This is a genomic window from Amycolatopsis sp. NPDC004169, assembly GCF_040610315.1.
Classification (GTDB): Bacteria; Actinomycetota; Actinomycetes; order Mycobacteriales; family Pseudonocardiaceae; genus Amycolatopsis.
On the sequence record NZ_JBEXMD010000033.1, the window covers coordinates 1 to 111,951 of the forward strand.

Here is a 111,951-nt window from a genome sequence, read left to right on the forward strand (position 1 = left end):
GCCCTCATCTCCTACCTCGTCTCCGCCTACTACTCCGCCGCCGTCCTCGTCCCCGACGCCCTCGCCGTGCTCGAAGGCGCCGAACTCGGACGGGAGGGATGATGCCCGAGCCCACCACCCCGCCGCGCACCCCCGACGCACCCGACGCACCCGGCCGCCCGCCCGCCTTGCCCGCCTCGGCCTTCGGGCCGACCGGGCTCGGCACCACCGCCGCCCGGATCGTCCCGCGCACCGGCGACGCCCGCCCACCCGAACCTGAGCGGCGGGTGACCCCGTGACCGTCACCGAGGAGTCGGTGCAGCTCTCGCTCAGCGTCCGCGCCGCACGGACGCTGAGCACCACCACCAAAACCCCGCCGCAAATGCGCGGCATCACCACCCGCTGGCTGCTCACCCAGCTGCCCTGGATCGACGTCCCCGCCGGCTCCTACCGCGTCAACCGCCGCCTCACCTACACCCTCGGCGACGGCAAACTCTCCTTCTACACCACCGGCACCCGCGTCCACGTCATCCCCGCCGAACTCACCGAACTGGCGATATTGCGCGACTTCGGCGACGAAGCAGCGCTGGGGGCGCTGGCCGAAGCCTTCGAGCAACGCGAATACGAACCCGGCGCCACCCTGTTCACCGCCGGCACCCCACTGGACACCCTGTTCCTCATCGCCCACGGCAAAATCACCCGCCACCGCGCCGGCCCCTACGGCGACGACCTCCACCTCGGCACCACCACCGACGGCGACCACTTCGGCGAAGAACTCCTCGGCCCCCACCCCGGCACCTGGACCTACACCGCCCGCGCCGCCACCCGCGTCACCGCCCTCGTCCTGCCCGCCACCGCCTACGCCCGCCTCAACGGCCGCTCCGAACCCCTGCGCACCCACGTGGCCGAGGCGCTGGCCCGGCCCCGCAAACCCCAAAACCACAAAGGCGAAGCCGCCATCGACCTCGCCGCCGGCCACGACGGCGAACCCCTGCTGCCCGGCACCTACGTCGACTACGACCCCGCACCCCGCGAATACGACCTGGCCGTCGCCCAGACCCTTCTGCGGGTTCACAACCGGGTGACCGATCTTTACAACCAGCCGATGAACCAGCTCGAACAACAACTCCGGCTCACCGTCGAAGCCCTCCGCGAACGACAAGAACACGAACTGATCAACAACACCGACTTCGGGCTCCTGCACAACGCCGACCTCAAACAACGGATCCCCACCCGGACCGGGCCGCCGACGCCGCTCGACCTCGACGACCTGCTCTGCCGGCGCCGCAAGACCCGCTTCTTCCTCGCCCACCCCCAAGCCATCGCGGCGTTCGGCCGGGAATGCACCGCCCGGCGCATCTACCCCGACACCACCCTCGTCGACGGCAAACGCGTCACCACCTGGCGCGGAGTACCGATCCTGCCCAGCGACAAAATCCCCATCAGTCCCGCGGGCACCACCTCGATCCTGGCCATGCGCACCGGCGAAGACGACGCCGGCGTCATCGCCCTCCGACCGAAGTCACTGCCCGACGAATACCAACCCGGACTCAACGTCCGACACATGGGCACCAACGACCAAGCCATCACCTCCTACCTCGTCAGCGCCTACCACTCCGCCGCCGTCCTCGTCCCCGACGCCCTCGGCATCCTCGACGACGTCCAGATCGGCCACTGACTCCGGACCGCCGGCCGGGCAGGCGACCCGCGTGTCACCCGCCCCGTCGGCGACCCGGCTGGCAGGATCGCCGCATGGAACGTGTGCTCGGAATCGGCGGGTACTTCATCCGCGCGGCGGACCCCGCGGCGCTCGCCGCCTGGTACCGCGACTGCCTCGGCCTCGAAACCGACGAACACGGCCTCTGGCAGCAGCAACCCGGCCCGACCGTCTTCGCGCCGTTCGAGGCCGAGACGGACTACTTCGGCTCGCGGAGCCAGCAGACCATGCTGAACTTCCGGGTCCGCGACCTCGACGCAATGCTCGCCCAGCTCCGAGCCCGCGGAGCCGACGTGTCCGACGACGTCCAGGACATGGCCGGCGTCGGCCGCTTCGGCTGGGTCACCGACCCAGAGGGGCACCGCATCGAACTCTGGCAGCCCGCCTAGATGTACTGACCTGTGAGGTTGGGGATGCGGCTGGCGGGTGGGTGGCCTGCGAGCGCGGTGTGGCCGCGGTAGGGGTGGGTGTAGGCCCATTCGTCGAGCAGGGTGCGGTTGAACCGCTCTACCTTGCCATTGGTCTGCGGCCGGTAAGGCCGGGTGCGTTTTGGGGTGATGCCTGCTTCGCTCAGCGTGTCACGCCAGAGGTGGGAGCGGCAGCAGGATCCGGGGCACCGTGGAGGGTTGAGGCCCCCGGAGGCCCTCCCTTACACCAAGATCATCCGATCACGTGTCACCACGATCGCAATCTCCCCGAACAGAACACCTAGAGCACGAACCCGGCCGGGAACGGGTCGTCCGGGTCGAGCAGGTACGTTGCCGTCCCCGTGATCCACGCCCGGCCGGAAAACTCCGGTACCACCGCCGGGACGTCGCCCACCGTCGTCTCCGCCACGAGCGACCCCGTGAACGTCGTGCCGATGAACGACGCGTTCTCGAACGGTGTGTGCAACGGCAGCTCGCCGCGGGCGTGCAGCTGGGCCATCCTGGCGGACGTTCCGGTGCCGCACGGTGAGCGGTCGAACCAGCCCGGGTGGATCGCCATCGCGTTCTGCGACGCCCGGGCGTCGGAGCCCGGGGCCAGGAACTGGACGTGCTTGCAGCCGCCGATCAGCGGGTCCTCCGGGTGCTTCGGCGGGCGCTGCTCGTTGATCGCGCCCATGATCGCCAGGCCGGCGGTCAGGATCCGGTCCTTCTCCGCCCGGTCGAACGGGATGCCCACCGAGGCCAGCTCCAGGATGGCGTAGAAGTTCCCGCCGTAGGCCAGGTCGTAGCGGACCGGGCCCAGGCCGGGCACGGAGACCTCGGCGTCGCGCTCGGCCAGGAAGGAAGCGACGTTGCGCAGCTTGACCCGGGTGGCCCGCCCGCCCGAGACCGTGACCTCGGCGTGCACCAGCCCGGCCGGGGTGTCCAGGCGCACCACCGTCGTCGGTTCGGTCACCTCGACCATGCCGGTCTCCACCAGCACCGTCGCCACGCCGATCGTGCCGTGGCCGCACATCGGCAGGCAGCCGGACACCTCGATGTACACCACTCCCCAGTCCGCGTCCTCGCGGCACGGCGGCTGCAGGATCGCGCCGCTCATCGCCGAATGACCGCGCGGCTCGTTCATCAGGAACTGCCGCAGGTGGTCCAGGTGCGCCATGAAGTAGCGGCGGCGCTCGGCCATCGTGGCGCCCGGGATCGGGGCCACGCCGCCGGTCACCACCCGGGTCGGCATGCCCTCGGTGTGCGAATCGACCGCCGTGATCGCGCGCGAGGCCCGCATCTACGCCACCCCCAGCGCCGCGAGCGCACGGCCCATGTCGGCCCGGACCTGCTCGCGGTGGACGTCCGACAGCGGCCCGCGCGGCGGGCGGCACGGCCCGCCGCGACGGCCCACCATGTCCATCCCGAGCTTGATGGCCTGGACGAACTCGGTGCGCGAGTCCCAGCGGAACGCGGCCACCAGCGGCTCGTAGAGCGCCCTGGCCTCCTCGAGCTTCCCCGCCGTGGCGAGCTCGAACAGCCGCGCCGACTCGGCCGGGAACACGTTCGGGAACCCGGCGAACCAGCCGGTCGCACCCATCAGCAGGCTTTCCAGCACGACGTCGTCGGCGCCGGAGATCACCGCCAGCCCGGGCGCGCGCTCGCGGATCTCCAGCACGCGGCGGACGTCGCCGGAGAACTCCTTGACCGCCACGACGTTGTCGATCTGCGCGATCTCGGCCAGCAGGTCCGGGGTGAGGTCGACCTTGGTGTCGAACGGGTTGTTGTAGACCATCACCGGCAGTCCCACCGAGGCCACCGCTTCGAAGTGCGCCAGCACCTCGCCGCGGTTGGCGCGGTAGAGCGTCGGCGGCAGGCAGAGCACGCCGTGCGCGCCGTCCTCGGCCGCGGCCTCGGCCCAGTACCGCGCCTGGTGCGCGCCGGGTCCGTGGACGCCGACGACGACGATCCCGTCCGTCCCGACCGCTTCGATCGCGGTGCGGGCGACGCGGCGGCGCTCGTCGTCGGTGAGCGAGGAGTACTCGCCGAGCGAGCCGTTCGGGCCGACGCCGCGGCAGCCGTTTTCGACCAGCCACCGGCAGTGTTCGGCGTAGGCGTCGTAGTCGACGGCCAGCCCGGCGGGCGCGGCGTCGTCGGCCCGGTAGGGCAGCGCGGCGGCGACGACCACACCCCCGAGGTCGCGAGTGCTCATGGGTTCTCCTTCGGCTCGGCGAGTTCGCCCAGCCGGATCGGCTGGGCGATCGGACGGTGGTGCCGCTCGGCGCCGCCGCACAGTTCGGCGACCGCAGCCCCGCACATCCGGCCCTGGCAGGGGCCGAGCCCGGCGCGGGTGCCGAGCTTGAGCGCGTGCGGGCCCGGGGTGGCCGGGTCCGCGGCGGCGCCTTTCAGGTCGCCGTAGGTGGTTTCCTCGCAGCGGCAGACGACGGTGTCCTCGCGCAGCCAGCCGGGCCACGCCGCACCGATCGGGTGGGCGGCCGCCAGCCGGCGGGCGAAAGCACGGGCGTGGTCGCGCCGCTCGAGCAGGGCGCGGCCCGGCGTCCGCCCGGCGGCGGCCCACCCGGCGATCGCGCCTTCGGCCGCGGCGGCGGCCGCACCGCCGATGCCGGTGATCTCCCCTGCGGCGAACACCCCGGGCACGCTGGTGCGCTGGTCGAGACCGACCCGGACGAACCCGCCGTCGAGGACGCAGCCGGCCGCGACGGCCAGCTCGGGTTGCCCCGCGAAGCCGTGCCCGACGCAGAGCGCGTCGACCCGGTAGGTGCGTTCGGTGCCGGGGACGACCGACCAGTCCGCGCGGACGCGAGCGGTGACGGCTTCGCGGACCCGGTCGTCACCGCGGGCTTCGACCACCGCGCGGCCGAGGAGGTACGGCACGCGGTGGCGAGCCAGCTTGCCGGCGTAGTGGACCAGTTCGTTCAGCTTGCCGACGTGCGCGGCCGCCCGCCACGACCATCCACTGAGGACGGTCCGGACCGGGTTCGCCTCCAGCACCGCGCGCACGCCGGCGCCGATGTCCAACAGGGACGCGGAGACCGGCAGCAGGAACGGCCCCGCCCCGGCGACGAGCACGCGCTGCCCCACGGCGACCCGCTCGCCCTTGGCCAGGGCCCGGGCGGCGCCCGCGGTGAAGACGCCGGGCAGCTGCCAGCCGGGGAAGGGCAGGACGCGGTCGTGCGCACCGGTGGCCAGGACCAGCGCGTCGGGCTCGAGGGTGTGACGGCGGCGGTTCGTCCCGTCGGCCGGGCCGCGCAGGACGTGGACCCGCTTGCCCTCCAACGCCCAGACGGTGCTTTCCGGCCACCACGTGCACCGGCTCAATAGCGCTTCGAACCGGTGCGAGGCGCCCCGGTGGTACTGCCCGCCCGGCACGTCCGCCTGGTCAAGGAGGGTGACGTCGGCCCCGGCGGCGAGCGCGTGTTCGGCGGCCGCGAGCCCGGCGGGTCCGGCACCGACGATGACGACGTGCGTCACGCGCTCTCCTCCCGCGACTGGGTCCGGATCTCGTCGCCGTCGGCGGCGCGGCGGCGGCAGGCGCGAACGTCGGCGACGCCGTTGACGGTGAGCAGGCAGTCGAAGCAGGCACCGATCCCGCAGAAGACCCCGCGCGGCGCCCCGGACCGGGTGCGGCGCCAGGAGAGCCGGCCGGCGGCGAGCAGGACCCCGGCAACGGTCTGCCCGGCGAGTCCGGTGACGGTCTCGCCGTCGACGGTGATCGCGATCGGCTCGCTCACGCCGGCACCGCCGGCCGGTCCACGGTGAACTCCGCCACCGGCATCGAGGGTTCGTCGCCGGTCAGCAGCTCGCGCAGCAGCCTCGCCGTCCCCACGCTCAGCCCGATCCCCGCCCCTTCGTGACCTGTTGCGTGCCAGAGGTTTCCCAGCCTCGGGTCCTCGCCGAGCACCGGCAGGTGGTCGTCGACGTAGGGCCGGAAGCCGCCGTACGCGCGCATCACCGCCGCGTCGGCCAGTGCCGGGAAGAGCCGGACCGCCTTGGCCGCGATCGCGCCCAGCACGTCCGGGCGGATCGTGTCGTCGAAGCCCACGCGGCGGCGGGACGAGCCGATCAGCACCGTGCCGCCCCGGGTCGACTCGACCACCGCCGACGTCTGCAGCTCGCCGCTGCCGGTGCCGACCGCGCCGACGTAGTCCGCGTCGTAGACCTTGTGCCGCACCACGCCCGGCATCGGCGTGGTCACCAGGACCTCGCCACGCCGGGGGCGGACCGCGATCGGGGCGCCGAGCCGGGCCGACACGAGCCCCGCCCACGGGCCCGCCGCGTTCACGACCACGTCCGCTTCGACCAGGTCGCCTGCCACCCGGACGCCGGTGATCCGCCCGTCCCGGACCCGGGCGCCGGTGACCTCGGCTTCGGTGCGCAGCCGGGCACCGTGGCGCAGCGCCGAGCCCAGCAGGGCGAGCGCGGCGCCGGCCGGCTGCACCTGGGCGTCCTCCGGGTAGCGGACAGCGGCGGTCACTTCGCGGGTGAGTGCGGGTTCGGCCGCCGCGACGGCGTCCGCGTCGAGGCGCTCGGTGCGGACGCCCGCCTCGGCTTGGGCCTCGGCGAACGCGAGGAGCGCGCCGGCGCCGGCTTCCGTGGTGGCCACGACGATGCCGCCCTTCGGGTCGAACTCCGCCGCGGCGGCCGCGCGCGGGTCGTCGACGGCGATCTCCCCGAGCACCTGCGGCCACAGCCGGGCGGACAGCCGCGCGAGCGTGAGCTCGGCGCCCGGGCCCTTGTCGGAGACCAGGAGGTTGCCTTCGCCGTGCGACGTGGTGCCACCCGCGGGCCGGCCGCGGTCGAGGACCAGGACGTCGAACCCGGCGAGAGCGAGCTCCCGCGCACAGGCGGCGCCGACGATCCCGGCCCCGATCACCACCACCCGCGTTCGGTTCATCGACCCTCCAGCGTTCGGTATAGCGAACGATAGGTGTCGATGACGCCGGGTGTCAATCCGTCAGGACGGGGTGCGGACGGCCGTCGAGGCGTTCGTCCGCGCGGTACTGCAGCAGGAGCACCGAGTGCACCGGGCCGTCCGGCGCGGTGTAGCTGTGCGGCTCACGGGCGTCGAAGGCGACGTAGTCGCCGGGCCCGAGGTCGACGGTCCGCCCGGCGACCTCGACCCGCAGCCGCCCGGTCTGCACGACGGTGTGCTCGACGCCGACGTGGCCCTGCGAGCGCTGCGGCGCGTCCCCGCGGACGGCCTGGTCGTAGACCTCGAAGACGCTGTTGTCGGCCTCGATCCGCCGCAGCGGCCGCAGGTCGACGCCCTCGCCGCGGAGCACCTCGACCTCGGCGGCCCGCACGACGGTCAGTCCCCCGCGCGGCCGGTGGTCGAGCAGGTCGGAGATGGCCACTTCGAGGACGCGGGACAGGCTGAAGACGGTCTCGATGGTCGGGTTCCCGGTGCCGCCTTCCAGCTGTGACAGCGTCGCCTTCCCGATGCCGGACCGCCGGGACAGCTCCGACAGCGACAGCCCGCGCGCGGCCCGGGCGGCGCGGAGGTTGACGGCGAGCATGTCGCGAATCGACGGGCCGCCGTCATCGTTCGGTAAAGCGTCCACCAGTGGCGCCCTTCGTTCGGTTTGCCGATCGAACCAGGCGCCATGATGTCACGAATGGCCCATCCCCGGCCTCCCCGCCGGGAACGGGCCACCGCAGGAGAGCCCCTACCTCGCGTACGTCAGGCAGTTGGCCGCGTGGCCGCCGTCGCCGGGGCCGACGCGGATGCTCTCCGCCGCGCACTCCAGCGACGAGTTGTGCCGGCAGTCCGTCCGGGAACACGCGCCGACCTGGGCCACGACGCGGTCCAGGCCGCCTTTCGTGTTCAGCGGGACGAACGTTCCGCAGTCCGCCGACCCGTTGCCGCCGCCGACCGTGATGGCGAAGGCGTGGCAGCCGTCGTGGTTGTAGGAACAGCCGCTGACCGTGCACTCGTGCACGGCGGGCATCTCGGTGGTGGTCATCCGCTCTCCTGGTTCCGTGGTGGGAAAACAGTCGGTTTCCCGACGCTCCCACCCGGAACCGGACCCCGCAACGCCAGGCGGCCACGCCCGGGTGACCGGACCCGCCCGGCCGGGTGACAAAGGCCCCCGACCGGGCGAACCCCTCAGTGCGTGAGCGTGTTCGGGTCGCTCGTGCTCGGCCGTCCCGTCTCGACGTGGCCCGCCAGGCGGCGCAGGAACCGCGGGTCGCGGTCCGAAACGATCGTGACGTCGTACCAGCTGCCGCTGCGCCGCGTGTCCACCACCTCGACCACCCGCGCACCCGGCCGCAGCAGCCGCGACACCGACCGGCGGCCGTACGCGTCGGTCAGCGTGAGCCGCACCGGGGTCGGGCCACTGTTGGTCAGGACCAGGGCGAGGTTCCCGCTCCGCCCCTCCGGGCGCGCGCTCACCTCGGGCCCGGCCAGGCCGCCGCGGAACTGCCGGACGAACCCGTTCGGCCCCTGCACGGTGTAGTCGTAACCGCCGGTGGCGGGCAGCGTGGCGGCGAGCGAAGTCCCGGCGCCCGCGGTGTAGGTCCGCGGGTCGGCCCCGGGCGAGGTGACGTGGAACGTCGCGCCCGCCCGGCCCTGGTTCACGAACGTCACCTCCAGCGCGGAGCCGGCGTGCGCGTCGACCGCCAGGTCGTAGGGCAGCGCCCGCGCCGGCCGCAGCCCCGGTTCCTGCTTGGGCAGCACGGCCTTGGCCGGCACGGCGGGCACGTAGTCCGGGTGCCGCACGCGGTCCGGCGGCTCGTAGCCCGCGGTGTCCGGCAGGGCGGGCACCCGCGCGTCGGTCCGGGCGAAGTCGAACGCCGAGGTCAGGTCGCCGCAGACCGAGCGGCGCCAGGGCGTGATGTTCGGCTCGTGCACGCCGAAACGCCGTTCGATGAACCGGATGATCGACGTGTGGTCGAACGTCTCCGAGCAGACGTAACCACCCTTGCTCCACGGCGACACGACGATCATCGGAACGCGCTGGCCGAGCCCGTACGGGCCGGCCGGGTGCGACGCCGACCCCGCGAAGATCTCCCCCGCGGTGTCCACAGTGGATTGACCGGCGGTCGCGTAGGGCGGGAGGACGTGGTCGAAGAAGCCGTCGTTCTCGTCGTAGGTGATCAGCAGCGCGGTCTTGCTCCACACGTCCGGGTTCGCGGTGAGCGCGTCGAGCACCTGCGCGATGTACCAGGCACCGTAGTTCACCGGCCAGTTCGGGTGCTCGCAGAACGCCTCCGGCGCGGTGATCCAGGAGACCTGCGGCAGCTTCCCGGCCTTGACGTCGGCGCGCAGCCGGTCGAAGTAGCCCTCGCCCGCCTTGGCGTTCGTGCCGGTGCGGGCCTTCTCGTACAGGGCGTCGCCGGGCTTGGCGTTGCGGTAGGAGTCGAAGTACAGCAGCGAGTTGTCGCCGTAGTTGCCGCGGTAGGCGTCTTCGATCCAGCCCCAGCCGCCGTCGGCGTCGAGCCCGTCGCCGACGTCCTGGTAGATCTTCCAGGACACCCCGGCCCGCTCGAGCCGCTCGGGGTAGGTCGTCCAGGAGTAGCCCTTCTCGTCGTTGCCGAGGACCGGGCCGCCGCCCTGGCCGTCGTTGCCCGTGTACCCGGTCCACATGTAGTAGCGGTTCGGGTCGGTCGAGCCCATGAACGAGCAGTGGTAGGCGTCGCAGATGGTGAACGAGTCGGCGAGGGCGTAGTGGAAGGGGATGTCCTCGCGGGTCAGGTACGCCATGGTGGTCGAGCCCTTGGCGGGCACCCACTTGTCGTACTTGCCGCCGTTCCACGCCGCGTGCGTGTCGTTCCAGCCGTGCGGCAGGTCCTGGATGAACTGCAGGCCCAGGTTGTCCGCTTCGGGGCGGAAGGGCAGGATGTCGCGCTTGCCGTCGGACTGCGCCCAGACGGACTTGCCGCCGGCCAGGGTGGCCGGCCGCGGGTCACCGAAGCCGCGGACCCCGCGCAGCGTGCCGAAGTAGTGGTCGAACGACCGGTTCTCCTGCATCAGCACCACGATGTGCTCGACGTCCCGCAACGTCCCCGTCCGGTGGTACGCGGGGATCTCCGCCGCGCGGGCGATGCTGGTGGACAGCGCGGAAAGGGCGGCGGTACCGCCGGCGAGCTGCAGAAAACGTCGTCGGTTGACGTCCGTCATGGGGACTCCGGGGGTGTCGTGGTGGCGAGCCGGGTCAGTATGGGCGGCGAAGAGCGAACCTGTCCCGGGAGCGAGGCTAACGGCGGGCGAAAGCCTGGTTAACGCCTGCGAGCGGACAAGCCGTTGACAGAGATACGGAAGCACGTACTAATGTATGGCTTCACTATGAACGACGTACCCAATCTGGCCCGCGACCCGGACGACCGGCTCTACTCCCCCGACGTCCGCAGCGCACTGGCCGATTTCACCCTCGGTGAAGACACCGGCCCGCTCGAGGCCGCCGCCGCCGTCCGCACGGCCGCGCGGAGCCTCGAGGGGCTGCGCTCGCAGGGCACCGGCAACCGCGGCCTCAGCCCCGGCGCCCTCGACATCCTGATCCGGCTCGCCGCCGGCAGCGCGAACATCAAGGACCTCGCCGCGTCCGCCGGGGTGAGCTCGCGGAACGTGACCGGCCTCGTCGACACCCTGGAACGCGCCGGGCTCGCCGAGCGCGTCCCCGACGCCCGTGACCGGCGGTCGGTGCAGGTCCGGATCACCGAGGACGGCCGCACGTGGCTGACGGAGTTCCGCCGGCCGTCCCAGCTGGCCATGGCCGCGCTCTTCCGCGGCTTCACCGCCGCGGAGACGGCCCAGCTGCGGCACCTGTGCCTGCGGCTGGCCGAAAACCAGTACCACCTCACCCGCCACCTGGAGGACCGATGACCACGCAGACCCGGGAAACCGTGCAGGCCTACCACCGCGCCCGCTTCGACGGCGACGTGACCGCCACGGCCGCGCAGCTGGCGGACACGTTCACCTTCCGCAGCCCGCTGCTCGAATCCGCCGACGCCCGCGGCCACCTCGACGGGCTGGCCGGGTTCGTCGGGATCGTCACCGGTGTGGAGCTGGTCAGCGAGCTCTACGGCGACACCGAGGCCACGCTCGTCTACGACGTCCACACCGCGACGCCGGTCGGCGTGCAGCACACCGCCGAGCACTTCCGGCTGCGCGACGGGAAGATCGAAGCCATCACCCTGATCTTCGACGCGACGCGCTGGCACCCGCTGATGGCGGCCGTGCAGCGGTGACCCGCCCGGGCGCCCGGGGGTTGTGGAGACCACGGGCTGAGCTCGAACACCGGGCGGGCACCGCCGGGACCGGTGTACCCGGGGCCGGGCCCGGCAAACCCGGGGCCGGAGGTCCGGCTGCGGGAACCGGCCGGGCCGGGCAGAATCCCGGCATGGCCGGATGGGCGTTGCGTTCCGCGGGGATGCGCTGAGTGGGCCGCTGGGAGTACCTGGCCGTCCTCGGCGCGTGCGTGCTGGTGACGCTGCCGATCGAACTGGCGGGCGCGCGGGTGTACCGCAGGCCGGGCCGGCTCGCCCGCGCGGTTCTGCCGGTGGCGGCGCTGTTCCTCGTCTGGGATGCCTTCGCCATCGCAGGCGGTGTCTGGCACTTCGACGCGGCGTTCGTCAGCGGCTTGCGTGCGCCATTCGGGATTCCGTTGGAGGAGGTCCTCTTCTTCGTCGTCATCCCGGTGTGCGGTGTCCTGACGTACGAAGGAGTCGGCCTGACCGGGCGGCTGCTGCGGCGGTGGCGCCGCGGAAGGGAATGAGGCCCGCCTCCGCTCAGCGGAGGTCCGAGGGGGGTCGACCTGCGAGCGGAGACGGGAGTTTTGGGCCGGTACGGGGGCCGCCTCGCGGCGGAAGGCTCAACACGGCTCCAGCGTGACCGGTATTCCGTGAAGGCAAGGGGTGAGGCCCGGGGGCACCGCCGTACCGACACTCTGTACAACGTCCTGCCGCCGCTGGTGTTCCGGGCCGGGAGGGTGACGTGCGTCGCTCAGTGGACGGCCGCGAGCTCGCGTGTCCGGACCGCCCAGCGGGTCAACGCCGGCACGGGCGCGACGGCCGCGAGGAACACGACCGCGACCAGCAGCCACCCCGGGCCGCCGAGCCCGCCGACCGCGAGGGTGAACACGCCTGGCCCGACCATCTGCACGGTGGCCGTGGCCGCCTCGGTCGCCCCTTGGTAAGCCCCCTTGGCCTCTTCGCGCATCAACCGCACCGACAGTCCCCAGTTGGCGGCCACGTACCCCAGTTCCCCGACGACGTGCAGCAGCGCGGCCAGCACCACCACACCGGTCGCGACCACCCCCGCGCCGCCGGACGTCGTGGCGAGCAGCACGCAGCTGCCCGCGAGCACCACTCCGGACACCACGGCCGTCCGCGCGGCCTGGCTTGCCGTGCGCGCGAACCGGGAGAACGGCACCTGGAACACCGCGATGCCCACCGAGCTGATCACCACCACGACGCCACCGAGGCCCAGCGGCAGGTGCGTCCGGCCGGACAGCCACAGCGGCAGGCCGGCCGACAACATGGCCCAGCACAGCGAAAGGACGGCCGTGGCTGCGGTGACGCAGAGGAACGGCCGGTCCTTGAGCACCACACGGGTCGTCGCCCGCGGAGCCGGTGCGGGTGCGGGCACCAGCAGGGTCGCGCCGGCCAGCACCAGGAAGCTCACGGCGTTGCCGGCGATGGCCAGCGTGTAGGCCCACCGGGCGTCGGCGGTGAGCACCAGTGCGCCCAGCCCGGCACCGACGGCGTACCCGACGTGCTGGGCCACCCGCTGCTGCGCCAGCGCGCGGACGCGCTCGGCGGGTTCGGTGACCAGCCCGGTGATCAGCGCCGTCCGGACCGCGGTGCTCCCGGTCGCCAGTGCGGTGAAGGGCACCGTCACGGCCAGGAACGACCAGGTGCCGTCCACGGCGAGGTAGCCGGCCATCGCGGCGGCCCGCACCAGGGTGAGGGTGACCAGTACCGGCCGCGCACCCGCCCGGTCGGCGAACGCGCCCAGCGGTACCGCGGCGGCCATGCCTGCCGCGCTCGCCACGGCCAGCCCGACGCCCACCGTGACCGGCGGCAGCCCGGCGATCCGGGTGAGGTAGAGCGCCCAGATCGTGAACCAGAGGCCGTCGCCGAGGGCGGAAACCCCGCGGCCCCACAGCAGACTTCGCATGCATCCACCCTTCACGATGACGTGAAGGGTATTTCCCGGCCGCGGCTCGTGCAAACATCATTCACGTTCTCGTGAAGCGTGTTAGGCTCGCGCGCGACGGAAGGAACGGGATGGGCGGACTGGTCGACGCGGGCAACGCCGTCCAGGGTGCGATCGTCGAGCTGACGCGCGAACTGGCCGATCCGGTGCGGCTCACGGCCCTGCAGGTGCTGGCCGCCGAGGGCCCGCACACGATGGTGCAGCTGGCCGACGCGCTCGGCGTCACCGCACCCCGGCTGGGCAACCACCTGGCCCGGCTCCGGACGGCCGGGCTGGTGACGGTCGAACACACCGGACGGCACGCCGTGTACCGCGTCGGCCGCGAAGACCTCCTCGGCGTGCTCACGGCCCTCGCCCACTACGCCGGCAAGGACGGCATCACCCCGCCGGACCGCGCCGAGTCGGCCGCGGACCTCGCGCACACGTGCTACGACCACGCGGCCGGACGGCTCGGCGTGGCGGTGTTCGCCCTGCTCGTCTCGCGCGGGGCGCTCCGGCCGCCGGACGGGTCCGCCCCCGAGGTCGCCCTGGGCGACGACCTCTCGGCGTTCCGGGACCTCGGCGTCTCACCGGCGGAGGTGACACCGGGACGGCGCCGGCCGGCGACCGCGTGCCTGGACCGCACCCACCGCGTTCCCCACCTCGGCGGCGTCCTCGGCCACGAAGTGCTGGCGGCGTTCCTCGCCGACGGGCTGGTCCGCCGGGGCCAGGAGGACCGCGAACTGCTGATCACCCCACGCGGCCGCCGCCGGTTCGGCAGCCTGCTTCCCGGGTTCTGACGTCAGCGGCGCCCGGAACGCGTCGCGGCGAGGTACTCGCGGTTGAGCGTCGCGATGCTCGCGAACGGGATCCCCTTCGGGCACGACGCCACGCACTCCCCCGTGTTCGTGCAGCCGCCGAAGCCTTCGGCGTCCATCGCGTCGACCATGTCGAGCACCCGGCTCGCACGTTCGGGGCCGCCCTGCGGGAGCAGGCTCAGGTGGGTCACCTTCGCCGCGGTGAACAACGTCGCCGAGCCGTTCGGGCACGCCGCCACGCAGGCGCCGCAGCCGATGCAAGTCGCGTTGTCGAACGCCAGGTCCGCGTCCGGCTTGGGCACCGGGGTCGCGTGGGCGTCCGGGGCGCTGCCGGTCGGCGCGCTGACGTACCCGCCTGCCTGGACGATCCGGTCGAGGGCCGAGCGGTCGACGACCAGGTCCTTGACGACCGGGAACCCCTTGGCCCGCCACGGTTCCACGTCGATGACGGCGCCGTCGGCGAAGGAGCGCATGTGCAGCTGGCACGACGTCGTGCGCTCGGGGCCGTGCGCCCGGCCGTCGATCACCACGCCGCACGAGCCGCAGATGCCCTCGCGGCAGTCGTGGTCGAACGCCACCGGCTCGTCGCCGGCCTCGATGAGCCGCTGGTTGAGCACATCCAGCATTTCCAGGAAGGACATGTCCGGGCTGATGCCGTCGACCGGGTAGGCGACGAGGCGGCCTTCGGCGGCCGGCCCGGCCTGCCGCCAGACGCGGACGGTGAGTTTCACGTGTAGCTCCGCTGGGTCGGGTGGACGTGGTCGAAGACGAGTTCTTCGCGGTGCAGCACCGGCTCGGGGCCGTACTCCCACGCGGCGACGTGGGCGAAGTGCTCGTCGTCGCGCAGTGCTTCGCCTTCGGGGGTCTGGTGTTCTTCGCGGAAGTGGCCGCCGCAGGATTCCTCCCGGGCGAGCGCGTCGACGAGCATGAGCTCGGCCAGTTCCAGGAAGTCCGCGACGCGGTTCGCCTTCTCCAGCTCCTGGTTGAGCTCGGCGGCACCGCCCGGGATGCGGACGTCCCGCCAGAACTCGGCCCGCAGCCCGGGCGCCCGGTCGAGGGCCTTGCGCAGGCCCTCGCGGGTCCGGGACATCCCGCAGTGGTCCCACATCAGCAGGCCCAGCTCGCGGTGGAACGAGTCGACCGAGCGTGTCCCCCGAATCGCCAGCAGCCGGGAGATCCGTTCGCGCACCGCGGTTTCCACCTCGCGGACCGCGGCCGCGGGGACGTCGTCGAGGCGCGTGCTGCCGAGGTAGTCGTTCACCGTCGCGGGCAGCACGAAGTAGCCGTCGGCCAGGCCCTGCATGAGCGCCGACGCGCCGAGCCGGTTGGCGCCGTGGTCGGAGAAGTTGGCTTCGCCGATGACGAACAACCCGGGGATCGTGCTCTGCAGGTCGTAGTCCACCCACAGCCCGCCCATCGTGTAGTGGATGGCCGGGTAGATCCGCATCGGCACCGCGTACGGGTCTTCCGCGGTGATGCGCTGGTACATGTCGAAGAGGTTGCCGTAGCGGGCTTCGATCGCCGGACGGCCGAGGCGCGCGATGGCGTCGGCGAAGTCGAGGTAGACGCCGAGGCCGCCCGGCCCGACGCCGAGCCCGGCATCGCAGACGTTCTTCGCCGCCCGTGACGCGATGTCCCGCGGCACGAGGTTGCCGAAGCTGGGGTAGAGCCGCTCGAGGTAGTAGTCGCGCTCGTCCTCGGGGATCTCCCCTGGTGATCTGGGGTCGCCTTTCCGCTTCGGCACCCAGATGCGGCCGTCGTTGCGCAGCGACTCGCTCATCAGCGTCAGCTTCGACTGGTGCTCGCCCGACCGCGGGATGCACGTCGGGTGGATCTGGGTGAAGCACGGGTTCGCGAAGTAGGCCCCGCGCTTGTGCGCCCGCCAGATCGCGGTGGCGTTCGAGCCCTTCGCGTTCGTCGAGAGGAAGAAGACGTTGCCGTAGCCGCCGGTGGCGAGCACGACGGCGTCCGCGAGGTGCGTGGTGATCTCGCCGGTGACCAGGTCGCGCGCGACGATGCCGCGCGCCCGGCCGCCGGCCACGACGAGGTCCAGCATCTCGGTGCGCGCATGCAGCTCCACGTTCCCGGCGTCGATCTGCCGGGACAGCGCCTGGTAGGCCCCGATCAGCAGCTGCTGGCCGGTCTGGCCGCGGGCGTAGAACGTGCGCTGCACCTGCACGCCGCCGAAGGACCGGGTGTCCAGCAGCCCGCCGTACTCGCGGGCGAACGGCACGCCCTGGGCCACGGCCTGGTCGATGATCTGCGCCGACACCTGGGCCAGCCGGTACACGTTGGACTCGCGGGCCCGGAAGTCGCCGCCCTTGACCGTGTCGTGGAAGAGCCGGTACACCGAATCGCCGTCGTTGCGGTAGTTCTTCGCGGCGTTGATGCCGCCCTGGGCCGCGACGGAGTGCGCGCGCCGCGGCGAGTCCTGGAAGCAGAACTGCACGACGTGGTAGCCCTGCTCGGCCAGCGTCGCCCCGGCCGAGCCGCCGGCCAGCCCGGTGCCCACGACGATCACCCGGTGCCGCCGCCGGTTCGCCGGGTTCACCAGCTTGGCGGCGAACTTCCGCTCGTCCCAACGGTTTTCGAGCGGCCCGCCCGGAGCCTTGGTGTCGGCGATCGGATCGCCCACGCGGTAATCGGGCATCAGTGCACCAGTCCCGTCATGATCGCGACCGGGACGAGGGCGTAGCCGCCCGCGACCACGACCGCCGTCGTGCTGCCGAAGATCCTGATCGCCCGCTCGCGCCGCGGGCGGGTGACGCCGAGCGTGCGCGCGGCGCTCGCGAAGCCGTGGTGGATGTGCAAGCCCAGCATGGCCAGGGCGGCCAGGTAGATCAGGTTGACCCACCAGACCCGGAAATCCGCCACGAGGTTGTGGTACGGGTCGCCGGGGACGAAGTCCCGGTTCACCGCGCCGACGGTGAAGTCGAGGATGTGCCAGACGACGAACACCGCGAGCGTCGCGCCGCCCCAGCGCATGGTCCGCACCGCGAAGGTCGCGCGCGACGGCTGCCGGTGGACGTAAGCGACCGGCCGGGCGCGGCGGTCGCGCCGGGCCAGCTGCACGGCCGCGGTGACGTGCAGGACCAGCGCGGCGAGCAGGACCGCGCGCTGGAGCCAGAGGAACCACTCGCGGCGCAGCACCGGTTCGCCGATCGTGCGCAGCCAGCCCGCGTAGTGGTTGAGCTCGGCGGCGCCGAGGAACGTCTTGAGGTTGCCGACCATGTGCGCGAACACGAAGGCGAGCAGGAGCAGGCCGGTCACCGCCATGACGGCCTTCTTGCCGATCGTCGAGGCCCAGAAGCGCCGGACGGCGGAGCGCCGGTGCGGGGCGAGGGTGTTCACCACGCCATCGACGTTAAGAGCGCGCCCACCAGAGGTCAAAGACATGATAGCTCTCTTGTCGATAGGCTGATCCTATGCAGTTCCAGCAGCTGGCCTACTTCGTCGCCGTCGCCGAGCACCGGCACTTCACCCGCGCCGCCGAGCGGGTGCGGGTGGCGCAGCCGTCGCTGTCGCAGCAGATCCGCGCGCTCGAACACGATCTGGGCGCGCCGCTGTTCCACCGGATCCGCGGCAACGTCTCCCTCACGGAGGCCGGGGAAACGCTGCTGCCGATCGCGCGGCGGATCCTCGCCGACACCGAAACCGCCCGGCTGGCCGTCCGGGAGCTGGCCGAGCTCGACCGCGGGCGCGTCCGGCTGGGTGCGCCGCCGAGCCTGTGCACCGGCCTGCTGCCCGCGATGCTCGCGGCGTTCCGCCGCCGGTACCCGGGCATCCAGCTGGAGCTGCACGAAAGCGGGTCGGGTGACCTCCGGCAGCGGCTGGCCGAGGGCGCGCTGGACCTGGCGCTCCTGGCGGGCGCCCGGACCACCGCCGACGCGGGCCTGAGCGCGACCCCGCTGCTGCTCGAGGAACTGGTGGTGATCTCCGCTCCGGACGCGCCCGTCGCCGGCGAACGGCTCGGCATCGAGCAGCTCGCCGACGTCCCGCTGGTGATGTTCCGCCGCGGCTACGACGTCCGGGAGGCCACGGTCGACGCCTGCCGCGCCGCCGGGTTCGAGCCGTCGTTCGCCATCGAGGGCGGCGAGATGGACGCGGTGCTGGCCCTGGTCCGGGCGGGCGTCGGCGCGGCGGTGGTGCCGAGCACGGTGGCGGGCGACCGGTTCCGGATGACCCGCTTCACGCCCGACGCGGGGATGACCCGCGTGGTGCAGCTGGCCCACCGGGCGGACCTGGAACCGACCCGCGCGGTCCGCGCGCTGCGCGCGGCGATCGCCGGGTTCGTGGCCGACCCGGCCCGGCGGGCGAGCCTCCCGCCGGGCATCGAGTCCCTGGTGGACTCCGGCGCCGTCAGCTGAGGCCGAACCGCTCGGCGAACGCGGCCAGCTCTTCGCGCCGGCGCCCGGCTTCGGCCGTGCCGGGCGTCACGACCACCCGCGTCACGCCCTGCCGGGCCAGCTCGTCGACGTCCTCCGTGGACAGGTCGAGCGAGCCCCACCGCGTGTACTGGAAGCTTTCCGGGTCGCGCGCGGCGGCCCGGGCGAGCTCGAACTGACGGCGGCGCTCGTCCGCCGTGAGGGCGCCGCCGGGGAAGAAGCCGTCGCCGCGCCGTCCCGCCCGGCGGGCCGCGGCCGTGCTCGACCCGCCGACGTGGATCGGGAGGGTGCGGACCCCGACCGGCTTCGGGAAGCTGCAGACGCCTTCGAAGGTGAAGAACTCGCCGTCGTGGCTGACGCCCTCTTCGCCGCCCGCCCAGAGCAGCCGCAGGACGTCGATGGCCTCGTCGGCCCGGCGTCCGCGGGTGGCGAAGTCGACCCCCGCCGCCCGCGCTTCGCCGGGCAGCGCACCGACGCCGACGGTGAGCAGCCGCATGCGCCCGCCGGAGAGCACGTCCACGGTGGCCAGGCGCTTGGCCAGCACCACCGGGTGGTGGTACGGCAGCAGCAGGACCCCGGTGCCGAGCAGGATGCGGCTGGTGACGGCGGCGACGAAGGTGAGGCACTCCACGGGGTCCGCGTAGGGCAGTGACGGCGGCAGCGCCATCGGCCCGATCCGCGCGCCCGGGTACAGCGCCACGTGCTCCGGCAGGTACAAGGACTCGAACCCGCACTCCTCGGCGTCCCGGGCGAACCCCGCGAGCGTCTCCGGGTCGGTGCCGAAAAAGGGTGTGCTGTAACTGATCCCGAACTTCACCCGGGTGAAGCTAAAGGTTGACGCGGACGTCAACGCAACCCTTCCGGAGCGGGCGGGGTAGCGCAGGCGCTACCCCGGATCGGGTGGCCCGCACTCCTGATCTTCGCGCCCGGTCCCGGCATCGTGAACGGGGTCGATCCGGACGAAAGGAGCAGGATGATGCGGAAACTGGTGGCGGCCGTGACCGTGGCGGGGCTGCTGGGCGGGACGGCGACGGTGGCCGAAGCGAAGCCGTCGGGGAAGGCCGCCCTCCAGGAGCAGCTCGACGCGCTGGTCGGGCCGTTCCCGGCCGCGCTGGCCTCGGTGAGCCGCGGCGGGCGGACGGAATCGCTGGTCGCGGGCTCCGCACGGCTCGGCAGCCGGGTGCCGGTGCCGGTAGACGGGCGCGTCCGGGCGGGCAGCAACACGAAGACGTTCACCGCGGTCGTCGTGCTGCAGCTGGTGGCCGAGGGCAAGGTGGCGCTGGACGCGCCGATCGAGCGGTACCTGCCCGGGCTGGTGCCCGGCGGGTCCGCGATCACCGTCCGGCAGCTGCTGCAGCACACCAGCGGGCTGCCGAACTACACCGAGTACCTCGGGCTGGAGGACGTCGCGAAGCTGCGGCACCGCTACTTCGAGCCGCACGAGCTGCTCGCGGTGGCGTTCGCCCACCCGGCGAAGTTCGCACCCGGGACGAAGTGGGAGTACAGCAACACGAACTACGTGCTGGCGGGCCTGCTGGTCCAGCGGGTGACCGGCCGTCCGGTGGCGGAGGAGATCACCTCGCGCGTGATCCGGAAAGCGGGCCTGCGGAACACGTACTGGCCCGCAGCCGGCGACGAAGGCATCCGGGGCCCGCACCCGCAGGGGTACGCGCGGTCGGGCGGCGAGGTGGTCGACGTGACCGAGCTGGACCCGTCGTGGGGCTGGGCCGCGGGCCAGCTGATCTCGACCCCGGGCGACCTGGCGCGGTTCTCCCGCGCACTGCTGGACGGCCGGCTGCTGCCCGCGGCGCAGCTGGCGGAGATGCGCAAGACGGTCGACGCGCCACTGGCCCCGGGCTGGCGCTACGGCCTGGGCCTCTTCCGCGTCCCCCTCAGCTGCGGCGGCGAATACTGGGGCCACGGCGGCGACATCCACGGGTTCGAGACCCGCGGCGGCGCCACCGACGACGGCCGTGCGGTCGGCCTGGCGGTGACGGCGCTGCCGGGCACGTTCGGCGACGGCGACCAGGGAGCCCAGGCGGTGCTGTCCGCGGTGGACGCGGCCTTCTGCCGCTGAGGCCGCTCAGGCGCCGTCGACCGACCCCGGCGGCAGGAAGTCGACGTCGTGCCGGGCCGACAGCCGGACCACCTCGGCCGGGTCGGCCAGGTCGTGCAGCCGGTCGAACAGCTGCGCGAGCCGTCCGGCGGGGCTCACCCAGAACAGCGCGCGGGTGAGGCTTTCGCTGCGGTTGTAGTAGGCGTGCGGCAGGCCTTTCGGCATCCGCACGGTGTCCCCGGGGCCGGCGGTCGTCCACTCGCCGTCGAGGTAGAGGGTGAAGACGCCGTCCAGGACGTAGATGTGCTCGTCCTGGGTGGGGTGCACGTGCGGCGGCACGCCGGTTCCGGGCGGGTCGAGCGTTTCGAAGGCGAAGCTCGTCTCGCTGGCGGCTTTCAGGGCGTAGGTGTGGCCGAGGACGTTCCACACCTTGCCTTCGCCGGCCGGGGTGATGCCCTTCGGCAGCGGGCCGAGCACGATCTCTTCGCCGGTCATCGCGTCTCCTTCGTCACGGGCATTCTGTCAGCTCGGCCGCCGGAGCACCTCCGCGGCGAACCCGGCGGCCGAGGCCAGGCCGACGAGCTCGTCACCACGCTCGGCGGGCACCAGGACGAGCGGGTAGCAGTCGGACTCGATGTCGAGGACGACGAGCGCGGTTCCGTTGTCGTGCAACCGGTTCCCGGCGTGCTCGAGGAAGTCGTAAGTGGACAGTTCGCTGGTGGCGAGGGAGGTCCAGGGGTCGTCACCGGCCGGAGCGGACCGCAGGGCCCGCAGCCCGCCGACGATTTCGCCCGGGTCCTCCTTCCAGTCGAATTCGGCGAGTAAGCCGTGATCGGTGAGGACGTCCACGAGCGCGATCCAGGGCAGGAGGGGGAAGGGTTCGTCGATCCCACGCTCGTCGAGCCGCGCGGCGTGCGCCCGAAGGAAGGCGTCCTGGTCGTCGAAGGCGGCTGCGGCGTGCTCGGCGACCTGCGGCACGCCGGGCGCCAGCAGGGAGGCCACGGCCACGAGTGCGGCACGAGCGGGTACGGTCATCCGGGCAATCTAGCGAACCTGCTCCGCCAGCGTGGCACGCAGATCCACCGGGCGGCGGATCCAGATGTCCACCGCCGTCCCGTCCGGCGACGTGAGCGTCAAGCATCCCTGGTCCCCCGGTCCCCACAGCGGAACCACCTCCGCGGACCAGGACCGGTCGAACGTCACCTCGCCGACACCGCGGTCGCGATCGCCCCGCCGAGGCGCCCAGCGCAATTCCCCCGACGACAACGTCAACCGGCCCAGCAGCTCGCCGACCTCGTCGGCACGGCGGGCGTGCCGGCCCGGCGCCTTCGCCCCCAGCAGCAACGCCGCCTGCACCGGCAGCTGCGCCGGCCACGACGGCGGCTCCCCCGCCGCCCGGCGTCGGTGCTCCGCGCGCGATTCCCGCCCCATGATCACCGCGGCGAGCGCGTACAGCAGCGCGGGCACGCCGAGCACCGTGAGCACGGCCGGGAGCCAGCCCGCCTCGAGGCCCAGCACCGCCGTCGACGCCACCAGGTAGCCGGCGCCCAGCAGGGCCCGGGTTCGCCGACGGCGTTCGCGGTCCCGGCCGTGTCCTGTCATCCGCCCGTCCGATCGGTTCGCGGCACCAGACCGCCGTACCGAGAATACGAACGACGATTCTTCAGTGCGTGCGGGCTCGCAGGTGGGCGCGTTCGCCGTGCCGGCCGAACAGGATCAGCAGCTCGACCGGCTTCCCGTCGGCGCTGCCGAGCCAGTGCGGGACCGTGGTGTCGAACTCCGCCGCCTCGCCGGCGGGCAGGACCAGGTCGTGCTCGCCGAGGACCAGCCGGAGCCGGCCGTGGAGCACGTAGAGCCACTCGTGACCCTCGTGGACCCGGTGGTCCGGGACCGGCGGCCGGTCGGCGCTCGGGATGATCATCTTGTAGGCCTGCATGCCGCCGGGCCGGGACAGCGGCACGAACGTCATGCCGTGGCGGTGGATCGGGGTCAGGTGGATGCGCGGGTCGCCGGTGGGCGGGGCGCCGACGAGGTCGTCGAGCGGGACGTCGTAGGCACGGGCCAGCGGCAGCAGCAGTTCCAGACTGGCCCTCCGCTGCCCGCTTTCCAGCCGCGACAGCGTGCTCTCCGAGACGCCGGTGGCGGCCGCGACGTCCGCCAGCGTCATCCCGCGGTGCCGGCGCAGCGCCCGCAGCCGGGGGCCGACCGCGTGCAGCACGTCCTGGAAGTCGTCGCTCACCCGGCCATCTTGCCGGAACCGCAAGAAAGCGTGCCGGAACCGCCAGGGCGGGGTCAGGGTGGGCCCATGACCCCATCGACCACCGAAGCGTCCCGGTTCTGGGACGGCCACCACGCGGCCCACGTGCCGGACGGCGAGCCGCGCGCCAACGTCCGGTTCGTCGAGGTCGCCGGCGCACCGGCGGCCGGCGAGCCCTCGATCTCGGCTCGGGCGGCGACGCGCGGCTGGCCCGGCGAGGTTGGCAGGTGACCGTGGTCGTCATACCTGCACACGTCGTTCCCGCTGCCCCGCGACCGGGTGCCGAGGCAGGCCGCGGAAGCGCTCTCCCGCGGCGGGCGGCTGCGGTCGTCGAGCACGGTTCCGTCGCGCCGTGCTCGTGGCAGCAAGCACCCCCGCTCGATCCGGGGTGGACCGTCGAACGTGCCGCCGCCCTTCCCCGGCAGGCCACCGGTCCCGGCGGACAGACCGCCGAAGTCGTCGACCACCTGCTGCTGATCCGCCGCACCCGGTGAAAGGACCGGCCATGCCCCGAACCCGGCGGCGCGACACCCCGCCCCCACGCACCGGACCGGCCGAAAAGGATGTGCTGCACGGTTTCCTCACCCATCTGCGGGCCGCCGTGGCCGCCAAGGCCGAGGGCGTGCCGGAACCGCAGGTCCGCACGCCCGGCGTCCCGTCGGGCACGTCGTTGCTGGGCCTGGTCCGGCACCTGGCGCACGTCGAGCGGTTCACGTTCCTCGGCGAGCCGGTCGCCGACTGGCCCGGTACGTTCCGGCCGCGGCCGGAGGAGACGGTCGCGTCGGTGCTGGCCGGCTACCGCAGCGCGTGCGAGGAGGCCGACGCGGTCATCGACGCCTGCACCGATCTGTCGCAGCCGGTCGCCAGGCCCGGCCGGAGCGCGCCGTCGATGCGCTGGGCGCTGGTGCACCTGATCGAGGAGACCGGGCGCCACGCCGGGCACGCGGACATCTTGCGCGAGCTGATCGACGGCAGCACCGGCCGCTGACCAGGCGAATCCTGCGTGTTTCACCGTCCGGCCGCCGGGCGCGCTCGCGAATCCACTGTGGAACGGCGACCGGAAGGTGAATTCCGGGGCGCGGCCCGGACCGGGAAGCGGGCGGCCGTGTCCGTTCGCTCTGCGAGTCACCCGGGAGAGTGCTATTTGATCCGTTATGAGCGAATCACTGAACTACCCGCAATCCGCCGCCGAGCCGGGCCCGCCGGCCGCTCCGGCGCGGCCCAGCACGGTCGAGGGTGCCTTCTGGGCGTTCATCGTCGCCCCGGTGGTCGGGCTCATCGGAGCCGTGCTGATCTTCGCCAACCGGGACGCGATCACCACCACCATGCGCGACGCGAACAGACAACGCGGCGGCAACCTCACCGACGCGCAGATCGACCAGGCGGTGAACGTCACGATGATCACCGCGGTGGTGATCGCGGTGATCATCGCGGCGTTGTACCTGCTGTTCGCGTTCAAGCTGCGCGCCGGCCGCAACTGGGCGCGCATCGTGCTGACCGTGCTCACCGCCCTGCAGCTGCTTTCGGTGCTGTTCGGCCAGAGCACGATCGGCGGCTACATCGCGGTGCTGGCGGCGGTGGTCGGCGTGGTGCTGTCGTTCACGAGCCCGTCGAACGCCTACTTCGCGGCGGCCAAGGCCCCGCGCTGAGCGACCCCGCGGCGGCCGGCCCCCGGCCGCCGCGGTCGGTCTCACCGTCGCCTGTGGACGGTCAGCTGTTCCACATCCGCGCGGTCAACCGGAGGAACTCGCGCCCGTCGCCGGCGCTCGACGCGGCCCCGAGGTCGGGGTAGACGTCCAGCACCCGGTCCGCCCCGGTCAGCCGCAGTGCGCGGCTCACCAGCGGGTTGCCGCCGGTGACGATGCGGAGGCGGACGTTGCGGTCCGCGGCGTTGTCGGTCACCGCGCTCAGCACGCGGACCCCCGCCGCGCCGAGGAAGTTCACCCTCGACAGGTCCAGCACGATCGCCTTCGGTTCCGGGCTGCCGGCCAGTGCCGCGGCCACCGCGCCCACCACCACGAGCACCGTTCCCGCGTCGAGCTCGCCGGACAACGCCAGGAGCACCGGCTCACCGTGCGAGCAGGACACCCGCAACCGACCCGCCGGGGACCCGAAGGACGCCACCCGAAAACACCCCATTCACGAAAAGAGTCCGGCACGAACAGGCACTGCGGCTCCTGCACGACCCGCTCGCGCGCCAGCGTAATGACCGCCTTCCACTGATCACAAGCCGTGACCACCCGACTCGACCCGATGGTGTTTCACCGGGGAAAGACGGGGGAAGTCACGCGGGGCGATCTGCTCTCAAGGAGGTTGTCATGGCGGCAACACCCGATCCGGCGTCCACCGGGGTGCGCACGCTCATCCCGGCACGCATCGACCGGTTGCCCTGGTCCCCGTTCCACACCCGGATGGTGGTCGCCCTCGGGGTGGCCTGGATCCTCGACGGCCTGGAGATCACGGTGGCCAGCGCGGTCGCCGACACCCTCACCAAGCCCGAGACGCTCCACATGTCGTCGGCGGCCGTGGGGCTGCTGGCGACCATCTACCTGGCCGGCGAAGTGGTCGGGGCGCTGTTCTTCGGCAGTCTTTCGGACAAGCTGGGCCGGCGGAACCTGTTCATGCTGACGCTGGCCGTCTACCTCGTCGGCAGCGGCCTGACCGCGCTGACCCTCGGTAACGGCGCCGGCTGGGTCATCTTCCTCTACGCGACCAGGTTCGTGGCCGGGATGGGCATCGGCGGCGAGTACGCGGCCATCAACTCCGCGATCGACGAGCTGATCCCGGCGCGCTACCGGGGCCGGGTGGACATCGCCGTCAACGGCACCTACTGGGCCGGCGCCGTGCTGGGCACCATCGGCACGTACATCCTGCTCAACAAGATGGACCTGTCGCTGGGCTGGCGGCTGGGCTTCCTCATCGGGCCGGTGCTCGGGCTCGTCATCCTGCTCGTCCGGCGGCACCTGCCGGAGAGCCCGCGGTGGCAGATCATGCACGGCCGGGCCGAAGCGGCCGAGGAGTCGATCAAGCAGATCGAGGAAGAGGTCGAGCACGGCGGCCGCAGCCTGCCGCCGGTCGACGAGAAGAAGGCGATCGAGGTGACGCCGGCCGAGCGGATCGGGTACGTCGCCCTGGCCAGGGTGCTGTTCCGCGAGTACCCGTCACGGGCGATCCTGGGCGCGTCGCTGATGATCAGCCAGTCGTTCCTCTACAACGCGATCTTCTTCACCTACACGCTGGTGCTCGGCAAGTTCTACGGGGTCTCGTCCGCGGCCACGCCGATCTACCTGATCGCCTTTGCCGTCGGCAACCTGGTCGGCCCGTTCACGATCGGGCACCTGTTCGACACCCTGGGCCGGCGCAAGATGATCTCCGGCACCTACATCGTGTCCGGGGTCCTGCTGGCGATCACGGCGGTGCTGTTCTACGCGGGCGCGCTGAACGCGATCACCCAGACGATCGCGTGGTGCGTGATCTTCTTCTTCGCCTCCGCCGGCGCGAGCGCGGGCTACCTGACGGTGAGCGAGATCTTCCCCCTGGAAGTCCGGGCCAAGGCGATCGCGGTGTTCTTCGCGATCGCGCAGTGCTTCGGCGCGCTGGGCCCGGTGATCTACGGCGCCCTGATCGGCACCGGCGAGCACCCGGTCCGCCTGTTCATCGGCTACCTGCTGGGCGCCGCGGTGATGATCGCCGGCGGCCTGGTCGCCCGGTTCCTGGCGGTCGACGCGGAGGGCAAGTCCCTGGAGGACGTCGCCCAGCCGCTGGCCGCCGCCGGCCGGCGCGGGCGCACCCGCGCCGAGGGAGCCTCCTCCCCCTTCTCCACCTGACGCCGGAAAGCCGCGAATGACGCATTGGGGCCCGTACCGTCCCGAAGCGTCATTCGCGGCGAGCGTTCCGGCGCAGACCGGTTTAGGCTCGGCGGACACGGGTAGCCGCCGCGCAAGGCGACACGGGTCGGGAGGTGGGCGTGGGACCACGGAAGTGGCTCGAGCTGTGGCCCGTCTACCGCCAGCTGACCGGCACCGACCCGCTCGGCCGGGGCAAGGCCGCCGAATCGCCGCGTTCCGAGGCGCTCGCGCCGCGCACCGCGAGCGCCGACCGGGTGGCCAAGTCGGTCTGCCCCTACTGCGCCGTCGGCTGCGGGCAGCAGGTCTTCGTCAAAGACGAGCGCGTCGTGCAGATCGAAGGAGACCCGCACAGCCCGATCTCGCGCGGCCGGCTCTGCCCCAAGGGCTCGGCGAGCAAGCAGCTGGTCACCGGCCCGCAGCGGGAGCAGAAGGTCCGCTACCGCGCCCCGTACGCCACCGAGTGGACCGAGCTGGACCTCGGCACGGCCATGGAGATGGTCGCCGACCGCGTGCTCGACGCCCGCCGCAAGGGCTGGCAGGACACCGACTCCCGCGGGATGCCGCTGCGCCGGACCACGGGCATCGCCAGCCTCGGCGGCGCCACCCTGGACAACGAAGAGAACTACCTGATCAAGAAGCTCTTCACCGCGCTGGGCGCGATCCAGATCGAGAACCAGGCCCGCATTTGACACTCCGCCACCGTTCCCGGTCTGGGGACTTCCTTCGGTCGCGGTGGCGCGACGGACTACCAGCAGGACCTGCAGAACTCCGACTGCGTCGTCATCATGGGCTCGAACATGGCCGAGGCGCACCCGGTGGGGTTCCAGTGGGTGATGGAGGCGAAGGCCCGCGGGGCCGAGGTGCTGCACATCGACCCGCGGTTCACCCGCACGAGCGCGCTGGCCGACGCCCACGTCCCGCTGCGGGCCGGCACCGACATCGCGTTCCTCGGCGGGGTGATCAACCACATCCTGAGCAACGACCTGGACTTCCGGGAGTACGTGGTCGCCTACACGAACGCCTCCTTCCTGGTGTCCGAGGACTTCCGCGACACCGAGGACCTCGACGGCCTGTTCAGCGGCTACGACGAGGCCAAGGCCGCCTACGACCCCGCCACCTGGCACTACGAGAGCGTCCGGCCGAAGGAGACCCCGCACGGCAAGGAGACGTCGGCGTCCGACCAGCACGGCTCGGGCGGCCCGGTGCTCGAAGGCGCCAGCGAGGAGATCACCGCCGACCCGACGCTGCAGCACCCGCGCTGCGTGTTCCAGATCCTCAAGCGCCACTTCGCCCGCTACACCCCGGAGATGGTCGAGGCGACCTGCGGGACGCCCAAGGAGCTCTTCCAGCGGGTCTGTGATGCCTGGACGCGCAACTCGGGCCGGGAACGCACCGCCGCGCTCGTCTACAGCGTCGGCTGGACGCAGCACAGCGTCGGCGCCCAGTACATCCGGGCAGGCTCGATCATCCAGCTGCTGCTCGGCAACATCGGGCGGCCCGGCGGCGGGGTGTTCGCGCTGCGCGGGCACGCCAGCATCCAGGGCTCGACCGACATCCCGACGCTGTTCAACCTGCTGCCCGGCTACCTGCCGATGCCCACACCCGAGCAGGCCACGCTGGCCGACTACCTCGAAAGCGTCCGCGGCGACAAGCAGAAGGGCTTCTGGCGCAACGCCGACGCCTACACCGTGTCGCTGCTCAAGGAGTACTGGGGCGACAAGGCCACCCCGGACAACGACTTCGGCTTCGGCTACCTGCCGCGGATCAACGGCGACCACGGGACGTACCGGACGGTCATGGACATGGTCGACGGCAAGGTCTCCGGCTACTTCCTGCTCGGGCAGAACCCCGCCGTCGGGTCCGCGCACGGCCGGCTGCAGCGGCTCGGGATGGCCAACCTCGACTGGCTCGTCGTGCGGGACCTCACGATGATCGAGAGCGCCACCTTCTGGAAGGACGCGCCGGAGATCGAAACCGGCGAGATCGTGCCGGAGCAGTGCCGCACCGAGGTGTTCTTCTTCCCCGCCGCCTCGCACGTGGAGAAGGAGGGGACGTTCACCCAGACCCAGCGCATGCTGCAGTGGCGGGAGAAGGCCGTCGAGCCGGCCGGCGACCAGCGGTCCGAGCTCTGGTTCTTCTACCACCTGGGCCGGATGGTCCGGGAACGGCTGGCGGGCTCGGAAGACGAGCGGGACCGGCCGGTGCTCGACCTCGCCTGGGACTACGCGGTGCACGGCGACGAGCCGTCCGCCGACGACGTGCTGCGGCGGATCAGCGGCCGGGACCTGACGACCGGCAAGCAGGTCGGCGGCTACCTCGAGCTCAAGGCCGACGGCAGCACCTCCTGCGGCTGCTGGATCTACAGCGGTGTCTACGCCGACGGCGTCAACCAGGCCGCCCGCCGCAAGTCGCGGTTCGAGCAGGACCTCTACGCCCTGGAGTGGGGCTGGGTGTGGCCGCTGAACCGGCGGGTGCTCTACAACCGCGCCTCCGCCGACCCGCAGGGACGGCCGTGGAGCGAGCGCAAGGCCCTGATCTGGTGGGACGCCGAACGCGGCGAGTGGACCGGCCACGACGTCCCCGACTTCGAGAAGACCAAGCCGCCGGACCACGTCCCGCCGCCGGACGCCGTCGGCCCGGCCGCCCTGCGCGGCGACGACCCGTTCATCATGCAGTCGGACGGCAAGGCGTGGCTGTTCGCGCCGAACGGGCTGGCCGACGGCCCGCTGCCGGCGCACTACGAGCCGCACGAGTCGCCGTTCCGCAACACCTTCTACGCGCAGCAGGGGAACCCGACGCGGAAGGTCTACGGACGGCGCGACAACCCGTCGAACCCGTCGCCGCCGGAGCCCGGGACTGAGGTCTTCCCGTTCGTGTTCACCGCCGCGCGGCTGACCGAGCACCACACCGCGGGCGGGATGAGCCGGACGCTGCCCTACCTGTCGGAGCTGCAGCCGGACCTGTTCGTCGAGGTCTCCCCCGAGCTCGCGAAGCTGCGGGGGCTCTCGCACCTGGGCTGGGCGCACGTCGTCACCGCGCGGGCCGCCGTCGAGGCGCGGGTGTTCGTCACCGACCGGATGGCGCCGCTGCGGGTGCAGGACCGGGTCGTGCACCAGGTCTGGATGCCCTACCACTGGGGCAGTTCCGGGCTGGTGTCCCGTGACGTGGTGAACGACCTGTTCGGCGTGGTGCTGGACCCGAACGTCTTCATCCAGGAGAGCAAGGTCGCCACCTGCGACGTCCGGCCGGGACGGCGGCCGCGCGGCGCCGGCCTGCTCGCGTTGCTCGCCGGCTACCGCGAGCGCGCCGGCATCACGCCCGAAACGGGGACGCAGGTGGCCACCGTGCACGAGACCCGGCACGTCGAACCCGGCCACGCCACGGAGGACCGACCATGAGCATCGAGAACCGGCTGTCCGGGCCACTGCCGGACGTCGCCGGCGAAGCCGGGCACACCGGGCACCCGCCGCGCGTCGGGTTCTTCACCGACACGTCGGTGTGCATCGGGTGCAAGGCCTGCGAAGTCGCCTGCAAGGAGTGGAACAACGTCCCCGAAGACGGGCTCGACCTGCTCGGGATGTCGTTCGACAACACCGGCGCGCTGGGCGCGAATTCGTGGCGGCACGTGGCCTTCATCGAGCAGCAGCGCCCGCTCGGCGCGCAGTCGCCGGGCCTCGACGGACTGCCGACCGGACCGTCGGCGGTCGACGTGACGACCGCGTTCGTCGCCGACGAGCTGCGGCAGGCCCCGCGCGGCGGCGGCGAGCTGGGCACCTCTCCCCTGCCGCGGGCGCCCGAGGACCTGGGCATGCCGTCGTTCGACCTGCCGGGCGGGAAGACCGGCGCCGAGGGCCGCACCGACTTCCGCTGGCTGATGGCCTCGGACGTGTGCAAGCACTGCACCCACGCGGGCTGCCTCGACGTCTGCCCGACGGGCGCGCTGTTCCGCACCGAGTTCGGCACGGTCGTGGTGCAGCAGGACATCTGCAACGGCTGCGGCTACTGCGTTTCCGGCTGCCCGTACGGGGTGATCGACCGCCGTCCGGACGACGGCCGGGCCCAGAAGTGCACGCTCTGCTACGACCGGCTGCACGACGGCCTCGAGCCCGCGTGCGCCAAGGCCTGCCCGACCGACTCGATCCAGTTCGGCGAGCTGGACGAGCTGCGCGAGCGGGCGGCCCGCCGGGTCGAAGCCCTCCACGAACGCGGCGTCCCCGAGGCGCGGCTGTACGGACACGACCCGTCCGACGGCGTCGGGGGCGGCGGCGCGTTCTTCCTGCTGCTGGACGAACCCGAGGTCTACGGGCTGCCGCCGGATCCGGTGGTGCCCACCCGCGAGCTGCCGTCGATGTGGAAGTACGCCGGGATGGCGGCCTCGGCCCTGCTCGCGGCCGCGGTCGCGTCGTTCGGACGGCGGCGCCGGTGACGCCGCGCGAACCCCGCAGCGACGCGGGAGCCGCCGACACCCGGGCCCGCGTCTTCGGCGGCCGCCGCAAGCGCGGTGGCTCCGCGGAAGAGCTCATGGTGCCCCGCGCGGAGTTCCGCTCCTACTACGGGCGGCCCGTTCTCAAGCCGCCCGTCTGGGAGTGGAAGGTCCCCGCCTACCTGTTCACCGGCGGGCTCGCCGCGGGCACGTCGCTGCTGGCCGCCGGGGCCGACCTCACCGGGCGGCCCGCGCTGCGCCGGGTGGGCCGCACCGGCTCGCTCGCCGCGCTGCTCGCCAGCGTCTACCTGCTGGTCGCCGACCTCGGGCGGCCGGAACGGTTCCACCACATGCTGCGCGTCGCGAAACCGACGTCGCCGATGAGCGTCGGCACCTGGATCCTGAGCGCGTTCGGCCCGGGCATGGGCGTCGCCGCGGCCGCCGAGGTGCTGCCCGCCGGGCTGCGGCGTTCCCTGCCCGGGCGGCTCCTGCGTGCGGTGGCCCGGCCCGCCGGGCTGTCGTCGGCGGTCGTCGCCCCGGCCGTGGCGTCGTACACAGCGGTGCTCCTGTCGCAGACGGCGGTGCCGGCTTGGCACGAGGCCCACGCGGAACTGCCCTTCGTGTTCACCGGCTCGGCGGCGGCGAGCTCGGGCGGCTTCGCGATGGTGCTGGTCCCGGTCGAGGAGGCGGGCCCGGCCCGCACGCTGGCGGCCCTCGGCGCGGCGACCGAACTGGTGGCGTCGAAGGTGCTGGAGAAACGACTCGGCCTCACGGCGGAGGCGTACACGACGGGCAAAGCGCACGGGCTGCGGAAGTGGTCGGAACGCCTGACGGCGGCCGGTCTGGCCGGGGCGCTGTTCGGGCACCGCAGCCGCGCGGTGTCGGTGGCCGCCGGGACCGCCCTGTTCGCCGGCAGTGCGTTGCAGCGCTTCGGCGTGTTCGAAGCGGGCGTCGAGTCCACAAAGGACCCGAAGTACGTGGTCGTGCCGCAGCGGCAGCGCGCGAACCGGCGGTGACGAGCGCGATCACCGCGTGACCGGAAGCCCGGCGGCGTCAGCCGCGCGCGCTGTTCCGCAACCGCGGTAGCACCGCCAGCCACGCCAGCGCCGCCTCGACGGTCCGGTGGATGGGCAGCACCCGGTCCAGCTCCAGCACCCGGATCGGCCGCAGCACCGCACGCTGCCGCGCCGCGATCGCGAACGGCACGCCGCTCACGTGCGCCTCCGAAGCCGCCACCAGCAGCTCCGTGATCGCTCCCGCGCCGCAGAACGACACCTGGGACAGATTCAGCACGAGGGCCCGCGGGGCGAGGTCGAGCTCCTCGCCGAGCCGGGTCCGGAGCCGGTGCAGGACCGGCAGGTCGATCTCGCCGCGGATCGCGACGGTCGTCGCCTCCGCCGTGGCGGTCACGCTCATCGTCATCGCGGACGGGACGTCGACGCGGAACTGCGGAGCGGCGATCTGGTCGAGCACACAGGCCTCCCACCCATGGGGACGGACGCACAGTGCGGCTGCGGGCTGAACCGCGATGACCACCGTACGCCTGTCCGGCGGCCGCTTCCGCAGCCGCCGCCGAATTCGTCGAATCCGGGCGCGCCCCGGCGAATTGCCGGAACGGGCCGGATAACGGTTCGGAGCTCCCGTCGGTCCCGGCATCCCACCGAACGCCCGTCTTCTGCTAAGAAGTGCATCGTTTCGTCGATCGACGCAGGGGTGCGGGTGGCTCTCGAGGAACAGCTCGTCAACGGGCGGTACCGGCTACTGGGGCACCTCGGCCGCGGCGCGATGAGCCTGGTGTGGCGGGCCAGGGACGAGCGGCTGGACCGCGTCGTGGCCGTCAAGCAGTTCCTGCACGACGCGGGCGCGGGCGGCGACGTCTGCGAACGGGCGATCCGCGAGGCCCGGCTCGCCTCCCGGTTGCGGCACCCGCACGCGGTCGCCGTCCACGACGTGTTCGAGGACGCCGGCTCGATGTACCTCGTCATGGAGTACGTGCCCGCCCGCTCGCTGAGCGAGGTCCTCGTCGAACGCGGGCCGCTGCCCCGCTGCGACGTGCTGCGGCTCGGGCGGCAGATCGGGGCGGCGCTGGCCGCCGCGCACGGCGACTGGATCCTGCACCGGGACGTCACGCCCAACAACGTGCTCGTCACCGACGACGGCGTCGCCCGGATCACCGACTTCGGCGTCTCGCGCGCGCTCGGCGAGCACCCGGCCGCCGACGAAGGCGTCGTCGTCGGCACCCTCCCCTACCTGGCCCCGGAAGTCGCCCGCGGCGGCGAGGCCGGCCTGCCGTCCGACGTCTATTCGCTCGGCGCCACGCTCTACACCGCCCTGGAGGGCACGCCGCCGTTCGGCACCAGCGACGACCCGATCACGCTGCTGCGGCGGATCACCGAGAACCAGCTCACCCCGCCGCCGCACGGGGGGCCGCTGACCCCGGTGCTGATGCGGATGCTCGAACGCGATCCGGCCGCGCGCCCGTCGATGCAGGAGGCGGTGGACCTGCTGGCCGCCGTCGGCAAGCCGGTTCCGGCGCCGCCCCGCCGGTCCCGGCTCCGCCGCGTCGCGGTGACCGGGGCCGCCGCCTGCCTGACGTCGGTGAGCGTGGCGGCCGGTCTCGCCCTCGCCGACCGGCCGGGGACCACCACCGCGGCGCCCGTCGAGCGGCCACCGACGACGGTCACCACCGACCACACCGTCAGCAGCACCACGACGGCGTCCGCGCCGGCGCCCGGCCCGGCGACCGGAGGCCCGGCCCGGCACCCGGCGGCGGCCACGCCGTCCACCGCGTCCGGGTGCACCGCGCGCTACGAGGTCACGAACGCCTGGCCGGGTGGCGCCCAGGCGCAGGTGACCGTGCACAACGACCGGCCGACGCGGCTCACCGGGTGGACGGTGACCTGGGTCCAGCCCGGCGGGGCCGGCATCCGGGACCTCTGGAACGGCACCCTGAGCCAGACCGGCTCGGCGGTGACCGTCACCGACGCGGGCTGGAACGCTCTCGTCGAGCCGGACGGTTCGGCTTCGTTCGGGCTGAACCAGGACATCACGAGCGGCCGGGCGGTCGTCCCGGTCCTCAGCTGCCACACCAACTGATTTCGTTATCGTTCCGACACAACCGGATCGCCATTTTCTCCGTAGCGGCCTTCGCCGTTTCCGGCATCCGGAACGAATACGTCGAACGCATTTCGTACCCCCACCCAGGTGAGTGAATTGCGCCGACGAGCCGAACTGCGCTCCGGAAGCGGCCGTGTTCCCCGGCGAAGGAAACGACAGAGGGGAGCGCGCCCGTGCACGAAGGGGCAGTGATCGCCGGCCGGTACCGCGTGCTCGGCCGGGCGGGTCACGGCGCGATGGGGGCCGTGTGGCGGGCGAAGGACGAACGGCTCGACCGCCTGGTGGCGATCAAGCAGCTGTTCCCCGAGTCCCCCGCCGATCCGGCGGCCACCCGCGCCCGGACGATCCGCGAGGCCCGGGTCACCGCCCGGCTGCGCCACCCGCACGCGGTCGTCGTCCACGACGTCGTCGAGCAGGGCGGCGCGGCCTACATCACGATGGAGTACCTGCCCGCACGCACGCTCACCGCCCTCATCGAGGAGCACGGCCCGCTGGTGCCGGAGTACGTGGCCGAGCTGGGTGCCCAGCTCGCGTCGGCGCTGGCCGCGGCGCACGCGGAAGGCGTCGTGCACCGCGACATCAGCCCCAACAACGTCCTGATCACCACCGACGGCTCGGCGAAGATCACCGACTTCGGGGTGGCCCACGCGCGCGGGGAGGGCACGGCCACCGGCCGCGGGCTGTTCGTCGGCACGCCGGCCTACCTCGCGCCGGAGGTCGCCGAAGGCGAAGAACCCGGCTTCCCGTCCGACGTCTATTCACTCGGCGCGACGCTCTACACCGCGCTCGAAGGGCAGCCGCCGTCCGGGACCGACGAGAACCAGCTCGCCCTGCTCAAACGGGTCGGCGCCGGCACCGTCACCCCGCCCGTCACCAGCGGCCCGGTCACCGACGCGATCCTCCGGCTGCTGCACCGGGATCCGGCCGCCCGGCCGGCGATGGCCGGGGCGGCCCGGCTGCTGACCCGCGCCACCGCACCCGGCGTGGTGCCCGCGCCCGCCCCGGTGGACAGCGCGCCGCCGGTCCGCCGTCGCCGGTCCCGCGCGGCCTTCGCCGGGACGGCGCTGGTGCTGACCGCGGCGGCCGCCGTGGTGGCGGCGACCGCGGTCCCCGCCGACCGGGAGCCCACGAGCGCGGCGGCCCAGCTCGCGTCGGCGCCGTCCACGACACCGCCGTCCACGACACTGCCGACCGCGTCCCGGACCACGGGCCCCGCGGCCTGCGCCGCGCGCTACCAGGTGGTGAAGACGTGGAACGGCGGTTTCCAGGGGCTGGTGACCGTCCGCAACAGCGGGCGGGCCGAGGTCACCGGGTGGACGGTCAGCTGGACCAACCCGGCCGGGACGAGCATCGACGACCTCTGGAACGGCACGCTGGCGCGGACCGGCGCCACCTCGGCGATCACGAACGCCGAGTGGAATGCGGTGCTCAGGCCGGGCGAATCGACCACCTTCGGCTTCGTCGCGCTGGCCCGCGGCGGCAACCGCGGGATGCCGGTGACCGACTGCCGTCCCCGCGAATGAATCGCCGCCCCTGCCGTTTTCCGCGCCTCCGCCGAAGGTGGCTTGACCACCTCCGTTCACCGGTATTAAGGTCGGCACCCGCTCCTTCCTGTTAGCGCTAACTTCCGATCGGACAACGGATCGGACAATGTTCCTCGAGAAAGTCCTCACGACGATGACGAATTTCCGCGACGCGGCGGACGAACCGCCCGGCGGCGGCCGCGGCGCGGTGACGATCACCGACGTGGCGAACGCGGCCGGCGTCTCGGCGAGCACGGTGTCCTACGTGATCACCGGCAAGCGGACGATCTCCCCGGCCACCCGGCGCCGGGTCGAGGAAACCATCCGCGCCCTCGGCTACCGGCGCCGCGGCGGCTCGCCGTCGCCCCGGGCCGGCGTCCTCGCGGTGGCGGTGCCGCCGCTGGGCGACCGGCAGCTGGGCATGGAGATGGAGTTCTTCTCCGCGGCGGCGGGCGCGGCCCGCGAATCCGGCTTCGACCTGCTGCTGGTCACCGACGACGACGGCACGTCGGGCCTGCACCGGGTGACGTCGGCGGCGCTGGCCGACGCGGTGATCGTGCTGGACGCCGGCGACGACGACCCGCGGGTACCGGTCCTGCTGGCCTCCGGCCGCCCCGCGGTGCTGGTCGGCGCGCCGGGACAGCACCGCGGGCTGGCCTCGGTGGCGCTCGACTTCGGACCGGCCGGGGTAGCCTGCCTGACCCACCTCGCCGGCCTCGGCCACCGGTCGGTCGCCCACCTCGGCCCGTCGGTCTCGCCGCCCGGCCCCCGGCTCCGGTACCTGAAGGGCTTCGTCGACAGCTTCGGCGCGGCCGCGGCCAAGCACGGTGTGAAAGCGATTTCCCACCACCTTTCCCCGAAGGGCCGGGCGGCGGGCGCGCCGTCGGCCGAAGAGGTCGCCCGCGGCCTGGACAAGCTGCTCACCGCCGGTGGCCCGACCGCGCTGGTCGTGCACGACGAGGCGGCGCTGCCGCTGGTGCTGGGCACCCTCCGGCAGCGCGGCAGGCAGGTCCCCGGTGACATCTCCGTCGTCGCGGTCTGCTCGGAAACCGTGGCGGGACGGCAGCGGATCCGGCCGGCCGCGGTGCTCGTCCCGGCCGCCGAGCTGGGAGTGCTGTCGGTCCGGCTGGCGGTGGGCCAGCTCGACGGCGGACCGCCCGAGCCCGCCACGGTGGTCCCCGCGTTCGTCACCGGGGAAAGCACCGCGGCGGCCGTCGCCGTCCGTGAAGGGGCGCGCCTGTCCGGCGCGTGAGAATTCTCGGCGATCCCGGGTTCGGCCAGGGCAAGGGCAGGTGACCGCGGACGGGACGGCCAAGATCGCCGGATTCGGGCCGAGCACCGGCCGTTTCCCCGCCGCAAGCCCTACGGGACCTCGCGGCTTCCCGACCCGGCGGTTGCGCCGCCGGGCGTGTCTCACCGCGGCGCGGATTCCCCCTTACCCCCGCAGGATTCGCGCACCACGAGCGTCGGCCACAGCTGGAGCCGGTGCACCGGCCGCTCGGCCGTGTCGGTGAGCCGGGCCAGTGCGAGCTCGGCGGCCACCGCGCCGAGCCGGTGCTTCTGCGGGCACACCGCCGTCAGCGGCGGGTCCGAGGCCGCCGCCACTTCGTCGTCGTAGGAGACCACCGCCAGCTCGCCGGGTACGGCGACACCGCCGTCGCGGGCCCGTTCGATCAGGCCGATGGCTTCGCGATCGGCGTGCACGAGCAGCGCGCCGACGCCGGCCCGGCGGCAGCGCGCCAGCAGGGCGTCGTACTCCGCCGCCCAGCCCGGCGAGCCGTACACCGGCACGTCGAGGTCCAGTGCCGCACCCGTGTCCAGCCCCAGTGAACCGATCGCGTCGCGCCAGCCGGCCCGCAACGCCCGGCTCGTCGGGCTGGACCGCGACGTCACCAGCCCGACCGCTTGGTGCCCCAGGGAAACCAGGTGCCGGACGGCGAGTCCCGCGCCGAGCGCGTGCGCCGTCGTGGCCGCGTCCAGGGCGAGCGTCGGCAGCTCCGGCGGGGGCAGGCGCTCGACCAGGACCACCGGGACGCTCAGTGAGCCCAGCCAGCGCAGCAGGTCCAGCGCGCCGCGGCCGCTGGTGGCCGGGGCGACCAGCAGCGTCTGCACCCCGCGGTCGAGGAGCTTGCCGATCTGGCGGCGGTCCTCCGCCGCGTCGTAGCTGGACGCCCGCAGCACGAGCCTGCCGCCTGCACCGGCCACTGTGGACTGGGCACCTTGGACGACCGTCGGCCAGTAGTACTCCACCGACGGCGCGACCATGCCGACGAGCGCGCCGGGTGCCACGTGGCCGAACACCGACGCCGCTCGCCCGGGTTCGGGGTGGCTGCCGCGCGGCCGGGTCAGCGTGACCCCGCCGTGCACCCGGGTCAGCAGCCCGCGGTCGGCGAGCTCGGTGACGTCCCTGCGCACGGTGACCGCGGTGACGCCCAGCCGCGCCACCAGCTCCGTGAGCCGGACCGCGCCGTGTTCGCGGACCAGCGAAAGGATCAGCTGGTGCCGTTCGGAGGCGAGCATCACCGCACCTGCTCCAGCCGGACCCGCGCCGGGCCCTCGCGCACCAGCAGGGTGAGCCGGCTGAGGTGGCCGCCCCAGGAGGCCCGCAGCAGGTGGTCGTCCAGCGGCCGCCGTTCGAGGTCCGCGGTGGTGTGCCGGGGATCCCAGCTCAGCCGCAGCACCCGGTGGCCGGCCTGCGACACGAACGCTTCGCCGTCGCCGAGCTCGACGTCCCCGGCGAGGACGTGCCGCAGCCGGACCGGCCGGACCGAGTCGTCGTCGGTCACCAGGACGTGCGCGGGCGGGTCGCGGACCAGCCGCACCGAACGGATCCAGCGCGGCACGCCCGGGTAGGCCCCGGCGAGGTCGGCGCGGAGCGTGGCCGCGGACGCGGTGAGTTCGACCCGGACGTCCCGCGCCCCGAACGCTTCCCCCGGCTCCTGGGTGACGCCGGGCTCCGGGACGTTGTGCCACTCGCTGCGCAGCGGCCAGGCCCGGTAGCGGTCCAGCCCGAAGCTGGCCGCGGTGTAGGTCGGCTGGCCGGCGTCGGCCACCACCGGCACCCCGTCGACCGCCACCCAGTACGAGCCCACGTCGAGGTGGTTGTGCCGTTCCCCGTTGTGCCCCGCCTTCACCGCCACGGTCAGCCCGCGGGCGGTCCCGGCGCGTTCCCTGGCCACCAGCACCTGCACCCGCGGCAGCCACTCTTCGCGCGCCGGCCAGGTCTCTTCGGGTTCGGTGGCCAAGGCCTTCCGCCAGTCGTCGTCCGCCAGGCCGGACAGCGCGCGGCCGAGCCCGGCCGACGGCCACACCGGCCGCCCGCTCGCACGCGCCCGGCTCACCGCGTGCGCCCGGACGTCGTCGTCGCCGAGCCGCTCGCCCCAGCGGTGCAGCACGTGCCACGGCTGCGCCGGGGACAGCCGGGCCGGGGCGTCGCCGGCGTTGACGTAGGCGTCGCCGCCCAGGTGCATCCGGTGCGGGAAGCGGATCAGCTCGCGCAGCACCGGGAGCTCCCCCGGGTCGCCCAGCAGGTCCAGGCACTCCAGCAGCCGGCAGGCGCCGTGCCACCAGTAGGCGACGCCCTCGTCGATGCCGCCGTCGCCGGGCAGGATCGCGACGTAGTGCTCGAGCCCCTCGACCACCAGCCGCACCAGCCGCCCGCGCCGTTCTTCGTCGGCCACCAGCAGGAGCGCGGCCGCGAGGACACCGGAGTGGATCCACGGGTTCCAGTTGTGCGCGTCGCCGTCGAGGCCGAGCCAGTGCCAGTCGCGCACGCGCTCGAACGGCGTCAGCACGCGGACCTCGACCTCGCGCCGCAGCCGTCTGCGCAGTCCCGGCGCCCGGATGTCGAAGTGCGGGCCCAGGACGTGATCGGCCCAGGCGAACAGGGACGCGACCTCGGCCGCGCCCAGGTCGAGGAACGGGTCGTCGGGGTCGGCCAGCACCTCGCCGCGCCCGGCCGCGTGCCGGTCGTGGGGTGCCCAGCACCACGTGGTCGCCTCGGCGAGCGCGACCAGCCCGTCGATCGCGCCGTCCAGCAACGGCACCGGGCCCGGTGGCACCTCACCGGTGAGCACCGCGCCGAGCACCAGCAGCGTGACGCGCTCACGCAGCTCGCGGGCGGCGTCTTCGTACTCCGTGCGCACGCCGTCGCGGAACGTCCTGGCCCACGCCGTCGCCGTCAGGACCGGTGCCGGACGCGCGAGAACGGCCTCGGCTTCGGCGATGATCGCGGCGCCTTCCACGGCGTCCCAGAGCGTCCGGTCGCGCACGTCGGGGAGCCGCATCGGTGCCGCCCTTTCGATTCCGATCGTTTGTGATCGGTTTTGACTCGAATTGTTGACTCGCACTATGGCACAGCCCGACAGTGACAGCCATCACTTCGACGGAGGAGCAATGACGCTTCGGGGATCGGCGGGCCCGACCCGCCGGACGTTCCTTTCGGCCACCGCCGGGCTCGCGGCCGGCGGCCTGCTCGGCGGCTGCGCGTCGGCGACGACGGCCTCCGGCGCCACCCGCGTGCGCCTCTGGTCGTGGCTCACCGGCATGGACAAGTACGTCGCCGCGTTCAACGCCGCGCACCCGGACACCTCGGTGGAGCTCAACGTGATCGCGGCCGGCCTGAAGGGCGGTTACGCCCAGCAGACCAACGCGCTGCGCGCCCACAACGCCCCGGACATCCTGCACGCGGAGTACCAGGGCCTGCCGCAGCTGCTCACCACCGGCGGCCTGCGCGACCTCACCGGCGACCTCGCCGACCTCGAGCGCGGCTACTCCCCCGCCGCCTGGCAGGGTGTCCGGCCGGGCGGCCGCACCTGGGCGGTGCCGATGGACCTCGCCCCGATGGTGCTCTACTACCGCAAGGACCTCTTCGACTCCCACGGCATCGCGGTCCCGCGCACCTGGGACGAATTCCGCGCGGCCGCGCGGGCCGTGCAGAAGGCCGACCCGGCCGCGCGCCTGACGACGTTCCCGCTCAACGACGGCTCGTTCTTCGCCGGAATGTGCTGGCAGGCGGGCGATCCGTGGTGGCGGGTCGACGGCGGCTCGTGGCGGGTGGACATCGACGGCGCGGGCACCCTGCGCACCGCGGACTACTGGCAGGGCCTGATCCGCGACGGCCTGGTCGCCACCGCACCGACCGGCGACCAGGACTGGATCGGGGCGATGCACACCGGACGGCTGTGGGGGCTGCTCGGCGCGTCCTGGAGCGTCGGCTCGCTGGTGAAGTCGATCCCGCAGGACAAGGGCCGGTGGGCGGTGACCACGATGCCGACCTGGGACGGCGTCCCGGCCAACGGCGTGCAGGGCGGCAGCGCGTTCGCCGTCTCCGCCGAAAGCGAGGTGCCGGACGCGGCCGTGAAGTTCCTGCGCTGGCTGAGCACCGACCCGGCCGTCGCGAAGATCGGCACCACATTCACCACGCCCTTCCCCGGTTACCTGCCGAGCCGGGACGTGGCCAGGAAGGCCTACCGGGGCGGGTACTTCCTCGGCGACCCGGTCTACGACGTGCTCGACGAAGCCGCCCGGCGCGTCCCGGACTGGACGTGGGGACCCAACGCGCTGCGGACGTTCTCCACCGTCGTCGACCGGATGGGCGGGGTGAAGACCGGGAGCACGACCCTCGCCGCCACCGTCCGGCAGACGCAGGCCGGCGCCGTCGCCGAGCTGCGCGAGCGGGGATTGACCGTGCTGGAAGGGAAAGCGTGATGACCGTCCTGACGCCCGAGCGGGCCGCGAGCGCGACGGCAGCGGTGAGCCCCGGCAGCCCGGCGCGGGGACGGCGGGGCCGCGGCCGCGCCGGTCTCGTGCTGGCGGCGCCGTTCGCGGTCCTGCTGACCGCCACCGTGCTCGTCCCGATCGCCTACGCCCTCTACCTGAGCCTGTTCACCGATCGCCTGTCCGGCCTGGGTTTCTCCGGCCCGACGCAGGCGTTCATCGCGTTCGGCAACTACACCGACGTGCTCACCGACAGCGCGTTCCACACCAGCCTCGGCAACGTGGCGCTGTTCGTGCTGGTGCACATCCCGGTCATGCTCGGCCTGGCCCTGCTGCTGGCGCTGCTGATCGACTCCGCCGTCGTCCGGCTCAAGCGGGTGTGGTCGCTGGCCGTCTTCCTGCCCTACGCGGTGCCGACGGTGATCACCGGGCTCGTCTGGGCCTACCTGTACAGCCCCCATTCCGGGCTGACCGCCCTGCTGCCGTTCGACCCGCTGGGCAAGACCGGCATCCTGCCCTCGATCGTGAACATCGCGACCTGGCAGTGGGTCGGCTACAACATGATCATCTTCTACACCGCGCTGCAGGCCGTCCCGCGTGACGTCCTCGAAGCCGCGCGCGCCGACGGCGCCGGGGGCCTCCGGACGGCGTGGTCGGTCAAGGTCCCGATGATCCGGCCGACGATGTTCGTCGCGCTCGTGTTCACCGTGATCGGGTCCCTGCAGCTGTTCACCGAACCCCTGGTGCTGCGCGGGTTCACCGGCTCGGTGACGAGCACCTGGTCCCCGAGCCTGTACGTGTACGAGGCCGCCTTCATCGCCAACGACTACGGCCGCGCCGCCGCCGCGTCCGTGCTGCTGGCGCTGGTTTCCGCCCTGCTCTCGGCGCTCGTCATGCGCCTGTCCGCCCGGAGGTCCCGGTGACCCTGCCCCCTGCCGCCTCGCGGTGGACGTCCCGCACGGCGGTGCACGTCCTGCTGGTGCTGGCCGCGCTGTACGCGGTCCTGCCGCTGGTCTGGCTGGTCACCTCGGCCACCAAGTCCGTCGGCGACTTCTCCACCACGGGCGCGTTCGAATTCGGGCAGTTCACCCTGGGCACCAACCTGAGCGCGTTGTTCACACAGGAGAACGGCGTCTTCCTCGCTTGGATCCGCAACTCGCTGCTCTACGCCGGCCTCGGCGCGGTGCTCGGTTCGCTGATCTGCGCCGCGTGCGGGTACGCGATCGCGAAGCTCGACTTCCCGGGCCGCCGGGCGCTGTTCGCGGTGACGCTGACCGGGGTCCTGGTGCCGACCACCGCGCTGGCCCTGCCGCTGTACCTGCTGGCGTCGCAGCTGGAGGTGGTCGGCACGTTCTGGGCGGTGTTCATCCCGTTGCTGACCAACCCCTTCGGCGTCTACCTCGCCCGCGTCTACGCCGAAGCCGCGGTGCCCGGCGAGGTCCTCGAAGCCGCCCGGACCGACGGCGCGGGCGAGCTGCGGACGTTCTTCACCATCGGCCTGCCGATGATGCGGCCCGGCCTGGTGACGATCTTCCTGTTCCAGTTCGTCGGGATCTGGAACAACTTCTTCCTGCCGCTGGTGATGCTCACCGACCCGAAGCTGTTCCCGATGAGCCTCGGCCTCTACCAGTGGAGCACGCGGGTGACCCAGTTCCCGCAGTACAACCCGCTCGTCATCACCGGCTCCCTGCTGGCCGTGCTGCCACTGGTCGTCGCGTTCGTGCTGCTGCACCGGCAATGGCGGTCCGGGCTGGCGGCGGGCAGCGTCAAGTGAAGCGCCGCCCGGAGACCCTGCTGGCGATGGCGCGGGACACGATGCACCTGCAGTTCGGCCCCGCGGAACTGGCCCGGCTGCGCGCCGCGGCCCGGCTGGGCGAGCCGCTGTGCGCCGACGAGCTGGCCTCGGCGGCGGTGCGCGCGCGGCTGGCGGAGGTGGAGGTGCTGATCACGTCGTGGGGCTGTCCCCCGCTCGACGAGGAGGTCCTGCGGGCCGCCCCGCGCCTGCGGGCGGTGCTGCACGCGGCGGGCAGCGTCCGCGACCACGTGGGCGCGGCGGTGTTCGACCGCGGCCTGCTGGTCACCACGGCCGCCGACGCCAACGCGGAGCCGGTGGCCCAGTACACGCTGGGCGCGATCCTGTGGGCGTTCAAGAAGGTGCCCTTCCTGGCCGCCGACGCCCGCGAGTTCCGCGAGGACTGGGGTTACCGCGAGCGGCGCGGCGAGCTGTCCGGCCGCGACCGGACCGTGGTGCTGGTCGGCTTCTCGCGCGTCGGCCGCCGCGTCGCCGCCCTGCTGCGGCTGCTGGACCTGGCCCGCGTGGTCGTGGTCGACCCGGTGATCGACCCGGCCGAGATCCGCACGGCCGGGGCCGAGCCCGCGGTGCTGGCGGACGCCCTGCCCCTGGCGGACGTGCTGAGCCTGCACGCGCCGTCGCTGCCGGAGACCCGGCACATGATCGGTGCCGCCGAGCTGGCCGCATTGCCGCCCGGGGCGGTGCTGGTGAACACCGCACGCGGCGCACTGGTGGACACCGAGGCCCTGGAGCGGGCCTGCGCCGACGGCGGCCTGCACGCGGTCCTCGACGTCACCGAGCCGGAGCCGCTGCCCGCCGGGTCGCCGCTCTACGACCTGCCCAACGTGGTGCTGACCCCGCACGTGGCGGGGTCGCTGGGTTCGGAGACGCGCCGGATGAGCGCCGAGGCGCTCGGCGAGCTGGAGCGGTACGCGGCGGGCCTGCCACCCCGGGCGCCGGTGACCCGGCACTCGCTGGCGGTGCAGGCATGACCGCCGCCGAGGACCGGCGGCTTTCGCCGTACACCGGCTGGACCCGCGAGCACTACGCCGCACTGGCGGACCGCCTGCTCGCCGCGGCGGGCCGGTACCGCTCGCCCGGCGGCGCCCGGATCGACCTGCCCGGCCCGCCCAGCCGCAACGGCCGCGTCTCGGACGGCCTCGAAGGGTTCGCCCGGACCTTCCTCCTCGCCGGCTTCCGCGTCGCCGGGGAGGACGGCGCGGATCCCGGCGGCCTCCTGGAGCACTACGCGCGCGGGCTGGCCGCCGGCACCGATCCGGCGTCGCCCGAGGCGTGGCCGCGGCCCGGCGAACTCGGCCAGGCCAAAGTGGAAGCCGCGTCGATCGCGCTCGTGCTGCAGCTGACCCGGCCGTGGCTGTGGGACCGCTTGGACGACGCCGTCCGCGAGCGGGTCGTCGCCTGGCTCGCGACGGTGATCGGGCAGCCCTACCCGCCGATCAACTGGGTGTGGTTCCGGATCGTCGTGGAGTCGTTCCTGCGCGAGGCGGGCGGCCCGTGGTCGGCGGCGGACGTCGAGGAGGACTTGGCCGTGCACGCGTCGCTGCGGCGGCCGGGCGGCTGGCTCAGCGACGGCGACGAACGCGCCTACGACCACTACACGGGCTGGGCCCTGCACCTGTACCCGTTGCTGTGGACGCACTTGTTCGACGTCACCGGCACCCTGTGCCCCGGCTCCCTGCGGCTGCAGTGGGCGGCGGACCTGCGGGCCTACCTCGCCGACGCCGTCCGGCTGGTGGGCGCCGACGGCTCGCCGCTGCTGCAGGGCCGCAGCCTGGTCTACCGCTTCGCGGCCGCGGCGCCGTTCTGGGTGGGCGCGGTCACCGGCACCTCGTCCCTCGCCCCCGGCCTGACGCGCCGGGTCGCCGGCGGGATGGTCCGGCACTTCGACGTGCCCGACGGCCTGCTCGGCCTCGGCTGGCACCACGCCTGGCCCGCGATGCGCCAGGCGTACTCCGGCCCCGGCTCGCCCTACTGGGCCGCCAAAGGCTTGCTGGGTCTCGCCCTGCCGGCCCACCATCCCGTGTGGACGGACGTCGAGCAGCCACTGCCGATCGAGACGGGCGACGTCGCCCGCGTCGTCACCGCGCCCGGCTGGCTGGTTTCGGGACGCCGTCGCGACGGCATCGCCCTGGTGATCAACCACGGCACGGACCACGCCCGCCCCGGCGATCCGCGGTCCGACGCACCGCTCTACGCCCGGCTCGGCTATTCGACGGCGACGGTGCCGCCGCTGGGTTCCGTGCCGGACAACACGGTGTCCGTGCTGGACACCGGCGGCCGGGCGAGCCACCGGGCGGGCTTCTCGACGTGCTACACGACCGAGCTGCCGGGCGGGATCATGGCGGCCGCATCCCGGGGCCGCGTCCGCTGGGTGGACACGACCGGCGACGACTCCCCCGACCACGGCTCCGGCCGCGGCGGCCCGGTGGTGCCGGGCCCGGTGCTGACGGTGGTGTCCGTGGTCCGCCGAGGGGTGGAGGTGCGGCTCGCTCGCCTCGAAGACGTCGGCGACCCGGTCCGGTCCCTGCGGCTGACGGGCTGGCCGGTCACGGGCGGAACGCGGCCGGAAACCGGCGCGGCTTCCGCCCGGACCGCCGATCTCCGGTCGGAACTGCGTCCGCTGCGCGGCTTCACCAGGGCGGGGGTGGTGGTCGAGTCCGGCGTTTCCCCGTTGGGCCCGTGGACGGCGGTGCCGTTCGTCGCCACGGAGGGACCACCGGAGCCGGGAGCGGTGTACGCCGCGGTGGTGGTCCTGGACCGCGGCGCCCCGGACGACCCCGACCCGTCGCTGGTGATCGATGCCGGCAGCGTCACGCTGACCTGGCCCGACGGCGTCACCGCCCGGGTGCCCTTGCCGCCCGCTTCACCGAGGCACTGACCGGCCGGCCCGCGACCGGCCGACCTCGCCCGACTCCCCGGCGGCGACGGTGTGCCGGCGGCGGGACGGCACCAGCAGCGTCGGGTGCTCGACGCTCCAGGCCGCGGACCGGCAGATCAGTTCCTTGATCCGGGCGGCCGTCTTCCCGGTCGCCGCGGAGGGCTTGGCCACATCGTCCGGGGTCACCCGCTGGATGACGGCGTCGCGGCGGCCGAGACTCACGCACTGGACCGAATAGCCGATCTTGTTCTCCGGCACCGGGCGCCCGGTCAGGCGGGCGGCGATGGCGTCGGCCGCCAGCTGGGCCGTCGGGATCCCCGAAGCGCAGGACATCCGCAGCGGTGTGCCGTGGCCACCCCGGGCGTACGCGGCGTCGCCGACCGCGTAGACGTCCGGGTGGGAGACCGACCGCATCGTGTCGTCGACGACGATCTGGCCCGTCTCGGCGACCGTCAGGGTGGTGGCCGCGGCGATCGGGTGGACGGCGAACCCGGCCGTCCAGACGGTCACCTGGGCCGGGATCGTGCGGCCGTCGGCGGTGGTCGCGGTGGCCGGCTCGACCCTCGTCACGGCCGTGTTCTCGTGCACGGTGATGCCGAGCCGGTCGAACGCCCGCCGCAGGTGGTCACGGCCCTTTTCGCTCAGCCAGTCGCCGAGGCCGCCGCGGGCGGCGAGGGCGATCTCGAGGTCCGGCCGGGCCTCCGCGATTTCCGTGGCGGCTTCGATGCCGGTGAGGCCGCCACCCACGACCAGCACGGTCCCGCCCGCGGCGAGGTCGGCGAGCCGGGCGCGCAGCCGCAGCGTGGACTCCTTGCCCGCGAGGCTGTGGGCGTGCTCGGGAACGGCGGCGGCGGTGCTGCCGAGGGCGTAGACGAGCGTGTCGTAGCCGAGTTCTCCGCCGTCGGCGAGGACGACGGTCCGGCGTTCGGCGTCGACCGCGGCGACCCGCGCGATCCGCAGCTGGACGCCGGTGCCCGCGAAGACGCCGGCCAGCGGGCGCGGCTTCAGGTCCTGCCCGGTCGCCAGCTGGTGCATGCGGACGCGCTCGACGAACTCGGCGTCGGCGTTGACCAGGGTGATCTCGGTGTCGGCGGGGTGCAACCGCTTGGCCAGGCGCCCGGCAGCGTTGGCTCCGGCGTATCCGGCCCCGAGGACGACGATGCGGTGCTTCATGGTTTTGCTCCTGTCCGGTCGGTGTGTGCTCCCTGAACCGGACAGCGGCGCGAAACCTGACAGGAGTTCGACGTGACCTGGATCACCAGGTGCCGGCGAGCGGTTCCCCGTGCTCGGCGGTCGGCCACTCGCGCGTCGCGCGGGCGAGCTTGGCCGGGTTGGCCTGGGCGTGGACGGCCGCGATGCCGTCGGCCGTCACGTCCAGCGCGAAGATCCCGACGACCCGCTCCTCGACCACCATGACCAGGGCGGGCACGCCGTTGGCGACGGCGGCGTACAGGTCGGGACGGCCGCCGACCATCTCCCACTTCGCCTCGCTCGGCGTGAACAGCGTGCGCAGGAACCGCGCCACCCGCAGGGCACCGGTGATCGGCCGCGGCACCGAGAAGACCGCGCCACCGCCGTCGCCGACGCTGACCGCGTCGTCGGCCAGCAGCTTGACCAGCGCGTCGGTCCGGCCGCTGAGCGCCGCGGCGAGGAACTCCTCGACGATCCTGCGGGCGGCGGCCGCGTCGACCGCGACCCGCCGCCGGTCCGCGGCCAGGTGCTGCTTGGCCCGCCGGTGGATCTGCTGGCAGTTCGCCTCGGTGAGGTCGAGCACCTCGGCGATCTCGCCGTGCGAGTACGCGAAGGCCTCGCGCAGCACGTAGACGACGCGTTCCCGGGCGGTCAGCCGCTCCATCAGCGTGAGCATCGCGATCGAGACGGACTCCCGCTGCTCGACCGTGTCGGACGGGCCGAGCATCCGGTCGCCGGCGAAGACGGGCTCGGGGAGCCACTGGCCGACGTAGGTCTCCCGCCGGGCCCGCGCCGAGGTCAGCCGGTTCAGGCAAAGGTTGGTGAGCACCTTGGTCAGCCACGCTTCGGGTGTCTCGACGAGCGCCCGGTCGGCGGACTGCCAGCGCAGGAAGGTGTCCTGGACGGCGTCCTCGGCGTCGCCCGCCGACCCCAGCAGGCGGTAGGCGATGGCTTCCAGCCTCGGCCTGGCGTTCTCGAACACCTCGACCTCGTGCGTCCCCAGTGGCATGGCGCAAGTCAACCACCGGCGCGTGCGAAGATCGCGGGGTGCCGCCGACTTCTTCCCGCCCGCGCTCGTTCTGGGACGACGCCGTGGTGTACCAGCTCTACGTCCGTTCGTTCGCCGACAGCGACGGCGACGGCGTCGGTGACCTCGGCGGGGTGATCGGGCGGCTCGGGCACATCGCCGGGCTCGGCGCCGACGCGATCTGGCTCAACCCGTGCTACCCGTCACCGCAGGCCGACCACGGCTACGACATCGCCGACTACCACGGCGTCAACCCCGAGTACGGCAGCCTCGAGACGTTCGACCGCCTGGTCGCCGAGGCGCACGCGCGCGGTCTGCGGATCCTGATGGACCTGGTGCCGAACCACTGCTCGGACCAGCACCCGTGGTTCACCGCGGCGCTGGCCGCCGGCCCCGGCTCGCCCGAGCGCGCGCGGTTCGTCTTCCGCGACGGCCGGGGCGACGAGCCGCCCAACAACTGGCAGTCGGTCTTCGGCGGGCCGGCGTGGACCAGGGTCACCGAACCCGATGGCACGCCGGGCCAGTGGTACCTGCACCTCTTCACCCGCGAGCAGCCGGACTTCGACTGGCGCAACCCGGAGGTCCTGGCGTACTTCGACGACGTACTGCGGTTCTGGTTCGACCGCGGTGTCGACGGCTTCCGCATCGACGTCTGCCACGGCCTGATCAAGGACGCGGCCCTGCGCGACTGGGACCCGGCGGGCGGCAGCTACAACGCCTACAGCTGGAACCGGCCGGAGGTGCACGAGATCTTCCGCCGCTGGCACGCGCTGGCCGCGGGCTACGGCCCGGACCGCGACCTGCTGCTGGTCGGCGAGGTCTGGGTCCCCGACCCGGCCGACCTGGACGCCTACCTGCGCCCGGACGAGCTGCACCAGGCGTTCTCGTTCGACCTGCTGGTCCAGCCGTGGGAGGTGGCCGCCCTGCGCGGCGCGATCGAGCGCGCCACGGCCCGCACGCAGGTCCACGGCGCCCCGGCGGCGTGGACGCTGGCCAACCACGACGTCCACCGGGCCGTGACGCGCTACGGCATCGTCCGCCCCGAGCCGGCCCCGGAGAGCAACGACGCCTTCGCGGCGCTGATGCGCCCGCGCGGCGAAGTCGACGCGGAGCTCGGAGGCCGCCGGGCCGGCGCGGCGCTGCTCCTGCTGCTGGCCTTGCCGGGCTCGGTGTTCCTGTACCAGGGCGAGGAACTCGGCCTGCCGGAGGTCCAGGACCTCCCGGACGAAGCCCGCCAGGACCCGGTGTTCCACCGGACGGGCGGCCTGGAGAAGGGCCGCGACGGCTGCCGCGTCCCCCTGCCGTGGACGGCGGACGCACCGGCGTTCGGGTTCGGCACGGGGAAGCCGTGGCTGCCGCAGCCGGAGTGGTTCGCCGAGTACGCGGTCGACGTCGAGGAGCGGGACGCGTCCTCGATGCTGCACCTCTACCGCCGGGCGGTCCGGGCGCGGAAGGAACTGCGCCTCGGCCGGCCGGGCCCGGTGGAGTGGCTGACGACGGGCGCGGACACGGTGCTCGCGTTCCGGCGCGGGGACCTGGTGTGCGTGCTCAACACGGGGACTACGCGGTTCACCGCGCCCGGCTCGTGGGGCGAAGTCGTGCTCGCCAGCCACGGATCCGATGTGGTGGCGGCTGATTCGGCCGCGTGGTTCAGGACCACGGGCTCCTGAACGGGTGATTCACGCCGGCGCAGCCGGTTCGACACCGAGGGCCGCGACCAGGTCGGCCACCCGGTGGTGTGCCTCCAACGGGTGACGCAACCGGCCTTCCGGGTGGATCTTGTAGTGGTTGCGCCGCCCGATGCGCTCGCGCTCCAGGTAGCCCTCGGCGATCAGGTCGGCGAGGATCAGCTGCACGCCGCGCTCGGTGATCCCGACTCGCTCGGCGATGTCGTGCAGCGTGCGGTCGGGATCCGCGGCCACGCAGAGCAGGACGTGCGCGTGGTTGCTGAGGAACGTCCACGAAGCCATACCGGCCACAGTAGACGTCCGAACTTGACAGACGAAGTGCAGTTCGTCATTCTGGTGGCACGGAGGGGAGTACCCGCCCGGTTCGGCATCGTCAGTCCGGCTGCCCGTGAGCAGCCCGGTGCCGGCGTCACCTGAGGGTGACCGGGGAGACCTCCGGTTCGTCACCGAACCGGAGGAGTGTGTCGTGACCGTTCCGTTCTGGGCCTGGGCCGCCGTGCTCGGCGTCATCCTGGCCATGCTCGCCGTCGACCTGGCGGCCCACCGCAAGGCCCCCGTCGTCGGCGTCCGCTCGGCGCTGGCGTGGTCCGGCGCGTGGGTGGTGCTGGGGCTCGCCTTCGGCGCCGTGGTCTGGTGGGTCTGGGGCGCGGAGTTCGCGGGCCAGTACTTCGCCGGCTACGTCATCGAAAAGTCCCTGGCCGTCGACAACGTCTTCGTGTTCGCGATCATCTTCGGCTACTTCGCCGTGCCCCGCGAGTACCAGCACCGCATCCTGTTCTACGGCGTGATCGGGGCCCTGGTGTTCCGGGCGGTGTTCATCGCGGCGGGGTCGGCGCTGATCGCGAGCTTCGCCTGGATCCTGTACGTGTTCGGCGCTTTCCTGGTCATCACCGGCGTGCGGATGGCGCTGCACCGCAGCGAAACCGTCGACTACGACCGCAACCCCGTGCTGCGGGTGTTCCGCCGGATCATCCCGACCACCGACGGCGACCACGGGGGCAAGTTCCTCGTCCGGCAGGCCGGCCGCTGGGTGGCCACGCCACTGCTGGCGGTCCTGGTCCTGATCGAGGTGACCGACGTCGTCTTCGCCGTCGACTCGATCCCGGCGATCTTCGCGGTTACGCAGGAACCGTTCCTGGTGTTCACCTCGAACGCCTTCGCGGTGCTGGGCCTGCGGGCGATGTACTTCCTGCTCGCCGACGTGATGCACCGGTTCGTGTACCTGAAGCTCGGCCTGGCGCTGGTGCTGGTGTGGGTCGGCGTGAAGATGCTGCTGCTGGAGATCTGGAAGATCCCGACGGCGCTTTCGCTGGGCGTGGTCGCCGCGATCCTCGCGACGGCGGTCACCGCCAGCCTCCTCAAAACCTCGGCTGTCTCCCGGAAGGAGTAGAAGATGCGCTTGATGATCCTCGCCGGAGGGCTCGTGCTGGCCCTGACGGGTTGCGGCGTGGCCGCGGAAACGGCGGGCCAGGTGAGCAACGCGGCTTCGACGGCGGCGGTCTGCGCGGACGCGGTCCGCATCGCCACGGCCGACCAGAACGTGACCAACCCCGAGGCGGCAACGGAACGAGCCCACGCGGCGGCGGACGAGCTGACGGGCCTGGCACAGAAGGCGGCGAACACCACGGCGGCCGAGGCGATCGACAGCCTGGCGACGACCCTGCGCGAGACAACGGTGGACGAGCTGGTGAAGACGCCGGCGGAGTGGGCCAGGAAGAAGGCGGACCAGGTGACGGCGCTGACGAAGGCCTGCGCCGGGTGACGTGGGTCGGGCGGGCGCCGCGGTTCGGCCGAGCGGGTGAGACGTCGGCAGGTCGGCTCGCCCCGCGGCCGGCGCCTCCGCCAAGGTTGCGCCGGCCGCCCAGCTCGCCTCCGCGCACCCGCTCACCCGGCGCCAACCGGCCAACCCGCCACGGCCTACCAACCCGACGAGCCGCACCGCCCAAGCCGGTGCCTTCGGCCGACCGGCGTGCATCGCCCGCCGCCCCAGCCGAGCCGCCCAGCCCGCCGCGGCCCGTCGTCCCCGGCGAGCCGCACCGCCCGATGGCCGCCCGAGCGGGCGCCGCCCGCCGAGCCGCCCAGCTCGCCTTCGCGCACGACCCGCCAACCAGCGCAAACTGGTCAACCTGCCGCAGCCCACCGCCCCCGGCGAGCCGCATCACCCCATGCTGCGCCGCGCGCCCGGGGCGGCCAACCCGCCGCAGCCCGAGCCTGCACCGCCCGAGCCGGCGCCGCCCAACCCACCGCTTCCGGCCGACCGGCGCGCATTGCCCACCCCAGCCGAGCCGTCCCCGCCCGCCGCCGTGACCCACCCCCAGGAGCCCCGATGACCGCCTCCCCCGCCTCCCCCGCCGCTTCCGGGGAGCTCACCGGGGTGGCCGGCTGGGCCGTCGGGCTCATGGAGTCGCTCGGGGGTCCCGGTGCCGCCGTCGTCGTCGGGCTCGACAACCTCTTCCCGCCCCTGCCCAGCGAGCTCGTCCTGCCCCTCGCCGGGTTCGCCGCCGGGCGGGGGGCCTTCAGCCTCGGTGGTGCCCTCTTCTGGACCACCCTCGGTTCCGTGGCCGGGGCCGTCGTCGTCTACCTGCTCGGGCTGCGGCTCGGGCACGACCGCACGCGCCGGCTCGTGGCGCGGGTTCCGCTCGTCGGGACCGCCGATTTCGACCGGACCGCCGCGTGGTTCGCGCGGCACGGCGGCAAAGCCGTCTTCTTCGGGCGGATGATCCCCGTCTTCCGCAGCCTCGTCTCGCTGCCCGCCGGCGTCGAACGGATGCCGTTCGGGCGGTTCCTGCTCTACACCACGGCCGGCAGCCTCGTCTGGAACACCGGGTTCGTCCTCGCGGGCTGGCTGCTCGGCGAACACTGGCCGCTCGTCGAGCGGTACGCGTCGTACCTCCAATACGTCGTGCTGACCGCGATCGCCGTCGCCATCGGGGTTTTCGTGATCAGGCGGCGCAAGCGCGGCTAGAGCCGGTCGGGCAGCCCGGCCGCCGTCACCAGCTGTGCGCCGTGGAACTTGACCGCGCGGGAGAAGCGGCCGCCGGTCACGGTGAACACCCACAGCCCGTCGGCGCGCCGGACGCCGGCGGCGTCCCGGCGGTAGCTGCCCGCCGCGGGCTGGCCGTTCGCCCGGGTGGGCAGCAACCGGGCGGCACCGCCCGGCGCGGCGAACGCGCGGTCCAGGAACGGCAGGCACACGGCCAGCCCCTGGAACCACACCGGGTGCGGCACGGCTTCGAGGCTGAAGTCGTCCCGGATGACCGCCCGCAGCGCCGTGGTGTCCTCGGCTTCGAAGGCCGCGATGTAGCGGTCGAGCAGCGCGCGCTCGGCTTCCGGGCCGAGCTCCGGCGGCCCGTCCAGGTCCAGTTCGTCGAGCCGGACGCGGGCCCGCTGCAGGAGGCTCTTCACCGCCGGCACGCTGACGCCGAGCGCGTCCGCGATCTCGGCGGCCGACCACGAAAGGACTTCGCGCAGCAGGAACGCGGCACGCTGCCGCGCCGGCAGGTGCTGCAACGCGGCCACCAGCGCGAGCCGGACGGACTCGCGCCGCACGACGACCTCGCCGGGGTCGCCGAGCACGGCGTCGGGCAGCGGCTCGAGCCACGCCACGGTGTCGTCGGCGAAGACGCGCGTCTCCGGGTCGTCCGACGGCGCCCCGAGCCCGGCGGGCAGCATGCGACGGCCGCGGTGGTTCAGCTCGGTGAGGCAGGTGTTGGTGGCGATCCGGTAGAGCCACGTCTTGAGGGAGGACCGGCCTTCGAAGCCGTCGACGCCCTTGGCGGCCTTGAGGTAGGTCTCCTGGACGGCGTCCTCGGCGTCCTGGTAGGACCCGGTCATCCGGTAGCAGTGCGCGACCAGCGCCGGGCGCAGCGAGCCGAACTCGTCCCGCAGCCGCTCCTCGGAAGACACCACACGCTCCTCGTTCGTCGTGGACATCGTCGATCATCCCCTTCCGAGGGCGGCGAGCAGCCGTTCGCCGGGCGGGCGGCCCGGCGGCAGGGTGACGGGCTCGGCGAACAGGCCCCGCCGGGTGCCCCGATCGAGCACCGACGGCAGTTCGGCGAGCAGCCGCCCGGCGAGCGGGCCGGGGATCGGCCTGGCCCGGTGCACGTCCCAGCCGTGCACGGCGGCTTCGATGGCGCCGACGACGACCAGCCGCCGGCACGGCAGCAGCCGCCCGTCGACGGCGACCGCCCGCCAGCCGCGGAGATCCGCGGCCGCCGACCCGAGCGCGGCGACGGCTCGGCCGAGGTCGCGCCGCAGGCTCCGGGCGGTGACGGGCCCGGCGCGCGGCGGCGGATCGGGCGGCACGGCACCGGAGGCGAGGGAGACGGCGACGCAGCGGAGGGAGAGGGTGAGGTGGGCGAGGGTGTCGGCGACGGTCCAGCCGTCGCAGGCCGAGGGACGCCCGAGATCGGCGAGCCCGACCTCGGCCGCCGAGGAAAGCGCATAGCCGAGCGCGGCGGTGAGCATCGCCTCGTCGGCCGGCCGAGCCGGCTCGGCTTCGGCGGCGGGAGGCGGTACGAGGGAATCGGCGGGGGCTCGCTCACGCACCGGGCACTCCCGCCGCAGCGCGCGACTTCCCCGGCCCGCCACACCCCACCGCCCCACAACCAACCGACAATCCCACCGCCCGCCGCACCCCCAGCCCGCCACACCCCACCGCCCCGCAACCAACCGACAATCCCACCGCCCGCCGCACCCCCGGCCCACCACACGCCACGACCGCCCCCTCACCCATGGGACACCCCCACCTTCTCCACCTCGCGCCGCAGCTCCGCCAGCCCATCACGCAACGCGGCCATCCCCGCCCGGTAGAACCGCGGCCCGAAGGACACCCTGGCGACCCCCAGCGACGCCAGCGTGCCCAGATCCAGTTCGGCCCCCGTGTTCCCGTTCACCGGCCCGCCCACGCCCGTCACGACACGCTCGAGGTCGGCCGCGCTCGACACCCCGATCGGGTACACGCAGTCCGCCCCGGCCGCGCGGTACAGCCGGCCGCGGCGGACCGCTTCGGCCGTTCGCTCGGGCTCGGGAATCGCGCCGGCCGGCAGGAAGGTGTCGATCCGCGCGTTGATCACCAACGCCGTCCCGGCCGCCGCGCGGATCGCCGCCAGCCGGTCCGCCTGCACCTCCGCGGGCACCAGTCCCCCGGCCCGGTGGTCGGTGTCCTCGATGTTGCAGCCTGCCGCCCCGGCGGCCAGCAGTTCCGCCACGAGCCGGTCGGGCTCCAGGCCGTAGCCGGCCTCGGCGTCCACCGTCACCGGGACCGGCACCGCGCGGGCGATCCGCGCCACCGCCGCGAACATCTCCCGCCACGGCGCGCGCTCACCGTCCCCGTGCCCCAGTGCGTCCGCCACCGCCGCACTGGAGGTCGCCACGACCGGGAACCCCGCCTCGACGACCAGCGAAGCGCTCTCCTCGTCCCACGCGTTCGGCAGCACCAGCAGCTCCCCGTGGTGCAGCCCGCGCAGCAGACCGGCCTTCGCATCAGACATCGCCCAGCTCCTTCACCGCATCGACCGGATCAACCGAACGCCGGGGGATGACGGCACCGGCCAGCGCGCCCAGCGCCGCGAGCACGGCGCTGACCACGGCCGCGGCCGCGAACCCGGCGGAGAACGCCGCACCCGACGCGTAACTGCCCGCCAGCGAGAACCCGGCGACCAGGACCGCGACGCCGAACGCCCCACCCAGCTGCCGCATCGCGCTGAACGCGCCTGAAGCCTTGCCGAGGAACCGCGGCGCGACCGACGTCAGCACCGCGCTCTGCGCCGCCGGCAAGCACATCGCGATCCCCGTCCCCGACAGCACCAGGGGCACGGCGATCGCCCAGTAGCCGATCTCCGGCCCGGCCACCAGGGCGATCCACAGCATCGCGACGGCGTGCAGCGCCAGCCCGGCCACGATGAACGGCCGTTCGCCGAACCGGCCGACCAGCCGGCCCGCCAGCTGCGGGACGACTGTCGTCGTCAGCCCCCACGGGGCCAGCCCGAGCCCGGCGGCGAGTGGGCCGTAGCCCAGCCCGTCCTGCAGGAACTGGGCCATGAAGAACACCGCGCCCAGCGCGGACGCCCAGTGGCAGAAGATCACGACGTTGCCGGCGGCGAACCGGCGGGAGCGGAACAGGTGCAGCGGCAGCATCGGGTGGGCCGCCTTCCGCTGCCACGCCACGAACGCGCCGAACGCGGCCAGGCCCGCGACGAGCGGTCCCAGCACCGTCACGCTGGCCCAGCCGGCCGCGTTGCCCTGGGCCATGGCCCAGACCACGCCGAACGATCCGGCGCCCGCCAGCACCAGGCCCGGGACGTCGAGGGCCGGGTCAGGGCCGTGGCTCTCTTCGGTCCGGGTCAGCGCGAAGTACGCCAGCGCCGCCCCGATCGGGACGTTGATCCAGAAGATCCACGGCCACGACACGCCTTCGACGATCGCGCCGCCCAGCAGCGGCCCCAGCGGCACCGCCACCCCGCTGACGCTCGCGAACACGCCGAGTGCCGCGGCCCGCAGCTCGGCCGGGAAGGCGGCCCCGAGCAGGGCGAGCGCGAGCGGCATGACGAACGCGGCGCCGGCGCCCTGCAGCACCCGCCCGGCGATGAGGACCTCCACGCCGGGCGCGATCGCGCAGAGCAGTGACGCCGCCGCGAACAGCGTCACCCCGGCCGCGAAGACCCGCCGCCGTCCCCAGCGGTCACCGGCCGCCGCCGCGGTCATGAGCAGGACGGCGAAGCTCAGGCCGTAGGCGTTGACCGTCCACTCGAGTTCGGTGACCGACGCGCCGAGGTCGGTCCGGATCGCCGTCAGCGCGGTCGACACGACCAGCGCGTCGAGGACGACCATGAACGACGCCGCCGAGGCGATGACCAGCACCCAGCGTCGTTGCGTCCGTCCCGCGGCCGGCGCCACCGGCATGGGTGTTGTCGTGGTGCGCACTCGTGTCTCCTTGCCTCCGGTCACCGGCCTCTCGCCGCTTCCGGAGACTTGGACACCGCCCGGGCGCCGGAGGAATCGGTGTCCGCCCGGTCGATCGGCGGCCCGGCCCGTCGAGCGAATTCCCGGGTGCCGTGGTCAGCGCCCTTTGCCGCTTTCCCCCGCACCAGGTGAAGCCGGAACCCCCGGGCCCCGCCACCGTGGGAACCGCCGCCGCTCGTCTCCCGGAGGATTCGCATGGTGCGTGCCACCCTCGCCGATGTCCCGGCTCGACGGTCCCGCAAGCCCCGGCGGCGCCGGGGCCGGGATCGGCGGGCGCACCGCCCCTTCCAGGGGATTGCCGACCGGTTCGGCCGCGGTGGGCAACCGCCGCCGGTTCCGTGGCCTCCCGAGACCGGGCCCGGAGCCGGCGGTCCCGCGCTCCCCCGCGCGCTCGTCGTGCTGCTCGGCGCCGCCGCCGCGGTGGTCGTGCTGGCCGGGGTCCAGGCCGTTGCCTGGTTCGCCGGGCCCGTTTTCCTCGCCCTCGTCGTCGTCATCACCCTCGATCCCGTCCGGACGTGGCTGCGGCGCAAGGGCCTGCCCCGCTGGCTGACCGTCGGCGTGCTGGTCGTCACCGTCTACGCGACCCTCGTCGGCTTCTTCCTCGTCTTCGTGGTGTCCGTCGCGCAGCTTTCGGTGCTGCTCCCGCACTACACCGGCCGCGTCGACGAACTCCTCCACGACGGCCTGACCGTCCTGGGCCGCTTCGGCGTCGGGGAAACCGAACTGCGGGCCATGCTGTCGTCGGTCGACACCGGCAAGCTCGTCGGACTGGCCGGCTCCCTGCTCGCCGGGGTCGGCGGCCTGGTCACCAACCTCGCCTTCCTGTTCGCCCTGCTGCTGTTCCTCAGCGCCGAAACCGCGTGGGCCGGCCGGCGCCTGGGCCGGATCGCGCGCGACCGGCCGTGGATTTCCGCTTCGCTGCGCGGTTTCGCGGCCGGCACCCGGCGGTACCTGGTCGTGACGACCGTCTTCGGCGGCCTCGTGGCGGCCCTCGACACCACCGCGCTCGCGCTGCTCGGCGTCCCGGGTGCGCTGCTGTGGGGCCTGCTCGCGTTCGTCACCAACTACATCCCGAACGTCGGCTTCGTGATCGGCGTCGCCCCGCCCGCGGTCATCGCCCTGCTCGACGGCGGCTGGCGCAGCCTGCTCGTGGTGCTCGTCGTCTATGCCGGGCTGAACTTCGTGGTGCAGTCGCTCATCCAGCCGCGCTTCGTGGCCGGCTCGGTCGGTCTGTCCACTTTGGTCACGGTGCTGGCGCTGGTGTTCTGGACGTGGCTGCTGGGCCCGCTCGGCGCGGTCCTCGCCGTCCCGGCGACCCTGCTGGCCAAGGCACTGCTGGTGGACGTCGACCCGCGGGCCCGCTGGGCCGAAGCGCTGCTGTCGGCTCCCCAACGCGAAACCGACTGAAGCCTCACGTCAAACCGTGCTGACGGGCGACCACAACCGCCGAACGCCGGTTGTTCACCCCGAGCTTCCCGTAGATCGCCCGCACATGCGTCTTCACCGTGTTCACCGACACCGTCAGATCCGACGCGATCTCGTCCAACGACCGCTGCGACGGCAGCCGCTGCAACACCACCTGCTCGCGGTCGGTCAAGCTGCTCGCCGGAGCGTGCGGCACGAGCCGTCCGCGGACCGCCTGGGCGAAGCGGTCCAGGGCACCGAAGCCGCCGGAGTGGTCGATCAGCAGGTGGGCGACCTGGGGCTCGGCCAAGGCGAACGGCCGCACCAGGCCGTCCGGCCGGGCCAGTGCCAGCGCGCGGTCCAGCGCGTGCAGTGCCTTGGTCCGCCGGTGGGACCGCAGTGCCAGCGCGGTTTCCGCCAGGCACCGGTCGACCGGGGTGGCCGGCAGCAACGAAGTGGCCCCCGCGGTGTCGCGCAGAACCGCCTCGGCCGCCGCCGGTTCGTCCGCGGCCAGGTGGGCGCGGACCCGCAGAAGCGCCAGCTCGCCGCTACCGGGCAGCCGCTCGTGCATCCACGCGAGCACCTCCGCCGCGTGCACGCCCTCGGCGAGGGCGAGGGCCGCGTGGTACTCGCTGACGCCGCACACGCCCACGAACTCGGGCGGCAGGTCCAACCCGGCGAGCCGGTGCCGGGCCACGCGCATCACTTCCGAGCCCGCCGTCCGGTCGCCGTCGTCGAAGCGCACCATGCCTTCGAAGAACGTGCGCAGCGGGGCCAGCAGCGGGGCGCCACCGGGCACCTCCGCCGCGGCCGCCTGGGCCAGTTCGCGGGCCGCGGCCACCGGCTCGGCGCGCATCAGGTCGTCGTAGGCCAGCATCAGGTGGCACTCCGCGACGCCCGGGGTCCGGCGCCAGCCGTGGCGCCGCGCGACGGCGAGCGCTCCGGTGCAGGCGCGCCGCATCGCGCGGTGGTCGCCGCCGACGGCGGTGGCCACGGCCAGCGCCAGCCTGCTGTGCAGCACCAGGTGGTCGAGCCGGTCGCCCTGGGCCAGGCGCAGGGCTTCCTGCCCCTGGGTGACGGCGTGCCGCCGGGCCCCGCGGCGCAGCGACCGCCACGCCCGGTCGAGGGTGACCCAGGCGTCGAAACCGGACGGCCGGGCCTCCGGAAGCGTGTTCTCCGGCGGCTGTTTCCCGGTGACCAGCGCCAGGTGGCGGGCGGCGAGCGGCCACAGCTCGTGGCCGTGGTCCGCCGCGCCGAGGTCGGCCGCGGCTTCGTCGGGCAGGCCGCGCTGGACGTTCTCCAGCGCCGAGGCCAGCCGCAGCGCCGGGCTCGCGGCGACCGCCGCGGCCCCCAGGTAGGTGAGCGCGATCCGCACCGGCTCGCCGTCACCGGCCAGCACCTGGCGGACGGCGTGCTCGCGGGCCAGGCCGAGGACGCGCTGCCGGTCGCGGCCCGCGACCGCGTGCCGGAGCGCCTCCCCGAAGCGGCCTTCGCCGACGTACCAGCGGGCGGCGATCCCGTGCAGCCGCGGCACGCTCCCCGGGTCCCGCCGGGCCAGCTCGGCCCGCAGGAACCCGCGGAGCAGCGGCGGCAGCCGGTAGGTGTCGGCGGGCGTGCGCGTGACGAGCCCCATCGCCCGCTCGAGCTCGTCCAGCCGGGCGCCCGCGTCCGCCCGGCCCGACAGGCGGACCGCGAGGGTCGCCCCGACGGCGTCGCAGACACTGAGGCGCAGCAGCAGATCCGACGTCGGAGCGGGCAGCCGCGCGAGGACTTCGTCGGCGAAGAACCGGGCCACCGCCCGTTCGTCGCCGGTGACGGAGGCGACGAGCCGATCGGCGTCGTCGGCGTCGCGCACCGAAACGGCGGCCCAGCCCAGCGCCGCGGCCCAGCCACCGGTGCGTTCGGTGAGTTCACGGACGCGGTCGTCCCCCACCACGCTTCCGCATGACCGCAACAGGTTCGCCGTTTCCCGGGCGGTGAACCGGAGTTCGGCCGCCTCCACCCGGGACAGGACGCCTTCGACGTGCAGCCGGGCCAGCCGCAGCCGCGGCTCGACCCGGGTGACGAGGACCAGCCGCAGGGCGGCGGGCAGGTGGCGGGCCAGTGCCGCGAGCGCCTCCAGTGGTTCCGCGCGGGCGATCTCCTGCAGGTCGTCGAGCACCAGCCGCACCGGGTGGCCCGGCCCGGCGAGCGCGTCGTCCAGATCGGCCAGGAAGGCCCGCCGCCGCCCGGGCGCCGGCGGGCCGAGCCGGTCCAGACCACGGTCGCCGGGTACCGCGGGACAGCGGCGCAGCGCGCCGAGGATGGCCGCCCACAACCGGGACTCGTCGTTGTCGTCCTCGTCCAGGGCCACCCAGGCGACGTCGTGGCCGTCGCCGGCCCAGCCGGCCAGCGCGGTGGTCTTGCCGGCCCCGGCCGGCGCCCGGACCACCGTGACGGGCCGGGTGGTGGCGCGGTCCAGCACCGCGGCCAGCCGGGGCCGGGGGACGAAGATGCCCGGCAGCCGCGGCACCGCGACCTTCACCCCGGGCACCGGCCGGAACTCCGGCGTCGTTCGTTCGGGCACGTGAACCTCTCGGCTGTCGGGAGAATGCGCCCCGGATCCGCGGTCGACGCCGGGCGAGGGGCCACGACACTACTGATCACCCGTGTCCGGCCGGGACGCCGGGGTCACCAGATTTCGTAGGTCGATTCGTCGCCGTGCACGATGACGGCCCAGATCACCAGGACGTCGAGCGCGATCACGATCAGGCCCCAGAACGGATACGCGGACAGGAAAGCCAGCTGCGCCAGCGCGTTGAACCCGGCGAGCGCGACCGTGACGACCCGCGCCCACTGCGCGCCGGTGAACAGCGCGATGCCGGTCACCACGACGAGCAGCCCGACGATCAGGTGGAGCCAGCCCCAGCCGGCCAGCGAGAAGACGAGCAGGCCGGACGGGCCGACCACGTAGTAGTCCCGGTCGAACAGCGCGACCGCGCCTTCGACCACGTTGAACAGTCCGGCCAGGACGGTGATCGCCCCGGCGAACCAGATCCAGCCGACCCGCCGCGACCGCGCGACGGCCCGGTCCGGGGGCAGCGGCGCCCGTGCGCCGGTCGTTCCGGCCCGGGGCTGCATGGGTTCGGTCATGGTCGGTCTCCTCGTTCCTCGGGTGGGCTGCGGACCCGGGCGATCATGGTCGGTTGCCGGTTCACCGGTCCTCGCCCGACCCAGGTGAGATCAGCCGCCCCGGCCGCGGGCTCACACGGCGTGGGCGATGCCGCCCGCCCGCACCCGGGGAACCGTTCGGCACGAACACCGATCCGCGAACCGAGGAGGATGTCGTGTCCACGTTGACCGTTTGGCGGTTCCCGACCGTCGAAGGTGCCGAAAACGCGCTGGATCTGCTCCGGCAGCTGCAGAAGCAGCAGTTGATCTCGATCGCCGATGCGGCATACGTGTCGTGGCCCGAAGGCCGGAAGAAGCCGAAGACCAAGGACCTCGGCAACCTGACCGGCGCCGGCGCGCTGGGCGGGGGCTTCTGGGGCCTGCTGTTCGGCCTGATCTTCCTGGTGCCGTTGCTGGGCATGGCCGTCGGCGCGGCGATCGGCGCGCTGACCGGGTCGCTGAGCCACGTCGGGATCGACACGGAGTTCATCGACACCGTCCGGTCCCAGGTGACGCCGGGAACGTCCGCGCTGTTCGTGATGTCCGAGGACACCGTGCTGGACCGGGTGGTGGAGCCGTTCAAGGAAACCGGCGCCACGCTGCTGAGCACCAACCTGTCGGACGTCGAAGAGGCCCGGCTGCGCGAGGCCTTCAGTGAGGCGCCGCAGCCGCAGCCGCGGTAACCCCGGCGAGCCACGGGCAGGACCGCGGCGACGCCCCCGAGCGCCGCCGCGGTCCCCGTGGGAGGTTCACCCGCCCCGCGCGCTCCCCCGAGAGCGCCGCCGGGGCCGGCCGGACGGGATGGCCAAGCGCGGCGCCGGCCGGGCGGGGAGATCCCCGTGGCGCACCCGCCGGCGGCCCGGCGTCCGCTTCGTCATCACCGCACCTCCACGGCTCACCCTGGGGCCCGCGCCGCCGCAGGTCGTCACCCGTGGTGGATGACTCCCCGCTTCACCCCCGGCGGGCGACGCCGCGACCGGTCGCGCGGGCCGACGATCCGTCCCATGACTCTCACCGAAAACGAGACCGCGGCCCCCGACGTGCGGATCGCCAAGGCCCGCACCGCACGCACCGCCGTCCCGGCGGAGGCGCACGCCGCATTCCCGAGCCCGGTCCGGCGCGCCGATCCCCTGACCCTGCTGGGCCGCCAGGACCGCGACCGGGTCCCGGAACTGCGGCCGCTGCGCTACGGCCGGATGGCGGCCTCGCCGCTGGCCTACTTCCGCGGGGCCGCGCTCCCGGCCGCGGCCGACCTCGCCCTGACCCCGCGGACCGGGTTCGGCGTCCAGGCGTGCGGGGACGCCCAGCTCGCCAATTTCGGCCTGTTCACCGCGCAGGGCCGCCGGCTGGTGTTCGACTTCGCCGACTTCGGGGAGACCCTGCCCGCGCCGTGGGAATGGGACGTCAAGCGGCTGGCCGCGAGCTTCGAGGTCACCGGCCGGGAGAACGGCCACGCCGCGGCGGTGCGACGGCGCACCGTGCTCGCCGCGGTCGAGGCCTACCGCCTGGCCATGCACGACTTCGCGCGCCGCACCGCGCTCGACATCTTCTTCGCCCCGGCCGACGCCCGGACGCTGCGGACCGTCGCGGCCCACCGGCTCGGCCCCCGGAACGGGCGCGCCGCCGGCGTCCGGCGGTTCACCGAGATCCGCGACGGGCACCTGCGGCTGGCCGAGCGGCCGCCGTCCGTCGTCCCGGCGGGCCGCCTGGCCGGTGACGGCGACCCGGCGACGCTGACCGACCGCCTCGGCGTCGTGCTGACGCACTACCGGCGCACGCTCGGTCCCGCGCGGCGGGCGCTGCTGGACCGCTACCGGCTCGCCGACGCGGCCCGCACGGTGACCGGGCCGGGTGACGTCGGCACGCGGTCGTGGGTGGTGCTGCTCGTCCGCACCGGCACCGGGGACCCGCTGTTCCTGCAGTTGCAGGAGGCCCGGCCGTCGGTGCTGCAGGAGTACACCGGCACCACCGTGGCGGGCGGCCCGGCCCGGCGGGTGGTCACCGGCCAGCGGCGGATCCAGGCCACCGGCGACGTCTTCCTCGGCTGGGCCCGCGCCGGGCTCGACGGCCGGACCGCCGACTTCCACGTCCGCCGGCTGCGGGACGAGCAGCCCGCCGCCGACGTCACCACGATGGGCCCGGACGTGCTGCGCGCGCACGCGCGGCTGTGCGGGTGGACGCTGGCCCGGGCGCACGCCCGCACCGGGGATGCCCTCGCCATCGCCGCCTACCTGGGCTCCGGCCCGGCGTTCGCCGAAGCCGTCCGTCAGTTCGCGACGGCCTGCGCCGACCAGAACGAACGCGACCACGCCGCGCTGCGGCAGGCGATCCGCGCCGGGCACGTCACGGCGACCGCCGCGTCGTGAGCGGATCAGCCCGCGCGCTGCACCACCGGCAGCTCCCGCACCCGGTGCACCGATTGCACGTGCATTCCGAGCGCCTCGAGCCGCCGCAGGATCACCGGAAGGCTTCCCGGATCGGCGACGGTCCCGAAAACTATTGTTTCCGGCGGCACCGGCACCACGAGCACGCCACGGAAATCCTCGACGCCTTCGGCGGCCCGTTCCGGAATGGCACCCGCGCCCCGGAAGACGTAATTGGCGCCCGCGGCGAGACCGAGGAGGCCCGTCCCGCTCACCGGGCACCCCGGTCGCGGCGGGGGCGGCCCGCCGAGAACCACGCGCGGGCGACGATCGCCGCGTCCAGCAGGATCACCGCCGCCGACCAGCCGCGGGCCGGCAGGAAGATCAGCCGGGCGACCAGGTCGGCACCGGCGCGGACGCCGGTGCGCAGCTCGGTCACCGGGATGCAGGCGGACAGGGCGACGGCCAGCCCGAGCAGCACCGAACCGGCGCTGATCCGGCCGGTCCGCACCACGTCGAGGACCACGACCTCACCCGGCCCGAGCCAGCAGAACTGGGAAACGGCGAATCGCCGCGGACGTTTCCCCGGGGCATCTCCACGATTTTTCACCCGGCACACCATTGTGCCGCTCGCCGTTGTTCTCTTCGCCCGCAGCGGGTGAGCCTGCCCAATTGCGTGACAGGATCCGCGAGGAATTATCCGCAACCGATCGCGAAGGAGGAACCGACATGCGGCAGTGCCACGACGTCGGAGTGCGAAGACGGGTACCGAGGACCAAGATCACCGTGCCCGGGCCGCCCGCGGACTTCGTGTCGCGCCCGCGGCTGCTCGGCGTCCTCGACGAGGCGGGCGAAGCCGCCCTGGTGTTCGTCGGCGCCCCGGCCGGGTTCGGCAAGACCGTGCTGCTGGCCGAGTGGGCCCGGTACCGGGACGGCGAAACGGTCGCCTGGCTGTCGGCCGACGCCGACGACAACGATGACCGGCTCTTCTGGTCCGCGGTTCTCGAAGCCTTCGGCCGCTGCGGCCGGATCCCCCGGGACAACCCGCTGCGGTGGCTGGCGGTGCCCACCGCACCGAGCACCGACCTCGCCTTCCTGGCCCGGGTCGCCGACGCGCTCGACACGCTGCCCGAACCGGTCGTGCTCGTCCTCGACAGCGCTCAGGAGATCACCGCACCCGGTCCGTGGCAGGGGTTGCGGTCGCTGGTCCGCCACCAGCCGGCGGGCCTGTGCCTGGCGGTCGCGAGCCGGCGGGAACCGCCGCTGCCGCTCGGCCGGGCCCGGCTCGCCGACCGGCTCGTCGAGATCGGTGCGTCCCGGCTGCGCTTCACCGCCGAAGAGGCGACCGTCCTGCTGGCCACGGCCGGCCCGGCGATCCCGCGGGACCAGCTCGCCGGGCTGGTCGCCCGGACCGGCGGCTGGCCGGCCGGGTTGCGGCTCGCCACGGCGTCCGCGACCCGGCACGGCAGCCTGCGGGACTTCGCCACCGGCCGGGACGGCGCCGTGCTGGCCTACTTGACCGACGAAGTGCTCGCCGCGCTGAGCGCGGCGCAGCGGGAGCTGCTGCGGACGATCAGCATCTGCGACGACGTGCCGGCCGGGCTGGCGCCGGTGCTCTCCGGCCGGGCGGACGCCGAGGCGGCGCTGCGCGAGCTCGGCGGCCCGGCCACCCAGGTGGTCGAGTCCGTGGGTGCTCCGCCGAACCACCGCGTGCTGCCGTTGCTGCGCACCTACCTGCGCGCGGAGCTGCAGCGGCGCGCGCCGGACCGGACGCGGGCCCTGCACGCGAAGGCGGCCCGCTGGTTCGCCGGGCAGGACCGGCCCGCGCCGGCGTTGCTCCACAGCGTCCGGTCGGGACATCCCGGCCGGGTCGGCGAGCTGCTGAGCGAGCACGCCGTGACGCTGTTCCTCGCGGGCGAGCACCAGGTCCTGCGGCTGGCGCTGTCCCTGCTGGAGGACCGCCGGATCCCGGCCGGAGCACCGGCCGCGCTGATCTCGGCCGGGCTGTGCCTGGAGGCGGCCGAGACGTCGGCGGCGGCCCTGCAGCTGGCCCGCGCGGAGGCGTCGTGGCCGGAGCGACCGGCGCCGGAGCTGCTCGTCCTGCGGCAGCTGATGTACGCGTGGCTCGCCCAGCTCGACCACGCCGCGGCCCCGGCGGCACCGGCGGGCGAGGAGCCGTCCGGTGACTCCGGGCTGGCCGGTCTCGCGACCGTGCACCACGCCGGGGTGCTGATCGCCCGTGACGAGCGCGAGGCCGCCCGGGAAGCCCTGCTGCGGGTCCTCGGCGCGGCCGAACGGGCCCGCGAGGACTTCACCGTCGCCCAGTGTCTCACCACGCTGGCCGAGCTGGCCTGCCACGACGGCGACTACCGGGCGACCGAGACGCTGGCCCGGCGGGCCGCCGCCCGCCTGGATCCCCCGCGCTCGCTCCAGGGCGCCAGGGCCGGGGCCCTGCTGGCCTACGGCGCCTTGCTGCGCGGCGAACCGGCGGACTGCCTCAAGCACGCGAAACGGATCGGCCGGCTGCTCGGGGACGCGCCCGCGCGGGCGGCCGGGGAGCTGCGGCTGTTCGCCGAAACCCTGCGCGGCGCGGCGGAGTTCGAGCTGGGAGCCTGGCACGCGGGCCTGCGGCGGATGCGCCGGGCCCGCACCCGCCTCGGCACGGGACGGGCGTGCCCGCCCGGGCACGCGGCGCTGTGCGCGGTCCTGGAGCAGCGCGCGGCGCTCCGGCTGGGTGCGGCGGGGCAGGCCAGGGAGACGGTCCGCTGGGCCCTCCCCATCCTCACCGGTTCGGGTGAGCTGCTGCTGATGCGCGCCCGGACCCAGCTGCGGCTCGGCCGCCACCACGCGGCGGGCTCGCTCCTGCGCTCGTTGCCGGACGAGGAAGCTCCGATGCAACTACGGTGGGCGGCGATCGAAGCGGCACTGCTCGGGGTGCAGGCGGCGCTGGCGTCCGGGGCTCCGGACCGCGCGGCCCGGTTGCTGGACGAAGCCCTGCGCGCCGCCGAACCCACCGGCGTCCGGTTCCCGTTCGTGTTCGGTCCACCGGAGCTGATCGCGTTCCTGACCAGCAGGCTCGGCGGACTGGGCGCGGGCGAGCGGTTCGCGGGCGAGATCCTCGCCGTCCGGCGCCGGTTGCGGACGCCGCCGATGCCGGCGCCGCTGACCGAACGCGAGCGCAGCGTCCTGCGCCTGCTGCCGACGCAGCGGTCGATCGACGAGATCGCCCAGGACCTGACCGTCTCGCCGAACACGGTGAAGACGCACGTCCGCGGGATCTACACGAAGCTGGACGTCCGCAGCAGGCGCGAGGCCGTGGCGATCGCGCGGGAACGGGGGCTGCTGGACGCGGAGGTCGCCGACTTCTCGGTGTGAGCGGGCGGGTCCGGGCTGCGCGGGGTGGGAGCAGCGCGGACCGCCCGCGGCGGCCGGGAAAGCGCGGGCCGGCCTCCGCCCGCGCTCGCCCCACCCGCCGCGGGTGAGGCGGGCACCTCCGGGATCCGGTCGAGTTGGGCCGGGCACGTTCCGCACGTGCCCGGCCCCGATTCCCCGGACGAGGAGTTTCGATGACCCTGGCGAGCGCGGAATACCCGTTCCTCGACCTCATGTGGACCATGCTGGTCTTCTTCTGCTGGATCGCCTGGTTCTGGCTGCTGTTCGTGGCCTTCGGCGACCTCTACCGCCGCGACGACGTCTCCGGCTGGGCCAAGGCGGGCTGGACCGTCCTGCTCATCCTGCTGCCCTTCTTCGGCATCCTGCTCTACCTGCTCACCCAGGGCAGGCACATCCTCGATCGGCAGCGGGCGCGCGAAGCGGCCACCCGGCGGCGGTTCGACGACTACGTGCGCTCGGTGTCCACATCGGACACCGGCGGCGCCGCGCAGATCGCCGAAGCCCGGCGGCTGCTGGAGGAGGGCGTCATCGACGACGCGGAATACCAGGCACTCAAGCGGAAGGCACTGGCGCGTTGACCCGCCGGTGGCGGTTCGTCCACCTCGCGGTGCTCCGGCCGCTGCTCACGGTCACCGCACTGGTCTGCCTCTACTACCTGCTGCCGGTCGACCAGGCCCTGCGGCCGTGGACGGCGGTCGCGTTCACCGCCGGGCTCGCGCTCGTGGTGCTGCTCGTCGCCGGCGAGGTGCGGATGATCCTGCGCTCGCCGTTCCCGGCCTGGCAGGGCGTGCAGGCACTGGCCCTCATCGTCCCGCTGTTCCTCCTGCTGTTCTCCGACGGCTACTACGTGCTCGCCCACGACAGCGCGGGCTCGTTCGGCACCGCGCTGACGCGGACCGACGCGCTGTACTTCGCGGTCACCGTGTTCACCACCGTCGGCTTCGGGGACATCGCCCCGGTCGCCACCGGCGCCCGGGTGCTGGTGACCCTCCAGATGATCGGCGACCTGGTGGTGCTGGGCGTGGTGCTGCGGGTGATCGTCACCGCGGTCCGGCGCTCGGCCACCGGGGGCGGCTCACTCGGGCAGCAGCAGGGCGGCGGCCAGCCCGGCCACGGCGGCGACGGCCAGCGTCGCGAGAGCCAGCGCGAAGGAGCGCCCGCCGAGGTGGGGCGTGCCGGCCAGGACGGAGCCGGCCAGCGCCGTCCCCACCGACGAGCCGAGGTTCGACACACTGCGCGACACCCCCGAAATGTCGCCCTGCGCGGCGTCCGGGAAGCGGGACTGCACCAGGTTCACCGAGGCCGTCAGCATGATCCCGACGCCGGCGCCGAGCAGGAACAGGCCGGGCACCGCGCTCGCCACCCCGGAATCGGCGCGGACCAGCAGCAGCACCAGGAGAAGACCGGCGACGGTGACGACGAAGCCGGCGCGGACGAGGCCACGCTGCGGATGCCGGCGTGCCATCCGGCCGGCGGCCGCCGAGGCGATCAGGATGCCGATCGTCGCGGGGGTCAGCATCAGCCCGGTCTCGATGGCGTCGTATCCGCGGACCTCCTGCAGGAACACCGCCACCACGAAGAACGACCCCTGCAGCACCAGCCACTGCACGTGCTGGGTCAGCAGGCCGAGCCGGGTGCCGCGGTCGCGGAAGAGGCCCGACGGCACGAGCGGCTCGCGGCCCCGCCGCTCCCGCGCCCGGACGTGCGCGAAGAACGCGACCAGGAAGGCGGCGCCGATCCCGGCGAACAGCCACACCGGTGACGCCAGCCACCCGTGGGTGCCCGCCTGGAGCACACCGAAGACGACGAAGAACAGCCCGGCCGCCGAAAGCACCGCGCCGGTGACGTCGAACCGCCGCTCGCGTGGCGGCGACGGCGGTTCGACGATCCGCAGGGCCAGCACGACGATCAGGCCGACCAGCAGCACCTGCAGGAGGAAGGACGCGCGCCAGCCGAGCCACGTCGTCACCAGGCCGCCGAGGAGCGGCCCGGCCGCGGCACCCAGCGCGCCCGCGCCGCTGACCACGCCGAAGGCCCGCGCGCGGGCGGTGAGGTCGCGGCTGGTCACCGTGACCAGGATGTAGATCGGCGGGATCATCAGTGCCGACCCGATGCCTTCGAGCAGCGAGTAGCCGGCGATCAGCAGGCCCGGCCCGGTCGCGGCCGAGGCGAGCAGCGCGCCGGCGCCGTAGACACCCAGCCCGGCCAGGAAGCAGCGCTTGCGGCCGAGGAGGTCGCTCAGCTTGCTGCCCGGCACCATCAGCGACGCCATCGTCAGGGTGAACACCGTGATCGCCGTCTGCACCCCGATCACGGTGGTGCCGAGATCGGCGGCGATGGCGCTGACCGCCACGGTCATGGTGGTGGCCGCGTAGCTCGCGACGAACTGGGCGAGGGCCAGTGGCAGCACGATCATCGGCGGGCCTTCCTGTTCGGGTGGCGCCCACAGTGGCGTGCGCGGCGGCCGGGCCACCTCACCCCGCGGGGATGAGGCAGCACCGTCCCGCCCGGGCGACGGTGCACCGAGAGATCCCGGTGCCCCCTGGAGGAACGATGACCGAGACCACGATCGCCGAGCACGGGCTGATCGGTGACCTGCAGACCGCCGCGCTGGTGACGACCGACGGGTCGATCGACTGGTTCTGCGCCCCGCGCTTCGACTCGCCGTCGGTCTTCGGCGCCCTGCTCGACGACGAGCGCGGCGGCCGGTTCCGGATCCGACCGGCGGCCGCCACCGCGAGCTCCCAGATGTACCACCCGGACACCGCGGTGCTGATCACCCGGTTCGCCGGCCCGGACGGCCTCGGCGAGGTGGTCGACTTCATGCCGCCGTGCGAAGGCGGGGCCACCACCCGGCACCGGATCGCCCGGCTCGTGCGCTGCGTCCGCGGCCGGATGACGTTCGACGTCGTGGTCGCGCCCCGGTTCGACTACGGGCGGCGGCCGCACCAGGCGATGCTCGTGGCGAACGGGGCCGTGTTCATCGCCCGCGAGACTTCACTGGCGCTGCACGCGGTCCGCGAGCCCGGCGACGAGCACCTGGCCGAAGTGCGCGTCGAAGGCGCGGACGTGCACATGACGCTCACCCTGACGGCGGGCCAGGTCCGCGGGGTCGTGCTGGAGACCGATGCCGCCGAACCGCCGCGCGAGATCCGCGTCGCCGAGTTCGAGGCCCTGTTCCGGTCCACTGTGGAGTGGTGGCGCACCTGGCTGGCCCGGTCCACCTACCGCGGCCGCTGGCGGGAGATCGTGGCCCGCTCGGCGATCACCCTCAAGCTGCTGACCTACGCGCCCACCGGCGGCCTGGTCGCCGCGCCCACCCTCGGGCTGCCCGAGCAGCTCGGCGGCGAGCGCAACTGGGACTACCGCTACACGTGGGTGCGGGACGCGTCGTTCTCGGTTTCGGCGTTGCTGTCACTGGGGTTCCCCGAGGAGGCGGCCCGGTTCGGCAGCTGGCTCGGCGACCGCATCCGCGAAGGCGGCGACGGGAGCAGCGGGCCGCTCGCCGTGCTGTACCGCGTGGACGGCACGGCGGACCTGCGGGAGGAAAGCCTCGCGCACTGGTCGGGCTACCGCGGGTCGAGCCCGGTCCGGATCGGCAACGACGCGGCCGGGCAGCTGCAGCTGGACATCTACGGCGAGGCCCTCGACAGCGTCTTCGCCGCCGAACACGCCGGGTTCGAGCTCCCGCACCAGGGGTGGGAGGCCCTGCGCGCGGCGCTCGACTGGCTCGGCGAGCACTGGGACCAGCCCGAGGAAGGCATCTGGGAGACCCGCGGCGGCCGCAAACGCTTCACCTACGGCCGCCTGATGAGCTGGGTCGCCTTCGACCGCGGCATCCGGCTGGCCACCGCCCACGGCAGGCCCGCACCGGTCGAGGACTGGACGTGGCAGCGCGACAGCATCCACGGCCAGATCCTGGCCCGCGGCTGGCATCGGACGCGCAACGCCTTCGTCCAGCACGACACGGGCGAGGAGCTGGACGCGGCCCTGCTCCGCATGCCCCGCACCGGTTTCCTGCCGCCCCAGGACCCGCTGTGGCTCTCGACGCTCGACGCGATCAAGGCCGAGCTGGTGACCGACAGCCTGGTCTACCGCTACGACCCGGCCGCGTCCCCGGACGGCCTGGCCGGCTCCGAAGGCACGTTTTCGCTGTGCAGCTTCGCCTACGTCGACGCACTGGCCCGCGCCGGACGGCTCGAGGAGGCCCGCACGGCGTTCGAGAAGATGCTGACCTACGCCAACCACGTCGGGCTGTACGCCGAGGAGATCGCCCCGACCGGCGAGCAGCTGGGCAACTTCCCGCAGGCGTTCACGCACCTTTCGCTCATCGACGCGGCGGTCACGCTCGACACCGCCCTCGGCTGAGGAAGCCGGTCTCGCCCGCCGCGGGTGACCCGGCGGCGAGGCGCCCGGAACACGATGAGGCACCCGTCGAGGCGAGCCCTGGAGGCCGACTGCCATGACCACCACCAACAGACCGCGCCGGTCACCGGAACCCGCGGGGCCGCCGCCCGCCGAGGGGAGCAGGCCCGCCCGGCCACCCGCGGCCGCGTGGATCTCCTGGGTCGCGCTCGCGCTGATGACCACCGGGTCGGTCGCGAGCCTGCGTCCCGCGCCGACGATGGCCGGGTACGGCCTGGCGGCGGTGTTCCTCTACCTCGTCCCGGCGCTGGTGTTCCTGCTGCCGACTTCGCTGGTCTCGGCCGAGCTCGCGTCCGGCTGGCCGGGCGGGGTCTACAACTGGGTCTCGCTCGGGATCTCCAAGCCGGCCGGCTTCCTGGCCGTCTGGTGCCAGTTCGCGATGACGATCTTCTACTACCCCAGCCTGCTCGGGTACGTCGCCGGCACGCTGGCCTACGTGTTCGACCCGGACCTGGCGAGCAGCGGGTGGTGGACGGCCGCGGTGATCGTCGTCGCCTACTGGTCGGGCGTCTGGGTCTCCTCACGCGGCACGAAGGGCGTGGCCGGGCTCGCCGGCGGCGGCCTCGTGCTCGGCACGCTGCTGCCCGGCGCGCTGCTGGTGATCCTGGGCTTCGTGTTCCTCGGGCAGGGGCACCCGTCCGCGGCCCCGATGTCGGCGAGCCACCTGCTGCCGGCGTGGGCCGGCCTGGCCGGCCTCGTGCTGATCGTCAACAACTTCCTGTCCTACTCGGGGATGGAGATGAACGCGGTGCACGTGTCTTCCCTGCGCAAGCCGGGCAAGGAGTTCCCCCGCGCGATGTTCCTGGCGATGGCACTGGTGCTGGTGATCTTCATCCTGCCGGCGCTGGCGATCAGCTGGCTGGTCCCGGCCGACCGGCTCTCGCTGACGGCCGGGGTGATGCAGGCCTTCGACGCCGTCTTCGCCGGCTTCGGCATCCAGTGGCTGACCCCGGTGATCGGCGTCCTGCTCGTGCTGGCCTCCCTCGGCGGGATGCTCACCTGGCTGGCGGGCCCGTCGAAGGGGCTGCTGCTGATCGCCCGGCAGGAGGGCTACCTGCCGCCGTTCCTGCAGCGGCTCAACGGGCGGGGCGTGCAGCAGAACATCCTCGTCGCGCAGGGCGCGCTCACGACCCTGATCGCCCTGCTCTACGCGTTCATCCCGGACGTGTCGAGCGCGTACTGGATCTTTTCGGTGATCACCACCCAGGTGTACCTGATCATGTACCTGCTGATGTTCGTCGCGGCGGTCCGGCTGCGGCGCACGTTCCCCGGCCACGCCCGCGGGTTCCGCACGCCGCTGTTGCGCAGCCTCTGCGGCGTCGGGTTCTGCGCCTCGCTGGCCGCGTTGCTGGTCGGGTTCGTCCCGCCGTCGCAGTTCGGCTCGGGCAGCCCGTGGGTGTACCTGGCCATCGTCGCGGGCGGCGCGCTCGGGCTCGGGCTCGTGGTGCCGTTCCTGTTCCACCGCTTGCGCAAACCGTCGTGGCGGCAGCCGGAGGTGAAGCGATCGTGACCACTGTGGACGAACAGTCGACCCGGGCGCAGCGGGTGCTGGTCTACTTCGCCGCGGGGATCGCGGTGATCGGGCTGCTCGGCGCCGGGTACCTGCACTCGCGGGCCGCGCGGGCGGCCACCGAAACGGCGGAGGCGAAGGCCGACCACCTCGCCGTCCGGCTCGCCCAGGAGGGCGCGTGGTCGCCGTCGCGCGACCGGCTCGTCCAGTTGCTCGGCACCGACGGCGGGGCCATCTGCGCCGACCCGGAGGCGGCGCTCGCGCGGGCGAACAGCCCGGCGGCCCGGCCGGCGCTTCCCCCGGAGACGCTGGCCCGCGTGCAGCAGCTCGTCGTCGAGGTCTACTGCCCCGAGAAGGCCGGGTGAGCGCGGTGGAGCTCCGGAAGCGGATCGACGCGCTGATGCCGCGGGCGCGCGCCGAACTCGCGGACCTGGTGGCGATCCGGTCGGTCGCGGACCCGCGGCAGTTCCCGCCCGAGGAGTGCCACCGCGCCGCGGCCTGGGTGGCAGGCGCGTTCACCGAAGCCGGGTTCGACACCCACCTGGCCGACACCCCGGACGGCAGCCGGTCGGTCATCGGGACCCGGCGGTGCGGCCGGGAAGACGCCCCGACCGTGCTGCTGTACGCGCACTACGACGTCCAGCCGCCGCTGGCGGACGCCGAATGGCGGACACCGCCGTTCCGGCTGTCCGAAGTGGACGGCCGGTGGTACGGCCGCGGCGCGGCCGACTGCAAGGGCAACATCCTGATGCACCTCACCGCGCTGCGGGCGCTCGGCAACGACGTGCCGGTGCACCTCAAGCTGGTCGTCGAGGGGTCCGAGGAGCAGGGCACCGGCGGGCTGGAGGCGTACGTCCCCGAGCACGCCGACCTGCTGCGCGCCGACGCGATCGTGGTGGCCGACACCGGGAACGCGGCCGTCGGGCACCCCGCGGTGACGGTCAGCCTCCGCGGCCTGGCCGACGTCGTCGTCCACGTCGACGCGCTGCCGTCCGAGCTGCACTCCGGCATGTTCGGCGGCCCCGCCCCGGACGCGCTCGCCGCGCTGGTGACGGTGCTCGCCACGCTGCGCGACGAGGCGGGCGACACCACCGTCCACGGCCTGCCCACCGGCGGCCGCTGGCCCGGTGCCCCGTACCCGGCGGCGCGGTTCCGGGCCGACGCCGGCCTGTCCCCCGGCGCCGTCCTGCTCGGCAGCGGCGAGGTCGCGGACACGCTGTGGGCGCGCCCGGCGGTGACGGTGCTCGGCATCGACTGCCCGCCGGTCGTCGGCTCCACGGCGGCGCTCGCCCCGCGGGCGAGGGCCCGGCTGAACCTGCGTGTCCCGCCGGGCACCGACCCCTACCGGGCGGCGTCCGCGTTGAGCGAGCACCTGATGGCCGCCGCTCCCTGGGGCGTCGACGTCTCGGTGGAGGTCGAGGGGGTCGGCGAGCCGTTCCTCGCCGACACCGGCGGGCCGGCCCACCGGGCGATGGACGACGCCATGCAGGCCGCGTACGGCCGGCCGGTGAGCCTGCTCGGCCAGGGCGGCTCGATCCCGCTGTGCACGGTCTTCGCCGAGACCTACCCCGACGCCGAGATCCTGCTCATCGGCGTCGAGGAACCGCAGGCCCGCATCCACGCGCCCAACGAAAGCGTGGACCCGCGGGAGATCGCGGCCATGGCCCTCACCGAGGCGTTGTTCCTGCGGAACTACGGCGCTCCGGCCGGGTGAGGCTACGGCCGGGGCCGGCGCAGCAGCCGCAGGGCGACGACGGCCGCGGCCAGCACGACCACGACGGCGACGAGGATCCACACCCAGGCCGGGACGCCACCAGCGACGTCGCTCGCCGGAGCCGGCGTCCGGGTCTGGGTCTGCGTCATGGAAGGGGCGCCGGTCGGCACGGCCGCCGACGACGTCGCCGCCGCGCTGGAGGAGACCGGCGCGGTGAGCGTGAAGTGCACCGCGGCCGTCACCTTGTCGCCGTCGTCGGAGACGACCTTGTAGGTGAGCGTGTAGGCGCCGGCCGGGCCGGACGGGGTCACCGGGGCGGTGATCACCGCGTCGACGACCGTGGGCGTGCCGACGGACCACTTCGCCCCGTCCGGCCCGGTGACCGAGATCGGGTCCGGCTGCAGGGTGACCGGCTCTTCGAAGGTGAGCTCGACCTTGCGCGGCGGGGCGGCGAGGCTCGCGCCCTCGGCGGGCGAGCTCGACTTGAGCTCGGTGTGGGCCGACGCGGGCCCGGCCACCAGCAGGACGCCGGACAGCGCGAGCAGGAAGGCTCCGAACAACCGGGCGATCTTCATACGGGTTCCTCGATCCGGTGGTGGCCGTCGTACCGGAGCAGTCTGGCAGGACACCCGGCCGGCGAGCGTCACCGGATCGGCCGACCCGGGAACCGGCGGCGGTCCCCGGCCGACTACTCGGTGGACGGCAGCCACGCAGCCACCGGAAGAGGAGATCGGCCATGAGCGCACCCTGGCGGCACATCGCGACGTTCTGCGGGCAGTGCAACTGCGGCTGCCCGGAGCTCCACGTCGCCGACGACGCACCGGCCGAGCGCCGGATCGTCATCACCGACGACTTCGGCCAGAAGGTCGAGATGAGCGTCGAGCAGCTGGAAGTCCTGGTCGCCGACATCAAGGCCGGCGTGCTCGACCGGCTGCTGGCCCCGGCCTGAGCCTGAGGTCAGGGCGCCACCTCCAGCTCCATGCCCATGATCCGCGTGGTCCGGCGCCGCCGGAGCCAGCCGCGGGCCGGCGAGCCGTCCGGGACCTCGGAGAGGAACGCCTTGCGCTGCGCCGACGTCGCCGAGCGCCAGCGCATGGCCAGCACCGGGCGGACGGGCGCGATGTAGGCCCGCACGCGTTCGTGGGCGCCGGCCACGCGCATCTCGTACTCGCGGTCCGGCCGGTAGGCCAGTTCGAGGTCGATCAGCGGCGCGGCGCCGCCGGCGCGGTGGTGGCAGCGCGACAGCATCCGCGCGAGCTCGTCCATCGCGCCCCGCACGCGGCAGGGCATCTGGTCCTGCCACCGGCCGAGCCGCGGGACGGTCGCCGGGGCGGCGGTCACCTCGTCCGCGAGCACGACGAGGGCCCGGATCGCCGAGCCGGCCAGCTCGACGCGGATCCGCCGCCCGCCGGCGTCGACGAAGAACCGCGGCACCCGGCCGGCCATGACGCTGCCCGACCGCCGCCCGACCCAGTCCTCGACGGCGTCGGGCGACGGGCAGGATGACACGAACGTGAACGCCAGCTCGTCACCGGCGAGGTTCATCGTCACCGGGAACAGGGAACCGATGTCGTGCACGAACGCCGAGCCGATGACGAGTGCGGCGCGGGAGCCGCCTCCGGTCATCCCCGGCTATACCTGCAGGTCCGCTTCGATGCGCTTGAGGTAGTGCCGGGCGAGCGCCAGGTTCGCCCGGTCGCGGTCCAGCACGAGGTAGAGGAACAGCGAATTCCGCGAGCTCACCGTGTTCATCAGCCGGATCAGGTGGTACTGGCGGTGCAGCGTGATCAGGATGTCCTCGATGGAATCGTTGAGCGCGAGCGAGGACATCACCCGCAGTTTCGACCGGACGACCTCGGTGTTCCCGGCCGCGGCGACTTCCAGGTCGAGCCAGTCACCACCACCGCTGGTGCCGAGCGACATGCCGCTTTCGTAGTCGACCAGAGCGACGCCGACGGCGCCGCTGATGGACATGGCTTCCTTGAGCGCCGTATCGATGTTCATCATCGTGGGTGTTTTCCCTTTCGTGACGGTAGGTCGGCCGGCGTGCTACGCGGCCAGGATCGCGCCGATCCGCTCGATGACCGGCCGGGATTCGAACAACAGGCGCCCGACGTTCAGGCCCTTGTCCCCCAGCACGACCATCAGCGCCAGCCGCCCGATGGCGTAGACGGCCATGTAGCCTTCGCTGCCGAAAACGACGGTCTGGTTCAGCGTGCCTTTACCGGTGATTTCGGCGGCCTGCCGGGCGATCCCGAGATCAGCGGCGGCGAGCGCGGAGATCTTCGCCGGATCGATGTCGTCGGCGGCATCGGCGATGATCGGAATGCCGTCCACCGCGGCCAGCACCGTATCGGTCACCCCGGCAACGGTTTCCCGCAGGTGCCGCAGCTCGCCGGCCAGCGCTTCGAAATCCAAGACTTCTTTCTTTCTGCTCCGGAATCACAGAAGGCGAGTGGCGATAATCAACCATTCGGTTGCTACCCCCGGCCAGGAACCCTACCGCCACCATTACTTTTCGCCAACAAGCACGCGAGCCCGACTTTTAGCATCACACGATCGGGTGAACCAAATTTCCGCCCGTAACAAAATTGCGTTACCGATGTCCATTGATCACGAACAGCGGGTTTTCGATGTTCGACATTTCCGCGCACACCCCCGGAAAGGCGACGACGCACCAGCCGGCACGACAGCCCGCCCCGTGGGCCACCTCCCCCACGAGCCGGCGGCGGCCGACGTCCCCCGCCCACCCGCCACGCTGAGCCACGAGCCCGAGCACGAGCCGCGTCGCCTGTTCGGCGGCTTGCACGACGGGGCCCGGCCGGTGGGACCGCGAATTCTCCGAGGGTGCGGTCTTCACCGGCCGGCCCGGCCGTCGACCGTTCCCCCACCCTGCCCGGCAACCCCGGAGCCCCTCCTCCGCCACCACCCACCCGCCACTTTTTGTCGGTCCTGCCCGGTACCGTCCTCCCCGTGAACGCTCAGGAACGCATCCAGGAACTCGCCGACCGCATCACCGTGCTCCGTGACGCCTACTACCGCGGCTCCCCGCTGGTGGCGGACGCGGAGTACGACGCGGTGGAGGACGAGCTGCGCAGCCTGGTCGAGGAGCATCCGGAGCTCACCCCCGACCCGAATCCGCTCGACCAGGTGGGCGCCCCGGCGGTGCTGCACGCGCCGATCCGGCACTCCCGGCCGATGCTGTCGCTGGAGAAGGCGACCAAGCCCGAGCAGGTCGAGGCGTTCTTCGACCGCTTCCCGGGCCAGCCGGTGGTGGTCATGCCGAAGCTGGACGGCCTGTCGCTGGCGGTCGTCTACGAAAACGGGCGGCTGGCCAGGGCGGTCACCCGCGGGGACGGCACGACCGGCGACGACGTCACGGTGCTCGTGCGGGCCCTGACCGACGGGATCCCGGAGCAGGTCGAGGCGCCGGGCCGGGTCGAGGTCCGCGGCGAGGCCGTCATGCTGCGGTCCACCTTCGCCGCCTACAACGCCGCCCACCCGGACAAGCCGCTGATCAACCCGCGCAACGCCGCGGCCGGCACGCTGCGCGCGAAGGACCCGGCCACGGTGGCCGAGCGGCGGCTGCGGTTCTTCGCCTTCGACCTGTACACCGAGCCGGACAGCGCGGAGACCGACCTCGGCAGCGCGCTGCACACGCTCGGCTTCACCGCGGCCGACATGCGGCGCTGCGCCGACGCCGCCGAGGCGCAGGGCGTGATCGGCGAGATCGAGCGGCAGCGCAACGACCTGGACTACGACCTCGACGGCGCCGTGCTGCGGTTGGCGAGCCGGGACGCGTACGCCGCGGCCGGCACCCGGTCGAGCTCGCCGCGGGGCGCGCTGGCGTTCAAGTTCGCCGCCGAGGAGAAGACGACCGTGCTGTCCGATGTGGTCTGGGACGTCGGCAAGACGGGCAAGATCGCCCCGGTCGCCTGGCTGGAGCCGGTGTTCGTGGGCGGCACCACGGTCACCCGCGCGACACTGGCGAACCAGGAGGTGATCCGCGCCCGCGGCATCAAGATCGGCGACACGGTGCTGGTGCGCCGCGCGGGTGACGTGATCCCGTTCGTCGCCGGCGTGCTCGACGAGTCCAAGCGCACCGGTGCCGAGCGCGAAATCGTCCCGCCGGACGCGTGCCCGTCGTGCGGGCAGCCGCTGACCGAGCAGGGCAACAGCCGGGAACTGTTCTGCACCAACGTGTCCTGCCCGGCGCAGACCGTGCGCCGGCTGATCCACTGGGCGTCGCGGGCGGCGGCGGACATCGACGCGATCGGCGGGGTGTGGATCGAACGGCTGGCCGAGGCGGGGATCCTGGAGCACCCGTCGGACTTCTACGGGCTGACGAAGGAGAAGCTGCTCGAGTTCGACCGCATCGGCGAGGTCTCGGCCACCCGGATGATCGAGTCGATCGACGCGAGCCGGGCGGTCGGCCTGCGGCGGGCGCTGATCGGCCTGGCGATCCCGATGGCGTCGGAGGGCACGGCCGCCCGCCTGTGCCGCGCTGGGTTCGGCTCGCTGGAAGCGGTCGTGGAGGCGGGGGTCGACGGGCTCGTGGCCGTGGACGACATCGGGCCGAAGGTCGCCGCGTCGCTGATCGAGCACCTCACCCGGCTGCGTCCCGAGCTGGAGCGCCTGCGGGAGGCGGGGGTTTCGCTGGACGTGCGCGAAGAGGACCTGCCACCGGTGGTCGCGGCGGGCGCGCCGCTGGCGGGCAAGACGGTGGTGGTCACCGGGTCGATCAGCGACCCCCGATCGGGCGAGAAGGTCCCCCGCCCGACGTTCCAGCGGCTCTGCGAGAAGGCGGGCGCGACCACGGCGACGTCGGTCTCGGCGAACACGGACATGCTGATCACCGGCGCGGACGTCGGGGCGAGCAAGCTGACGAAGGCCGAGAAGCACGGCGTCGAGGTCGTCGACCAGGGCGAGATCTGGCAGCAGCTGATCGCGGCGGGCATCGTGTAGCCGGCCGGGCGTCCCGCTTCCCGGACGCGGGTCACCCGGTCGTGAAACCGGTCAGGCGCGACACTGAGCGTGAGTACCCGACTTCGTCCGAAGGGACCGCGATGACCACGTCCGACCTCATGGTCGCCCGCCAGCTCGGCGTGCACGAGTTCCTCACCGCGCGGGGCTGGCTCCTCGACGGCGACAGCGACCCCGCACGGGTGTGGTTCGCCGACGACGTCCACGCCGGCTGGCACTACCCCCAGACGTACGGCGGCCACCGCATCAACGAGGTGGCCGACACGACCCCGGTCCAGCTGCAGAGCTACTTCACGTTCGACAACGAGGGCGACGAGGTCTTCGCGGTCGTCCCGGCGGGCAACCTGCGCGGCAGCGGCTGCGCGGAGCACGACACCCAGGAGCGGTTCTTCCCGTTGACCACAGGCGGGGTGGTGGACCTGGACGAGATCGCCGCCCTGCTCGACACCCTGGAGCCGCGGGCGCGGGCGCTCGACCCCCGCGTGCTGATCGAATGCCGCTACTTCGGCCCCTGCCGGCGCTGAACGGGGGCGCGGAGACCGCTGCCTGAGGTGTCCGGGGAGCGACCGCCCCGAGGACCGCCGGGCCCGCTGCCGCGGCGGCCGCGGCCGCGTTGCGCCATGCGGCTGCGCTCGGCCGCCCGAAGAGGTGCCTACTCTGCGTGCGTCGAATCGGTTGCATGTCGGTTACGCATCTCACCTCGACGCACCCGACTCACTCCTTCGACGTCCTTCCTGTGACGGTACGTAGCAGGGGGAGGCGTCCACAGATGAGCTCGGCACGACTGGCAACGCGGCCAGGCACGTGGTTCACCATCACGCTGGCCCTCGTCCTGGCCGTCGTCCTCATCCTCGCCCTCGACCACGGCCACGCCGGGTCCGAGCCGAGCGCCGGCAACACTCCCCCGGCCACCACGAGCTCGCCCGCCGCCCAGGCTCCGGACTGGATGCGGCCGCTGCGGCCCGGCGAGAAGCCGCCGCAGTTCGTGCTCTTCTCCTTCGACGGCGCCGGGTCGCACGAGCACTGGACCCGCTACCTCGCCCTGGCCGACTCCGTCCACGCCCACTTCAGCGGCTTCCTCTCCGGCATCTACCTGCTGACCGACGAGCAGCGCTCGCGCTACGCCGGTCCCGGCCACCGGCCCGGCTCGGCCTCGATCGGCTTCGGCGGCAGCGCCGCGGAGGTGGCCACGCGCGTCCAGGACCTCAACACCGCCGTCGCCGCGGGGCACCAGATCGGCACGCACTACAACGGGCACTTCTGCGCCGGTGCCGAACCGAGCGTCGGGCGGTGGACCACGCAGGGCTGGACCGACGAAATCGGGCAGTTCAGCCGCTTCGTCGACGACGCCCGCGAGCGCCTGGGGCTGCACCTGTCCGCCACGGACGTCACCGGCGGCCGGACGCCGTGCCTCGAAGGCAACTGGGCCGCCGCCTTTCCCGCCATGCGCGCGGCCGGCTACACCTTCGACTCCAGCCAGCCCTCCGACGGCGTCAAGTGGCCGACCCGGCTGGACGGGATCTGGGAGTTCTGGATGCCCTACGTGCAGGTGCCCGCCCTGCACAAGAAGGTCATCATGATGGACTACAACCTCTGGTACCAGCTCGGCCACGCCAAGAGCGACACCGGCAAGTACACCCAGGCCACGCTCGAGACCTACCGCGGCGCCTACCGCGCCGCCTTCGAGGGCAACCGGGCGCCGCTCGTGATCGGGAACCACTTCAACGACTGGGCCGGCGGTGCCTTCTCGCGGGCCGCGGAAGGCTTCATGGGCGAGGTGTGCGCCAAACCCGAGACCGTCTGCGCCACCTACGCCGAAGTCACGAAGTGGATGTCGCTGCAGGACCCCGCCGTCCTCGACAAGTACCGGTCGATGCCGCTCGCCCAGGCCCGCTGAGCGAGCGCGACACCGCTGTGACGTTGGCCACCGGCGTCCCCCGACGGCGGCGGCTTCCTCGGCAAACCGCGCCGGACCGGGCGCGGCCCCGGGAATCTGCGTACGTTGGCATCGCAACACGGGCCGCTGCCCGTATCGTCTGTGACCAACCGCTTAGTAGGCTCGCGGGCACGAGCCCGCTTTCTCAACGACGAGGAGGTCCCCCGTGACCGATTCCCCTTCCCGTGTCGCCGTGGTCACCGGTGCCGGCCGCGGCATCGGGGCCGCCGTGGCGGCCCGGCTGGCCGATGACGGCTTCGCCGTCGGGCTGCTCGACCTGGACGAGGCCGGTGTCAAGCAGGGCGCCGAGGCCATCGTCGCCAAGGGCGGCAAGGCCGTCGGGGTCGCCCTCGACGTCACCGACGCCGAGCAGGTCGAAGCCGCCGTCACGCGCGTCGCCGACGAGCTCGGCCCGCCCGTCGTGCTGATCAACAACGCCGGCATCACCCGGGACAACCTCATCTTCAAGATGACCGAGCAGGACTGGGACTCCGTCCTCGGCGTGCACCTCAAGGGCTCGTTCCTGATGACCCGCGCGGTGCAGAAGTACATGACGCAGGAGAAGTACGGCCGGATCGTCAACCTCTCCAGCACCTCGGCGCTCGGCAACCGCGGCCAGGTCAACTACTCCGCCGCCAAGGCAGGCATGCAGGGCTTCACCAAGACCCTCGCCATCGAGCTGGGCAAGTTCAACGTCACCGCGAACGCCATCGCGCCGGGCTTCATCGCCACCGACATGACCGCCGCGACGGCCGAGCGGATCGGCATGGGCTTCGAGGAGTTCAAGGCCGCCGCCGCGTCGCAGATCCCGGTGCAGCGCGTCGGCACGCCCGACGACATCGCGCACCTGGCCTCCTTCCTGGTCAGCGAGGGCGCGGGGTTCGTCTCCGGCCAGGTCATCTACGCCGCCGGCGGACCGAAGGACTGAGGCCGATGCGCGAGTTCGAGAACCTGGACGCCTTCGCCGCCGCGGTCGGCGAGCACCTCGGGTACAGCGAGTGGCTGAAGGTCACCCAGGACCGGGTGAACCTGTTCGCCGACGCCACCGACGACCACCAGTGGATCCACGTCGACGAGCCGATGGCCACCGCGGGCCCGTTCGGCGGCACCATCGCCCACGGCTTCCTGACGCTGTCGCTGCTCTCGGCGTTCGGCCCGAAGATCTACAAGGTCAACGGCATCAAGATGGGCATCAACTACGGCCTCAACAAGGTCCGCTTCCCGCAGCCGGTGAAGGTCGGCTCGAAGGTGCGTGCCGGCGCCGAACTGGTGGAGGTCACCGACATCCCGGGCGGCAAGCAGGCGGTGTCGAAGTGGACGGTCGAGATCGACGGCGAAGCGAAGCCCGCGTGCGTCGCCGAATGGGTGACGCGGTTCCTCGCGTGACGTCGCGTGGCGAGCGGCGCTTTCCCGGGAAGGTGCCGCTCGCCACGCGCTCTATCCGTCATACCGACTAGTCGGTATGCTCCCCTCGACGAAGAGGAGGCTGCATGAATCCCCCCGGACTCGACCTGGACCGCCTGCGCGCGCACCTGGACGCGCACCGGCCCGGCCTGGTCGCCGGACAGCTGTCCGCGGACGTCGTGGAGGGCGGCCGGTCGAACCTCACCTACGTGGTCGGCGACGGCCGCTCCCGCTGGGTGGTGCGCCGTCCGCCGCTCGGGCACGTGCTGCCGACCGCGCACGACATGACCCGCGAGTTCCGGGTGATCTCCGGCCTGCGCGACACCGCCGTGCCGGTGCCCGAGGCGATCCTGCTCTGCGAGGACGCCGACGTGATCGGCGCGCAGTTCTACGTCATGAGCTTCGTCGAGGGCACGCCGTACCGGACCGCGGGCGAACTCGCGGAGCTGGGCGAGACGCGCACCCGGGCCATCGCCGACGCGCTGGTCGACACGCTCGTCGACCTGCACGCCGTCGACCCGGCGGCGGTCGGGCTGGGCGGCTTCGGGCGGCCGGAAGGGTTCCTCGAGCGGCAGCTGCGGCGGTGGAAGAAGCAGCTCGACGCCTCGCGCAGCCGCGACCTCGACGGCATCGAAGAACTGCACGACCGGCTCGCCGCCGCGGTGCCGGTGTCCGGCGAGCCGTCGATCATCCACGGCGACTACCGCCTCGACAACGTCCTCGTCGACTCCGGCGACCGGATCTCCGCGGTGCTCGACTGGGAGATGTCGACGCTCGGCGACCCGCTCACCGACCTCGCGCTGCTGGTGGCCTACGCCGAGCGCGACAAGGTGTCCCTGCAGTTCGTCTCCAACGCCAGCTCCGCGCCCGGCTACCCGACGACCGACGAGGTCGTGCGGCGGTACGCCGAGCGCTCGGGACGGGACGTCTCGCAGCTGAACTGGTACGTCAGCTTCGCGTTCTTCAAGCTCGCCGTGATCCTGGAGGGCATCCACTACCGCTACACGCAGGGCAAGACGGTCGGCGCGGGCTTCGAGGGCGTCGGGGCCGGTGTCCCGCTGCTCGTCTCGCACGGCAACGAGATTCTCAAAGAGGAGAAGTAATGGACTTCGCGTTCGACGAGAAGACCGAGGAGCTGCGCGGGAAGCTCCTCGAGTTCATGGATTCCCACGTCTACCCCGCTGAGCCGGTGTTCGAGCAGCAGCTCGCCGAACGCGACGACCCGTGGGCCATCCCGCCGGTCGTCGAGGAGCTCAAGGCCGAGGCGCGCCGGCGCGGGCTGTGGAACTTCTTCCTCCCCGGCGACCACGGCGCGGGCCTGACGAACCTGCAGTACGCGCCGCTGGCGGAGATCACCGGCCGCAGCATCCGGCTCGCGCCGACCGCGCTGAACTGCGCCGCGCCGGACACCGGGAACATGGAAGTGCTGGCCATGTTCGGCACCGACGAGCAGCAGAAGCAGTGGCTGGAACCGTTGCTGAACGGCGAAATCCGCTCGGCGTTCGCGATGACCGAGCCGGACGTCGCCTCCTCCGACGCCCGCAACATCGAGACCGCCATCCGGCGTGACGGCGACGAGTACGTCGTCAACGGCCGCAAGTGGTACATCTCCGGCGCGATGAACCCCGCGTGCAAGATCTTCATCGTCATGGGCAAGACCGACCCGGACGCCGCGCCGCACAAGCAGCAGAGCATGATCCTGGTCCCCCGCGACACCCCGGGTGTCACGGTCAAGCGCGGCATGCACGTCTTCGGCTACGACGACAGCGACCACGGCGGCCACGCCGAGGTGCTCTTCGAGGACGTCCGCGTGCCGGCCGAGAACCTCATCGCCGGCGAAGGCGACGGCTTCGCGATCGCCCAGGCCCGGCTCGGCCCCGGCCGGATCCACCACTGCATGCGCGCGATCGGCATGGCCGAGCGGGCGCTGGAGCTCATGTGCCGCCGCGCGATCTCGCGCGAGGCGTTCGGCAAGCCGATCGCCCAGCAGGGCGTGGTGCAGGACTGGATCGCCGAGTCCCGCGTCCGGATCGAGCAGCAGCGCCTGCTGGTGCTCAAGACCGCGTGGCTGATGGACACCGTCGGCAACCAGGGCGCGCACACCGAGATCCAGGCCATCAAGATCTCCACGCCGGCCGCGGTCGAGTGGATCCTCGACAAGGCCGTGCAGGTGCACGGCGCGGGCGGGGTCAGCCAGGACTTCCCGCTGGCCGCGATGTGGGCCGGGAACCGCACGCTGCGGCTGGCCGACGGACCGGACGAGGTCCACAAGCGCTCGCTGGCCCGGCGCGAACTGAAGAAGTACCTCTCGGAGGGCGCGAAGTGACTGTCACCGCCGAAGACCTGACCCGCCAGGCGACCGAATTCCTGGCGAACCACGACCCGAAGACGACCGACCGGCTGGAGTTCCTCCGGGCCCGGTTCGACGCCGGGCTCGCCTGGATCCACTTCCCCGCCGGGCTCGGCGGGCAGAACGCCCCGCGCGCCCTGCAGTCCGTTGTGGACACGGTGTTCACCGAGGCGGGCGCGCCGGACAACAACCCGCGCCGGATCGGCATCGGCCTCGGCATGGCCGCGCCGACGATCCTCGCCTTCGGCACGCCGGAGCAGCGCGAGCGCTTCCTGCGTCCACTGTGGACCGGCGAGGAGGTGTGGTGCCAGCTGTTCTCCGAGCCCGGCGCCGGCTCCGACCTCGCCGCGCTCGGCACCCGCGCGGTCCGTGACGGCGACGACTGGGTCGTCACCGGCCAGAAGGTGTGGACGTCCGGCGCGCACGAGTCGCAGTGGGCGATCCTCGTCACGCGCACCGACCCGGACGTGCCCAAGCACCAGGGCATGACGTACTTCCTGTGCGACATGACCGCCCCCGGCGTCGAGGTCCGGCCGCTGCGCCAGATCACCGGCGAGGCCGAGTTCAACGAGGTGTTCCTGACCGACGTCCGCATCCCGGACACCCAGCGCCTCGGCGCGGTCGGCGAGGGTTGGAAGGTCGCGCAGACGACGCTGATGAACGAGCGTGTCGCGATCGGCGGCCACGTCCAGCCGCGCGAAGGCGGGCTGATCGGGATCGTCGCGAAGACGTGGCGCGAGCGACCCGAGCTGCGCACGCCGGAGCTGCGTGACCGGCTGGTGAAGCACTGGGTCGAGGCCGAGACGCTGCGGCTGGCCGGCACCCGGCTGCGCCAGCAGCTCGCCGTCGGCGCGCCCGGGCCGGAGGGCTCGGCCATGAAGGTCGCCTTCTCCGAGCTCAACCAGGCGCTGACCGGCCTGGAGATCGAGCTGCTCGGCGAAGAAGGCCTCGCCTACGACGACTGGACGTTCCGGCGGCCGGCGATCGTCGACTTCAACGGCCGCGAAGCCGGCTACCGCTACCTGCGCGCGAAGGGCAACTCCATCGAGGGCGGCACCTCGGAGGTCCTGCGCAACATCATCGCCGAGCGCGTGGTGGGGCTGCCCTCGGAGCCGCGCGTCGACAAGGACGTCGCCTGGAAGGACCTCCCCCGATGAGTGACCTGCTGTATTCCGACGTCGAAGAGGACCTGCGGGCCTCGGTCCGGGACCTGCTCAAGGCCAAGGCCGGCGCGGAAGCGCTGCTGGCGCGGGTGGAGACGGCCGAGCCGTACGACCTGAAGCTGTGGCACACGCTGGCCGACGAGGTGGGCGTGGCCGGGCTGGCCGTGCCGGAGGAACTGGGCGGCCACGGCGCATCCGCGCGCGAGGTCGCGGTCGTCGCCGAGGAGTTGGGCCGCAGCGTCGCGCCGGTGCCGTTCCTCGGCAGTGTGGTGCTGGCGACGACGGCGCTGGTGCACGTCGGCGCGCGGGACTTCGTCGAGAAGCTGGCGGCGGGGCAGGCGATCGGCGCGCTGGCCGTGCCGCTGTCGACCGCGCCGGGCGCGGGTTTCCCGTCGTCGGTGACGGCGTCCGCGGACGGCACGCTCTCCGGCCGGGTGGGCACGGTCGCCGACGCGTCGGTGGCGGACCTGCTGGTCGTCCCGGCCGCCGGCCCGGACGGTCCCGCGCTGTACGTCGTCTCGGCCGCCGACGCGACGGTGTCGGAGCTGGTGTCGTTCGACCTGACCCGGCGGGTGGCCGACGTGTCGCTCGAGAACGCCCCGGCCACGCTGGTCGCTTCGGGCCCCGAGGCGGCCGCGGCGCTGGAGCAGGCGCTGCTGTTCGGCGCGGGCATCCTCGCGTCCGAGCAGACGGGGGTCGCCGAGTGGGCGCTCACCGAGACGGTGACCTACCTCAAGGGCCGGTACCAGTTCGGCCGCCCGGTCGGCGGGTTCCAGTCGCTCAAGCACCGGCTGGCGAACCTGTACACGGACCTGGTCCTGGCCCGCGCGGCGGCCCGCAACGCGGCGGACGCGCTCGCCACGGGCACCGACGTGCCGATCTCGGTGGCGGTGGCCCAGGCCCGCAACGCGCCGATCGCCGTCCGCGCGACGGAGGAGGCGATCCAGCTGCACGGCGGCATCGGGATGACGTGGGAGCACCCCGCGCACCTGTACCTCAAGCGCGCCAAGGCCGACGAGCTCGCCCTCGGCACCCCGGGACGGCACCGGGCGCGGCTGGCGGAACTGATCGACCTGCCCGCCTGAGTTCCCGCCCGAACTCTGCGGAAACGGCCCGTTCCGGAGAACGGGCCGTTTCCGCGTTCCGCAACACATTCGGCCGTGCCGCCGGGGGTGGCGGCTGCCGTACGCTGGCGCTTGCGGTGACGCGGACAGCCGGGAGGTCGGCATGGCGCAGGCCATCCAGATGCACCTCAACCAGGCACTGATGCGCATTCCCCGGCGGGCCGAAAGCGCCGACCGTTCGACACTGGCCGCCACCTACGTCGCCGCCGGCTCGCTTTCCGCGATGATCAATTCCGCCGACCACCAGATCCTGTTCGGGCGCCGCGGCACCGGCAAGACGCACGCCCTGCTGCACCTGCACGAACTCGTCGAGCGCACCGGCGACATCCCGATCTACCTCGACCTGCGGACGATCGGGTCCACGGGCGGCCTGTACGCCAACACCGCGTTGAGCCCCGCCCAGCGCGGCACGCAATTGCTGGTGGACACCCTCGAAGCCGTGCACGACCGGCTTTTCGCTTTCGCCGCCGAAAGCAGTTCCACGGACCAGAACGCTTTGCTGCGCGGTCTCGACGCCCTGGTTTCGGCCGCCACCGAAGTGGAGGTCGTCGGCGAAACCGAACAGGAGCAGACATTCGGCGGCAGCGTGGAACGGGAATACTCGGCGGAACTGTCGGTGGCGCCGAAGGGCGGAGCCAGAGCCGGCGCGCGGCACCGGAGCACGGCGGCGGCGTCGAACCGCCGGAAACGCACCGGCGTCGAGCAGCACCGGGTGCTCTTCGGCCCGCTGAGCCGGGCCGTGCAGGCCGTGGCCGACGGCATCCGGCCCGCTCGCCTGTGGCTGCTGCTCGACGAGTGGAGCAGTGTGCCCGCCGACCTGCAGCCGTTCCTGGCGGACCTGCTGCGCCGCAGCGTGCTGCCCGTCCACGGGATCACGGTCAAGATCGCCGCGATCGAGCACCGGGCCCGCTTCTCCGCCACCCTCGACGACGACTACCTCGGCATCGAGGTCGGCTCGGACGCGGCGTCCGCGGTCAGCCTCGACGACGCCCTCGTCTTCGACCAGTCGCCGGAGGAGGCCCAGGCGTTCTTCCGGCAGCTGTTCGGCAACCACGTCCGGCCGGTCCTCGGTGCGATGCTGCGGACGGAGGAGCCCGCCGACTTCGTCGACGCCACCTTCCACGGCGCGGCGTTCCCCGAGCTCGTCCGGGCCGCCGAGGGCGTCCCGCGCGACGCGATCAACATCGCGGCGCTGGCCGCCCAGCACGCCCACGGCGAGAAGATCACCCAGGCGCACGTGCGCCGGGCGGCCCGGGACTGGTACCTGCGGGACAAGCAGTCCGTGCTGAGCCGGGACGAGGACGCCGACCGCGTGCTCGGCCTGCTGGTCGACGAGGTGGTCGGGCGGCGCCGGAGCCGGACGTTCCTGCTGCCCACCCGCGACCGCACGGCGGCGATCGGCACCCTCTGCGACGCGCGGCTGCTCCACATCCTCCGGCGCGGCGTGGTCGACCCGCGCCGCCCGGGACGGCTGTACGACGGGTACGCGATCGACTACGGCTGTTACGTCTCGCTGCTGACCGGCGGCGCGGCCGCGAAGAACCTCCCGGCCGACGTCTTCACGTTCGACAAGGCCGTGGTGGACCTCCAGCGCCTGAGCCAGAATTCATGAAGATCCTTCAGTTTTCTTCCGAATTTTCGCTCATCTGAGCGAGAACTTTGTGAGCCAGGCCACGGCACGGGTAAAAGGGTGACAAAAATGCCCTTCTTCCCATGGTTCTCGCCGTCCGCCGGATCTAACCTGTGCGCCATGGAAACAGCCGTCGCGCCGGCCGATCCCGGCGCGCTGGAGCGACTGACCGTCACCGTGGGCGATCACCGCCACAGCGCGCTCGCGGCCGGGCCCGCGTCGGGTGAACTGGTCCTCCTGCTGCACGGCTGGCCCGAGTTCGCCGACGCCTGGACCGAGCAGCTGCACGCGCTCGGCGAGGCGGGCTACCGCGCGCTGGCCGTCGACCAGCGGGGGTTCGCGGCGGGCGCGCGCCCGGACGGCGTCGCGCACTACACACTGGACCACCTGGTCGGGGACGCCTTGGCGTTCGCCGACGACCAGGGCGCGGACCGCTTCCACCTGGTGGCCCGCGACTGGGGCGGCATGGTGGCGTGGGCCCTCGCGGCGGCCCACCCGGACCGCCTCCGGTCACTGACGGTGCTCTCGACGCCCCACCCCTCGGCCCTCCAGCGGGCAATGGCCACCGACGACGGCCAGTTCCACGACCTGGGTTACATCCGCTTCTTCCGCCGCGCGGACGGCAAAGCCGAGAAATACCTCTTACGCGACGAAGCCGCGCAATTACGGGCCGTCTACAGCCGCCGCATCCCGGAAGCGGTCGTCGAGGGCACGGTGACCCGCCTTTCCGAACCGGGCGCACTGACGGCGACGTTGAACTGGTACCGCGGAGCGACGAACGACGAGTTCGACATTCCCGCGGGCCGCATCAGGGTCCCGACGCTGTACCTATGGGGCCGCGAAGACCCGTACCTCGGCCAGAGCGCGGCGGAGCAGACCGTCCACCACATCGACGCGGAGTACCGCTTCCAGATCATCGAGGGCGCCAGCCAGTGGATGGCGATGGAGGTGCCGGACGAGGTGAGCGCCCTGCTGCTCGACCACGTCCAGCGCCACTAGGCCGCCGGCGGGCGCAGTGCGTCCAGCAGCAGGTCCGCGTAGTGGTCCCCGATCTGCCGGGCCGTCAGCGAGCCGCTCCGCCGGTACCAGGATCCCAGGTGGTGCACCGACCCGAAGAAGAAGTCCACCACCACGTCGGCCGGCTTGTCGGTGCGGAACTCCCCCGATGCCTGGCCCTCCTCGACCAGCCCGCGGAAGCGCTCGTGGTACTTGCGCCGCTCCGCGCGGACCGCCTTCTGCTTGTCCGGGGACAGCTGGTGCATCGACTGCAGGAAGATCGTGTTGTCGTCGAGGTTGTCGATGCTCGACACCACCACGTCGGACGCCGCCGCCGCGAGGCGCTCGCGCAGCGGGGCGCCCGAGGACGCCACGCTCTCCAGCTGCCTGGTCTGCTCGCGCAGGACGCGCGCGTAGATCTCGTACAGCAGGTCGTCCTTCGAGCCGAAGTAGTGGTACATCGCGCCCTTGGTGACGCCCGCCGCCTCGACGATCTCCTGGACCGATGTGCGGTCGAAGCCCTTCTTGGCGAACAGCTTCGTGGCGTGCTCCAGCAACCGCCGGGGCACGGCGGCCTGGTCGTCGCCGGTGGCCTCGCCCGGCTTGCGGGTGCTTGCTCGAGTCACGCAGGACCCCCTCTCAGGACGCACCAGGATAACGCCACGACAGGAACCGCCGCGGGTTGTCCACGAGCATCGTCGTGATGTCCGCTTCGGACACCCCGCGCTCCCGCAGCGCCGGCAGCACGTCCCGGGTGATGTGCAGGTAGTGCCAGTTCGGCGCGATCACCGGCAGCTGCGCCGCGGGCAGCCAGTCGATGTAGCAGGACGCGTCGTGCGAGAGGACCATGCTGCCCGCGTACCCGCGTTCGCACAGCGCGGCCACCGTGTTCACCCGCTCCTCGAACGGCAGCAGCAGGTCCAGGCCGAACCGGTCCATCCCCAGCAGCGAACCGGAGTCCGCGAGCTCGGTCAGGTAGCCCAGGTCCGCCGAGTCGCCCGAGTGCCCGATCAGCACCCGGGTCAGGTCGACGCCCTCGGCCGCGAAGATCTCCTGCTGCTCCAGCCCGCGCCGGGTGCCGGCGTGCGTGTGCGTCATGATCGGCGCACCCGTTTCGACGTGGGCCTGCGCCACCGCGCGCAGCACCCGCTCGACGCCCGGGGTCACCCCCGGTTCGTCGGTGGCGCATTTGAGCAGGCCGGCCTTGACACCGGTGTCGGTGATGCCGTCCCGGATGTCCCCGACGAACATCGCGACCAGCGGGTCCTCGCCCTGCAGCAGCGTTCCCGGCCCGCGGAAGTGCAGGTAGTGCGGCACATCGTGGTACGTGTACAGCCCGGTGGCGACGACGATGTTGACGTCGACCTCGGCCGCGACCCGTTGCACGCGCGGGATGTAGCGGCCCAGGCCGATCACCGTCGGGTCGACGATCGTGTCGATCCCGGCTTCCTTGAGCTCCTTCAGGCGCCGGATCGCTTCCGGGACGTGCTCGTCCTCGCGGAACCCTTCGTGCTCCGGGTAGTTGGCGGCGAATTCCGGGCTCAGCACGAAGAGGTGCTCGTGCATGAGCACCCGGCCCAGCGCCTCCGGCGCGATCGCGCCGCGGACCGTTTCGACCATCAGCCACGCGCCCGCAGCTCGCGGCGCAGGATCTTGCCGCTGGTGGTCTTCGGGAGCTCGTCGAGGACCTCGACGGTGCGCGGGTACTTGTAGGCGGCGAGCCGTTCCTTGCACCAGGCGACCAGTTCCGCGGGATCGGCGGTCGCCCCCGGCGCCGGGCTGACGTACGCCTTCACCGTCTCGCCGCGGTACTCGTCCGCGATCCCGACGACGGCGGCTTCCCGCACCGCCGGGTGGGTGTACAGCACGTCTTCGACCTCGCGCGGCCAGACCTTGAAGCCGGACGCGTTGATCATGTCCTTCTTGCGGTCCACGACGTAGACCCAGCCGCGGTCGTCCATGAACCCGATGTCGCCGGTGAGCAGCCGCCCGCCGGGCAGCGCTTCGGCGGTGGCGTCCGGGCGGTTCCAGTAGCCCGAAACGACCATCGGGCCCTCGACGGCGATCTCGCCCGCCTGGCCGGGCGGCAGTTCCTCGCCGTTCTCCCCGAGGATCCGGACGATCGTGTCCGGCACCGGCAGGCCGATCGAGATCGTGCCGGAGTCCGGGTCGATCGGCGCTTCGAGGGTGCCGGGGACGACGACGCAGCCCGCCGTGGTCTCGGTGAGGCCGTAGCCGTTGTGGATGTAGTGCCGGGTCTTCGCCCGGAAGGCCTCGACGACCGCGGGCGGCAGGGCGGCGCCGCCGGAGTACAGCAGCGCGAACGAGGCGAAGTGCTCGCGGCTGAACGACGGGTGCGCCATCAGCGCCATGTAGGCCGTGGACGGCCCGACCGTGTACGACGGCTGGTGCTCGAGGAAGGCGTCGAGCACGACACCGGGTTCGAAGCGGTAGGCCAGGGCGAGGGTGCCCTCGATGTCGATCGCGGACCCGAGCTCGCACACCATGCCGGTGATGTGGAACAGCGGCGCGAGCCCGAACAGCGTCGACCCGGCGGGCAGGCCGCTGAACGAGCCGAGCGCGGCGGCGTTGGTGCCGACGTTGCCGTGGGTGTTGGTGGCGCCCTTCGGCGTGCCGCTGGTGCCGGAGGTGTAGCTGATCAGCGCGGTGTCGTCGAGGGCGAACGCCGGTTCCGGCGGCTTCGGCCCCGGGGTCGCCGCGGCTTCCAGCAGCTCGGTCGCGCCCGGGGTCGCCTCCGGCTCGACCTTGGCCAGTACGCGCTCGTCGTCGCGGGTCTGGAACTCGAGTTCGCTGGTGGTGAGCCCGATGCCGACGCCGTTCGCGGCCGCCGTCTCACCGATGTAGGCGTTCCAGCCGCGCTGCGAGCAGACGACCGCTTTCACGCCGGCGTCGGTGAACACGTGCGTGAGCTCGCGTTCGCGGTACATCGGGTTGACCGGCACCACGATCCCGCCCGCTTTCCAGGCGCCGAGCAGGGCGATCACGAACTGGGGGATGTTCTGCAGCACCAGGGCGAGCCGGTCGCCGCGGGCGAAGCCGTGTGCCGCCAGGTACCGGGCGACGCCGTCGGAGAGCTCGTCGACCTGGCGGTAGCTCAGCCGCCCGTCGAAGTACGCGATCGCGACCCGGTCCGGGACGTGGTCCACGGCCCGGCGGAACGACTCGGGCAGCGTCGTCCGGCGCACCGGCTCCGCGGCTCGGACCCGTTCGTCGTAGCTCGCGAGCCAGGGCTTCGCGTCGTACCAGCTCATCCAGTGACCTCCTTTGGACACCGACCGGTCGGTATGCCGACGCTAGGAGGCGGTGGCGGCCCGCGTCAAGTCCCGCACGGGTACGCCGAAATTGCGCACGACAATTCCTGTGCGCGAACACAACGACCGAACAACGCAGCCAGAAGCCGCCGTCACAGGGGTACACGTACCACGGTTCGAATTGGTTCAGCTCTTCTTTTTCGCACCGGTCACACTGGACAAACCCCAGGTCCACCCGCCACCATGGTCGTCGGCGACCAGATTGGACCGCCCCATCAGATAACCCTGCCGTATCCCCCGAAGGCGGCGGAGTGCCCATATGTTCACGCTAACCAACGCACGAAAACGGAGTCATTCATGCCTGCTTCCGGTGGACGACACCGCCTGTCCCGGCGGACGAAGATCGCGACCGGGGCCTTCGCCCTCGCGATCGCGGGCGGGGCGCTGGCGGTCGCCACGACCTTCGGCGACCCCGGCGCCGCCAACGCCGCCTCGGGCGGCCAGGCCGCCGTCGGCCAGATCAGCTGTCCCGACGTGGCGAGCAAGCTCCCGGCCATCCCGGCGCAAGCACAGGCCGAGGTGCAGCGCAACCTCGAGCTGCTGAACACCCAGATCGACGAAGCCAACAGCCGCCTGCGCACGACCGTCGGCCAGGGCGGCCCGAACTTCGTCCAGAACGCCATCCTCGGCCCGCTGGCGGACAAGCGGAAGTCCACGATCGACCGCATCGCCATCTCGATCGGGCGCCGGGCCGAGAAGCCGCAGGGCCTCGACAGCCTGGCCACCTGTTCGGTGGGCGGCCAGGCCGGCGCGCCGGCACCGGCCCAGGGCATCGGCAACGGCGGCCAGAGCGGCAACACCGGGAACACCGGCAACAGCGGCCAGAACGGGAACACCGGCAACGCCGGGGCCGGCCAGATCTCCTGCCCCGACGTGGCGAGCAAGCTCCCAGCCATCCCCGCCCAAGCCCAAGCGGAGGTGACCCGCAACCTCGAGCTGCTGAACACCCAGATCAACGAAGCCAACAACCGCCTGCGCACGACCGTCGGCCAGGGCGGCCCCAACTTCGTCCAGAACGCCATCCTCGGCCCGCTCGAGGACAAGCGGGTGGCAACGATCAACCGGATCGCCACCGCCATCGGCCGCACCGCGGCCAAGCCGCAGGGCCTCGACGCACTCGCGCCCTGCAGCCGGTGACCACCCGGGTCCGGCGGGGGGTGCGCCCCGCCGGACCCGCGTCTCACCGGGCCAGCAGCGCGCTGATCCGCAGGAAACCCCGCGCGGTCATCGTCACCCGCACCTGCGTGGTGACGACCGGGTCGAACGCGAACGACGTCGGGTCGTTCGAGCCGGTCCCCCACGTGATCCGCAGGTTCCGCACCGGCTCGAAGCCCCGGGCCGTGCGGTACGCGACCTCGACCGCGACCGGCAGCGCGAGCTTGGCGTCCACCACGAAGTTCGCCGTCACGGCCGCGATCCGCTGGGCCGACGGCCAGGCGAGTGACACCCAGTCCTCGGCCCGGGGCCTGCTCACCGCGTTCAGCGTCGCCGTCGCCGGCTTCGAGTAGTGGTTCGACCAGCCGGTGGCCGGGTTCCCGTCCAGCATCGCCGACGGCAGCGTGTCCGGTGCGCCCGAGTAGCTCGCGTCCGCGGTCGAGACGACCGGGATGGGGACGACCTCGACCGCGCGCGCTCCCGGGCCGTGGCGCTGCCCGAGCGGCGTGCCGGGGAAGGTCAGCTTCCCCGGTACCAGGCCCGGCGCGCTCGCGGTGACCGTGATCGGGCCGCGCCCGCCGGTCGCCGCGATCACGGCCACGGCCAGCCCGTGGAACGCCGGGATCGTGGGCTGCTGGTACCCCTGAGCGAGTTCCTGCCGTCCGTTGTCGACCCCGGCGACCCGGCCGGGCCCGGCGACGGTGAACCGCAGCACCGGTTCGGCGCCGGGCACGACGACCCCGTTGGCGTCCACCACCGAAGCCGTCACGAACGTCATCGCGCCGGCCACCACCCCGCCACCGGGCGCGTCGACGCCGAGCCTGACCGCGCGCGGCGGGCCGGCCGTGACCAGCTCGTCTCGCGCCACCTCACGGCCGCCCGCGCGGGCGATCGCGGTCAGCGTGCCGGGTGCGAACGGCACGGTCCAGGTCAGGTGCAGCTTGCCGGTGCCGCCGTTCGGGCTGGTGTAGCTGCCGGATGGAGCGTTCTTGTCGTCACCGGCCGGTTCGCTCGTCTCCAGGTACGGCCGTCCGTCCACTGTGGTCTTGCGGTCGAACTTCCGGACGCCGAGCGACTTCCCGTTGAGCACCAGCTCCACGGTGTCCACAGTGGAGTAGACCCAGACCGCGACGGACTCGCCGGGCCGGTGGTTCGTCCAGTCCATCGGGGTCAGGTGCACCATCGGCGCGGTCGTCCACTGGCTGCGGAACAGGTGGAAGGCGTCCTTGGGCAGGCCGGCGCTGTCGACCGCGCCGAAGAAGGACGTCTTGACCGGGAAGACGTCGTACGGGGTCGGTTCGCCGAGGTAGTCCTGCCCGGCCCAGAGGAACTGGCCCTGGCAGTACTTCCGGTCGCGGTCCTTCTTCAGCGAGTACTCGCCGCTCAGCGTCCACGGGGCCAGGTTGTTGTCGTAGGAGGACGTCGCCCGCTTGCCCGGGGTGTGGTTCTCACCGGTGTTGAGCAGCTCCGGTTCCTGGTAGAACCCGCGCGTCGAGGTCTCCGACGACGTCTCCGACTCGAAGAAGAACTTGTCTGGGTACCGCTGGTGCAGCCCGTCGACGGACTCGGCGTTGTTGTAGTTGACGCCGAGGCCGTCGAGCTGCTGCAGGATGAGGTCCTGCGGCGAGCCCGGCGCGGGCACACTGCGGTAGCGGTCGGTGCCCATGACGACCGGCCGGGTCGGATCGATCGCCCGGACGGCGGCGATCAGTCCCGCCGCGATCTCCGGGCCGCCCGCCATCGACGCGTCCGGCACCTCGTTGCCGATCGACCACAGCACCACCGCGGGCGAGTTCTTTGCCGCGTGCACCATTTCGGCGATGTCGCGCCCGCTCCACTCGTCGAAGTCACGGTGGTAGTCGTAGGCGAGCTTGCCGGTCCGCCAGCAGTCGAACGCCTCGACCATCAGGAGGATGCCGAGCCGCTCGCAGACCGTCACCAGCTGCGGGTCCGGCGGGTTGTGCGCGGTCCGCACCGCGTTGACGCCCATCGCGAGCATCAGGCGCAGCTGGTGCTCCAGCGCGGCCGGGTCGATCACCGCACCCAGCGCGCCCTGGCTCGCGTGCAGGTTGACCCCGCGCAGCTTCATCGGCTCGCCGTTGAGCGAAAAGCCGTTGTCCGGGTGGAATTCGGCGTGGCGGAAGCCGAAGTCGACCGTGGTCGTGTCGAGCACGCGGCCGCCCACGACGACGTCGGTGCGCACCCGGTACAGCCGGGGTGCGCTCGTCGACCACAGCTGCGGCCGCTCGACCCGCGGCGTGGTCGCCGCCTTCGCCTTCACACCGGCGGGGACCGCCACGCTCGTCGTGCCGGTCGCCACCGCGCGGCCCGCCGGATCGGTGACCGTCGTGCGCACCTCGGCGGTGACCGCGGCCCCGGAGTCGTTGGCGACGTCGGTGACCACCCGCACGGTGCCCCGGCCGGCCGCGATGTCCGGTGTGGTGACGAACGTGCCGTGCCGGGCGACGTGCACCGGGTCGGTGACGACCAGCCGGACGCGGCGGAAGATCCCGCTGCCGGAGTACCAGCGGCTGCTCGGCAGCGGGTTCGTCGCCCGCACGGCGAGCACGTCCGGCGTCCGCCCGTCGGTGTGCAGCGCTGCGGTGAGGTCGAAGGCGAACCCGGTGTAGGCGTACGGGTGGTGGCCGAGCAGCTCGCCGTTCAGGTACACGTGGGCGTCCGAATAGACGCCGTCGAACTCCACCGACACCCGACGGCCGGCGAGCGACGGCGGCAGCGTGAACGCCTTGCGGTACCAGCCGAGCCCGCCGCGGAAGAAGCCGGAACCGCTGTCGGTGCCCTGCTCCGTCGGCGGGAGCTCGATGCTCCAGTCGTGCGGGACGTCGACGATCTGCCACGCCGAGTCGTCGAAACCGGGCTCCGCCGCGTCGGCGAAGCGGCCGCCGGGATCGGTGACGCCGTCGGGGTTGGCGAGGGCGAACCGCCAGCCGGTCGTGAAATCGCTTTCTCGCGCCGCGGACGGCGGCGCGATCACTTCGGCGGCCCGCGCGACCGGCACGACGGCCGCCGTGGCGACGGCGGCGCCCGCCCCACCCAGCACGACTCGTCTGCGGAGACCACTCGGCTCTTCGTCCGGCATCGGGTGAGCCCCTTCCAGCGCGGCGATGTGCGGGCGGAAAGCACTATGGCACGGGGGTTTCCGGACGACCAACCGGTTCGACTATTTCGAACCCGGCCACTTCCGTTGAGCCAAGCGACCGCTTAGTATGGTGCCGACCCCAAGGAGGCGGTTATGTCCACAGTGGATGGAGTGCGGTACGAGGCGGACGGCGCGGTCGCGACGTGCACCTTCGACAGGCCGGACCGCAGCAACGCGATGGACATCCCGATGCAGGCTCGCTACGGCGCCCTGCTGCGGCAGGCGGACGCGGATCCGGACGTCCGCGCGGTGGTCGTCACCGGGGCCGGCCGGGCCTTCTGCCCCGGCGCCGACCTGGGCCTGCTGGAAACGGTCGCCTCCCGGCCGCCGGCCGAGGGCAACGTCCGCGACGTGCTGGCGGCGACCACGGCGGGCGTCCCGGTGGTGGCGGCGATCAACGGCGGCTGCGCCGGCCTGGGGTTCGTCATCGCGTGTTCGGCGGACGTCCGGTTCGCGGCCGCGGGTGCGAAGTTCACCACGGCGTTCGCCCGCCGGGGCCTGATCGCCGAATACGGCATCGCGAAGCTGCTCCCGGAGCTCGTCGGCCGGGGTCGGGCCCGCGACCTGCTGCTGTCAGGGCGGACGTTCACCGCGGAGCAGGCGCTGGAGTACGGCCTGGTCCAGGAGGTCGTCCCGGCCGGGGAGCTGGCCGGGCACGCCCACGCGTACGCGACCGAGCTGGCGACCTACAGCGCTCCGCGGTCGATGGCGGTGATGAAGGAGCAGTTCGCCCGGGAAGCGCTGCTGCCGCTCCCCGAGGCGGCTCGCGAGGCGGCCGCGTTGATGCTCGAGTCGTTCGGCCATCCCGAGCTGGCCGAGGGGCTGGCCAGCTGGAACGAGCGCCGTGCACCGCGGTTCCCACCCCACCGATGAGTTCTCGGCGCCGCGGCCGTCAGTACCGGTATGGCCAAGTTGCTCTACGCGTTCAGCTGCTCGATCGACGGGTTCATCGCCGGCCCGGGCGGCGACATGTCCTGGTTGACCCCGTTCCTGGGGCCACCGCCGGCGGACCTCCTCCCCCGCATCGGCGCGCTGCTGGTGGGCCGCCGCACCTTCGACGGCGACGACCCGCACAAGGGCGGCCCGGGTGAAGGGAAGGCGTTCGGCGGCGGCTGGGAGGGGCCGCAGGTGGTGCTGACCCACCGCGCGCCCGGCCCGGTCCCCGGCGTCACGTTCGCCGCCGACCTGGCAACGGCGGTGTCCATGGCGAAGGCGGCGGCCGGCGACAAGTACGTCAACGTGCTCGGGGCGGAGGTGGCCCGGCAGTGCCTGGAGGCCGGCGTGCTGGACGAGATCCTGGCGTTGCCGGTGCCGGTGCTGCTCGGGAGCGGGGTGCGGGTCTTCTCGCGGACCGGCCCGCCGGTCCGCCTTTCCCCGGTGGGACCTTCCTGGTACCGCGTCGAGTACTGACGAGCCGGCGGAATTCGTCGATTCGCCTGCTCCGGCGCGGTGCCCGGCGTTCGGGTGCTCGCCGCAGGGTTGCGATTTCCCGAGAGGTCCCCCGCCGGTACCGCCACTGACCGCCGGACTCTCAGAGATCTCCCAGGAACTCCCAGGAACCGGCCAGGCGGGTCGGCCACGCTCGCCGCATGACGATCGAAATCCGGGGCCTGACCAAGCGGTACGGGCCCGACACCGTGGTGGACGACCTGTCGTTCACCGTCGCACCCGGGCAGGTGACCGGGTTCCTCGGGCCCAACGGCGCCGGCAAGTCCACGACCATGAAGATGATCGTGGGACTGGCCGCGCCGACGCGGGGCTCGGTCACCGTCGGCGGGCGGCGCTACCGGGACCTCCCGGTGCCGCTCACCGAGGTGGGCGCGTTGCTCGACGCGGGTGCCGTGCACGGCGGCCGGAAGGCCGCCGACCACCTGCTGGCCCTCGCGGTGAGCAACGGCCTCCCCCGGCGCCGGGTCGGCGAGGTGCTCGCCAGGACCGGACTGGACGGCGTGGCGGGCAAGCGGGCGGGCGGGTTCTCCCTCGGCATGCGGCAGCGGCTCGGCATCGCCGCGGCGCTGCTCGGCGACCCGCGGGTGCTGATCTTCGACGAACCGGTGAACGGACTCGACCCCGAAGGCATCCGCTGGATCCGGGGCCTCATGCGCTCGCTCGCCGCCGAGGGCCGGGCGGTGCTGGTGTCCAGCCACCTGATGGGCGAGATGGCACAGACCGCCGACCACCTGGTCGTCATCGGACGGGGGCGGCTCGTCGCCGACACCGCCGTGCGCGAGCTCGTGCGTGGCGAGGGCACCGTGCTGGTCCGCACGCCCGAGCCGGGCTTCGCGCGGCTGCTGGTCACCGCCGGGGCGGCCGTGCGGGAAGGGACCGAGGCCGCGCTCGTCGTGTCGGGCCTGACCAGCGTGGAGATCGGCAAGCTGGCGGCCTACCACGGCGTCGCGCTCGCCGAGCTCACCCCGCAGCGCGTCTCGCTCGAGGACGCCTTCATGGAGCTGACCAAGGACAGCGTCGATTACCAGGAGAGTGCCGGATGAGCGTGCCGTTCACCCGTTCCGTCCGCGCGGAGTGGGTCAAGCTGCGCAGCCTGCGCTCCACCTGGTACACCCTGGCGTGCCTGTTCGCGGCCGGGCTCGGCATCACCGCCCTCGCCCTCAACGCCGCCGCGAAGGACTACCCCGGCGACGAGCCGTGGGATCCGACCAACCGCAGCCTGACGTCGTACGTCGTCGCGCAACTGATCCTGGGGGTGCCCGGCATCCTGGTCGTCACGGGCGAGCACGCGACCGGCCTGATGCAGACGTCGCTGCTGGCCACCCCGCGCCGGCACCGGCTGCTGGCGGCCAAGCTGGTCGTGGCGGTGGCGATCGCTCTGCTGTCCGGCCAGGTGCTGATGTTCGCCGCCTTCGGGCTCGGCCAGGCCGTCCTCGCCGCCCACGGCCTTCCGCACGCCGGGATCGGCGATCCGGGCGTGCTCTCCGCCGTGACCGGCGGCGGGGTCTACCTCGCGGCGATCGCGCTGCTGGCGGCCGGGCTCGGCACGATCCTGCGCGCCACCGCGGGCGCGCTGGCCACCCTGGTCGGGATCGTCTTCCTGGTTCCCGCCCTCGCCGGCCTCTTCCCGGCGTGGCTGCGGGACCTCTTCCTGTACTGGCCGACACTCGGCGCGTCCGCGGTCCTGAAGACGGTGCCCGACCCGGACTTCCCGCACCCGTGGCTGAACCTGGCCGGGATGTGCGCCGGCGTTGCCGCCGTGCTGGCCGTGGCGTTCGTGGTCTTCCACCGCCGGGACGTGTGATGCGGGAGGTGGGCCGGGGCCTGCTGGCGGCCGCCGCCGCGGTGCTCGCCATGGCGGCGGTCGCCGCGGCCGGGCTGGCCCTCCTGGGCGCCGGCCGCGTCGGGGACTTCGGTGCGCTGACGGCGGCGGTCGTCGCGCTGGCCGCCGGCGGCTCGGTCGAGGCCGGCGCGGTCCCGGCCGGTGGCCTCCCCGTCGCCGTGCGGGGCGGCCTCGACGTGCTGCCGCTGGGAGTTTCCCTGACGGGCGCTGTGGTGCTGGGGGCGCTGCTGCTGCGGCGGCGACGGGGGACCGAGGTGCTCGTCCGCGGTGCCGTGGCGGCGGTGGCGCTGCCGGCGGCACTCGCCGTGATCGCCCTGCTGGCACGGGGACCGCTGAGGACGCCGGACCGCTTGACGGCGGGTGGCATCGGAGGCTGCGGGCGCGCCGCCGGTCCCGCGCGTCTCCCGCTCGCCGCCCGGTTCGAAGCCGGTTTCTCCGTGGCCGTCGGGCCGGTGGTGGTGGGTGCCGTGGCCGGCACGCTGGTGGTCATCGGGTGCTGCTGGCTCGTCACCCGGTTCCCCGGAGTGGCCGCCGGTGTGCGGGCCCTGCGGTGGCCGGCCGCCGGCTCGGCCGTGGTGTGCCTGGCCGCGGCCTGGACCTTCGGCGGCGCCGCGGCGGCCGGGGGCGTCCTGCTGGCGCTCCCCCAGCTGGTCTGCGCGGCCGTGCTGTCAGGGCTCGGCGTGCCCTGGACGCTCAGTTCCTCGGGCGGGTTCGCGTGCGCACTGCCCGCCGCGCCGATCGCACCGGGCGGGCCGCTGCTCGGGCCGGCGGCCGTAGTGTTGCTGGGCGCCGGCCTCGCCTTCGCGGCCGGGAGCCGGCTGCCCGGCGGACCGCTGCGCCGGGCCGCGGCACGCACCGCGCGGTTCGCTCCGGCCACCGCTGCCGTACTCGCCGTCATGGCGCTGCTGTCGCGGGTTTCCGCCGACGTCACCGTCGGCGCGTTCGGGTTGTCGCTGCCCGTTTTCGCCGCGCGGTTGACGGCGAACCCGCTGCACGCGCTGCTGGCCGGACTCGTGGGCGGCGCGCTGGCCGGGTTCACGGGCTCCCTGCTCGTCGACGCGATCTCCGTATCCTCGCGGGCATGGAAGCGATGACGTCCCGCCTGCTGGTGGTGGACGACGAGGCCACCGTCCGCGAGCTGCTCTCCGCCGCGCTGCGGTTCGCCGGCTTCCGGGTGACCTCGGCGGCCACGGCCCGCGAAGCCGTCGCCGCGGCCACGGCGGAGCCGCCCGACCTGGTGCTGCTGGACGTCATGCTGCCGGACATGGACGGCTTCGAAGTGGTCCGGCGGCTGCGCGAGCGGCACCCGGGCCACGGCACGCCGGTGCCAGTGCTGTTCCTCACCGCGCGGGACCGCCCGTCCGACAAGGTCACCGGCCTGTCCCTCGGCGCCGACGACTACGTGACGAAGCCGTTCGACCTGGCGGAGCTGATCGCGCGGATCCGCGCGATCCTCCGCCGGACCGCGGGCCACCCGGCGGGCGTGCTCGCCGTCGGCCCGCTCGCACTCGATGCCGAGGGCCACCAGGTGACGCGGGCAGGACAGGCGGTCCGGTTGTCCGCCACGGAATTCCGGTTGCTGCGCTACCTGATGGAGAACGCCGGGCGCGTGGTTTCGAAGGCGCAGATCCTCGACCGGGTGTGGCGTGAGGACTTCGGCGGCGACGCCGGCATCGTCGACACCTACATCTCCTACCTGCGCCGCAAGATCGACACCGGGGAGCCGAAGCTGCTCCACACCGTGCACGGCGTCGGCTACGTGCTGCGGGAGCCCCGGCGGTGAGGCGGCTTTCCCTGCGGACCCGGCTCCTGCTGTTCACCGCGGGCCTGCTCCTGGCCGGCCTGGCCCTGATCGGGACGCTGGTGTCCGATCAGCTGGAGCGCTTCCAGCTCGACCGCCTCGACGGCCAGCTGCGCTCGATGACCGAGCTCATCTCCCGGGCGGCGGGACCACCGCCGACCGCGAACCCGGCCGCGCGGCCCGACCTCGTCGACCCGGCGCTCGGGCTGTTCGGCACCCCCTACGTCGTGTACCTGGACGCGGGCGGCGCGGTGGCCGGTGGCCTCCGTTCGTCGAGAGTGGACGGTACGGCGCTCCCGCCGATCGACGCGCTGCGCGCGGTGCCGTCGGACGGCACCGCCGTCGACCTCGACGCCGCCGACGGGTCGCAGCGCTGGCGGGCCGTCGCCCGGCAGGCGGTGCGCTGGGGCGGGACGGTCGTTTCGGCCGCGCCGCTCGCCGAAGCCGACGCCACGATCGCCCAGTTGCGGACGAGCAGCCTGGTCACCGGCGGCGTGCTGCTGGTCATGCTGACCGCGGCCGGCTGGTTCGCGCTCGGCCGTGGCCTGCGCCCCCTGCGCCGCATCGAGCACACAGCGGCCGCGATCGCCGGTGGCGACCTCACCCGGCGCGTCCCGGACCTGGCACCGCCCGGCACGGAGATCGGGCACCTGGCCACGTCGCTCAACACCATGTTGAGCCAGCTCGAGCGGGCCTTCGCCGACCGGGCCGCGTCCGAGGCGCGGATGCGGGCGTTCGTCTCGGACGTCAGCCACGAGCTGCGCACCCCGCTGTTCGGCATCAAGGGTTCCACGGAACTCTACCGGCTCGGAGCCCTGTCCGGACCGTCCGATGTGGACGAGACGATGCGCCGCATCGAGCGTGAAGCCACCCGGCTCACGGCGCTCACCGAGGACCTGCTGCTGCTCGCCCAGCTCGACGAAGCGCCCGAGGAGCAGCTCGACCGGACGCCGATGGACCTGCGCACCCTGGCCGGCGACGCCCGCCACGACCTGCGAGCCCTCGACCCGTCCCGCGAGGTGTCCCTGACCGGCCCGGGCGGCGCCGGAACACCCGGCCCGGCCCCGGTCGACGCCGACGAAGCCCGTCTGAGGCAGGTGGTGACCAACCTGGTGGGCAACGCGGCCGCCCACACCCCACCGGGCACCCGGGTCCGCATCGGCGTCGGCACCGTGTCCGGCCGCGCGGTGCTGGAGGTGGCCGACGAGGGCCCGGGGATGACGGCCGAGCAGGCGAGCCGCGTGTTCGACCGCTTCTACCGGGTGGACCGCTCGCGGACGCGGACACCTGGCGCGGACGCCGGCCTGGGTCTGGCGATCGCCCGTTCCCTGGCCCGCGCCCACGGCGGCGACGTCGGGCTGGAGACCGCGGTCGGGGAAGGCGCGTGCTTCCGGCTCGAGTTGCCGTCGGCGGAGAACGAGGTTCCGTGATGACCCCGGCCGATCCGGCCCGGGTGCGCGGTGGCATCGCGAAACCGGCGCCACCCGGCTAGGCTCGAAAAGTCCGGCAGTTACGGTCACCGCGGCCCCAGGGGAGCCACCGACGTGGTCGAGACACACGACATCGTTCGCCCGCCCGCCGAGTTGAGCGCCGCGCTGGCCGCCATCGGCAGTGCGACCGCCAGCGGCGAGCTGAGCCGCATGGGCATCCGCAGCGCGTTCATCAGCGGCCCGGTCTCGGTCACCCCCGGCGTCCGCGTCGCCGGGCCCGCGCTGACGCTGCAGTTCCTGCCCAAGCGGGAGGACCTCTACCCCGTCGACGAGTACGAGGAGCCGGAAAAGCAGCTGCACCGCCACGTCATGTACCACGCGCAGCCCGGCGACATGATCGTCGTCGACGCGCGGGGCGACATGAGCAGCGGCGTGTTCGGCGAAATGATGCTGACCTACTTCAAGGGCCGCGGCGGGGCCGGCGTCGTCGTCGACGGGTGCCTGCGGGACACCGGCGAGGCCAAGGAGCTCGGCCTCGGGCTGTGGATCCGCGGCGCCACCCCGAACTTCCACGCCCAGACCGGCATCGTCCCGGCGGCCGTCAACGTCCCGGTGGCCTGCGGCGGCACGCTGGTCGAGCCGGGCGACATCATCGTCGCCGACGACGACGGGGCCGTGGTCGTGCCGGTCAAGCTCGCTCCCGACCTGGTGGCCCACGCGCAGGAACACGCGGAGTGGGAGGAGTTTTCCCGGATCCGCCTGGCCGAAGGCGGCGACCTGCGCCGGTACTACCCGCTGTCGGACGAAGCCCGGCCGGAGTACGAGCAGTGGCGCGCCGACCGGGCCCGGGACTAGCTCCACAGGCGGTCGTGGCTCGACTCCGTGTCCCAGTGGGTCGTCTCGGCGAAGAACACCGGGTCGCGGGGGTCGAGGTGGCGGCGCAGCAGTTCCTCGTTGAGGTCGCCGAAACCCAGTCCCGGGGTGTCCGGCACCGGGATGTGGCCGTCCGCGATCAGCGGGCCGGAGACGAGGTCGCTCCAGAACTCGACGTCGGCCGCGTGGTGTTCGAGGGCCAGGAAGTTCTCCGTGGCCGCCGCCAGGTGCACGCACGCCATCGTCGCGATCGGTGAGGCCGCCAAGTGCAGGGCCATCGCGATCCCGCGCTCCTGCGCGTGGTCGCCGATCCGCTTGGTCTCCGCGATCCCGCCCGCGGTCGCCGGGTCGGGGTGCACGACGCGGATGGCGCCGGTGTCCAGCAGCGGCCGGAAGCCGTCGAGCAGGTAGATGTCCTCCCCCGTGCACGTCGGGACGGCGACCGATTCGGTGAGCCGGCGCCACTGCCCGGTCAGCTGCCACGGGATCAGGTCCTCGATCCACGCCAGGGTGAACGGCTCGAGTGCCCGGCCGATCCGGATGCCCGAGTCGAGGGCGATGTGGCCGAAGTGGTCGGCGGCCAGCGCGACGTCGTAGCCGACCACCGACCGGACGATGTCCACGTAGGACACCAGGTGGTCGATGCCCTTCGCGGTCACCTGGATGCCGGTGAACGGGTGCATCGTGGTGACGTCCGCGCGGGCGCCCGGGGGCGCGATCAGCGCCCCCGGCACGTCCCACAGCAGGTCGATGCCCACGTCCATCTTCAGCATCGTGAACCCGCGCCGCTTGCGGTCGGCCAGCCGGGCGCCCATCTCGTGCGGGTCCGGCAGCGACGGCGTGTCCGCGTAGCAGCGGACCTCGTCCCGGAACCGGCCGCCGATCAGCGCGTACGCGGGCACGCCGTAGGCCTTGCCCGCCAGGTCCATCAGCGCCATTTCGACCCCGGACACCCCGCCGCCCTGGCGACCGTGGTGGCCGAACTGCTTGATCTTGCGGAAGATCTTTTCGACGTTGCAGGGGTTTTCGCCGACCAGCCTGCTCTTGAGCACGAGCGCGTAGGTGGCGCTGGCCTGGTCGCGCACCTCGCCGTAGCCGGCCAGCCCCTGGTTGGTGTCGATCCGGATGATCGACGAGCGGAACGGCACCCCGGTCAGGTTGGCCACCCGCAGGTCGGTGATGCGCAGGTCGCTCGGCCGGGACGCCGTCGGGACGTGTTCCTCGGTGATCATCCCTTCACGGCCCCCGCGGTGAGGCCCTCCGTCAGGAACCGCTGCCCGAACCCGTACATGAGCACGACCGGGACGCTGACCAGCAGCGAAGCCGCGGCCAGCTGCCCCTGCGGCACGACGTCGCCGAAGATCATCGACTGCATGCCGACCGGCAGCGTCTTGTACTCGTCCTTGGTGATGAACACGAAGGCGAACAGGAACTCGTTCCACGCGTTGGTGAGGGTGAACAGCGCGACCGCGAGCAGGCCCGGTTTGGCCAGCGGCAGCACGATCCGGCGGAACGCCCCGAGCCGCGTGCAGCCGTCGACCAGCGCGGCCTCCTCGAGGTCGGCCGGGATCGACTTGAAGTAGCCGACGAGCAGCCAGGTCGCGAACGGCAGGGTGAACGTCGGGTAGGCCAGCACCAGCGACCACAGCGAGTCGTTCAGCCCGATCCCGCTCATCAGCTGGTAGAGCGGGATGAACAGCAGCGCGCCCGGCATCACGTAGGTGAGCAGGATCGTCACCGTGAAGCTCTCCGAACCGCGGAACTTCAGCCGCGCCAGCGCGTAGCCGGCCAGCGCCGCGCAGACCAGGGCGATCACCGTGGACGCCACCGACACCAGCAGCGTGTTGACGTACCAGGTGCCGAACGCGTGGCCGGTGAACAGGTTGGTGAACTGCTCGGTGCTCCACGGCGTCGGCCACAGGTCGTCGGTGCGCGCGACGATCTGGTCGTCGGACTTGAAGGCCGTCACGGTCATCCAGTAGAGCGGCGCGAGCACGAAGAGCAGCAACGCCACCAGCGCGACACCCGAACCGGTGCCGCCGACCAGGCGCGCGGCCACCCGGTTGCCCCGCGTGGCGAGCATCGAGACGCCCCGGCCGACGGCCGCCGCGAGCAGGACGAAGACCCCCAGCACGGCGGCGGCCTTCCAGACGATGTGCGGTGACGCCCAGGCCAGCACGAGCGCCGACCCCCCGACGATCACCCACGGCAGCGCCCGGCGCTGGCCGTCGGTCAGCCGCCGTCGCCCCAGGTCGGCGGCGCCGGGCTGGTCGCTGCGCCGCATGATCCGCACCAGGATGACCACGAGGATCGCGATGACCGGCAGCATCACCAGCGTCACCGCGGCGCCCGCGCCCAGCTGCAGCTGCTGGATGGCCTTCGAGTAAGCCACCATCACGTACGGGGCGGTGGCGTCCCCCGGGCCGCCCTGGGTCATCAGCCAGATCAGGTCGAAGTTGTTGAACGTCCAGATCGACGACAGCAGCACCGTCACGATCATCACCGGCCGCAGCCCCGGCAGCGTGATGTGCACGAAGCGCTGCCACGGCGAGGCGCCGTCCACCATGGCCGCCTCGTGGAGACCGCTGTCGATGGCCTTGAGCCCGGCCAGGAACGTCACCGTGAAGAACGGGATGCCCTTCCAGACGTTGACCAAGATGACCGCCGGCATGGCCAGCGCGGGATCGGACAGCCACTCCGCCGGCCACTTGTCGACCAGCCCGACCGCGGCCAGTCCGGGCCCGATCCCGGTGTCGGTGAGCAGGACGTTGACGCTGCCGAAGATCGGGTCGAGCAGCGACCGCCAGGTGAAGGCCGTGACGACGGTCGGGATCACCCACGGCAGCAGGATCACCCCGGCGAGAACGGCCCGGCCGCGGCGCATGTGGTGCAGCATCAACGCCGCGATCAGCCCGAGTGCCACCTTGAAGATCTCGGCGTAGGCGGTGAAGACGAACGAGTTCAGCACGCCCTGGTGGAACAGGCCGTCGCCGATCAGGGCCGTGTAGTTGTCCAGCCCGACGAAGACCGTCTCCGCGCCGTGGCGTTCGGTGGTGCTGGTGATGACCGAGCCGACGATCGGGACGAGGATCAGGCCGGCGACCAGCAGCAGCGTCGGCCCGATGAACACCGCGGCCAGGCGCCAGTCGCGGCCGAGCAGCCGCTGCGACGGGGTGAGCGAGGACGACCCGCGCGGCGCCGGGCGGGCCGGCGCCGGACGGGCCGTCTTCGGACGGAGGGTGGTCATTGCCGGTAGCCCTGTTGCTCGAAGATCTGCACGATCCGGCCGTGCGTCGCGGCGACGGCTTCGGCCGGGCGCGTGCCCTGGATGACCGACTGCATCATGTCGGTCAGCAGGTACGCGGCGGTGGCGGCCTGCTCGCCGGGGCTCGGCGCCTGCGGGAAGGCATAGCCGGTGCGGGTTTTCACCGGCAGCGGCGCGCGGGTCTGCTCCCGCAGCGCGGCGAAGGCCGGGTCACCGGTGGTGTAGTACGGGTCGGAGTCCCACACCTTGTCCCACGAGGGGTTCACCAGGCACGGTGCTTCTTTCGCGACGCCGAGCAGGGCGCTCCCGCCCACCATGAACTTCGCGACCAGTTTGGCCAGCTCGGGGTTCTTCGCGCCCTTGAACACGACGAACGAGTTGGACTCGCCGAACGCGAGCGGCCGGTCGAGCGCCGGCCCGGTGGCCCCGTTGAACACGTGCGTGTTGGCGTAGACCGGGTTCTTCTTGGTCTTCGAGTCGGCGTAGACGCTGAACTGGTTGAGCGTCAGCCCCAGGATCTGGGCGAGCCAGTTCTCGTTGTTGCTCGAGTCGGTCCAGCTGCCGACCCCCGGTGGCAGCATCGGCGCGTACTTCGGATTCGTGTAGATGTCTCCGATGAACGAGACGGCGGCAACGGTTTCCGGCGAGTTGAACACCACTTTCGTGCCGGTGTTGTCCGCGATCGCCCCGCCGTAGCAGTTGATGACGTTGGCGATGAAGCCGTTGGCGTCGCCCGAGCGGTTCACCGTGAGCCCCCAGCCGAAGCGCCGCTTCGCCGGGTCGGAGACCGCCAAGGCGTTGTCGCGCAGCTCTTCCCACGAGTAGTAGGGCTTGAGCGGCAGCCCCTTCTCCGCGTACCAGTCCTTGCGCAGGTACATCCCGGTCGCGATGAAGTGGTACGGGATCGCGAACCAGCGGCCGTCGAACACGCAGTAGTTGTTCGCCTCCGTCGCGGGTTCCCCGTACAGCGCCTTCATTTCCGTGACCACGTCGGTGACGTCGGTGAGGGCGCCGAGGTTGTGGAGCTGGCCGACGAACCGCCGGTCGCTCACGAAGGCCAAGTCGCGGTTGGTGCCCGCCTTCACTTCGGCGTCCATCTTCGCGACCATGTCGCCGGCGTCGCCGGACACCAGGTCGTTGCGGACCGTGGTGCCGGTGGCCTGGGCGAACACCTGCAGCGACTTGTCCAGTGCCTTGTTGGCTGCTTCGGCGTAGAGCTTCTGCGAGAGCATCCCGACCGACCCGCCGCGGAGCGAGGCCGCCTGGTCGAGCAGCGCCTTGGGCACCTGGACGTCGACTTTGGGCGCGGGTGCCGGGTCGCTCCCGCAGCCGGCCAGGCCGAGCACGCCCAGCGCGCTCAGCCCGAGGAAGCTGCGCCTCGACCAGTCCGTTTTCTCTGCCATGACCACTCCTTTCGCGTCCGATCGGGCGGACGCGTGCCGACGGGGCGACGGTGCAACCGGCGGGACAGCACGACGAGTGCCGCGCTGTGGGTCGTGCATGCGGTGAGTGATGCGAATACTGGTGTGGGGAAGGGGAATCGGTGGTGAAGTGCGCCTAACGCCGCCGAGCGGCCCGCTTGCGTCGCTGTTCGTTTTCCGAGAGGAGCGTGGAGTAGTTGTTGCTCAGGTGCCGGCGCATCGCCGCGCGCGCCGCCTCCGCGTCGCGCGCCACGAGCGCTTCGTAGATCTCCGTGTGCTGGGCGGTGGCGCGGTGCAACCCGGACGGCGCCTCGTTGGTCACGCGCCGGCTGGCCGTGCCGAGCCAGCGGGCGGAGTACATGATCCGGTCGAGGATCCGGTTGTCGGCCGCGCGGCAGATCTCCATGTGGAATTCGTGGTCGACCTCGAGGTAGGCCTCGGGATCGGCTTCGAGCGCGGCCATCCGGCCGATCTCGTCCCTGAGCCGGTTCAGCGTTTCGTCGGTGACGCTGGCCGCGGCCATCGCGGCGAGTTCGGGCTCGAGCAGCGCGCGCATCTGGTGCAGTTCCCGCAGCAGCTCGTCGACGGTCTCGGGGGGCAGCCACTCGATCAGCAACGGGCTCAGGTAGTCCCACTCCGCGCGGGGGCGCACGACGACGCGGCGGCCCTGCGCGACGTCGACGATGTCGAGCGAGGCGAGGATCTTGAGCGTCTCCCGGGCGACCACACGGGACACACCGAACTCCTGGGAGATCTCGGTTTCCGACGGCGCCCGGCCCTCGTCGATTTCGCCGCGGACGATCCGCCGGGTCAGGTGAGCGGCCACCTGCACCGGGAGGGTCCGGACCTTGACAGCGTCCGGAGACTCTTGTCTCCTTGGCATGTCATCAGCTTATCGGACAAGTTGGACGTCGCATTAGTCCGTTCAGACGCACCACCCGGCGGCGGGAGAGCAATGCGGATCGTGAACGTCACGACGGCGGTGGTGGCCTACCACGGTGAGGCCACCCTGGTCCGGATCGACACCGACGAGGGGCTCAGCGGGTTCGGCGAAGCCAACCCCGACGCCGGCGCGGCCGCGGTGGTCGGGATGATCGGCTCCCTGGCCCCGCTGCTGATCGGCGAGGACCCGCGCAACGTCGAGCGGTGCTGGGAGAAACTCCGCCGCAGCAAGGTTTTCGCGGGCCCGCAGGGCGGGGTGTTCGTGATCGCGCTGTCCGGCATCGAGCTCGCGCTGTGGGACCTCGCCGGCAAGGCGGCCGGCCAGCCGGTGTACCGGTTGCTCGGCGGCAAGTTCCGCGACCGGATCCGCCTCTACGCCGACTGCGGCGACGGCGACGACCCGGCGGGCTCGGTCAGCGGCTGCGTCGACCGGGCCCAGCGGATGGTCGCCGAAGGCTTCACCGCCCTCAAGTTCGACATCGACGACCTGAGCCACCCGGCGAAGTTCGACGTCTTCAACCACACGATCAACGCGGCCGAGCTGCACTCGATGGTCTCCCGCGTGGCGGCGGTCCGGGAGGCGATCGGCCCGGACGTCGACCTGGCGATCGACCTCCACGCCCGCTACGACGTGCCGAGCGCGTGCCGGATTTCGTGGGAGCTCGAGCCGTTCGGCCTGATGTGGCTGGAGGAACCGCTGCCGGCGGAGAACGTCGACGCGCTGGTGCGGGTCCGCGCGCAGACCCGCACGCCGATCTGCGCC

107 protein-coding genes and 2 pseudogenes (1 of these 109 only partly in view) are annotated in these 111,951 nt (G+C 73.0%); 62 read left to right on the plus strand and 47 right to left on the minus strand.

Annotated features, from left to right (window positions below; translation table 11 throughout):
* The 4 genes from ABZX11_RS33905 to ABZX11_RS33920 form a co-directional block, all read left to right on the plus strand.
* The coding region (locus ABZX11_RS33905) for a hypothetical protein (RefSeq protein ID WP_354921071.1) at positions 1 to 102 on the plus strand (102 nt) is incomplete at its 5' end.
* Positions 102 to 278, plus strand: a complete 177-nt coding sequence (locus ABZX11_RS33910) for a hypothetical protein (RefSeq protein WP_354920788.1) — start codon at positions 102 to 104, stop codon at positions 276 to 278. The genes ABZX11_RS33905 and ABZX11_RS33910, both read left to right, overlap by 1 nt.
* Positions 275 to 1,657 carry a family 2B encapsulin nanocompartment shell protein gene (locus tag ABZX11_RS33915; RefSeq protein ID WP_354920791.1) on the plus strand — a complete coding sequence of 461 codons (1,383 nt, stop codon included), beginning with the start codon at positions 275 to 277 and terminating at the stop codon, positions 1,655 to 1,657. Before ABZX11_RS33910 ends, ABZX11_RS33915 begins: the two co-directional genes overlap by 4 nt.
* 74 nt (positions 1,658 to 1,731) lie before the next feature.
* The gene (locus ABZX11_RS33920; RefSeq protein WP_176170241.1) at positions 1,732 to 2,085 is read left to right on the plus strand and encodes a VOC family protein; all 354 of its coding nucleotides are present in this window, start codon (positions 1,732 to 1,734) and stop codon (positions 2,083 to 2,085) included.
* On the opposite strand, the pseudogene ABZX11_RS33925 reads toward ABZX11_RS33920, so the two are convergent.
* The 9 genes and pseudogenes from ABZX11_RS33925 to ABZX11_RS33965 all read right to left on the minus strand — a co-directional run.
* Positions 2,082 to 2,306, minus strand: a pseudogene (locus ABZX11_RS33925) (integrase core domain-containing protein); the annotation flags it as partial. The gene ABZX11_RS33920 and the pseudogene ABZX11_RS33925 overlap by 4 nt on opposite strands.
* A 98-nt stretch (positions 2,307 to 2,404) precedes the next feature.
* Complete coding sequence (locus ABZX11_RS33930) at positions 2,405 to 3,406, minus strand: proline racemase family protein (protein ID WP_354920794.1); 1,002 nt, start codon at positions 3,404 to 3,406, stop codon at positions 2,405 to 2,407.
* Entirely contained in the window at positions 3,407 to 4,318 is a 912-nt protein-coding gene (locus ABZX11_RS33935) for a dihydrodipicolinate synthase family protein (protein ID WP_354920797.1), read from the minus strand.
* Complete coding sequence (locus ABZX11_RS33940) at positions 4,315 to 5,598, minus strand: NAD(P)/FAD-dependent oxidoreductase (protein WP_354920800.1); 1,284 nt, start codon at positions 5,596 to 5,598, stop codon at positions 4,315 to 4,317. The genes ABZX11_RS33935 and ABZX11_RS33940 overlap by 4 nt, the downstream gene beginning before the upstream one ends.
* Complete coding sequence (locus ABZX11_RS33945) at positions 5,595 to 5,858, minus strand: (2Fe-2S)-binding protein (RefSeq protein WP_354920803.1); 264 nt, start codon at positions 5,856 to 5,858, stop codon at positions 5,595 to 5,597. The genes ABZX11_RS33940 and ABZX11_RS33945 overlap by 4 nt, the downstream gene beginning before the upstream one ends.
* On the minus strand, positions 5,855 to 7,021 hold the full coding sequence (locus tag ABZX11_RS33950; RefSeq protein ID WP_354920806.1) for an FAD-dependent oxidoreductase: 1,167 nt from the start codon (positions 7,019 to 7,021) through the stop codon (positions 5,855 to 5,857). Before ABZX11_RS33950 ends, ABZX11_RS33945 begins: the two co-directional genes overlap by 4 nt.
* Before the next feature lie 52 nt (positions 7,022 to 7,073).
* Positions 7,074 to 7,643, minus strand: coding sequence for an XRE family transcriptional regulator (locus ABZX11_RS33955; RefSeq protein WP_354920809.1), 570 nt, complete (start codon positions 7,641 to 7,643; stop codon positions 7,074 to 7,076).
* Positions 7,644 to 7,793: 150 nt separating this feature from the next.
* A complete protein-coding gene (locus tag ABZX11_RS33960) occupies positions 7,794 to 8,090 on the minus strand; it encodes a DUF1540 domain-containing protein (protein ID WP_176170248.1) in 297 nt (98 codons plus the stop codon).
* A gap of 143 nt (positions 8,091 to 8,233) precedes the next feature.
* Positions 8,234 to 10,249 (minus strand): phosphocholine-specific phospholipase C, encoded by a 2,016-nt coding sequence (locus tag ABZX11_RS33965; protein ID WP_354920812.1) that lies wholly within the window; start codon positions 10,247 to 10,249, stop codon positions 8,234 to 8,236.
* Between the two features lie 165 nt (positions 10,250 to 10,414).
* On the opposite strand from ABZX11_RS33965, the gene ABZX11_RS33970 reads away from it, so the two are divergent.
* The 3 genes from ABZX11_RS33970 to ABZX11_RS33980 all read left to right on the plus strand — a co-directional run bounded on the left by ABZX11_RS33970 (position 10,415) and on the right by ABZX11_RS33980 (position 11,843).
* Complete coding sequence (locus tag ABZX11_RS33970) at positions 10,415 to 10,951, plus strand: MarR family transcriptional regulator (RefSeq protein WP_354920815.1); 537 nt, start codon at positions 10,415 to 10,417, stop codon at positions 10,949 to 10,951.
* Positions 10,948 to 11,316, plus strand: a complete 369-nt coding sequence (locus ABZX11_RS33975; RefSeq protein ID WP_354920818.1) for a hypothetical protein — start codon at positions 10,948 to 10,950, stop codon at positions 11,314 to 11,316. Before ABZX11_RS33970 ends, ABZX11_RS33975 begins: the two co-directional genes overlap by 4 nt.
* A 191-nt stretch (positions 11,317 to 11,507) precedes the next feature.
* Positions 11,508 to 11,843: a lycopene cyclase domain-containing protein gene (locus ABZX11_RS33980; RefSeq protein WP_354920821.1), complete on the plus strand. Its 336-nt coding sequence runs from the start codon at positions 11,508 to 11,510 to the stop codon at positions 11,841 to 11,843.
* A gap of 227 nt (positions 11,844 to 12,070) precedes the next feature.
* Here ABZX11_RS33980 and ABZX11_RS33985 read toward each other — a convergent pair whose 3' ends face one another.
* Positions 12,071 to 13,246: an MFS transporter gene (locus ABZX11_RS33985; protein ID WP_354920824.1), complete on the minus strand. Its 1,176-nt coding sequence runs from the start codon at positions 13,244 to 13,246 to the stop codon at positions 12,071 to 12,073.
* A gap of 110 nt (positions 13,247 to 13,356) precedes the next feature.
* Here ABZX11_RS33985 and ABZX11_RS33990 point away from each other — a divergent pair, with 110 nt between their 5' ends.
* Positions 13,357 to 14,064, plus strand: a complete 708-nt coding sequence (locus ABZX11_RS33990) for a metalloregulator ArsR/SmtB family transcription factor (protein ID WP_354920827.1) — start codon at positions 13,357 to 13,359, stop codon at positions 14,062 to 14,064.
* A 2-nt stretch (positions 14,065 to 14,066) separates the two neighbouring features.
* Here the strand turns inward: ABZX11_RS33990 and ABZX11_RS33995 are convergent, their stop codons facing one another.
* From ABZX11_RS33995 to ABZX11_RS34005, 3 genes are read right to left on the minus strand one after another with little or no spacing between them, the layout of a single operon-like run.
* Positions 14,067 to 14,813 carry a succinate dehydrogenase/fumarate reductase iron-sulfur subunit gene (locus ABZX11_RS33995; protein WP_176170255.1) on the minus strand — a complete coding sequence of 249 codons (747 nt, stop codon included), beginning with the start codon at positions 14,811 to 14,813 and terminating at the stop codon, positions 14,067 to 14,069.
* A complete protein-coding gene (locus ABZX11_RS34000) occupies positions 14,810 to 16,732 on the minus strand; it encodes a fumarate reductase/succinate dehydrogenase flavoprotein subunit (RefSeq protein WP_354920832.1) in 1,923 nt (640 codons plus the stop codon). The genes ABZX11_RS33995 and ABZX11_RS34000 overlap by 4 nt, the downstream gene beginning before the upstream one ends.
* Entirely contained in the window at positions 16,732 to 17,436 is a 705-nt protein-coding gene (locus ABZX11_RS34005; RefSeq protein ID WP_354920835.1) for a succinate dehydrogenase cytochrome b subunit, read from the minus strand. Before ABZX11_RS34005 ends, ABZX11_RS34000 begins: the two co-directional genes overlap by 1 nt.
* 71 nt (positions 17,437 to 17,507) lie before the next feature.
* On the opposite strand from ABZX11_RS34005, the gene ABZX11_RS34010 reads away from it, so the two are divergent.
* Positions 17,508 to 18,449 (plus strand): LysR substrate-binding domain-containing protein, encoded by a 942-nt coding sequence (locus tag ABZX11_RS34010; protein ID WP_354920838.1) that lies wholly within the window; start codon positions 17,508 to 17,510, stop codon positions 18,447 to 18,449.
* On the opposite strand, the gene ABZX11_RS34015 is transcribed toward ABZX11_RS34010, so the two are convergent.
* Positions 18,442 to 19,284: a TIGR03619 family F420-dependent LLM class oxidoreductase gene (locus ABZX11_RS34015; protein WP_354920841.1), complete on the minus strand. Its 843-nt coding sequence runs from the start codon at positions 19,282 to 19,284 to the stop codon at positions 18,442 to 18,444. The two genes, ABZX11_RS34010 and ABZX11_RS34015, sit on opposite strands and share 8 nt — an antisense overlap.
* Before the next feature lie 156 nt (positions 19,285 to 19,440).
* Here ABZX11_RS34015 and ABZX11_RS34020 point away from each other — a divergent pair, with 156 nt between their 5' ends.
* Positions 19,441 to 20,544: a serine hydrolase domain-containing protein gene (locus ABZX11_RS34020; RefSeq protein WP_354920844.1), complete on the plus strand. Its 1,104-nt coding sequence runs from the start codon at positions 19,441 to 19,443 to the stop codon at positions 20,542 to 20,544.
* Positions 20,545 to 20,550: 6 nt separating this feature from the next.
* Here the strand turns inward: ABZX11_RS34020 and ABZX11_RS34025 are convergent, their stop codons facing one another.
* From ABZX11_RS34025 to ABZX11_RS34040, 4 genes are all read right to left on the minus strand, one after another.
* Positions 20,551 to 21,018 carry a cupin domain-containing protein gene (locus ABZX11_RS34025; RefSeq protein ID WP_354920847.1) on the minus strand — a complete coding sequence of 156 codons (468 nt, stop codon included), beginning with the start codon at positions 21,016 to 21,018 and terminating at the stop codon, positions 20,551 to 20,553.
* Between the two features lie 27 nt (positions 21,019 to 21,045).
* Positions 21,046 to 21,558 (minus strand): DUF6630 family protein, encoded by a 513-nt coding sequence (locus tag ABZX11_RS34030; protein ID WP_354920850.1) that lies wholly within the window; start codon positions 21,556 to 21,558, stop codon positions 21,046 to 21,048.
* 9 nt (positions 21,559 to 21,567) lie between these two features.
* Positions 21,568 to 22,125, minus strand: a complete 558-nt coding sequence (locus tag ABZX11_RS34035) for a hypothetical protein (protein ID WP_354920853.1) — start codon at positions 22,123 to 22,125, stop codon at positions 21,568 to 21,570.
* Positions 22,126 to 22,186: 61 nt separating this feature from the next.
* Positions 22,187 to 22,762, minus strand: a complete 576-nt coding sequence (locus ABZX11_RS34040) for an XRE family transcriptional regulator (protein WP_354920856.1) — start codon at positions 22,760 to 22,762, stop codon at positions 22,187 to 22,189.
* A gap of 66 nt (positions 22,763 to 22,828) precedes the next feature.
* Between ABZX11_RS34040 and ABZX11_RS34045 the strand changes: the two genes are divergently transcribed.
* The 4 genes from ABZX11_RS34045 to ABZX11_RS34060 all read left to right on the plus strand — a co-directional run bounded on the left by ABZX11_RS34045 (position 22,829) and on the right by ABZX11_RS34060 (position 24,429).
* Positions 22,829 to 23,011, plus strand: a complete 183-nt coding sequence (locus ABZX11_RS34045; protein ID WP_354920858.1) for a hypothetical protein — start codon at positions 22,829 to 22,831, stop codon at positions 23,009 to 23,011.
* Entirely contained in the window at positions 23,008 to 23,274 is a 267-nt protein-coding gene (locus ABZX11_RS34050) for a hypothetical protein (protein WP_354920861.1), read from the plus strand. The genes ABZX11_RS34045 and ABZX11_RS34050 overlap by 4 nt, the downstream gene beginning before the upstream one ends.
* Positions 23,275 to 23,285: 11 nt before the next feature.
* On the plus strand, positions 23,286 to 23,768 hold the full coding sequence (locus tag ABZX11_RS34055) for a DinB family protein (RefSeq protein ID WP_354920864.1): 483 nt from the start codon (positions 23,286 to 23,288) through the stop codon (positions 23,766 to 23,768).
* 166 nt (positions 23,769 to 23,934) lie between these two features.
* Complete coding sequence (locus ABZX11_RS34060) at positions 23,935 to 24,429, plus strand: hypothetical protein (protein ID WP_354920867.1); 495 nt, start codon at positions 23,935 to 23,937, stop codon at positions 24,427 to 24,429.
* A 61-nt stretch (positions 24,430 to 24,490) separates the two neighbouring features.
* On the opposite strand, the gene ABZX11_RS34065 is transcribed toward ABZX11_RS34060, so the two are convergent.
* Positions 24,491 to 24,844, minus strand: a complete 354-nt coding sequence (locus tag ABZX11_RS34065; protein WP_176177695.1) for an STAS domain-containing protein — start codon at positions 24,842 to 24,844, stop codon at positions 24,491 to 24,493.
* A gap of 254 nt (positions 24,845 to 25,098) precedes the next feature.
* On the opposite strand from ABZX11_RS34065, the gene ABZX11_RS34070 reads away from it, so the two are divergent.
* The 4 genes from ABZX11_RS34070 to nrfD all read left to right on the plus strand — a co-directional run bounded on the left by ABZX11_RS34070 (position 25,099) and on the right by nrfD (position 32,067).
* Positions 25,099 to 26,607, plus strand: a complete 1,509-nt coding sequence (locus ABZX11_RS34070) for an MFS transporter (protein ID WP_176170267.1) — start codon at positions 25,099 to 25,101, stop codon at positions 26,605 to 26,607.
* Between the two features lie 140 nt (positions 26,608 to 26,747).
* Entirely contained in the window at positions 26,748 to 30,026 is a 3,279-nt protein-coding gene (gene fdh / locus ABZX11_RS34075; RefSeq protein WP_354920871.1) for a formate dehydrogenase, read from the plus strand.
* Positions 30,023 to 31,054, plus strand: a complete 1,032-nt coding sequence (locus tag ABZX11_RS34080; RefSeq protein ID WP_354920874.1) for a 4Fe-4S dicluster domain-containing protein — start codon at positions 30,023 to 30,025, stop codon at positions 31,052 to 31,054. The genes fdh and ABZX11_RS34080 overlap by 4 nt, the downstream gene beginning before the upstream one ends.
* Positions 31,051 to 32,067, plus strand: a complete 1,017-nt coding sequence (gene nrfD, locus ABZX11_RS34085) for an NrfD/PsrC family molybdoenzyme membrane anchor subunit (RefSeq protein WP_176170270.1) — start codon at positions 31,051 to 31,053, stop codon at positions 32,065 to 32,067. The genes ABZX11_RS34080 and nrfD overlap by 4 nt, the downstream gene beginning before the upstream one ends.
* A gap of 37 nt (positions 32,068 to 32,104) precedes the next feature.
* Here the strand turns inward: nrfD and ABZX11_RS34090 are convergent, their stop codons facing one another.
* Positions 32,105 to 32,524, minus strand: coding sequence for an STAS domain-containing protein (locus tag ABZX11_RS34090; protein ID WP_354920878.1), 420 nt, complete (start codon positions 32,522 to 32,524; stop codon positions 32,105 to 32,107).
* 246 nt (positions 32,525 to 32,770) lie between these two features.
* Between ABZX11_RS34090 and ABZX11_RS34095 the strand changes: the two genes are divergently transcribed.
* The 3 genes from ABZX11_RS34095 (at position 32,771) to ABZX11_RS34105 (ending at position 36,943) form a co-directional block, all read left to right on the plus strand.
* Entirely contained in the window at positions 32,771 to 34,147 is a 1,377-nt protein-coding gene (locus ABZX11_RS34095) for a protein kinase (RefSeq protein ID WP_354920881.1), read from the plus strand.
* A gap of 194 nt (positions 34,148 to 34,341) precedes the next feature.
* Positions 34,342 to 35,691, plus strand: coding sequence for a protein kinase (locus ABZX11_RS34100; protein ID WP_354920884.1), 1,350 nt, complete (start codon positions 34,342 to 34,344; stop codon positions 35,689 to 35,691).
* Between the two features lie 127 nt (positions 35,692 to 35,818).
* Positions 35,819 to 36,943 (plus strand): LacI family DNA-binding transcriptional regulator, encoded by a 1,125-nt coding sequence (locus ABZX11_RS34105; RefSeq protein WP_354920887.1) that lies wholly within the window; start codon positions 35,819 to 35,821, stop codon positions 36,941 to 36,943.
* A 161-nt stretch (positions 36,944 to 37,104) separates the two neighbouring features.
* Here ABZX11_RS34105 and ABZX11_RS34110 read toward each other — a convergent pair whose 3' ends face one another.
* Both ABZX11_RS34110 and ABZX11_RS34115 read right to left on the minus strand, forming a co-directional pair.
* Complete coding sequence (locus ABZX11_RS34110) at positions 37,105 to 38,211, minus strand: substrate-binding domain-containing protein (protein ID WP_354920890.1); 1,107 nt, start codon at positions 38,209 to 38,211, stop codon at positions 37,105 to 37,107.
* Positions 38,211 to 39,977, minus strand: a complete 1,767-nt coding sequence (locus ABZX11_RS34115) for a heparinase II/III family protein (protein WP_354920893.1) — start codon at positions 39,975 to 39,977, stop codon at positions 38,211 to 38,213. Before ABZX11_RS34115 ends, ABZX11_RS34110 begins: the two co-directional genes overlap by 1 nt.
* 109 nt (positions 39,978 to 40,086) lie before the next feature.
* On the opposite strand from ABZX11_RS34115, the gene ABZX11_RS34120 reads away from it, so the two are divergent.
* Genes ABZX11_RS34120 through ABZX11_RS34140 form a run of 5 tightly spaced genes read left to right on the plus strand, consistent with a single transcriptional unit; the run spans position 40,087 to position 46,100 of the window.
* Positions 40,087 to 41,400: a sugar ABC transporter substrate-binding protein gene (locus ABZX11_RS34120; protein ID WP_354920896.1), complete on the plus strand. Its 1,314-nt coding sequence runs from the start codon at positions 40,087 to 40,089 to the stop codon at positions 41,398 to 41,400.
* Positions 41,400 to 42,332, plus strand: a complete 933-nt coding sequence (locus tag ABZX11_RS34125; RefSeq protein WP_354920899.1) for a sugar ABC transporter permease — start codon at positions 41,400 to 41,402, stop codon at positions 42,330 to 42,332. Before ABZX11_RS34120 ends, ABZX11_RS34125 begins: the two co-directional genes overlap by 1 nt.
* Before the next feature lie 41 nt (positions 42,333 to 42,373).
* Positions 42,374 to 43,183 carry a carbohydrate ABC transporter permease gene (locus ABZX11_RS34130; RefSeq protein WP_354921073.1) on the plus strand — a complete coding sequence of 270 codons (810 nt, stop codon included), beginning with the start codon at positions 42,374 to 42,376 and terminating at the stop codon, positions 43,181 to 43,183.
* Entirely contained in the window at positions 43,180 to 44,193 is a 1,014-nt protein-coding gene (locus ABZX11_RS34135; RefSeq protein WP_354920902.1) for a hydroxyacid dehydrogenase, read from the plus strand. Before ABZX11_RS34130 ends, ABZX11_RS34135 begins: the two co-directional genes overlap by 4 nt.
* The gene (locus ABZX11_RS34140; protein WP_354920905.1) at positions 44,190 to 46,100 is read left to right on the plus strand and encodes a DUF2264 domain-containing protein; all 1,911 of its coding nucleotides are present in this window, start codon (positions 44,190 to 44,192) and stop codon (positions 46,098 to 46,100) included. The genes ABZX11_RS34135 and ABZX11_RS34140 overlap by 4 nt, the downstream gene beginning before the upstream one ends.
* On the opposite strand, the gene ABZX11_RS34145 is transcribed toward ABZX11_RS34140, so the two are convergent.
* On the minus strand, positions 46,086 to 47,273 hold the full coding sequence (locus ABZX11_RS34145; protein WP_354920908.1) for an FAD-dependent oxidoreductase: 1,188 nt from the start codon (positions 47,271 to 47,273) through the stop codon (positions 46,086 to 46,088). The genes ABZX11_RS34140 and ABZX11_RS34145 overlap by 15 nt on opposite strands.
* An 82-nt stretch (positions 47,274 to 47,355) precedes the next feature.
* Positions 47,356 to 48,300 (minus strand): RNA polymerase sigma-70 factor, encoded by a 945-nt coding sequence (locus ABZX11_RS34150; RefSeq protein WP_354920911.1) that lies wholly within the window; start codon positions 48,298 to 48,300, stop codon positions 47,356 to 47,358.
* Positions 48,301 to 48,338: 38 nt separating this feature from the next.
* Between ABZX11_RS34150 and ABZX11_RS34155 the strand changes: the two genes are divergently transcribed.
* Positions 48,339 to 49,988 carry a glycoside hydrolase family 13 protein gene (locus ABZX11_RS34155; RefSeq protein WP_354920914.1) on the plus strand — a complete coding sequence of 550 codons (1,650 nt, stop codon included), beginning with the start codon at positions 48,339 to 48,341 and terminating at the stop codon, positions 49,986 to 49,988.
* A gap of 9 nt (positions 49,989 to 49,997) precedes the next feature.
* On the opposite strand, the gene ABZX11_RS34160 is transcribed toward ABZX11_RS34155, so the two are convergent.
* Positions 49,998 to 50,288, minus strand: a complete 291-nt coding sequence (locus tag ABZX11_RS34160) for a winged helix-turn-helix domain-containing protein (RefSeq protein WP_176170289.1) — start codon at positions 50,286 to 50,288, stop codon at positions 49,998 to 50,000.
* A gap of 184 nt (positions 50,289 to 50,472) precedes the next feature.
* Between ABZX11_RS34160 and ABZX11_RS34165 the strand changes: the two genes are divergently transcribed.
* From ABZX11_RS34165 to ABZX11_RS34175, 3 genes are all read left to right on the plus strand, one after another.
* Positions 50,473 to 51,396, plus strand: a complete 924-nt coding sequence (locus tag ABZX11_RS34165; protein WP_176170290.1) for a TerC family protein — start codon at positions 50,473 to 50,475, stop codon at positions 51,394 to 51,396.
* Between the two features lie 3 nt (positions 51,397 to 51,399).
* Complete coding sequence (locus tag ABZX11_RS34170) at positions 51,400 to 51,768, plus strand: bacteriophage spanin2 family protein (RefSeq protein WP_354920918.1); 369 nt, start codon at positions 51,400 to 51,402, stop codon at positions 51,766 to 51,768.
* 564 nt (positions 51,769 to 52,332) lie between these two features.
* Positions 52,333 to 52,971, plus strand: coding sequence for a DedA family protein (locus ABZX11_RS34175; protein WP_354920921.1), 639 nt, complete (start codon positions 52,333 to 52,335; stop codon positions 52,969 to 52,971).
* On the opposite strand, the gene ABZX11_RS34180 is transcribed toward ABZX11_RS34175, so the two are convergent.
* The 4 genes from ABZX11_RS34180 to ABZX11_RS34195 all read right to left on the minus strand — a co-directional run bounded on the left by ABZX11_RS34180 (position 52,968) and on the right by ABZX11_RS34195 (position 56,933).
* Positions 52,968 to 53,912 carry an RNA polymerase subunit sigma-70 gene (locus ABZX11_RS34180; protein ID WP_354920924.1) on the minus strand — a complete coding sequence of 315 codons (945 nt, stop codon included), beginning with the start codon at positions 53,910 to 53,912 and terminating at the stop codon, positions 52,968 to 52,970. The two genes, ABZX11_RS34175 and ABZX11_RS34180, sit on opposite strands and share 4 nt — an antisense overlap.
* Positions 53,913 to 53,945: 33 nt before the next feature.
* Complete coding sequence (locus tag ABZX11_RS34185) at positions 53,946 to 54,557, minus strand: maleylpyruvate isomerase family mycothiol-dependent enzyme (protein WP_354920927.1); 612 nt, start codon at positions 54,555 to 54,557, stop codon at positions 53,946 to 53,948.
* Positions 54,558 to 54,736: 179 nt separating this feature from the next.
* A complete protein-coding gene (locus ABZX11_RS34190; protein ID WP_354920930.1) occupies positions 54,737 to 55,501 on the minus strand; it encodes an isocitrate lyase/phosphoenolpyruvate mutase family protein in 765 nt (254 codons plus the stop codon).
* Positions 55,494 to 56,933 carry a DHA2 family efflux MFS transporter permease subunit gene (locus ABZX11_RS34195; protein WP_354920933.1) on the minus strand — a complete coding sequence of 480 codons (1,440 nt, stop codon included), beginning with the start codon at positions 56,931 to 56,933 and terminating at the stop codon, positions 55,494 to 55,496. Before ABZX11_RS34195 ends, ABZX11_RS34190 begins: the two co-directional genes overlap by 8 nt.
* A gap of 234 nt (positions 56,934 to 57,167) precedes the next feature.
* On the opposite strand from ABZX11_RS34195, the gene ABZX11_RS34200 reads away from it, so the two are divergent.
* Positions 57,168 to 58,379, plus strand: coding sequence for an AI-2E family transporter (locus ABZX11_RS34200; RefSeq protein ID WP_354920936.1), 1,212 nt, complete (start codon positions 57,168 to 57,170; stop codon positions 58,377 to 58,379).
* 4 nt (positions 58,380 to 58,383) lie between these two features.
* Here ABZX11_RS34200 and ABZX11_RS34205 read toward each other — a convergent pair whose 3' ends face one another.
* Positions 58,384 to 60,942: a LuxR C-terminal-related transcriptional regulator gene (locus ABZX11_RS34205; RefSeq protein ID WP_354920939.1), complete on the minus strand. Its 2,559-nt coding sequence runs from the start codon at positions 60,940 to 60,942 to the stop codon at positions 58,384 to 58,386.
* A gap of 104 nt (positions 60,943 to 61,046) precedes the next feature.
* Positions 61,047 to 61,508 carry a hypothetical protein gene (locus ABZX11_RS34210; protein ID WP_354920942.1) on the minus strand — a complete coding sequence of 154 codons (462 nt, stop codon included), beginning with the start codon at positions 61,506 to 61,508 and terminating at the stop codon, positions 61,047 to 61,049.
* Between the two features lie 194 nt (positions 61,509 to 61,702).
* On the opposite strand from ABZX11_RS34210, the gene ABZX11_RS34215 reads away from it, so the two are divergent.
* Both ABZX11_RS34215 and ABZX11_RS34220 read left to right on the plus strand, forming a co-directional pair.
* A complete protein-coding gene (locus ABZX11_RS34215) occupies positions 61,703 to 62,209 on the plus strand; it encodes a DUF1269 domain-containing protein (RefSeq protein ID WP_354920945.1) in 507 nt (168 codons plus the stop codon).
* Between the two features lie 321 nt (positions 62,210 to 62,530).
* Positions 62,531 to 63,892: a DUF2252 domain-containing protein gene (locus tag ABZX11_RS34220; RefSeq protein ID WP_354920948.1), complete on the plus strand. Its 1,362-nt coding sequence runs from the start codon at positions 62,531 to 62,533 to the stop codon at positions 63,890 to 63,892.
* 5 nt (positions 63,893 to 63,897) lie between these two features.
* Here the strand turns inward: ABZX11_RS34220 and ABZX11_RS34225 are convergent, their stop codons facing one another.
* Together ABZX11_RS34225 and ABZX11_RS34230 are read right to left on the minus strand one after the other, a co-directional pair.
* The gene (locus ABZX11_RS34225; RefSeq protein WP_354920951.1) at positions 63,898 to 64,164 is read right to left on the minus strand and encodes a hypothetical protein; all 267 of its coding nucleotides are present in this window, start codon (positions 64,162 to 64,164) and stop codon (positions 63,898 to 63,900) included.
* A complete protein-coding gene (locus ABZX11_RS34230; RefSeq protein ID WP_354920954.1) occupies positions 64,161 to 64,415 on the minus strand; it encodes a hypothetical protein in 255 nt (84 codons plus the stop codon). The genes ABZX11_RS34225 and ABZX11_RS34230 overlap by 4 nt, the downstream gene beginning before the upstream one ends.
* A 203-nt stretch (positions 64,416 to 64,618) precedes the next feature.
* Between ABZX11_RS34230 and ABZX11_RS34235 the strand changes: the two genes are divergently transcribed.
* Together ABZX11_RS34235 and ABZX11_RS34240 are read left to right on the plus strand one after the other, a co-directional pair.
* Positions 64,619 to 67,264, plus strand: coding sequence for a LuxR C-terminal-related transcriptional regulator (locus tag ABZX11_RS34235; protein ID WP_354920957.1), 2,646 nt, complete (start codon positions 64,619 to 64,621; stop codon positions 67,262 to 67,264).
* 191 nt (positions 67,265 to 67,455) lie between these two features.
* Complete coding sequence (locus ABZX11_RS34240; RefSeq protein WP_354920960.1) at positions 67,456 to 67,860, plus strand: SHOCT domain-containing protein; 405 nt, start codon at positions 67,456 to 67,458, stop codon at positions 67,858 to 67,860.
* A gap of 73 nt (positions 67,861 to 67,933) precedes the next feature.
* On the opposite strand, the gene ABZX11_RS34245 is transcribed toward ABZX11_RS34240, so the two are convergent.
* Positions 67,934 to 68,089, minus strand: coding sequence for a hypothetical protein (locus ABZX11_RS34245; protein WP_354920963.1), 156 nt, complete (start codon positions 68,087 to 68,089; stop codon positions 67,934 to 67,936).
* On the opposite strand from ABZX11_RS34245, the pseudogene ABZX11_RS34250 reads away from it, so the two are divergent.
* A pseudogene (locus ABZX11_RS34250) lies at positions 68,034 to 68,276 on the plus strand (ion channel); the annotation flags it as partial. The gene ABZX11_RS34245 and the pseudogene ABZX11_RS34250 overlap by 56 nt on opposite strands.
* A gap of 81 nt (positions 68,277 to 68,357) precedes the next feature.
* Here the strand turns inward: ABZX11_RS34250 and ABZX11_RS34255 are convergent.
* On the minus strand, positions 68,358 to 69,698 hold the full coding sequence (locus ABZX11_RS34255) for an MFS transporter (protein ID WP_354920966.1): 1,341 nt from the start codon (positions 69,696 to 69,698) through the stop codon (positions 68,358 to 68,360).
* A gap of 137 nt (positions 69,699 to 69,835) precedes the next feature.
* On the opposite strand from ABZX11_RS34255, the gene ABZX11_RS34260 reads away from it, so the two are divergent.
* From ABZX11_RS34260 to ABZX11_RS34275, 4 genes are all read left to right on the plus strand, one after another.
* Entirely contained in the window at positions 69,836 to 71,650 is a 1,815-nt protein-coding gene (locus tag ABZX11_RS34260; protein WP_354920969.1) for a glycoside hydrolase family 15 protein, read from the plus strand.
* Between the two features lie 94 nt (positions 71,651 to 71,744).
* Complete coding sequence (locus ABZX11_RS34265) at positions 71,745 to 73,217, plus strand: APC family permease (protein ID WP_354920972.1); 1,473 nt, start codon at positions 71,745 to 71,747, stop codon at positions 73,215 to 73,217.
* A complete protein-coding gene (locus ABZX11_RS34270; protein WP_354920975.1) occupies positions 73,214 to 73,582 on the plus strand; it encodes a hypothetical protein in 369 nt (122 codons plus the stop codon). Before ABZX11_RS34265 ends, ABZX11_RS34270 begins: the two co-directional genes overlap by 4 nt.
* Positions 73,579 to 74,931, plus strand: coding sequence for a dipeptidase (locus ABZX11_RS34275; RefSeq protein WP_354920978.1), 1,353 nt, complete (start codon positions 73,579 to 73,581; stop codon positions 74,929 to 74,931). The genes ABZX11_RS34270 and ABZX11_RS34275 overlap by 4 nt, the downstream gene beginning before the upstream one ends.
* Before the next feature lie 2 nt (positions 74,932 to 74,933).
* On the opposite strand, the gene ABZX11_RS34280 is transcribed toward ABZX11_RS34275, so the two are convergent.
* Positions 74,934 to 75,506 (minus strand): copper resistance CopC family protein, encoded by a 573-nt coding sequence (locus ABZX11_RS34280; RefSeq protein WP_354920981.1) that lies wholly within the window; start codon positions 75,504 to 75,506, stop codon positions 74,934 to 74,936.
* Positions 75,507 to 75,667: 161 nt separating this feature from the next.
* On the opposite strand from ABZX11_RS34280, the gene ABZX11_RS34285 reads away from it, so the two are divergent.
* Complete coding sequence (locus ABZX11_RS34285) at positions 75,668 to 75,880, plus strand: hypothetical protein (RefSeq protein ID WP_176170306.1); 213 nt, start codon at positions 75,668 to 75,670, stop codon at positions 75,878 to 75,880.
* Between the two features lie 8 nt (positions 75,881 to 75,888).
* Here ABZX11_RS34285 and ABZX11_RS34290 read toward each other — a convergent pair whose 3' ends face one another.
* Genes ABZX11_RS34290 through ABZX11_RS34300 form a run of 3 tightly spaced genes read right to left on the minus strand, consistent with a single transcriptional unit; the run spans position 75,889 to position 77,349 of the window.
* Positions 75,889 to 76,557, minus strand: a complete 669-nt coding sequence (locus ABZX11_RS34290; protein WP_354920984.1) for a hypothetical protein — start codon at positions 76,555 to 76,557, stop codon at positions 75,889 to 75,891.
* 6 nt (positions 76,558 to 76,563) lie between these two features.
* Positions 76,564 to 76,935 carry a hypothetical protein gene (locus ABZX11_RS34295; RefSeq protein ID WP_176177699.1) on the minus strand — a complete coding sequence of 124 codons (372 nt, stop codon included), beginning with the start codon at positions 76,933 to 76,935 and terminating at the stop codon, positions 76,564 to 76,566.
* A gap of 45 nt (positions 76,936 to 76,980) precedes the next feature.
* Positions 76,981 to 77,349: a roadblock/LC7 domain-containing protein gene (locus ABZX11_RS34300; protein ID WP_176170308.1), complete on the minus strand. Its 369-nt coding sequence runs from the start codon at positions 77,347 to 77,349 to the stop codon at positions 76,981 to 76,983.
* 555 nt (positions 77,350 to 77,904) lie between these two features.
* Here ABZX11_RS34300 and ligA point away from each other — a divergent pair.
* From ligA to ABZX11_RS34355, 11 genes are all read left to right on the plus strand, one after another.
* On the plus strand, positions 77,905 to 79,896 hold the full coding sequence (gene ligA / locus ABZX11_RS34305) for an NAD-dependent DNA ligase LigA (RefSeq protein ID WP_354920989.1): 1,992 nt from the start codon (positions 77,905 to 77,907) through the stop codon (positions 79,894 to 79,896).
* A gap of 101 nt (positions 79,897 to 79,997) precedes the next feature.
* Positions 79,998 to 80,438, plus strand: coding sequence for a hypothetical protein (locus tag ABZX11_RS34310; protein WP_354920992.1), 441 nt, complete (start codon positions 79,998 to 80,000; stop codon positions 80,436 to 80,438).
* A gap of 245 nt (positions 80,439 to 80,683) precedes the next feature.
* A complete protein-coding gene (locus ABZX11_RS34315) occupies positions 80,684 to 81,811 on the plus strand; it encodes a polysaccharide deacetylase (protein ID WP_354920995.1) in 1,128 nt (375 codons plus the stop codon).
* 205 nt (positions 81,812 to 82,016) lie between these two features.
* Entirely contained in the window at positions 82,017 to 82,778 is a 762-nt protein-coding gene (fabG, locus tag ABZX11_RS34320) for a 3-oxoacyl-ACP reductase FabG (RefSeq protein ID WP_176170310.1), read from the plus strand.
* A 5-nt stretch (positions 82,779 to 82,783) separates the two neighbouring features.
* A complete protein-coding gene (locus tag ABZX11_RS34325; protein ID WP_155542941.1) occupies positions 82,784 to 83,236 on the plus strand; it encodes a MaoC family dehydratase in 453 nt (150 codons plus the stop codon).
* A 104-nt stretch (positions 83,237 to 83,340) separates the two neighbouring features.
* The gene (locus tag ABZX11_RS34330; protein WP_354920999.1) at positions 83,341 to 84,357 is read left to right on the plus strand and encodes a phosphotransferase family protein; all 1,017 of its coding nucleotides are present in this window, start codon (positions 83,341 to 83,343) and stop codon (positions 84,355 to 84,357) included.
* Positions 84,357 to 85,580: an acyl-CoA dehydrogenase family protein gene (locus ABZX11_RS34335; protein WP_354921002.1), complete on the plus strand. Its 1,224-nt coding sequence runs from the start codon at positions 84,357 to 84,359 to the stop codon at positions 85,578 to 85,580. The genes ABZX11_RS34330 and ABZX11_RS34335 overlap by 1 nt, the downstream gene beginning before the upstream one ends.
* Positions 85,577 to 86,761 (plus strand): acyl-CoA dehydrogenase family protein, encoded by a 1,185-nt coding sequence (locus tag ABZX11_RS34340; protein WP_354921005.1) that lies wholly within the window; start codon positions 85,577 to 85,579, stop codon positions 86,759 to 86,761. The genes ABZX11_RS34335 and ABZX11_RS34340 overlap by 4 nt, the downstream gene beginning before the upstream one ends.
* Positions 86,758 to 87,852, plus strand: coding sequence for an acyl-CoA dehydrogenase family protein (locus ABZX11_RS34345; RefSeq protein WP_354921008.1), 1,095 nt, complete (start codon positions 86,758 to 86,760; stop codon positions 87,850 to 87,852). The genes ABZX11_RS34340 and ABZX11_RS34345 overlap by 4 nt, the downstream gene beginning before the upstream one ends.
* A 142-nt stretch (positions 87,853 to 87,994) precedes the next feature.
* A complete protein-coding gene (locus ABZX11_RS34350) occupies positions 87,995 to 89,503 on the plus strand; it encodes a hypothetical protein (protein WP_354921011.1) in 1,509 nt (502 codons plus the stop codon).
* Positions 89,504 to 89,641: 138 nt separating this feature from the next.
* On the plus strand, positions 89,642 to 90,520 hold the full coding sequence (locus ABZX11_RS34355; protein ID WP_354921014.1) for an alpha/beta hydrolase: 879 nt from the start codon (positions 89,642 to 89,644) through the stop codon (positions 90,518 to 90,520).
* On the opposite strand, the gene ABZX11_RS34360 is transcribed toward ABZX11_RS34355, so the two are convergent.
* From ABZX11_RS34360 to ABZX11_RS34370, 3 genes are read right to left on the minus strand one after another with little or no spacing between them, the layout of a single operon-like run.
* Entirely contained in the window at positions 90,517 to 91,143 is a 627-nt protein-coding gene (locus ABZX11_RS34360; RefSeq protein ID WP_176170317.1) for a TetR/AcrR family transcriptional regulator, read from the minus strand. The two genes, ABZX11_RS34355 and ABZX11_RS34360, sit on opposite strands and share 4 nt — an antisense overlap.
* Positions 91,144 to 91,156: 13 nt before the next feature.
* Positions 91,157 to 92,137 carry a phosphotriesterase-related protein gene (locus ABZX11_RS34365; RefSeq protein WP_354921017.1) on the minus strand — a complete coding sequence of 327 codons (981 nt, stop codon included), beginning with the start codon at positions 92,135 to 92,137 and terminating at the stop codon, positions 91,157 to 91,159.
* Positions 92,137 to 93,789, minus strand: coding sequence for an AMP-binding protein (locus ABZX11_RS34370; protein ID WP_354921019.1), 1,653 nt, complete (start codon positions 93,787 to 93,789; stop codon positions 92,137 to 92,139). Before ABZX11_RS34370 ends, ABZX11_RS34365 begins: the two co-directional genes overlap by 1 nt.
* A gap of 357 nt (positions 93,790 to 94,146) precedes the next feature.
* On the opposite strand from ABZX11_RS34370, the gene ABZX11_RS34375 reads away from it, so the two are divergent.
* Positions 94,147 to 94,986, plus strand: a complete 840-nt coding sequence (locus tag ABZX11_RS34375) for a hypothetical protein (RefSeq protein ID WP_354921021.1) — start codon at positions 94,147 to 94,149, stop codon at positions 94,984 to 94,986.
* A 43-nt stretch (positions 94,987 to 95,029) separates the two neighbouring features.
* On the opposite strand, the gene ABZX11_RS34380 is transcribed toward ABZX11_RS34375, so the two are convergent.
* The gene (locus tag ABZX11_RS34380; RefSeq protein ID WP_354921023.1) at positions 95,030 to 98,104 is read right to left on the minus strand and encodes a glycoside hydrolase family 2 TIM barrel-domain containing protein; all 3,075 of its coding nucleotides are present in this window, start codon (positions 98,102 to 98,104) and stop codon (positions 95,030 to 95,032) included.
* 153 nt (positions 98,105 to 98,257) lie between these two features.
* On the opposite strand from ABZX11_RS34380, the gene ABZX11_RS34385 reads away from it, so the two are divergent.
* From ABZX11_RS34385 to ABZX11_RS34420, 8 genes are all read left to right on the plus strand, one after another.
* A complete protein-coding gene (locus ABZX11_RS34385) occupies positions 98,258 to 99,037 on the plus strand; it encodes an enoyl-CoA hydratase-related protein (RefSeq protein WP_354921026.1) in 780 nt (259 codons plus the stop codon).
* Positions 99,038 to 99,067: 30 nt separating this feature from the next.
* Positions 99,068 to 99,574: a dihydrofolate reductase family protein gene (locus ABZX11_RS34390; RefSeq protein WP_354921028.1), complete on the plus strand. Its 507-nt coding sequence runs from the start codon at positions 99,068 to 99,070 to the stop codon at positions 99,572 to 99,574.
* A 179-nt stretch (positions 99,575 to 99,753) separates the two neighbouring features.
* Complete coding sequence (locus ABZX11_RS34395) at positions 99,754 to 100,656, plus strand: ATP-binding cassette domain-containing protein (protein ID WP_354921031.1); 903 nt, start codon at positions 99,754 to 99,756, stop codon at positions 100,654 to 100,656.
* The gene (locus ABZX11_RS34400; RefSeq protein WP_354921034.1) at positions 100,653 to 101,417 is read left to right on the plus strand and encodes an ABC transporter permease; all 765 of its coding nucleotides are present in this window, start codon (positions 100,653 to 100,655) and stop codon (positions 101,415 to 101,417) included. Before ABZX11_RS34395 ends, ABZX11_RS34400 begins: the two co-directional genes overlap by 4 nt.
* Positions 101,417 to 102,550 (plus strand): streptophobe family protein, encoded by a 1,134-nt coding sequence (locus tag ABZX11_RS34405; RefSeq protein WP_354921037.1) that lies wholly within the window; start codon positions 101,417 to 101,419, stop codon positions 102,548 to 102,550. The genes ABZX11_RS34400 and ABZX11_RS34405 overlap by 1 nt, the downstream gene beginning before the upstream one ends.
* Complete coding sequence (locus ABZX11_RS34410; RefSeq protein WP_354921076.1) at positions 102,547 to 103,239, plus strand: response regulator transcription factor; 693 nt, start codon at positions 102,547 to 102,549, stop codon at positions 103,237 to 103,239. The genes ABZX11_RS34405 and ABZX11_RS34410 overlap by 4 nt, the downstream gene beginning before the upstream one ends.
* The gene (locus ABZX11_RS34415; protein ID WP_354921040.1) at positions 103,236 to 104,687 is read left to right on the plus strand and encodes a HAMP domain-containing sensor histidine kinase; all 1,452 of its coding nucleotides are present in this window, start codon (positions 103,236 to 103,238) and stop codon (positions 104,685 to 104,687) included. The genes ABZX11_RS34410 and ABZX11_RS34415 overlap by 4 nt, the downstream gene beginning before the upstream one ends.
* A gap of 114 nt (positions 104,688 to 104,801) precedes the next feature.
* Positions 104,802 to 105,542, plus strand: coding sequence for a ribonuclease activity regulator RraA (locus tag ABZX11_RS34420; RefSeq protein WP_354921043.1), 741 nt, complete (start codon positions 104,802 to 104,804; stop codon positions 105,540 to 105,542).
* Here the strand turns inward: ABZX11_RS34420 and ABZX11_RS34425 are convergent.
* From ABZX11_RS34425 to ABZX11_RS34440, 4 genes are all read right to left on the minus strand, one after another.
* Complete coding sequence (locus ABZX11_RS34425) at positions 105,539 to 106,792, minus strand: mandelate racemase/muconate lactonizing enzyme family protein (protein WP_354921046.1); 1,254 nt, start codon at positions 106,790 to 106,792, stop codon at positions 105,539 to 105,541. The genes ABZX11_RS34420 and ABZX11_RS34425 overlap by 4 nt on opposite strands.
* A complete protein-coding gene (locus ABZX11_RS34430) occupies positions 106,789 to 108,807 on the minus strand; it encodes an ABC transporter permease subunit (protein WP_354921049.1) in 2,019 nt (672 codons plus the stop codon). Before ABZX11_RS34430 ends, ABZX11_RS34425 begins: the two co-directional genes overlap by 4 nt.
* Positions 108,804 to 110,228 (minus strand): extracellular solute-binding protein, encoded by a 1,425-nt coding sequence (locus ABZX11_RS34435; RefSeq protein WP_176170331.1) that lies wholly within the window; start codon positions 110,226 to 110,228, stop codon positions 108,804 to 108,806. Before ABZX11_RS34435 ends, ABZX11_RS34430 begins: the two co-directional genes overlap by 4 nt.
* Positions 110,229 to 110,382: 154 nt before the next feature.
* Positions 110,383 to 111,129 (minus strand): FCD domain-containing protein, encoded by a 747-nt coding sequence (locus tag ABZX11_RS34440; RefSeq protein ID WP_354921052.1) that lies wholly within the window; start codon positions 111,127 to 111,129, stop codon positions 110,383 to 110,385.
* A 72-nt stretch (positions 111,130 to 111,201) separates the two neighbouring features.
* Between ABZX11_RS34440 and ABZX11_RS34445 the strand changes: the two genes are divergently transcribed.
* Positions 111,202 to 111,951, plus strand: the 5' portion of a protein-coding gene (locus ABZX11_RS34445; protein WP_176170332.1) for a mandelate racemase/muconate lactonizing enzyme family protein. The gene runs 408 nt beyond the window's last position; 750 of the gene's 1,158 nt are visible here — the first part of the coding sequence; its start codon is at positions 111,202 to 111,204; its stop codon lies off the right edge, out of view.

Coding starts and splice junctions, on each gene's coding strand:
- ABZX11_RS33910 (WP_354920788.1), top strand. CDS start 102: ATGCCCGAGCCCACCACCCCGCCGCGCACCCCCGACGCACCCGACGCA.
- ABZX11_RS33920 (WP_176170241.1), top strand. CDS start 1,732: ATGGAACGTGTGCTCGGAATCGGCGGGTACTTCATCCGCGCGGCGGAC.
- ABZX11_RS33930 (WP_354920794.1), bottom strand. CDS start 3,406: ATGCGGGCCTCGCGCGCGATCACGGCGGTCGATTCGCACACCGAGGGC.
- ABZX11_RS33935 (WP_354920797.1), bottom strand. CDS start 4,318: ATGAGCACTCGCGACCTCGGGGGTGTGGTCGTCGCCGCCGCGCTGCCC.
- ABZX11_RS33950 (WP_354920806.1), bottom strand. CDS start 7,021: ATGAACCGAACGCGGGTGGTGGTGATCGGGGCCGGGATCGTCGGCGCC.
- ABZX11_RS33955 (WP_354920809.1), bottom strand. CDS start 7,643: ATGCTCGCCGTCAACCTCCGCGCCGCCCGGGCCGCGCGCGGGCTGTCG.
- ABZX11_RS33960 (WP_176170248.1), bottom strand. CDS start 8,090: ATGACCACCACCGAGATGCCCGCCGTGCACGAGTGCACGGTCAGCGGC.
- ABZX11_RS33965 (WP_354920812.1), bottom strand. CDS start 10,249: ATGACGGACGTCAACCGACGACGTTTTCTGCAGCTCGCCGGCGGTACC.
- ABZX11_RS33970 (WP_354920815.1), top strand. CDS start 10,415: ATGAACGACGTACCCAATCTGGCCCGCGACCCGGACGACCGGCTCTAC.
- ABZX11_RS33975 (WP_354920818.1), top strand. CDS start 10,948: ATGACCACGCAGACCCGGGAAACCGTGCAGGCCTACCACCGCGCCCGC.
- ABZX11_RS33985 (WP_354920824.1), bottom strand. CDS start 13,246: ATGCGAAGTCTGCTGTGGGGCCGCGGGGTTTCCGCCCTCGGCGACGGC.
- ABZX11_RS33990 (WP_354920827.1), top strand. CDS start 13,357: ATGGGCGGACTGGTCGACGCGGGCAACGCCGTCCAGGGTGCGATCGTC.
- ABZX11_RS34000 (WP_354920832.1), bottom strand. CDS start 16,732: ATGCCCGATTACCGCGTGGGCGATCCGATCGCCGACACCAAGGCTCCG.
- ABZX11_RS34010 (WP_354920838.1), top strand. CDS start 17,508: ATGCAGTTCCAGCAGCTGGCCTACTTCGTCGCCGTCGCCGAGCACCGG.
- ABZX11_RS34020 (WP_354920844.1), top strand. CDS start 19,441: ATGATGCGGAAACTGGTGGCGGCCGTGACCGTGGCGGGGCTGCTGGGC.
- ABZX11_RS34025 (WP_354920847.1), bottom strand. CDS start 21,018: ATGACCGGCGAAGAGATCGTGCTCGGCCCGCTGCCGAAGGGCATCACC.
- ABZX11_RS34030 (WP_354920850.1), bottom strand. CDS start 21,558: ATGACCGTACCCGCTCGTGCCGCACTCGTGGCCGTGGCCTCCCTGCTG.
- ABZX11_RS34035 (WP_354920853.1), bottom strand. CDS start 22,125: ATGACAGGACACGGCCGGGACCGCGAACGCCGTCGGCGAACCCGGGCC.
- ABZX11_RS34045 (WP_354920858.1), top strand. CDS start 22,829: ATGACCCCATCGACCACCGAAGCGTCCCGGTTCTGGGACGGCCACCAC.
- ABZX11_RS34055 (WP_354920864.1), top strand. CDS start 23,286: ATGCCCCGAACCCGGCGGCGCGACACCCCGCCCCCACGCACCGGACCG.
- ABZX11_RS34060 (WP_354920867.1), top strand. CDS start 23,935: ATGAGCGAATCACTGAACTACCCGCAATCCGCCGCCGAGCCGGGCCCG.
- ABZX11_RS34070 (WP_176170267.1), top strand. CDS start 25,099: ATGGCGGCAACACCCGATCCGGCGTCCACCGGGGTGCGCACGCTCATC.
- ABZX11_RS34080 (WP_354920874.1), top strand. CDS start 30,023: ATGAGCATCGAGAACCGGCTGTCCGGGCCACTGCCGGACGTCGCCGGC.
- ABZX11_RS34105 (WP_354920887.1), top strand. CDS start 35,819: ATGTTCCTCGAGAAAGTCCTCACGACGATGACGAATTTCCGCGACGCG.
- ABZX11_RS34110 (WP_354920890.1), bottom strand. CDS start 38,211: ATGCTCGCCTCCGAACGGCACCAGCTGATCCTTTCGCTGGTCCGCGAA.
- ABZX11_RS34115 (WP_354920893.1), bottom strand. CDS start 39,977: ATGCGGCTCCCCGACGTGCGCGACCGGACGCTCTGGGACGCCGTGGAA.
- ABZX11_RS34120 (WP_354920896.1), top strand. CDS start 40,087: ATGACGCTTCGGGGATCGGCGGGCCCGACCCGCCGGACGTTCCTTTCG.
- ABZX11_RS34125 (WP_354920899.1), top strand. CDS start 41,400: ATGACCGTCCTGACGCCCGAGCGGGCCGCGAGCGCGACGGCAGCGGTG.
- ABZX11_RS34140 (WP_354920905.1), top strand. CDS start 44,190: ATGACCGCCGCCGAGGACCGGCGGCTTTCGCCGTACACCGGCTGGACC.
- ABZX11_RS34145 (WP_354920908.1), bottom strand. CDS start 47,273: ATGAAGCACCGCATCGTCGTCCTCGGGGCCGGATACGCCGGAGCCAAC.
- ABZX11_RS34150 (WP_354920911.1), bottom strand. CDS start 48,300: ATGCCACTGGGGACGCACGAGGTCGAGGTGTTCGAGAACGCCAGGCCG.
- ABZX11_RS34160 (WP_176170289.1), bottom strand. CDS start 50,288: ATGGCTTCGTGGACGTTCCTCAGCAACCACGCGCACGTCCTGCTCTGC.
- ABZX11_RS34170 (WP_354920918.1), top strand. CDS start 51,400: ATGCGCTTGATGATCCTCGCCGGAGGGCTCGTGCTGGCCCTGACGGGT.
- ABZX11_RS34175 (WP_354920921.1), top strand. CDS start 52,333: ATGACCGCCTCCCCCGCCTCCCCCGCCGCTTCCGGGGAGCTCACCGGG.
- ABZX11_RS34190 (WP_354920930.1), bottom strand. CDS start 55,501: ATGTCTGATGCGAAGGCCGGTCTGCTGCGCGGGCTGCACCACGGGGAG.
- ABZX11_RS34200 (WP_354920936.1), top strand. CDS start 57,168: ATGGTGCGTGCCACCCTCGCCGATGTCCCGGCTCGACGGTCCCGCAAG.
- ABZX11_RS34210 (WP_354920942.1), bottom strand. CDS start 61,508: ATGACCGAACCCATGCAGCCCCGGGCCGGAACGACCGGCGCACGGGCG.
- ABZX11_RS34220 (WP_354920948.1), top strand. CDS start 62,531: ATGACTCTCACCGAAAACGAGACCGCGGCCCCCGACGTGCGGATCGCC.
- ABZX11_RS34235 (WP_354920957.1), top strand. CDS start 64,619: ATGCGGCAGTGCCACGACGTCGGAGTGCGAAGACGGGTACCGAGGACC.
- ABZX11_RS34240 (WP_354920960.1), top strand. CDS start 67,456: ATGACCCTGGCGAGCGCGGAATACCCGTTCCTCGACCTCATGTGGACC.
- ABZX11_RS34245 (WP_354920963.1), bottom strand. CDS start 68,089: ATGAGGGCCAGTGCCTGCACGCCCTGCCAGGCCGGGAACGGCGAGCGC.
- ABZX11_RS34255 (WP_354920966.1), bottom strand. CDS start 69,698: ATGATCGTGCTGCCACTGGCCCTCGCCCAGTTCGTCGCGAGCTACGCG.
- ABZX11_RS34260 (WP_354920969.1), top strand. CDS start 69,836: ATGACCGAGACCACGATCGCCGAGCACGGGCTGATCGGTGACCTGCAG.
- ABZX11_RS34265 (WP_354920972.1), top strand. CDS start 71,745: ATGACCACCACCAACAGACCGCGCCGGTCACCGGAACCCGCGGGGCCG.
- ABZX11_RS34280 (WP_354920981.1), bottom strand. CDS start 75,506: ATGAAGATCGCCCGGTTGTTCGGAGCCTTCCTGCTCGCGCTGTCCGGC.
- ABZX11_RS34285 (WP_176170306.1), top strand. CDS start 75,668: ATGAGCGCACCCTGGCGGCACATCGCGACGTTCTGCGGGCAGTGCAAC.
- ABZX11_RS34290 (WP_354920984.1), bottom strand. CDS start 76,557: ATGACCGGAGGCGGCTCCCGCGCCGCACTCGTCATCGGCTCGGCGTTC.
- ABZX11_RS34295 (WP_176177699.1), bottom strand. CDS start 76,935: ATGAACATCGATACGGCGCTCAAGGAAGCCATGTCCATCAGCGGCGCC.
- ABZX11_RS34310 (WP_354920992.1), top strand. CDS start 79,998: ATGACCACGTCCGACCTCATGGTCGCCCGCCAGCTCGGCGTGCACGAG.
- ABZX11_RS34315 (WP_354920995.1), top strand. CDS start 80,684: ATGAGCTCGGCACGACTGGCAACGCGGCCAGGCACGTGGTTCACCATC.
- ABZX11_RS34325 (WP_155542941.1), top strand. CDS start 82,784: ATGCGCGAGTTCGAGAACCTGGACGCCTTCGCCGCCGCGGTCGGCGAG.
- ABZX11_RS34330 (WP_354920999.1), top strand. CDS start 83,341: ATGAATCCCCCCGGACTCGACCTGGACCGCCTGCGCGCGCACCTGGAC.
- ABZX11_RS34335 (WP_354921002.1), top strand. CDS start 84,357: ATGGACTTCGCGTTCGACGAGAAGACCGAGGAGCTGCGCGGGAAGCTC.
- ABZX11_RS34345 (WP_354921008.1), top strand. CDS start 86,758: ATGAGTGACCTGCTGTATTCCGACGTCGAAGAGGACCTGCGGGCCTCG.
- ABZX11_RS34350 (WP_354921011.1), top strand. CDS start 87,995: ATGGCGCAGGCCATCCAGATGCACCTCAACCAGGCACTGATGCGCATT.
- ABZX11_RS34355 (WP_354921014.1), top strand. CDS start 89,642: ATGGAAACAGCCGTCGCGCCGGCCGATCCCGGCGCGCTGGAGCGACTG.
- ABZX11_RS34365 (WP_354921017.1), bottom strand. CDS start 92,137: ATGGTCGAAACGGTCCGCGGCGCGATCGCGCCGGAGGCGCTGGGCCGG.
- ABZX11_RS34370 (WP_354921019.1), bottom strand. CDS start 93,789: ATGAGCTGGTACGACGCGAAGCCCTGGCTCGCGAGCTACGACGAACGG.
- ABZX11_RS34375 (WP_354921021.1), top strand. CDS start 94,147: ATGCCTGCTTCCGGTGGACGACACCGCCTGTCCCGGCGGACGAAGATC.
- ABZX11_RS34380 (WP_354921023.1), bottom strand. CDS start 98,104: ATGCCGGACGAAGAGCCGAGTGGTCTCCGCAGACGAGTCGTGCTGGGT.
- ABZX11_RS34385 (WP_354921026.1), top strand. CDS start 98,258: ATGTCCACAGTGGATGGAGTGCGGTACGAGGCGGACGGCGCGGTCGCG.
- ABZX11_RS34390 (WP_354921028.1), top strand. CDS start 99,068: ATGGCCAAGTTGCTCTACGCGTTCAGCTGCTCGATCGACGGGTTCATC.
- ABZX11_RS34395 (WP_354921031.1), top strand. CDS start 99,754: ATGACGATCGAAATCCGGGGCCTGACCAAGCGGTACGGGCCCGACACC.
- ABZX11_RS34400 (WP_354921034.1), top strand. CDS start 100,653: ATGAGCGTGCCGTTCACCCGTTCCGTCCGCGCGGAGTGGGTCAAGCTG.
- ABZX11_RS34405 (WP_354921037.1), top strand. CDS start 101,417: ATGCGGGAGGTGGGCCGGGGCCTGCTGGCGGCCGCCGCCGCGGTGCTC.
- ABZX11_RS34410 (WP_354921076.1), top strand. CDS start 102,547: ATGACGTCCCGCCTGCTGGTGGTGGACGACGAGGCCACCGTCCGCGAG.
- ABZX11_RS34425 (WP_354921046.1), bottom strand. CDS start 106,792: ATGATCACCGAGGAACACGTCCCGACGGCGTCCCGGCCGAGCGACCTG.
- ABZX11_RS34430 (WP_354921049.1), bottom strand. CDS start 108,807: ATGACCACCCTCCGTCCGAAGACGGCCCGTCCGGCGCCGGCCCGCCCG.
- ABZX11_RS34435 (WP_176170331.1), bottom strand. CDS start 110,228: ATGGCAGAGAAAACGGACTGGTCGAGGCGCAGCTTCCTCGGGCTGAGC.
- ABZX11_RS34440 (WP_354921052.1), bottom strand. CDS start 111,129: ATGCCAAGGAGACAAGAGTCTCCGGACGCTGTCAAGGTCCGGACCCTC.